This window comes from Rhizobium herbae, from assembly GCF_019511375.1.
GTDB lineage: Bacteria > Pseudomonadota > Alphaproteobacteria > Rhizobiales > Rhizobiaceae > Pararhizobium > Pararhizobium herbae_A.
This window is the reverse complement of record NZ_JAEUAO010000001.1, coordinates 903212-1016488: the sequence shown is the minus strand read 5'-3', so window position 1 is coordinate 1016488 and position 113277 is coordinate 903212. Positions and strand designations below refer to the sequence as shown.

Here is a 113277-nt window from a genome sequence, read left to right as displayed (position 1 = left end):
TCATGTCGGGCGCGGTGCCGAGGATCGGGATGCCGTTCTTTTCCAGCGCTTCGGCGAGCTTCAGCGGCGTCTGGCCGCCGAACTGGACGATGACGCCGACGAGGGTTCCGTTTTCCTGCTCGGCGCGCATGATCTCGATCACGTCTTCGGCCGTCAGCGGCTCGAAATAGAGCCGGTCGGACGTGTCGTAGTCCGTCGAGACGGTTTCAGGGTTGCAGTTGACCATGATGGCTTCATAGCCGGCATCCTTCAGCGCGAAGGCGGCATGGCAGCAGCAATAGTCGAACTCGATGCCCTGGCCGATGCGGTTCGGACCGCCGCCGAGGATGACGACTTTGTTGCGGTCGGAGATCTGGGCTTCGGAACGGGCAGCACCGTTGAAGGGCGTTTCGTAGGTCGAGTACATATAGGCCGTCGGCGAGGCGAATTCGGCCGCGCAGGTGTCGATGCGCTTGTAGACCGGGCGCACGTTCAGCTTGTTGCGAAGTTCGGCAACTTCCTTCGGCCGCTTGGCCGCCAGCGTCGCGAGCCGCGCGTCGGAAAAGCCCATCGCCTTCAGCATGCGCAGGTTTTCGGCGTCTTCCGGCAGGCCGTGCTCGCGCACTCGCTCTTCCATGTCGATGATCGCCTTGAACTGGGCGATGAACCACGGATCGATCTTCGAGCCGTCATGCACGTCGGCTTCGCTCATGCCCAGGCGCAGCGCCTGGGCGACCATGCGCAGCCGGTCCGGCGTCGGCGTGCCGATCGCAGCCCGGATTGCGTTGTGGTTGTCGCCATTGCCCTCTTCGAGGCCGGGGATCTCGATTTCGTCGAGGCCGGTCAGTCCGGTCTCCAGGCCGCGCAGCGCCTTCTGCAGCGATTCGGCAAAGGTGCGGCCGATCGCCATGACCTCGCCGACCGATTTCATCGCCGTCGTCAGCGTCGTCCCGGCGCCCGGGAACTTCTCGAAGGCAAAACGCGGGATCTTGGTGACGACATAGTCGATCGATGGCTCGAACGAGGCGGGCGTCGCGCCGCCGGTGATGTCGTTGTCGAGTTCGTCGAGCGTGTAGCCGACGGCGAGCTTGGCGGCGACCTTGGCGATCGGGAAGCCGGTCGCCTTCGATGCGAGTGCGGACGAGCGCGACACGCGCGGGTTCATCTCGATGACGACGAGGCGGCCGTTCTCGGGGTTGACGGCGAACTGCACGTTCGAGCCGCCGGTCTCGACGCCGATCTCGCGCAGCACCGCGATCGAGGCGTTGCGCATGATCTGGTATTCCTTGTCGGTCAAGGTCAGCGCCGGGGCGACGGTGATCGAATCACCGGTATGCACGCCCATCGGATCGATGTTCTCGATCGAGCAGATGATGATGCAGTTGTCCGCCGTGTCGCGGACCACTTCCATCTCGTATTCCTTCCAGCCGAGCACCGATTCCTCGATCAGCACCTCGGTCGTCGGCGAGGCATCGAGGCCGGAATTGACGATCTCGAAGAATTCCGACCGGTTATAGGCGATGCCGCCGCCGGTGCCGCCCATGGTGAAGGAGGGGCGGATGATCGTCGGCAGGCCGATCTCGTCGAGCGCCTGCGCGGCCACCGCCATGGCATGGCTCATGTAGCGCTGCTTGCGGTCGGTCTCGCCGAGATTCCACTGGTTCTCCAGCTCGTCCAGAGCCTTGTCGAGTTCGGCGCCGGTCAGCTGCGCCTTCACCCTGGCGCGTTCGGCCTCATGAACCTTGCGGTCGTGATCCTTGATATCGGTGGCGTTGGCGAGCATCGATTTCGGCGTCTCGAGCCCGATGCGCTGCATCGCCTCGCGAAACAGCGCCCGGTCCTCGGCCATGTCGATCGCCGCCGGCTTGGCGCCGATCATCTCGACATTGTAGCGGTCGAGAACGCCCATTCGCTTCAGGGAGAGGGCGGTGTTCAGCGCCGTCTGGCCGCCCATGGTCGGCAGGAGCGCATCGGGCCGCTCTTTGGCGATGATCTTGGCGACCACCTCCGGCGTGATCGGCTCGACATAGGTCGCGTCCGCCAGGTTGGGATCGGTCATGATCGTCGCCGGGTTGGAGTTGACCAGGATCACCCGGTAGCCCTCTTCCTTCAGCGCCTTGCACGCCTGCGTTCCGGAATAGTCAAATTCGCATGCCTGTCCGATAACGATCGGACCCGCGCCGATGATGAGGATCGATTTGATGTCTTGGCGCTTTGGCATGGTCTCTATCCGCTTTTCAGCTTGCGCGAAAAACCGGCCAGGGTGGGAGATCACCGGCCGGGGCGCGCATGCTTGGTCTTTTCAGGCTAGAAGCGGCTTATAGGGAAATGTGCGGGCAAGCGGAACCCCGAAAATGCGAGAATGGACAGGAAAGTTCGGGTGCGGTTACCGGGGTATAAGAAGGCCCCTCTATCGAGAGGGATATCCGTCACAGGCCGGCGCATATAGCTCCGATAGCGTTCCGCGCAGCGGCGAAACGTTTGCCCAATGTTGATCGTGGCGTCGTGCTCCGATGCGAGAACAAAGATGGAGGGCATCGCCTGCCCGCAAACCCAGTTCGAACCACTCGCAAAATCGCGCGCTTTGACAGCCGGACAACCGCAATCGTTCACGGGATCAAGAAAATGTTGATCTGATCGGTGATGCCGCGCAGCGCCACATTGTGCGATTTCGGCGTCACGCCTGCCTCCGCCAGGATGTGGAAGGCACGGGGATCTTCCAGCACGGAGCCCGTGGCGAAGATCTCGCGGGATGTGGCGAGATGCTGCACGCGCGAGGCAATATTCACCGTCTGGCCGAAATAATCCTGCCGCTCGTTCAGGCTGACCGCGATGCACGGCCCTTCATGGATACCGATTTTCAGAAGCAGGTCCTCGCCGCCGCGTTCTTCGTTGAGCCGGCGCATCGCGTCGCGCATTCGCATTGCGGCCGCGACTGCCCGGTCCGGCGTCGGGAAGGTGGCCATCACGGCATCGCCGATCGTCTTCACGACGGCCCCGGCCTCGGTCCTGACAATCTCGTGCAGGATGCTGAAATGCGTCTTCACCAGATCGAAGGCGGCGAGATCGCCGACCCGCTCGTAGAGTTCGGTCGAGCCACGCAGATCGGTGAAGAGGAAGGTCAGACTGGTGATCTTCAGCCGCTGGTCCACGTCGATCGTGTCGGTGCGGTAGATGTCGCGGAACGTCTGGTTGGAGAGCAGACGTTTGGCGGTCAGGAAGGGGCGGCGCCGGCCGAGCATGTCGTGCAGGGCGTCGTTCGCCAGGCACACCGACGGCAAGGTGCGAACGTCCGTATGGTTTTCCACCTGGATGCGCACCGGGCCCGGCCGTAGCTGCAAAGTGTCGCCGTGCCGGAATCCCCGATCGAAGACCAGCGAGAGGGGCTGCCGCTCCTTGGTCGGTTCGCCCTTCACGTCGACGAACTGCGCCGCATGTGTCACCGGTTCGAAGACGATCACGAACGCCTCCGGCAATTGCAGCGAGATGACGGCCTTTTCTCCGGCCGGCAGTTCGAGCGCCTCGAGGACGAATTCCTCGACCTTTGCCTCGTAATTCTCGTCGGGAAGGTCGACGCCGGAACCCCAATAGATCTGGCGGAGATACTCAAGCGGCGGCAGTTCGTGCGGATTATGGGCTTCGATGTGGCGCACGCGCGGACTGACCGTGAACGTCACCTCGACCATCTCGTCGAGTGTCGGCTCGTAGCCGGCGGCGCAGAGCGAGCAGTGGTAGACATCGTTTTGCACCGTCTTCAGCGAGGTATTGGCGTCGAGCACTCCGCCGCAGCCGGGGCAAAGAATATTCCACGACATTTCGAACAGGCCGAGCCGGGACGCGTGCAGGAACCCGTTGATCGCCTGCTCCTCGTCAAGTCCTTCGCTTGCGGCAAACGCCAGCGCGTTGACACGGCCAAGCTTGCGGTCGGGTGCGTCATGGACGAGCCGCTCGAGAGCATCGACAATGTCCGGCTTTGCCGATTGGCGCAGCGTTGCGAATAAAGGCTGGGCTTCACTCATGTGCGCAGTCTACACCAAATCTGGCTTGCTGACAGCGGATTGCTGCTTTCCCCTGCGCTTCCTGCACGGTTGCTGCGGGGCCGGTCCCGGGGTCATCCGGCAACCACCAGAACCTTTACTTCTCCCGCAGCGGGTGGATTGCAGATTGCCTCGGGCGCTTCCTCAAGCGTGATTGTCCGCGAGATCAGCTTTTCGACGTTGATGACGCCGGACGCCACGAGGTCCGCGGCGCGGCGATGGGTAAACGGGTTGATGAAGGAGCCGAGCACCCTGAGTTCCCGAAAGAGGATGTCGAACGGCTCGATCTTCACCTTGTCTCCCTGCGCCATCACGCCGAGGATGACGACGGTGCCGCCGGCTCTGGCAAGCCGCGTCGACTGCTCGACGGTCTCGGCAACGCCGGCGCATTCGATCACCACGTCCACGCCGCCGGGTACGAGGCCGCCGGGGCCGGCGATCTCGCCGATGATATCTCCGGCGGAGGGGTCGACGCTGGCGGTGGCGCCGAGCTCCTCGGCCAGTTGCCGCTTCGCTTCCTGGCGTGTGGAGAGAATGACGGTCGTTGCGCCGGCAAGCCGTGCGAGCTGTACCGTCAACAGCCCGATGACGCCGCCGCCGAGAACCACGACGGAGGACCCGGCCTTGATCTCTGCCAGGTCGACGCCATGCAGGCAGCAGGCGAGCGGCTCGCAGAAGGCGCCGTGCTTCGCCTTGAGGTCGAGCGGGATTTCGAAGGCCTGTTTCTGCGGCACGATGACATAATCGGCAAAACCGCCGTCGCGGCTGATGCCGATGGCCTTCAGGTTGCGGCAGAGATTTACCCTGCCTGCGTGGCATTGCGGGCAGCGGCCGCAGGGGATGTTCGGATCGCCGGTGATGCGGGCGCCGAGCCTGAAGTCTTTGACGTCCTTGCCCATCGCCTCGACGATGCCGCAGAATTCGTGGCCGAGCGTCACGGGTGGCGTCGACGGAAATTCGCCGTGCAGCAGGTGGCGGTCGGTGCCGCAGATGCCGCAGGCCTCGACGCGGACCAGCAGGTCGTCGGGGCCGGGAACGGGTTTCTCGATCTCGCGAACGACCAGATTGCCGATCGATTCCAGCCGCATGGCCTTCATGTCGTCGCTCCTCCCAAACGTGATCGCCATACTGGCACGGCAAAGCCGGTGCTGCCAGCGGCATCGCAGGATTTGAACATTTGCAACTTTATCGTTTCGATCTTGCACAAAATTGCGTCTCGCGCGTTATATGGTTGCCAACAAAGGCTGATAGCCGCCAAGCAGAGACTGGGAGATTGCATCATGGAGTGGAGAGGCCGCCGCCAATCGGGCAATGTCGAGGACGTTCGAGGATCCAGGCCTTCTCGTGGCGGCTTTGGCGGCAGCCCCTTCGGCCGGGGCGGCGGCTTCCGCATTCCGACCGGTGGCGGCCGCGGCGGCGGCATGAGCATCGGCACGATCATCTTCCTCGTCGTCATCTATTTCGTTCTGAAGATGATGGGCATCGACCTCCTGCAGGTGATGGAGGGCGGGCAGGTGGGATCGCCCGGCGTCGAGCAGACCGAAATCCAGTCACCCAGGGGCTCCGCGCAGGAGGAAGAAACCAAGGCCTTCGTCGCGACAGTGCTGGCCGAGACCGAAGACACCTGGAACGGCATCTTCCAGGCAAACGGCGAAACCTATCAGGAGCCGAAACTCGTTCTGTTCCGCGACGGCATCAATTCCGCCTGCGGAATGGCCTCGTCCGCCAGCGGCCCGTTCTATTGCCCGGGCGACCAGAAAGTCTATCTCGACATGGCCTTCTTCGACGAACTGGCTGAGCGCTTCGATGCATCGGGCGATTTCGCCGAGGCCTATGTGATTGCCCATGAAGTCGGCCATCACGTGCAGAACCTGCTCGGCATCCTGCCGAAGGTGAACCGCGAGCGCCAGCGCATGAGCGAGGCCGCCTCCAATCAGTTGTCGATCCGCGTGGAACTGCAGGCCGATTGTTTTGCAGGCATCTGGGGCAAGTATACCGAGCAGAAGGGGATCCTCGAAAAGGGTGATCTCGAAGAGGCGCTGAACGCTGCCACCCAGATCGGTGATGACACGCTGCAGAAGCGCACCCAGGGCTACGTCGTTCCCGAAAGCTTCAACCACGGCACGTCTGCGCAGCGCTCCACCTGGTTCAAGCGCGGTTTCGACAGCGGCAAGCTCTCCTCCTGCGATACGTTCAACAACGACATCTGAGCGGGCGTCGGGCGCCTGCTCAAAAAATCGTGTTCCGGCATGGCTGCTGATCGCAAAACGAGTAGGCGCGACCTATATCTCCTTCTGTCGAAAGGCGTGCAGAGCAATTTGCCGATGAAGGAGAAAAGACATGAGGAAATTCGTCGCACTCGTACTTGCGGCGGGCGCGCTGGCCCTGCCGGCAGCGGCCCCCGCCACCGCGGGAACGCTCGGCACCTTTCTTTTTGGCCGGCCCCTGGAGCCCGGATTGCTCGTGGTCGTCGTGCGGCCAAGCTATCATGATGACCAGGACCGTATTCCCTTGATCTATCGTTATCCTTCTGCCGAAACCGTCGCCCGCGCGCAGGACGAAATCGCCTCCAATCCTGTTCTTAGAGAGGCTCTGGAACGGCGGAATATCCAGCCGCAGAACGTCCTCGCCGTTCAGACCGCCGCAAACGGCGGCAAGATCATCTACGCGCGCTGATGGGCCCATCGGCACCGCATTCGTCCGTTACAAGGGGAGGAGAGAACATGAAGAGAGCCATGATCGTTGTGCTTTGCGCGGCACTGGCCATCTCCGGCGCTGCGCCGGCCTTTGCGCAGTCGTCGCGATCCCGCGGTGCGCAAGCCAGCGTGAGCGTTACCGTCGTCCGGATTAGAAGCTATTTCAGCCCAGACGACATCGTGCAGGTCCCTCAAAAATATCGCTATCCGTCGCCGCAAACGATCGCGCAGGCGCAGCAGGAAATCCGCAACAATGCCGCGATCCGCGCGGTGCTTCAGAGAAAGCGCATCAGTGCCTTCAATGTCGTCGGCGTCCAAACCGCGCTGAATGGTGGCAAGATCGTCTATGTGAGATAACCAGTCGGCATCGGCGCGGCCGCAGCCCTACAGGGTTTCAGCCTCCGGTTTAACGCGGCTGCCGGTTCCTCGCGCCCGTCATTCACACGACGGGTGGCCAGTGCTATCGTGGCGCATGCGACCAAGCACCCGATATGCGCAAAGCGGCGGGCTGAACATTGCCTATCAGGTGGTGGGCGATGGGCCGCTCGACATAGTCTATGTTCCGGGCTGGGTCTCCAATCTCGATCATGCCTGGGAATTCCCGCGTTTGGTGCATGTGTTCGAGCGGTTGAGTGCCTTTGCGCGGCTGATTCTCTTCGACAAGCGCGGTACCGGACTGTCGGATCGCAATGTCGGCTTTCCGACGCTCGAGCAACGCATGCAGGATGTGCAGGCGGTGATGGACGCGGTGGGTTCGCGCCGCGCGGTGCTGATGGGCACTTCCGAGGGTGGCAACATGTCGATGCTGTTTGCCGCGACCTATCCGGAGCGCACCGTGGCATTGGTGCTGAACGGTTCCTTCGCGAAAGGCCTGTGGGCGCCGGACTATCCCTGGGGCAAGACGGCAGAGCAGGTCGAGGAAGAACTCGCTTCGATCGCGCGCGACTGGGGCGGTGCCTTTGATCTCAGCAACGCCGCTCCAAGCCTCGTTCACGACCGGCAAGCGCGGGACTGGCTTGCGGGTTATCTGCGCAATTCTGCATCGCCGCAGGACGCAATCGCTCTCTGGCGCTGGAACACCGAAATCGATGTGCGCAATATCCTGAGCGCCATCCATGTTCCCACTCTTGTGCTGCACCGCACGGGAGACCGCTGGGTGAACGTCGAAGAGGGGCGCTTTGTCGCCGATCGCATTGCGGGCGCCAAATGGGTGGAGCTTCCGGGCGACGATCACGTCATCTGGGCAGGCGACGCGGATCGCGCGCTTGACGAGATCGAAGAGTTCCTGACCGGCATGCGCCCGGAGCCCGTTTCGGAGCGCGTTCTCTTGACGGTGCTTTTCACCGATATCATCGGTTCAACGTCGATGGCGGCAGAACTGGGGGACCGGCGGTGGCGGGATGTGCTGCGCCGCCACGACGACCTCGTGCGCACGGAACTGCGCCGTTTCGGCGGCGTCGAGGTCAACACCACGGGTGACGGTTTCCTTGCAAGCTTCCAAGGTCCGACCAAAGCCATTCAATGCGCAGGCGCAATCCGTAAGAGTGCGTCGGGGCTAGGCCTCGACATTCGCGCAGCGCTGCACACGGGCGAATGCGAACGGCGTGGCCATGATTTGAGCGGGATAGCCGTTCACCTCGCCTCGCGACTGCTCGGCTATGCCGGGATCGGGGAAATCGTCGTTTCGCGAACCGTCAAGGACCTCGTTGTCGGGGCGGGGATCGCGTTCGAAGAGCGCGCTGCGGCGCAATTGCGCGACGTTCCCGGACAGTGGCAGATTTACACCGCCAACCCCGTGCCCGAATAAAGCGCGGAGCCACGCCGGAGCCAATGGTGCAAGCTCGTCTATGTTCGGTAGCCGAATGCGGGATTTCCCGGCATGGAGCGAGAGCCGGCTGGCGCGCCGTGCCCTTTGACGCAAATTATTTCTCGCTGTCCATATGTGCGAGCATCGCCTCCGGATAACGCCCCCCGGCGGCGGCATCGCGCGGCACGGCAGCTTCGACCGCGGCGAGATCGGCGAGCGACAGATGCACCTCCTGCGATCCAAGCGCTTCCTCGAGCCGCTCGACCTTCCGCGCACCGATGAGCGGCACGATATCGCTGCCCCGTGCCGCAACCCAGGCAATGGCGATCTGTGCAACCGAGACGCCCCTTGTGTCGGCAATCTTGCGCAGCGCCTCGACAAGCGCGAGGTTCCTGTCGACATTCTCGCCCATGAAACGCGGGCTCTGGCTGCGGAAGTCGCCCTTTGCCGAGCCTTGGCCTTTCTGCCAGTGGCCGCTGATCAGGCCGCGCGAGAGAACGCCATAAGCCGTGATGCCGATGCCGAGCTCGCGGCAGGTGGGCAGGATACTCGCCTCGATGCCGCGCGAGATCAGCGAATATTCGATCTGCAGGTCGGCGATCGGATGCACGGCCGCCGCCCGGCGGATGGTGCTTGCGCCGACTTCGGACAGGCCGATGTGGCGGACATAGCCGGCCTTGATCATGTCGGCGATTGCGCCGACCGTTTCCTCGATCGGCACGTTCGGATCGAGCCGGGCAGGGCGGTAGATGTCGATATGGTCGACGCCCAGCCGCTGCAGCGAATAGGCGATGAAGTTCTTCAGCGCCGCCGGCCGGTTGTCAATGCCGTTGAAGCCGCCATCGCGGTCGCGCAGTGCGCCGGTCTTGACGCTGAGGATCACCTTGTCGCGGGCGACGCCCTTCAGCGCCTCGCCGATCAGCATCTCGTTATGGCCCATGCCGTAGAAATCACCGGTATCGATAAGGTTGATGCCGGCATCGAGCGCCGCATGGATGGTGGCGATGCTTTCGGACCTGTCGGAGGGGCCGTACATGCCGGACATGCCCATGCAGCCGAGGCCGAGGGTCGAGACGGAAGGGCCGGTCTTGCCGAGTTGAACATGGTTCATGTCGCTTCTCCTGTTGTCTGGCGCGCCGTGGCGTCTTGTTTCGGAGGCGGTTTTACAGCGCTTTGCGTTGTGCGATAATCCGTCTTAAAGTGCACAAGCTGTTTGGAAAATCGTACAATGACCGATCTGCCGCTCGCCGACCTGGATGCCTTCACCGCCGTCGCTCGTGAGCGCAGTTTTCGCGCCGCCGCCCGCAAGCGCGGCGTATCGGCGTCATCGCTGAGCGAGGCGCTGCGCAGGCTCGAGGAACGTCTCGGCGTGCGTCTGCTCAACCGCACGACCCGCAGCGTCACGCTGACGGAGGCGGGCGAGCGGCTGATGGAACGCCTGTCTCCAGCGCTGGGCGAGGTTGTTTCCGCGCTCGAGCAGGTCAACAGTCTTCGCGACAGCGCCACCGGCACGCTGCGTCTCAACGTCGCCACCGTCGTTGCCCGCGCCGTCCTGCCGAAAATCGCTGCGGATTTTCTCAAAGCCTATCCCGGCATCATGCTGGAGGTCAGCGGCGACGACAGCTTCATCGACGTGCTGGCAGCCGGTTTCGATGCGGGCGTGCGTTATGGCGAACGGCTTGAAAGGGACATGATCGCCGTGCCGATCGGCCCGCGCAGGCAGCGTTTCGTCACCGCCGCGTCCCCCGCCTATCTCCTGGCGCATGGGGAGCCCCTTCATCCCCGGGAGGTGCTCGATCACGCGTGCATCCGCCACCGTTTTGCCAGCGGCAGCATGCCGTCATGGGAATTCGAGCGGGGCGATGAGACGATCCGTATTTCGCCGCAGGCCCGCGTTACCAGCAATAGCCTCGAAATGGAGATCAGCGCTGCGATTGCCGGTCTTGGCATTATCGCGACCTTCGAGGAGTTCCTCGCGCCCGCCATCGCCCGCGGAGAGCTTGTGCCCATCCTGGAAGACTGGGCGCCGGGCTTTCCCGGCCCCTATCTCTATTATGCCAGCCGCAAGCATATGCCACCGCCCCTCAGGGCCTTCGTCGATTTCCTGAAGACCCGGCCGAAAGGGTAGGGTTTGCGGACTCGCATCAATGTTCCAGCACCACTCATCACGAACATTGAAATGTTCACGGATTGTTTCCGTCGAGGAGTTTCGATAAAGACTGCGTGCCGGTTTCCGTTCGCGTTCCGTATTCTTTTGCAGCAGCCCGCCACTACAGCGCCGCGCGTCGAACACGACGCGCAAAGCACGCTGCAGCGCTTTAAAGCTGCTGCTGATTTTGTCCTTAAATCGAATCCGATTTAAGCAATTGTGCAGCAGAGGTTTGTTCGATGCTCGATGCCAGCTCAGCGCGGCGCGGCCTGTCCCTCGTCTTCGTCATTCTGTTCCTCGATATCATGGGTATCGCCATCATCATGCCGGTGCTGCCCAGCTATCTTAAGGAACTGACGGGCGGTGCGATCAGCGAGGCGGCGGTCGATGGTGGCTGGCTTTTGCTGGTTTATTCCGGCATGCAGTTCTTCTTTGCGCCACTCATCGGAAACCTGTCCGATCGTTTCGGCCGCCGGCCGATCCTGCTTGCCTCCGTGCTGACCTACGCGCTCGACAACCTGATCTGCGCGCTCGCCGTCAGCTACTGGATGCTGTTCGTCGGCCGGGTGCTCGCCGGCATCAGCGGCGCCAGTTTCTCGACCGCCGCCGCCTATATCGCCGATGTCAGCGACGACACCAACCGGGCGAAGAATTTCGGTCTGATCGGCATCGCCTTCGGCACGGGGTTTGCGCTCGGACCCGTTCTCGGGGGCATCCTCGGCGAATTCGGGCCGCGCGTTCCCTTCTACGGCGCGGCCGTCTTGTCCTTCGTCAATTTCCTCATGGCCCTGTTCCTGTTGCCGGAAACGCTGGAAAGCCACAACCGCCGCCACTTTGAGTGGAAGCGGGCAAATCCGCTCGGCACGCTGAAGCAGATGCGCAACTATCCCGGCATCGGCTGGGTGCTCGTTGTCTTCTTCCTGCTCTGGCAGGCGCATGCGGTCTATCCCGCCGTCTGGTCCTTCGTCGCCTCTCATCGCTACGGCTGGAGCGAGGGGCAGATCGGCCTTTCGCTTGGCATCTTCGGCGTCTGCGGCGCCCTCGTCATGGCCTTTGTCCTGCCCAAGGCGATCCCGCGGCTTGGGGAATGGAAGGCCGGCGCCGTCGGCCTGATCTTCACCGGGCTTGGCCTTCTCGGCTATGCGCTGTCGGTTGAGGGGTGGATGATCTATGCCGTCATCCTCGCCACCTGCCTTGAAGCGCTCGCTGACCCGCCGCTGCGCAGCATCGCCTCGGCCAGGGTACCGCCATCGGCGCAGGGCGAACTGCAGGGTGCCCTGTCCAGCATTTCCAGCTTCACGACGATCCTCGGCCCGCTGATCTTCGCCCACGTTTTCAGTGCCTTCACCGCGCCGCAGGCGTCCGTCACCTTCGCCGGAGCACCTTATATCCTCGCCGCCGTCTTCGTCGCCGGTGCGATCGCCATCTACCTCCTGAAGGTGCGTCCGGCCCCTGCCGCACTTGGCGCGGGGAACGCGACCCAGCCCGGTTGAACGCACTGCCCGGACGTCTCTGCGCGGGTGCTCGCCGGAACATTCGGCAAACCACTCCGTTTGATGATCATGCGCGTCGAGCGGAGGATCGAACATGAGCGGCACGGCAGGGGATGGCAAGGAACGACGTGTCCCGGCACCCCGCAAGGGGTCGCCAAGCCCGCGGCTCGACGAGGGCGAATTCAAGCGTCGCTTTCTCATCCAGTTTCAGGACCGGGCCTTTGATCCGTTGGCCGCCGAACTCGACAGAATCGCGTCGGCTGCATGGGACGCCTATGACCATCACCGCAAAAGCCCGGAAACGAAAAAAGCCGGCTCTGGCTATGCCGACCCCGCCTATGACCTTTCGGTCGACTGGATCGCCGCCCGTCAGGCGGTCGACGACGCCCAGCGGCGGCACGACAATCCGTCGGCCCCGGCGCGGATCCTGCTGATCAGCGGTTCGGCCCGCAGCGAGCACACCTGTCCGGGCGAAATGTCGAAATCCTATCGGCTGGTCGCGATCGCGCGCGAAGTCATCGAGCGTCAAGGTCATGTCGAGGTCGAGGTTCTGCAACTTGATCGCCTTGCCTCCGAATATGGACGGCATATCCATCCCTGCAAGGCGTGCTTTTCGACATCGCCGGCCCTCTGTCACTGGCCCTGTTCCTGCTATCCCAACCATTCGCTCGGCCAGGCGCAGGACTGGATGAACGAGATTTATCCGATGTGGGTCGCAGCCCACGGCGTGATGATCGTCTCGCCGGTCAACTGGTACCAGGTATCCTCGCCGATCAAGCTGATGATGGACCGGCTGGTCTGTGCCGATGGCGGCAATCCCGACCCGACCCTGACGCAGGGTAAGGACGCGGCACTTGCCAAGAAGATCGAGATGGAGGGCTGGCATTATCCGCGGCATCTGGCCGGCCGGCTCTTTTCCGTCATCGTCCATGGCGATGTCGAGGGTGCCGAAAATGTCCGGCGCAGCCTGTCGGACTGGATGAAATACATGCAGCTGACGCCGGCCGGGCCGCTCGCCGAACTCGATCGCTACATCGGCTACTGGAAGGAGTACGCGGTGTCGCATGAGGAACTCGATGCGGATACCGCCATCCACGACGAAGTGCGCAACGCCGCGCAAACGCTGCTCGAGGCCGTGCTCGCGAAAAAGGCAGGCAAGCTGGTTGCCGCGGGAGCGGAGCTGCAGCAACCGCGGCAGAAATAGCGCGTCAGCGAGATCCCCAAGGGAAACAAGCCATGCCTGTCAGGACCCTGCGCAAGCCGAAACCGCCGCCCGCCTTCACTGGCGAGCGGGCCGATGGCGCCTCCATCGCAGCGCTGCACCGGCAGGCTAAGCATTGCACGCGCTGCGACCTCTACAAGGACGCGACCCAGGTGGTCTTTGGCGAAGGGCCCCCTCATGCTCCGGTCGTTCTCGTTGGCGAACAGCCGGGCGACCGCGAAGACGAGGCGGGCAGGCCCTTCGTCGGTCCGGCCGGCCGGCTGCTGGACGAATGCCTGGAGCAGGCTGGCGTCGATCGCACGCTCTGCTATGTCACCAACGCCGTCAAGCATTTCAAGTTCGAGCGGCGGGGAAAGCGGCGTCTGCATGCCCGTCCCAATGCGGGAGAGATACAGCGCTGCGCCTGGTGGCTGGCAGCGGAAATCGAGCTGCTCGAGCCGAGATTGATCGTCGCGCTTGGGGCAACGGCTCTCTATGCGCTGATGGGGCGCTCCGTTGGGTTGACCCGGGAACGGGGTCGCATCGTCAAGACCGCAACCGGCACGCCGTTGCTCGTGACGGTCCATCCGTCCTACTTGCTGCGGATCCGCGACCGGGACGAGGCGCAAGCGGCACGGCAAGCTTTCGTCGAGGATCTGGAACGCGTGACGTCATTCCTCGGTGGAGGAGAGGAAGGGAACGCGCCTCGCGTCGTGCTTGAATGAAGCGCCTGCAAAATGATCAATTTTTGTGATGCTTAGATGAAAAGATAAGCACTTTGGTCTTTGTTGCTGGTGCTTTACCGATGGTTGTTCTATTTCCGTCTCTTCCGTCGTGCGACCCATTCCGGTTGCGACGAAGCCAAGGGCTCAAATCTCGTCATGCTGACTTCGACCCAAACCCAAACGGGCGTCCGCACCGATAATTCCTGGCCTTCGCATTACCGCGCCAGCATCGCGCTCGGCGTGCCGTTCGTCGGGGCGCAGCTGGCCCAGTTCGCCATCCATGCCACCGACGTCCTGATGGTGGGTCGGCTCGGAACGACAGAGCTTGCGGCGATGGTTCTTGCCGCGCAGACGTTCTTCACCGTCTTCATCTTCGGCTCCGGTTTTGCCAATGCCGTCATCCCGATGGTGGCGCAGGCGCAAGGGCGCGGCGACCGCGTCGCCGTCCGCCGCGCCGTGCGCATGGGCATGTGGGCGGTGCTGGGCTACGGCGTCTTGACCACGCCGCTGTTGTGGCACGCCGAAACGGTCCTGCGGTCGATGGGCCAGCAGCCCGCCGTCGCGGCCCTTGCAGGCAGCTACCTGCGTGTCGCGCTATGGGGGATGTTCCCGGCGCTGCTTTTCATGGTGCTGCGCGGCTTTCTGAGCGCGCTCGAGCGCGCCGGCGTCATCCTCTATGTGACGATCGCCGTGCTCGTCGCGAATGCGGCGCTCTGCTATGTCTTCATCTTCGGCCATTTCGGTGCGCCGGCGCTCGGCATCGTCGGTGCGGCGATTTCCGCATTGGCGGTTAACACGCTGAGCTTCGTGCTGCTCTATGCCTATATCCAGATCCAGCCGGAAACCCGCGGCTACGAGATTTTCGTCCGCTTCTGGCGGTCCGACTGGCCGGTGTTGCGGGAGGTTCTCAAACTCGGGCTTCCGATCGCCGTCACCATCCTTGCCGAAGTCAGCCTGTTCACGGTCGCGTCGCTGCTGATGGGCATGATCGGCACCGTCGAGCTTGCCGCCCACGGCATCGCGCTGCAGTTCGCCTCGATCGCCTTCATGGTGCCGCTTGGCCTGGCGCAGGTGGCAACGGTCAGGATCGGTCTTGCGCATGGCCGGCGCGACGCGGAAGGCATCAAGCGGGCGGCGATCTCGGTGCTTGTGCTCGGCTCAGCCTTCGCCCTCATCGGCAGCGCCGTCTTCTCGCTCTTCTCGCATGAGCTTGCCGGCCTTTATCTCGACACGCGGCGGCCGGATGCGGCCGAGGTTCTCGCCTATGCCGGGCCGCTGATCGTGATCGCCGGTGCCTTCCAACTGGTCGACGGCGTACAGGCGCTGGCGGCCGGCATGCTGCGCGGTCTGAAGGATACGACGGTACCGATGATCCTGGCGCTGGTTTCCTATTGGGCGATTGGCTTCGTCGCGGCCTATGTGCTTGCCTTCAACGCCGGTTTCGGCGGCGTCGGCGTCTGGTACGGCTTCGTTCTCGGCCTCGCCGCCGCCAGCATCTCGCTCACCTGGCGCTTCTTCCGTTTCCTGTCGCGGGAAAGGAAGTTGCTGGCCTTGCCGGCGTGAACGAAAAGGCCCGCGTAACGCGGACCTTCCGAAATTCCATATGACTGCGATTACCGTTCGGCCAGCGCCGGTTCGCCCTTCTTTTCGCGCACCAGATTGATGAAGCGGCGGAAGAGGTAGTGGCTGTCCTGCGGACCGGGCGAGGCTTCAGGGTGGTGCTGCACGGAGAAGACCGGCTTGCCGGTGACGCGCAGGCCGCAATTGGTGCCGTCGAACAGCGAAACGTGAGTCTCTTCAACGCCTTCCGGCAGCGACTTGGAGTCGACTGCGAAGCCGTGGTTCATCGAGACGATCTCGACCTTGCCCGTCGTATGGTCCTTGACCGGATGGTTGGCGCCGTGGTGGCCCTGGTGCATCTTCTCGGTCTTGGCGCCGAGCGCCAGGCCCAGCATCTGGTGGCCGAGGCAGATGCCGAACAGCGGGATGTTGCTCTTGATGAGGTCCTTGATCACAGGAACAGCGTATTCGCCGGTGGCGGCCGGATCGCCCGGGCCGTTCGACAGGAAGATACCGTCCGGCTTCTGCGCCAGCACCTCTTCGGCGCTGGTCGTCGCCGGCATGACGGTGACCTTGCAGCCCAGGCCGGCGAACAGGCGCAGGATGTTGCGCTTGACGCCGAAATCGAGCGCCACGACGTGATGCGTCGTCTCGGTTTCCGTAAGCTCGCTATAGCCCTCGTTCCACACCCAGGGCTTTTCGCTCCAGCGCGACGACTGGCCGGAGGAGGCGACCTTGGCGAGGTCGAGACCTTCGAGACCGCTCCAGGCTTTCGCTTCCGCCTTCAGTTCGTCGAGGTTGAAGACGCCGTTCGGATCGTGCGCAATCACCGCGTTCGGTGCGCCGTTCTCGCGGATCCAGGCAGTCAGCGCCCGCGTGTCGATACCGCAGAGGCCGATGATGCCTCGGGCCTTCAGCCAGGCATCAAGGTGTTTTGCCGCGCGATAGCTTGAAGGATCGGTGACGTCGGCCTTGAAGATGACACCGACCGCACCGTGGCGGGCTGCCGGCGTCAGGTCCTCGATGTCCTCGTCATTGGCACCGATATTGCCGATATGCGGGAAGGTGAAGGTGACGATCTGGCCGAGATAGGAAGGATCGGTGATGATCTCTTCGTAGCCGGTCAGCGCCGTGTTGAAGACCACTTCGGCCTGTACCTTGCCGGTAGCGCCGATGCCCTTGCCTTCGATGACCGTGCCATCGGCAAGAACGAGCAGGGCGGTTGGTTTTGCGGTGGTCCAGGGCGCGGTGCCGGTCATTGTCTTCATCCCGTTCAGGCGGCGTGTGGCGAGCGTCCCATGGGACGCCGGCTGGCCGTTTTGGTTCGCAGGCGCACGGAAGCGGGCGTTGGGCGCGCGCTGTCAGGCCTGGTCACGATGTTTGTGCAGGTGACGGTAAATAGCTGCCGCGTCGCACAAGGTCAATCTTGAAGACGCACGGATGTGGCTTTTCCTTCAGCTTTTACCCGTGATTTGCGCAATTCGTTTGCTCGTGGCTGTCCGGCTGGTTTATGTAGCGCCATTTAACAGGAGTAAGGACAATGATGCGCGATCAACTCGCCGCCGCCCTCAAGGATGCAATGAAGTCGAAGAATGCGGAGCGGCTGTCGACCATCCGGCTGGTTCAAGCCGAGATCAAGAGCCGCGACATCGCCAATCGCGGCGCCGGCAAGGGCGATGCCAGCGACGACGAAATTCTGCAGATCCTTGCCAAGATGGTGAAGCAGCGCGAAGAATCGGCGAAGATCTACGAAGAGAACGCCCGCCCTGAACTCGCTGCCAAGGAACGCGCCGAGATCGCCGTCGTGCAGGATTTCATGCCGAAGCAATTGTCGGAAGCCGAGGTGCGGGCGAATGTCGCGGCTGCGATCGCCGAAACGGCCGCCGCCGGGCCGAAGGACATGGGCAAGGTCATGGCGGTCTTGAAGGAGCGCTACGCCGGCCAGATGGATTTCGCCAGGGCTTCCGCCACCCTCAAGGAACTGCTGTCAGCTCTCTGACTGTCGGTGCCGATGCGGCCTGCCGATGGAAGGCCGCATCGATGATCGCAAATTTCTCGGCCTGGTAGGTGAGGTACTCGCCGATGAATCCCCGCGACAGCCAGAGCATATTGCGACCCGTGACATTGTCGAAACCGAGGCTGCCCATCTCGGCCCCCTTGTTCAGCAACCGCTTCAGATGCGTCTTCGAGATCATATAGCGCTGGCAGATATCCGCCGGCGAAATCGAGCCGACCGGGGTTTGCGGCGCGTCCGGATCGAAATCTTCGATCCTGGCGATGAAGGAATCCATCACGACGCCGCCGGCATTGGCCCAGGTGAACAGGTTGAACGTCTCGCCCGGGTTGCGGACCGCGCGACTTCCCAGAATTCCCCGTGCTATGGAGGGCTGGAGCTGTACAAAAAGCGCCGGGTCCTCGGCCAGGACAGCTGCTCTTGTCCCGCCATCCAGATGGTCGAGGATGGAAAGATGGGCATAAAGCCACTTCACCACCGATTGTACGGCCACGTCCGTCGGCTCCAGCGGCCGCATGCGATTGTCGGGCGGATTGTCGCTGTGGCGGGCGAAGCGATAGGCGAGCATTTCCTGGATGAATGCGGCGGCGGTGTTGCGGCTCGCAATACCGTGCTCCACCGCGGCCGAAACGAAACGCCCGACATAAAGCCCCTTGGCGGGATCGCCCGGATCACGCCCGTAGTGGAGCGATAGACCCAGTTGCGCCATCAGCCAGCGTTGATGGGAGGCGAAGATCGACATCAGCCGCGGATTTTCATCGTACATCGTCGTCAGTTCGACTGCGAGCCGGCGCATGGCGGCAAAAAATGCACTGCTGGAAACAAGATCGGGGGCTGCGAGGGACATTGGGCGATTCCGGAGGGTGCAGATGCGATTTATCGCTTCTCCTACGTTCGGCTTCAACTTTTTATTCACGGTCGCTTGCGGAGTGCCGGTGTCTCGTCAACCTGTGAATTGCGGGTATGATGCGCAGCCTTGCTGGCGCGGCCCGTCGTTGCCGCTTATATGGAAGCCGGCCCAGAGGTATTCATGCGCTTTTCCAACTCCTTTCTCGACGAGATCCGCGACCGCGTTCCGATATCGGACGTTATCGGCAAGCGCGTGACCTGGGACCGCAAGAAGACCAATGCCTCGAAGGGCGACTATTGGGCCTGCTGCCCGTTTCACGGTGAAAAATCGCCGAGCTTCCACTGCGAGGACCGCAAGGGCCGCTACCATTGCTTCGGCTGCGGCGTGTCGGGCGATCATTTCCGCTTCTTGACCGATCTCGACGGCATGGCTTTTCCCGAAGCCGTGCAGCAGATCGCCGACCTTGCCGGCGTCGCGATGCCGCAGCCCGATGTCGAGGCCGAGAAGCGCGACCGCCAGCGCACCGGCCTGCAGGACGTCATGGAAATGGCGACGCAGTTCTTCGAAGCCCAACTGCAGACCGCCGGTGGCGCCAGGGCGCGGGCCTATCTGCGCGATCGGGGTCTCACCGGCCGCACGATCGAGACCTTCCGGCTCGGTTATGCTCCCGAAAGCCGCAACGCGCTGAAGGAGCATCTTGCGGCCAAGGGCGTGCCGAAGGACCAGATCGAGGCTTGCGGTCTCGTCGTCCACGGCCCCGACATCCCGGTCTCCTACGACCGCTTCCGCGACCGCATCATGTTCCCGATCCTGTCGTCGCGCGAAAAGGTCATCGCCTTCGGCGGCCGTGCGATGTCGCCGGATGCGCCGGCCAAGTACCTCAATTCCAACGAGACCGAGCTCTTCCACAAGGGCAACGTGCTCTACAATTTCGCCCGCGCCAGGCGGGCAATGTCCGGGGTCAACCGCGGCGGCAGCGCCGCGCAAAACGAAAATGCTGCCGGCACGATCATTGCGGTCGAAGGCTACATGGACGTCATCGCACTGCATCAGGCCGGCATCGAAAATGCGGTCGCGCCGCTCGGCACCGCGCTCACCGAAAACCAGATGGCGCTCTTGTGGAAGCTGACCCAGCAGCCGGTGCTCTGCTTCGACGGCGACAGTGCCGGCATCCGCGCCGCCAACCGGGCGGTCGATCTGGCCCTGCCGCATCTGAAGCCCGGCTTTTCCGTGCGCTTTGCCATGCTGCCGGATGGCAAGGACCCCGACGATCTCGTCCGCCACGAGGGCCGCGCGCCCTTCGACAAGGTGCTTGCCTCGGCCCGCTCGCTGTCGGAAATGGTCTGGCTGCGCGAGGCACAGGCCGGCAACTTCGACACGCCGGAGAGCCGGGCGCAACTGGAAGCGACGCTGAAGCAGGTCGTCTCCGTCATTGCCGATGAGAACGTCCGCCGCCATTACGGCCAGGATATCCGCGACCGCCTCAACCAGTTTTTTCAAGGTGCTTCTCGCCAGCAAAGCGGCCAGCGCGGTTTTGATCGCAACCAGCGCCAGGGCGGCGCAAGCCGGAATGGCGGGCAGGGGCGCGGCGGCCAGCAGGGCGCGCGCATGTCGGAACGCTCAGGCATCTCCGACCGGCTTGCCCGCTCGTCGCTCGTCAGCGGCCATCAGGCCTTGCCGCCGCTGAGGGAAAGCGTGCTGGCGCTCACCATCGTCAATCACCCGCAACTGCTGTTTGAGGAATATGACGAGATTTCCGCGATCGACTATGACAACCGCGACCTGCAGCGCTTCTGGTCGTCGGTGCTCAATGCCGCCGCTGCCAGGGGGCCGCGCCTGTCGCGTGAAAACCTCGTCGAGCAGCTGGAGGCCGAAGGCTTCGGCGAGCTTCTGAAGTCGCTCGACCAGCAGATCCGCTTTGCTCGCCTCTGGACCGCAACAACGGCCGCCGCCCCCGAGGATGCGCGCGAAGGCTATATCCAGGCGTTGTCCCTGCACAAGCGCACCAAGGCGCTGCTCTGGCAGCGCCGCGAACTCGAAAGCGAGCTCGCCTACGCCACCGAAGAGGGCGACGACGATGCCGTCAGCCAGATCCTGCGCAACCTGCAGGAGGTCCAGCTGGAGGTGACGCGGCTGGAAAACCAGGAGGCTATCATCGACGGCTTCGGCGTGCTGTCGGGACGGGTGAAGGGGCCGGCGGGGAAGTAGTCGATCGCCCGGTCAGGCGGTTGCGGCCTGCGCGCTCCTGCCGATGTTTCGGCCATATTGGTGGAACGGCAATTCAATGTAGACATAGGAGAGCCTTGAGACCAGCAAGGTCCCGATCAGCGTCGCGCAAACGAGAAACGCAAGTTGCGGCCAGGGGGCATGGATGCCGAGCACCTCGACTGCACGCAAGGCCATGATCAGGACGATCATGTGCGAGAGATAGACCGAGTAGGCCATGTTTCCCACCCACTGCAGCGGCCGCGCATGCGCCATCCTGCTGAAAAGCGCGGCCACCCCGCCGCTCGTTTCGCGGGCGCGGATCACCAGCATGACGACGGTTGCCCAGATCAGGTAAGGCAGGACGCCGATCGAGCGCTGCAGCAGCAATGCTGCCATGACGAGCGCCCATGTTTTCACGATCGGGATCAGTCGCAGGGGATGACCCTTCGTCTCCTCTCCCTGTATTTCATGAAGTAGAAGGTCGCGATCCCCAGGGTGAACGCCGGAAGCCACCCGCCGATGAAGCTTTCCGGCATCCGCGGCACGATAAAAGCTGTGACAAGCGCGCCGGCAATCAGTGACCCGCAGCGGACGGCATTCATCCTCGACGTCAGGAGGGAAATAAAGAAGGGCGCTATCAGGTAATATTGCCACTCCAGCGATATGCTCCAGGCCTGTCCCAGAAAGGCGTAGTCGGTCGAGGGCAGCAGGTGCTGCGGCACCAGACCATGCAGCGCCGGCAGGTGGGCTGCGAGATGCCAGGGCCAATAGGCGAGTGTATCGGCGGCGATCGTCGTCCTCGCCGCCTGCATCACGCCGGACGGGGCATCGAGCCAGGTCTCGAGGGCGAAATCGGCCAGAAGGACAGAGAGCGCCAGGTAGAACAGGTAGGCCGGGAAAATCCGCAACGCGCGGCGCGTGATGTAGAGCCCGTAGCGCTCCGGCTTCTTGTCGATCAAGGCAGCAATGGCAAAGCCGCTCAGGAGGATGAAGACGGTGACGGCGTGGAAATTGTAGAGCTTCGCTTCGATCAGGCGCCCATGGAGCGCCGACGCCGTTGCCACATGCCCGATCACCACCCAGATCGCCAAAACGCCGCGCAGGGCCTCGAATTCTCTTACATGCCGCATCAAATCACTGTTCATTCCGACTATCGTGCCTGGACCATGCAGGTGCACTGCAGCAATTTTTAGTCAGGCCGGAAAAATTGGTCGCGGCGCTTGATTTCGTCGCGGCCGAGAGAGAGCCGTTCGAATAGCTGCAGAGCAAGATCGCCTCTTGCCGACCGGCCGAGGAATTGCAAAAGTCGCCTCTCCAGGGGGAAGTTTGCACCGTTGCGTTGCAAGTCGCAGGAGGGATTTCATGACCACGATCACGCTGTTTGCCTTCGCACTCGTGTCGTTCATCGGCATCGCCACGCCCGGCCCCACCGTGCTTCTGGCGCTGACCAACGGTTCGCGCTTCGGCGTGCGCCGCGCGCTCATCGGCATGATCGGTGCGGTCCTGTCCGATTTCGTCCTGATCGGTGCCGTCGCGCTCGGGCTCGGCGCGCTGCTGGCTGCTTCCGAATTCTGGTTCTCCGTCGTCAAATGGATCGGTGCCGGTTATCTCGCCTTCCTCGGCATCATGCTGTTGCGCTCCAAGGGCTCCTTGAACGAGACGCTGCACGCCACGGCGCAGAACGGCTCAGGCTCGACACGCTCGATCTTCTTCAAAAGTTTCCTGGTCGCGGTCACCAATCCCAAGGGTTACCTGTTCTTCTCGGCCTTCCTGCCGCAGTTCATCGCGCCCGCCGAACCGCAGGTCCCGCAATATGCCGTTCTCGCCCTCGTCTTTGCGATGATCGATTTTCTCGTCATGTTCGGCTATGCGGCGCTCGGCTCGCAGGCCGTGCGGCTGCTGAAGACATCCGGCGCGCTCTGGCTCGACCGCATCTGCGGTGGCGCCCTTCTGGCGCTCGCCGGTTCGCTGGCGTTCTACCGGCGTGCCGCTGCGTGAACCCCGATTTGCCATCGGCCGGGGTATGGGGTCGCGGCAACGGCTGAAACTGTGCCATAGTCCCGCTCTCCCACGAAAGCGATTCCATGCCGCAGCCCCAAGACCGCATCGATCCCCTGTTCGAAAACGAAGGCGCGAAAAATCCGCTTGCCGTCCTGAAGCAGGTCTACGGCTATTCGGCCTTCCGCGGCAAGCAGGCGGCCGTCGTCGAAAGGGTCGTCGCCGGTGGCGATGCCGTCGTGCTCTTTCCGACGGGTGCCGGAAAATCGCTCTGTTTCCAGATCCCGGCGCTTTGCAGAGACGGCATCGGCATTGTCGTGTCGCCGCTGATCGCCCTGATGCGCGATCAGGTGGCGGCACTGAAGCAGCTCGGCGTCAGGGCGGCCGCGCTCAACTCGTCGCTGACGCGCGAGGAATTCCTCGATGTCCGCCGGGCGATTGCTAACGGCGCGCTCGATCTTCTCTATGTCACGCCCGAGCGCATCGTAACGCCCGCCTTCAAGGAGATGATCGGCACCGCGAGGATCGCGCTCTTTGCCATCGACGAAGCGCATTGCGTCTCCCAATGGGGCCATGATTTCCGCCCGGAATACCGGGAGTTGGGCCAGCTTGGCGAGCTCTATCCCGGCGTGCCGCGCATGGCGCTGACGGCAACGGCTGATCCGCATACCCGCGACGATATCATCGACAGGCTGGCCTTGCGCGGGGCGCAAGTCTTCACCACCTCGTTCGACCGCCCGAACATCGCCTATGAGATCGTCGAGCGCGACCAGCCGCGCCAGCAATTGCTGCGATTCCTGTCGCGCCACAAGGGCTCGAGCGGCATCGTCTATTGCCTCTCGCGCGCCAAGGTCGAGGATACCGCCGAATGGCTGAACGGGCAGGGTATCCGCGCGCTTGCCTATCATGCCGGCATGGACCGCAGCGTCCGCGATGCCAACCAGGACGCGTTCCTGAAGGAGGAGGACCTCTGCCTCGTCGCCACCGTCGCCTTCGGCATGGGCATCGACAAGCCGGATGTGCGCTACGTCGCCCATCTCGACCTGCCGGGCTCGGTCGAGGCCTATTACCAGGAAACCGGCCGTGCCGGACGCGACGGGCTGCCTTCCGATGTCTGGATGGCCTATGGAATGGCTGATGTCATCCAGCGCGGCCGGATGATCGACGAGGCCGGCTCGGCCGACGACATCAAGCGGGTCGAGCGCGCCAAGCTCAATGCGCTGCTTGCCATCTGCGAAACACCGACCTGCCGAAGACAAGCCATCCTGGCCCATTTCGGCGAGGCCCACGGCGGCAATTGCGGCAACTGCGACACCTGCGTCAAACCCGTCGAGACCTGGGACGGCACGGATGCCGCGATCAAGGCGCTGGCCGCCATCTACCGCACCGGCGAACGCTTCGGCACCGGCCATCTGATCGATGTGCTCCTTGGCACCGTCAACGAGAAGACGACACGCTTCGGCCACGCCGACATGCCGGTCTTTGGCGCCGGCAAGGATATTCCGTCGAAGACGTGGCAGTCGGTCTATCGGCAACTGCTCGCCGCCGGCCTCGTCAGTGTCGATCACCAGGCATTTGGCGCGTTGAAACTGCAGCCGGAGGCCCGCGCCGTGTTCAAACGCGAACGCGAGGTCCGTTTCCGCAAGGACAGGCCGACCACGGGCAAGTCACAGCGCAACGGCAAGTCGTCTCGCGCCGCCGTTGCGCGAACGGATATGTCTGATCGCGATCAGGAACTTTTCCAGAAACTGCGGACGCTGAGGGCTGGAATCGCCAAGGAGATGAACGTGCCGCCTTACGTCATCTTCCCCGATGCGACGCTGATCGCGCTCGCCAAGGAGCGGCCGGTGAGCAGTAGCGATCTTCTCGGCGTCCCCGGCATCGGCGAGACCAAGCGTGAGCGTTACGGTGCCGCCTTTCTGGAAGCGATCCGTGCGGCGGATTGACAACCGCCCGGTCAAGGTTTGCTGCCGCGGTTCAGCACCCTGTCAGTATTGCCACCTATCTCGGCAGTGCAACATCAACAACAGACAGGAAGCTCCATGTTTATCCGCAATGCATCCCTGGCGCTTGCCGCCCTTTTCATCGCCACCCCGGTTTTCGCCGCCACGACGATCAATGTCGTCGAAGACGGCGAGGGCGGCGGCAAGATGTCGCTGACGCTCGATCAGACCTCCGTCGAGGCAGGGCCGGCGGTCTTCAAGGTCCACAATGCCGCCTTGGGCGAGGAGCACGAAATGGTGCTGGTTCGTCTGAAATCGGCGGACGCAAAGATTCCGCTACTCACCAAGAAGCATCGCGTCGACGAAAAGCAGCTCCAATCGCTTGGTGAAGTTGAAGATCTTGCGCCGGGCGCCGATGGTCAGTTGAAGGCTGATCTCGAGGCCGGCACCTACCTGCTGCTCTGCAATCTCAAGGGCCACTACGAAGCGGGGATGCAGGCCGTTCTGACCGTCACCGACTGATCAGCGAATCGATTCAACGGATTGCAGCGTCTTCCTGCCATCGGCGGTGCGGACGCTGCAATTTGTGCGTTCGGTCGCCAGAGCGCCGAAAAGCCGCTGTTCTTCAGTGGCTTGGGCGAAAGCGCCGAAAGATTGATTCACCACCGTGCCTCGATCCGGCCAGTTGCTCACATCCTGACCGTCATCCCTCCGTCGACCGTCAGCACATGGCCGTTGACGAAGGAGGCGGCGTCGCTGGCAAGGAAGAGGGCGGCGCCGGCGATCTCGTCCGGCCGCCCCCAGCGCTCAACCGGAATGCGCTGGCGCACGAAGGGCATGAGGTCCTCGTCGGCTGCCATCGCGGCATTGGTCTCGGTTGCAAACCAGCCCGGCGCGATGGCATTGCTGGTGATGCCGTAGGGGCCGAATTCGACGGCCATTGACCGCATCAGCCCGGTCAGCCCCTGTTTGGCGATGGGATAGATGCCGTCGCCCGGCATCGCCGCCTGGCCGTTGATCGAGGTGATGGAGATCAGCCGGCCATGGTTTTGCCGCTTCATGATCGCGGCGGCATCGCGCGACAGCGTCGTGGCGGCGATGAGATCGGTGTGGATCAGGTCGACAATCGCCTCGTCGTCGAACTCCGCCAGCGGCCGCCGGTCGCGGGCGCCGACATTGTTGACGAGAATGTCGAGCCGCCCATGGCTGCGCTCGATGCCGCTGAGAGCAGCGCGCTGCGCCTGGCGGTCGGCGATGTCGAAAGCCGCAGCCTCCGCGCTGCCGCCGGCGGCCACGATGCGGCCCACCGCGTCCTCGAGCGTTTCTGCCGTGCGGCCGTTGACGACGACATGGGCTCCCGCCTCGGCAAATGCCCGGGCGATCTCCAGTCCGAGGCCGCGCCCGCCGCCGGTCACCAGTGCCACCCGGCCCTTCAGGGAAAATCTGTCGACTATGGTCATGGTTCTCTCGTCGCACAAAATACATCGCCTATCGACACCGAAATAGTTGACTCAGTCAATTATTTTCTCGATTCGCCGGACCAGCATGCTGCCATGACAGCCAGCGCGCGGCCGGGCGGGCTCCAACCGCCGGCTGTCGCGGCAACGCCGCGCCCTGCCGCCGTCTTCTGCTTTCTTCCGCGCGGGAATATGATAGGTCTCCATCGCAACCGGATCTCAGTTTGGAAAGCGACCTTCATGACCTCAGCCTTCGTCCAGCATCTCTCGTCCCAACTCGAGGGCCTGAAATCTGCGGGTCTCTACAAATCCGAGCGGGTGATAACCTCGAAACAGGCGGGCGAGATCGAGGTCGCCTCGGGTGCCAGGGTGCTGAATTTCTGCGCCAACAACTATCTCGGCCTCGCCAACAACGAGGAACTCGCCGAGGCCGGCAAACGGGCGCTGGACCGCTATGGCTACGGCATGGCATCCGTCCGATTCATCTGCGGAACGCAGGAGGAGCACAAGCAGCTCGAAGCGCGCATCTCCGCCTTCCTCGGCATGGAAGACACGATCCTTTATTCCTCTTGCTTCGATGCCAATGGCGGCCTGTTCGAAACGCTGTTGTCGGAGGAAGACGCGATCATCTCCGACGCGCTCAACCATGCCTCGATCATCGACGGCGTGCGCCTCTCCAAGGCCAAGCGCTTCCGCTATGCCAACAACGATATGGCAGCGCTTGAGGAGGAGTTGAAGAAGGCCGAAGGTTCGCGCTTCAAGCTGATCGCCACCGACGGCGTCTTTTCGATGGACGGCATCATAGCCAATCTCGCAGGGGTGTGCGATCTCGCCGAAAAATACGGCGCCATGGTCATGGTCGATGACAGCCACGCCGTCGGCTTCGTCGGCAAGCACGGCCGCGGCTCGGCCGAATATTGCGGCGTCGAGGGCAGGGTGGACATCATCACCGGCACGCTCGGCAAGGCGCTCGGCGGCGCCTCGGGCGGCTATACCTCGGCGAGGCGGGAAGTGGTCGACTGGCTGCGCCAGCGCTCGCGGCCCTATCTCTTCTCCAATACGCTCGCCCCGGTCATTGCGGCCGCCTCGCTCAAGGTCTTCGACCTGATCGACAATGGCGACGCCCTGCGCGCCCGGCTGGAGGCCAATGCCGCGCTGTTTCGCGCCGAAATGGGCAAGCTCGGCTTCACGCTTGCCGGCGAGGGCCATCCGATCATTCCGGTGATGCTGGGCGACGCGGCGCTGGCGCAGGAGATGGCAGCGAAGATGCTGGAAAAAGGCGTCTACGTCGTCGGCTTCTCCTTTCCCGTCGTGCCGAAGGGCCAGGCCCGCATCCGCACCCAGATGTCGGCGGCGCACAGCGAGGCGGACGTCCGCCGCGCGATCGCAGTATTCGAGGAAGTTGGCAAGGAACTGGGCGTGATTTGAGTTTGCCGTGGATCTGCCCCTCACCCTAACCCTCTCCCCGTAAACGGGGCGAGGGGACGAGACAGGGATCGGGGACGACGGAGTTTGCCGCTTGTCCCTTCTCCCCGCGCGCGGGGAGAAGGTGCCCGAAGGGCGGATGAGGGGCGGTTACAGGCACAGAGGGACAAGCAGATGACCAACATGATGAAAGCGCTCGTTAAGGCAAAACCTGAAGTCGGCCTCTGGATGGAGCATGTGCCGGTGCCGGAACCCGGGCCGAACGACGTGCTGATCAAGGTGAAGAAATCCGCCATCTGCGGCACGGACGTGCATATCTGGAACTGGGACCAGTGGGCGCAGAAGACCATTCCGGTGCCGATGGTGGTCGGCCACGAGTTCGTCGGCGAGATTGCCGAGATCGGCTCGGCGGTCACCAAGTACCATGTCGGCGAGCGGGTCTCGGGCGAGGGCCATATCGTCTGCGGCAAATGCCGCAACTGTCGCGCGGGCAGGGGGCATCTCTGCCGCAACACGCTCGGCGTCGGCGTGCATCGTCCCGGCTCATTCGGCGAATATGTCTGCATTCCGGAATACAATGTCGTGGCGATCCCCGATGAGGTGCCTGACGAGGTCGCCGCGATCTTCGATCCCTTCGGCAATGCCGTGCATACCGCGCTCTCCTTCGATCTCGTGGGCGAGGACGTGCTGGTCACCGGCGCCGGCCCGATCGGCATCATGGGCGCCATGGTGGCGAAACGCTCCGGCGCGCGAAAAGTCGTCATTACCGACATCAATCCGGTGCGCCTGGCGCTCGCCGAAAAGGTGGGCATCGACCATGTCGTCGATGCGTCCAAGGAAAATCTCAGCGATGTGATGACGCGCATCGGCATGACCGAGGGGTTCGATGTCGGGCTCGAAATGTCCGGTGCCGCACCGGCCTTCCGCGACATGATCGACAAGATGAACAATGGCGGCAAGATTGCCATCCTCGGCATCGCGCCGACCGGCTTCGAGATCGACTGGAACAAGGTCATCTTCAAGATGCTCAATCTCAAGGGCATCTATGGTCGCGAGATGTTCGAGACCTGGTACAAGATGATCGCCTTCGTCCAGGGCGGGCTCGACCTCTCGCCGATCATCACCCACCGCATCGGCATCGACGATTTTCGCGATGGTTTCGAGGCGATGCGCTCGGGCAATTCCGGCAAGGTGGTGATGGACTGGTAGGTCGTAAAACCACGTCTCGCCTGCGTCAGTGCCACGCGAGGCAGCAGCAGGTTTCAACTTGACGGGTGGTTTGCGTGAAGGGAAGCCTCCGAACCCTTGTCTTTTGGGGAACCCCTCCTACATTTCCGGCGTGGAACTGAATCTTTGAAGAGATGAGCTTGATTCAGCCTTTTTTGCCGTTTTGAACGGTTTTTCGCCGGAAATGCTTGACGGGACCGAAAATTGTGGGAATCACCATCTCTAATACAGTAGGTGAAATGGGTACGGCGGATACGATCAACCGGCGACGCTGTCGCAGCTGGCCGGTCTAACCTCGGTGTGACTATCGTGGTTAATCAGGAATTAAAGGTCATCCCGTTACGTCAGGGGTAATGATTCGCGGTGGGGAGCGATTGACGCGCCCGAGCCTCGAAAAAGTTTTGCACCGCTCACGCGTTGAATGCTGTCCAAGGAAAGCGACGAATACATGGCAACCAAAGTCAAAGAGAACGAAGAAGCAGAAGGCGAACGCGAAGGCGCACCCGACGGCCCGCTTCTCGATCTCTCCGATGACGCGGTCAAGAAAATGATCAAGGCCGCCAAGAAGCGCGGCTACGTCACCATGGACGAACTGAATGAAGTTCTGCCCTCCGACCAGGTCGACCCCGACCGGATCGAGGACATCATGGCGATGCTCAACGAAATGGGCATCAATGTCGTCGAGGACGAGGAAACCGAGGAGGGCGGGGCGGCCGGCGAGGAAGAGGACGGCGATGCCGACGCCGACAGCGAAGGCGGCGAACTTGCACCCTCCGGCGGCACGGCCGTTGCGACGACAAAGAAGAAGGAGCCGACCGATCGTACCGACGATCCGGTCCGCATGTACCTGCGCGAAATGGGCTCGGTCGAGCTGTTGTCGCGCGAAGGCGAAATTGCCATTGCCAAGCGCATCGAGGCCGGCCGCGAAACCATGATCGCCGGTCTCTGTGAGAGCCCGCTGACCTTCCAGGCGATCATCATCTGGCGCGACGAGCTCAACGAAGGCAACACGCTGCTGCGCGAGATCATCGATCTCGAAACCACCTATTCCGGTCCGGAAGCCAAGGCTGCCCCGCAGTTCCAGAGCCCGGAAAAGATCGAGGCCGACCGCAAGGCAGCCGAGGAGAAGGAAAAGAACCGCCGGCCGCGCGGCGGTGGCGACGACGACATCACCAATGTCGGCGGCGAGGGCCTGCCGCCGGAGGAAGAGGAAGAGGACGACGACGAATCGAACCTCTCGCTCGCCGCCATGGAAGCCGAACTGCGCCCGCAGGTGATGGAAACGCTCGACACCATTGCCGAGACCTACAAGAAGCTGCGCAAGCTGCAGGACCAGCAGGTCGAAGCCCGCCTTGCCGCGACCGGCACGCTGTCGCCCGCCCAGGAGCGCCGCTACAAGGAACTGAAGGACGAACTGATTACGGCGGTCAAGTCGCTGTCGCTCAACCAGAACCGCGTCGACAGCCTCGTCGAGCAGCTCTACGACATCAACAAGCGCCTCGTGCAGAACGAAGGTCGCCTGCTGCGTCTGGCTGAATCCTATGGCGTCAAGCGCGATTCGTTCCTCGAGCAGTATTCCGGCGCCGAACTCGATCCGAACTGGATGAAGTCGATCGCCAATCTGGCCGCCAAGGGCTGGAAGGAGTTCGCCAAGAACGAGAACACGATGATCCGCAACATCCGCGCCGAGATCCAGAATCTCGCGACGGAGACCGGTATCTCGATCTCGGAATTCCGCCGCATCGTGCACATGGTGCAGAAGGGCGAGCGCGAGGCGCGCATCGCCAAGAAGGAGATGGTCGAGGCCAACCTGCGTCTCGTCATCTCCATCGCCAAGAAGTACACCAACCGCGGCCTGCAGTTCCTCGACCTCATCCAGGAAGGCAATATCGGCCTGATGAAGGCGGTCGACAAGTTCGAGTATCGTCGTGGCTACAAGTTCTCGACCTATGCGACCTGGTGGATCCGGCAGGCAATCACCCGCTCGATCGCCGACCAGGCGCGCACGATCCGCATTCCGGTGCACATGATCGAGACGATCAACAAGATCGTCCGCACGTCGCGCCAGATGCTGCACGAGATCGGCCGCGAGCCGACGCCGGAGGAACTGGCCGAAAAGCTCGCCATGCCGCTCGAAAAGGTCCGCAAGGTCCTGAAGATCGCCAAGGAGCCGATCTCGCTCGAAACCCCGGTGGGCGACGAAGAAGACAGCCACCTCGGCGATTTCATCGAGGACAAGAACGCGCTTCTGCCGATCGATGCCGCCATCCAGGCGAACCTGCGCGAGACGACGACCCGCGTTCTCGCCTCGCTCACGCCGCGCGAGGAGCGTGTGCTGCGCATGCGCTTCGGCATCGGCATGAACACCGACCACACGCTGGAAGAAGTCGGCCAGCAGTTCTCGGTCACCCGCGAACGTATCCGCCAGATCGAAGCCAAGGCGCTCAGGAAGCTGAAGCACCCGAGCCGGTCGCGCAAGCTGCGGAGCTTCCTCGACAGTTAAACGGGCGCCAGTTGAAAAATGCAGAACCCGGTCGGTTTAAAGCTGGCCGGGTTTTTTGTGCCGTTCGCGTCTCGTGGTTCAGTGTGTGTCCGGGCGCAGGTGCCAGCGGCTTGTAATGCAGTCGGGCTGGCTCTGTCTTGAGTTCACTGCACCTCTCGATCGCCTCCCTTGCTTGTCCGCCTCGGCCGACAGGACTATACTTCTCCGCTTGCTAAAACCTCCAGTTTTCATTGTGCGCGTTCTGTTGAGTGAAATCGGCCGTCCGCTATGTCGGATGGCTTATCCGATGGGCGGGAGGCGGAGGCGTCAATCGCGGCGCCACCTTGAAGGTCGTGCCGCATGGGAGGTGTGCTATGACCATGTATATCATGCTGATCAACTGGACAGAGCAGGGGGTAAAGACGGTGCGCGACTCGCCGAAGCGTCTCGACGCGGCGAAAAAGCTGCTGAGTGACATGGGTGGTTCGTTCAAGGACTTCTATCTGACCATGGGCGAACATGACATGGTGGCGGTCTGCGAAGCGCCCGATGACGCGGTCGCTGCACGGTTTGCTCTGTCCCTCGGTTCGGCCGGCAATGTGCGCACGCGCACATTGAAGGCCTTCCCCGAGGCTGCCTACCGCGAACTGATCAACTCGCTGGGCTAGGCAGGTTTCGGCAAAGTGTCTCGCAGTTTTCCGATCAAAGCCTGCGACAAAACAACAAAAGCGAAGCTGATGAATCGTCGGCTAGCCAACGACAAAGCCTTCGCGGGGTGGGGAGAGCCATATGTCCGAAAAACCGATCAGGATACCTGGCCCCGACCATCCGATCACCATCACGCGGAACCCGGGTCGCGTGGTGGTGAAGGCGGGCGGAAAGACCCTGGCCGACAGCCGTAACGCCCTGACGCTGCGGGAATCCTCCTATCTGCCGGTGCAGTATATCCCGCGCGCCGATGTCGACATGGCGCTGCTGGAGCGGACCGACCACGCCACCTATTGCCCCTACAAAGGCGATTGTTCCTATTTCAGCGTGCCCTCCGGCGGCGAACGGCTGACCAACGCCGTCTGGTCCTACGAGGCGCCGCACGATGCGATGAGCGCCATCAAAGATCACCTGGCCTTCTATGCCGACCGTTTCGAGATATCCGAACACGAGGCTTGAGCGGGCAGGGCGCGGCTAACGGATTGCTAGGAACGCAAGACGCGGCGTGGTAGTGAACACCACGCCGGCCAGCCAGCCCGGCTGAACGTCCTTCCATCTGCGGCCGGTCACGCGCCGGCCAGTATCCGGCCATATCCACTCCTCATGCAGCAGACACTGAAAAACCGGCGGGGAACTTTTGGCGCGGGGCTCGTTGCCTCCGTTGCGCTGCATGTCGCAATCGCCGCGCTCATCCTCTTCCGTCTGCCGCCCGCCGCGCCGGAGCCGCGGAAGGAAGAGACGATCAAGGTCGAGATGGTGCCGGAACCGGAGAAGAAACCCGAGCCTTTGAAGAAACCGGCAGAGAAGAAGGCGAAGCCGGAGAAAGAGCCCGAACCCGAGAAGAAAACGGCGCAGAAGCCGCAGGCCGAAATGAAGCCGCAGGAAAAAACGGCGACCCGGGCCGGTGTCGAGCAGCGCCACGCCGAGAATCAGCCCGCGTCGCAGAGGAACCAGCCGCAGGCCTTCGAATCCGCCGCGAGAGAGGGCGGCACGGAAGCGGGCGGCGCGCGACCGGAGCCGCTGCCGAGGCCCGAGGTCGAGCCGCGCTCCGACCGCGCAACACCGCCGGTCGACAGCAAGGTGACGGAGAAAGCCGCGAAGGAGATCCAGAAGCCGGACACCTCCGGGGAGACGCCGAAGGCCGCCAAGCCCCCCGAACTCGATCTTCCCGAAACCGAAGATGCCGACCAGACCCTGAACGAAGGCGTGGCGGCCATACGCACGGTGCCGAAGCCGCTGTCGAAACCGGAGCAAAAGCCGTCCGACGTCGCGCTGGCAAATCCGAAACAGCCCGCCTCGGCCGACGCCACGGCAGCCGATGCGAGGCCGCTGCTGCCGCCGTCCGATCTGCCGAAGGCCAGGGAATTGTTTACAGCCGACGCACTCTCGAATCCGCGGGTGCGCCAGGCGCTCGGCAAACTGCCGCCAAACCGCCGGATCGTACAAATTTGTAACTTCGAGATGTTGGAGCAAATACGCCACGCACGACCGGAAACCCTGCCCGAAGGCATTGTGCCCTTTTCCGAGGGAGGCGGGCTCATCTCCGGCCAGACATTGCGTGCCACCGGCGGCGCCTTTGTGAGCCGCCGGGTTTGGCGCGATATCGAGTTCGAGTGTACCGTGGATGAGGAGTTTCGGCGTGTAACATCGTTCCGTTTCGCCATCGGCAACGTCATTTCGGAGGGCGAGCGGAAGTCGCGCGGCCTGCCTGACGATTGACCCGCCGCCGCCTCCAACCTGCTATTTGTAGAACCCTTCGCGCAGATTTATGCCGTGCTCCAGCCAGACCTTCATGGCGCACAGCGCGCCGGTCCAGCCCTCGCAATTGCCGTAGGATGCCTTGAGGGCACCAGCCGTCTCGCGCCAGCCTTCCTCTGAAATCGTCACCAGCGTCCGGTTTCCGTCGACGGGCTCGAAGGTCATCGTCACGGTCGTGTCATAGCCCGCGCCCGCATTGTCGGCCTCCATCCGGTTGGCTTCATTGGCGGCCCATTGCAGCACGATCTTCTTGTCCTTGACGACATCGACCACCTTCACCGGGAAGGCCCCGGGAAAGTCGTGAAAATCCCATGTGACGGTGGCGCCGGTCTCGATCCGGCCCTTGGCGCCGCCGGTGGTGAAATAACGCGACAATTGCGCGGGGTCGATGACCGCCTCGAAAACCTCCGAGACCGGCTTGGCGATCCGGCCCGCGACCTTGAACTTCAGTTCCATGATCCTTCCCTCCTGTTTTCTGCTTGTTTCCGGTCCCATTATGTTATAAAAATATAACATGTCAATCGATGAAAAAAACGACTTGATCTTCAAGGCCTTGGCCGCCTCCAGCCGGCGTGCGATGCTCGATATGCTGAAGGATCATCCACAAACGACGGGCGAATTATGCGCGCGTTTTCCCGACCTCGACCGCTGCACGGTGATGCAGCATCTCAAGGTTCTGGAGCAGGCAGAGCTCGTCATCGTCCGCCGCGAGGGCCGCGAGCGGTGGAACTATCTCAATCCGCTGCCGATCAAGGAGATTCACGACCGTTGGATCGGTCCCTATGCCGCCCAGGCGGTGAGCCTGCTCGGGCGGCTGAAGGACGATCTGGAGAGGTGAAAGCTGTTACCGGCCCGCCGCCTTTTCCAGCCCCGTCTCGACCGAAACCCGTCATTCGCCATCGCTAAACAAAAAGAAGCGCGCTACAATGCGGCAGACGTAGACGCGTTCGTAGGGGGTATGCAATGGCGCAATCGATCCATCCTGCCGCAACTCATCACCTGCCGATTTTCATCACCGAACCCGGGCAAACCGACTATCTCTTCAATGGGGTCGTGATCTTCCTGCTGGTCGCCGTGCTCGTCGTCGGCAACCTGTATTTTCAGCTTCATGCCCTTCCCGAGCGCCGGGCCCACCGGACCAGCAAGGTTCAGATGGAGATCGTCGCCATTCTGGCCCTGATCTCGCTTTTCACGCACAACCATATCTACTGGATTGCCGGCCTGCTGCTCGCCTTCATCGAGATCCCGGATTTCTCGACGCCGCTCAACTCGATCGCCCAGTCGCTGGCGAAACTCTCGCGGCGCGACGCCGAAAAAACCGAGGAGCCGGAACCGCTGCCTGAAGAGCCTGAGGAGCCTGAGGAGGCAACCCAATCTCCGCCCAGGATAGTCGGACACGGTGGAGGGATCTGAACATGTTCGAGTTGATACTCTGCTCGATGCTGACTGTCTTGCCCGACTATCTCTATCGCCGATATGCCCAGGGAAAGCGGATCGGCCGCGAAATCAACCTTTACACCGTGTGGTACGAGCTGCGCTGGGGCATTACCGCCTGCCTGGTGCTCACCGTCTCGCTCATCACCATGATCTTCTACTTTCATCCCTCGACAAAGAGCGTCACGGCGGTCTTCCGCACTGTGACGATCCTGCCGGAAACGGTCGGCCGCGTCGAAGAGGTCTATGTCGGCCCCAACCAGAAGGTGGGAGCCGGCGCTCCGCTCTTCCGGCTCGACGGCTCCGAGCAGAAGGCCGCGATCGAGACCGCCCGCCGCCGCATCGCGGAAGTCGATGCGGCGATGGACGTGGCGCGCACCGAACTGGCGGGCGTCGATGGCCTGATCCAGGAGGCGCAGGGCGCCTACCAGATGGCGGTGGACGAATACGCGATGAAGTCGGAGCTGCTGAAGACCGATGCGGTGGCAAGGCGCGAGGTCGAACGCCTGCAGACGTCCATCGACAGCCGCAAGGGCGCCGTTGACGCCGCACTGGCAAAGAAGAAGACGCTCGAGACGCAGATCGCCGTGCTGCTGCCGGCGCAAAAGGCGAGCGCCGAAGCCGCCGAAAAGCAGGCTCAGGTCGAGCTCGACAAGACGCTCGTCAAGGCCGGCGTCGCCGGTTCCGTTCAGCAGTTCACGCTGCGGCCCGGCGATATCGTCAACTCGATGCTGCGGCCCGCCGGTATCCTCGTGCCGGAGGAGGCGGGGCGCGTCGCTCTCATCGCGGGTTTCGGGCAGATCGAGGCGCAGGTGATGAAGCCGGGAATGATTGCCGAGGCGACCTGCGTCGGCAAGCCGTTCACCATCCTTCCAATGGTCGTCACCGTCGTTCAGGATGTCATTGCGGCCGGACAATTGCGGCCGACGGATCAGCTCGTCGATGTTCAGCAAATGGGCAAGCCCGGAACGCTCACGGTCTTCCTGGAGCCGCTCTATGGCGGGGAACTGGAAGGCATTCCACCGGGAAGCAGCTGCATCGCCAATGCCTATACGAACAACCACGAGGCACTCGCAGACGAGAACATCGGCATGCTGAAATGGCTATACCTTCATGTGGTCGACGGGGTCGGGCTCGTGCACGCCATGATCCTGCGCATGCAGGCGGTGCTGCTGCCGGTGCAGACGCTCGTCTTTTCGGGTCATTGAGCGGAAGCAAGCCGCAAAGTTCCCCTAAAGGAGCGGCAAGATAGGGGTGAGGCGGCCGCAGTCGTGTTGCTTCAGGACGTCGAACCGAGCGGACGCGTGCCCGCAAGTCCGTTCGTTCCGCTGTTTGCGCTTGCCCACTTGCCAATGTGGGGGCATTCTTAAAGCCGGTAAGGCGAGAGGTCGGGCCTTGCAGCGCTTGATCCGGGCCTTCGCGGCAGCGCGCAGGCCGAGTGCTGTTTTGCCTTCGAGCAGGCCGTTCGCGGCCGCATGGGCCTTGAAGCACGTGTCGTGCCGCCTTTGCGATCGGGCGAGGAGGTTGCCCATGTCTACGTTTTCCATCGACCATCCGTTACAACCGGGCGATCGGGTCCCCAACATCGTGCTTGACGCGATCTCGCACGAGGGGAAGGTCGCACTTGATGATTTTCGCGGCCGCAGCCCGTTGCTGATCGGCCTGTTTCGAGGCCTGCATTGCCCGTTCTGTCGGCGCCATGTGGCGGCGATGGCAGACCTCAACGCAGCCCTGCGCGAGAGAGGCGTCCAGTCTCTGGCGGTGGTCAACACCCCGGTCGAGCGCGCGCGCCTCTATTTCCGCTACCACCCGATACCCGATCTTCTTGCCGCCTCAGACCCGGCGCGGGCCTCTCACCGCGCCTTCGGCTTGCCGATCATCGAATTCACGCAGAATGAGACGGACTGGCCGCGCAAGGTCGGGATGGACGAGGTCATGACGATGCGGGTCGACATGCCCGACGAATTGCCCGAACCGATGGACCCGCCCACGGCGGGGGACCTTCTGAGCGAGAAGGACGGCTACGAAATGACGGAAGCCGACCGGCAAGTGAGCTTGACCGGCCACATGCAGCTTGTCGGCCATTTTCTGCTTGATCGCGAAGGCGTGGTGCGCTGGAGCTTCACGGAAGTTGAACAGGAAGGCCGCAACATTTGCCGGGCACTGAACCCGCAAGAACTGATGTCGGCAGCGAGCGAGGTTGTGCATTGACTCAGGCGCCCCCTCTTCTCCCCAGCGGGGAGAAGGTGGCCCCCCGGGTCTTGCCTTTGGCAAGCCCGAGGACAGGCTCCGCGCCGGATGAGGGGGGCGGCTGGCGCCGAGTTCGCCGAGAAACCGGGTTTTTTTCAGGTGCTGTCGTGTACGACCCCGCAAAGGACGCTATAGAGCTTTGAAATTTCTGCACAATTCTAAAATCGAATAGATTTGAGGAATTCTGCAGCGAGGCGCCTGGCCTCCGCCCCTTGTACCCAAACTCAGGCGGCAGTCAGCTTGCTGCCTCTTCTCCCCGGCGGGGAAGTGGGAGTTCGTCGCAAGCGCTTTCACTCCATATGCGATAGCCCCCCGCAAGGGGGAGATGCCCGGCAGGGCAGAGGGGGGTGAAACGGCCACTGTCCATGTTTGTGCTGTCTGGACCTTTAAGACCGCAGCACTTTGAAAACGCTTCATAATTTCCTCCTTGAATCGATTCCGATTGAAGCAACCATGCCACGGCCGTCACCCGCAAAATTTTCCCCGTTCATCCCCGCCCTTGGCGCCCGTGCCATACTCCTCCCGTCCCGCCATCGGATACACCGGAGTGCGTTGCCGGCGAGGCGGGGCCGGTGCCCGGGTGATTTGGCGAAACGCACGCGAAATCTCCGGGGCTGCGTGAAAGGCGGTTCTCCTCCGGTCCGCAAATGGGCTGGGCGTGCCGGGCATGTCACACCACGGGCGGTTCACCCCGCCGGGCGGCTTTGCCACCCAAGGGTCAAGGGCATGCCCCACCATATTGAAAGGCCTGGCGGATAAGAGGCCGGGCCGGGGCATTGGAGGCTTCTCGCTGGAGAAGCGCAGAAGAACCTGAGAAGCGCGGCAAAAGACACCGAAACGGGGCACATCGCGTGTCACCTACTCCTACTTACCTGAGGCACCCGATGTGCCCCGGCCGATCCCGCCTGGCTCCTTGAGGCCGGCGAACCGAAATGATCTGAAGCACGGGCGAAAAAGCCGCCGCGTGAACGAGAAGGTGTGTCCGCATGGAAGAGCAGACAAAAAAGGAAGAGCCGGTGCAGCGTAAAATCCTGTGGGGCAAGCAGATGCCGTTTCCACAGTTCGTCGTGCTGTCGCGCATGGCCGTGAACAAGATCCGGATTTCCCCCTTCTGCGGCTTGCGCCGCTGCGCTCGCAAGGGACGCTGCGCCGGCAAGCTGGTGCGACGGAAAATCCCGCGGGATCTTGGCGGCAACGATGATCTTACCGTCTGGCTGCCGCTCTGCATTGCCGGTGCCGATGATGAGTGGCTGGAGGGCTTCATCGCTTATTGGGACGCCTGCCGCGACGAGTATTTCGAGCGCCCCATTCGCCCGCCGGAGGCTGAGCCCGAGATCCCGCCGCTGTGCGAGGAGTGGCCGCATGCCGATGCGTGCGATCCGCAGACGCTGCCGCCATTTCTCTATCCTCTCGGTTGACGATCCGGCTTGCCGCGCCATTTGGCTTGGCATGTTTCACAGTGGAGGAAACCGCAAATGCATTATGTCGATGGATTTGTTCTCGCCGTGCCGAAAGACAATATCGAAGCCTACAAGCACATGGCCCGTACCGCCGGCGAGGTCTGGAAGGAGTATGGGGCCTTGTCCTATGTCGAGTGCATCGGTGACGACGTGCCCTATGGCGAACTTACCTCCTTCCCGCGCGCGGTGCAGGCGAAGGAGGACGAGGTCGTCGTGTTTTCCTGGATCACCTATCCCTCGCGCGAGGCGCGCGACGAGATCAACGCCAAGGTCATGGCCGACCCGCGGCTTGCCAGCGACAAATGGACCATGCCCTTCGACGGCAAGCGGCTGATCTATGGTGGCTTCAAGAGCTTCATGGAACTATGACTATTCCGTTTTTCAACGCTCAACCGACAATCCCGCCCGCCATTGCCGCGGGCGGGCCGGAAGAAAGACAATGCCACAGACCACCATCACGCTCTCCACCCGCGGCTCCGGCCTCTACGAATTCACTGAGGAGGCGCAGGCCTTTGTCCGCGAGAGCGGGCGGGAGGAGGGGCTGCTCACCGTCTTCGTCCGCCACACCTCCTGTTCGCTCCTCATCCAGGAAAATGCCGATCCGGACGTGAAGCACGATCTCGACCGGTTCTTCAAACGGCTGGTGCCGCCGTCGACCGATCCGTCGATGCGCTGGATCGTCCACACGGCGGAAGGACCCGACGACATGCCGGCCCATATCAAGGCGGCGCTGACGCAGGTCTCCATCGGCATTCCGGTGGCCGACGGCCGGCTGCTGCTCGGCACCTGGCAGGGCCTCTATCTGTTCGAACACCGCGACCGGCCGCACCGGCGCGAGGTCGTCCTTTATCTTGGCTAATGCACATCGGCAGGGCAGAGGGGGGGGTGACGGCCACTGTCGTGGCTGAGCAATCCATTTTGACGCGATGCGCTGTGGGCTTTGCGCTGGACAAACGGGCAGCGGCCGTTACAGTCTGGCCAAGACATCACTTTTCTTTTCGTCGCCCATTCCCGGAACAAAATCAGGGCTTTGGGGTTGATTCGTGCCGCAAGGCTCTGGCCTGACTGATCGAAGGGAAGTTCATTGACTGACGCGCAGACGATCGCCAGCCGCTTCATGGAGGCCCTGAACGAGCGGGATTTCGACACGCTTGCCACCTTTCTCGCCGAGGACGTGGCGCTTGATTCGCTGACGGGACAGCGGACTATCGGCGCCGGACCGCTACGCATGAGCGTCATGAGCTATTTCCGCCATTTCGACGAGACCTTCGGCGACATGGTGCTGATGCACGATGGCTTCGGCCAGCGCATCGCCATAGATGCCACCGCCCGCGGCACCTACCGCGAAACCATGCCCGGCTTCCCCGCCGCCAGCGGTCAATCCTATTCGATCCCGAGCGTCTTCGTCTTCGAAATCGAAAACGGCGCCGTCACCCGGCTCAGCCACTACCGCAACATCCGGGTCTTCGAAAAAGAACTCGCCCGCTAACCTCACGCTTCCCGCGCGATTTGCTCCCAGCATCGGTCGCCTGAACCGCCGATGAACGGTGGATTCTGGTTCCGTTCAGCCGCCCCGGCTTATCTTTTGCTCCATGCCCCGAAGCAAAAACAACGGGCGGACGTTTGAATTTGACCCAACACGGAGAAACATTCATGAGACGGATTCTTACAAAACTGGCACTTGCCGGCTTCATCGGTCTGACGGGTCTCGGCGCAACGGTCGTCCCGGCTGCCGCCGAAACGCTGACATTCGGCATCCATTCCGGCGGCGTCGTCGATGTTCAGTACCGCGAAGGCTATCGCGACGAACGCGACTGGGGCTGGGATCGCCGCCATCGCCCGGACTGGGGTGACGGCTGGGGTCGTGAGCGCCGCGGTCGTTGTGCTCCGTGGCTTGCGGTCGACAAGGCACGTGACTACGGCCTGCGCCGGGCCTACGTCGCCGACGTCTCGTGGCGCCGCGTCGTCGTCGAGGGCCGCCGCCATGGCGACTATCGCCGGATCGTCTTTGCCAATGCGCGCGGCTGCCCGGTGATCGGCCGCTAGCAGCAAGTTTGCCGTCCTGAGGCTGGCATCAGCGGCCGGTCGGCAGACCCCAATTCTTTCCGCCTTGTCACCCCCGGCCGGCGGAAGTCTCGCCCCTCGCGGTCTACCCGCGAGGGGCGTCTTGTTTTAACGCCGTCGGTTGCACTCGGAGCGGGCCGCGCGATGTCCATTGCCTCGGCGCAGTAGCATCCTCGCCGCAAAAGATTAGATGCAGAGCGAAACTCCGTTTTGTCCGACAATCTCAGGCCCGGGAAAACAAAACCCCGCCGAAGCGGGGTTCAGTTTCCACGGTCGCCGGCGATCCGATATTATTGCATGATCGCGAAGGTGACGTTGACGGTGACGTTGTAGCTGTTTTCTCCCGTTGCGATCGGCACGGCATCGGCGGCATATTCCTTTGCCATGGTGCGCATCATCGGCAGGGGTTCGGGCCGGGATGAGTTCTCTGAAATTTCGACGATGCGGCCAAGAGCCACGCCGGCTGCCTCCGAAAGCACTCTGGCCTTGGCAACGGCATCTTCCACCGCCTGCCTGCGGGCTTCGATGATCGTCGCTTCCGGCTTGTCGTTGGTGAACTGGATCGAGCCGCCCTGATTGACGCCGAGCGTCACCGACTGGTCGATGATCTCGCCGAGCTTGGTCAGGTCGCGCACCTTGACGGTCAGCGAATTGGCGACCTGGTAGCCGGTCAGAACCGCCGGACGGTTGCCGCCGTCGTTGTTGTCCGGATACTGGTACTGCGGATTGACCGCAAAGCCCGAGGTCTGCAGGTCGCTCTCGGCAATGCCGGCGGCCTTCAGCGCGTTGAGCACGTCGGCCATCGCCTTGTTGTTGGCGTCGAGCGCCTCGCGGGCGGTTTTTGCATCCTTGACGACGCTGAAGGAGAGGATCGCCATGTCGGGCGCCACCTCAGCGTGGCCCTCGCCGAAAACGGTGACAACCGCCTCGCGCGGCTCCTTCTCCTGGGCAAGGGCAGCCGTGCCGGCGAAGCCCGCAAAGGCGGCCGCCAGGATAGTGGTCGTCAGGGCGCGGCGAAAATAGGTTTGGGTCATGGATGGGTTCTCTCCGGTTGTGTCTCGTCCCTGTCACCCTTCTTGAGGATTGATTGTGTAGGGATTGCGGCAACGTCTTGTGGGAAAACCCGTTTTCCGCTAGAGCCTGTCCACCCGCCGTCTGCCATTGGTCGGCGGTGCCGGACGGATCCGGGGCAGGGCCTGTAGCTCAATGGTTAGAGCCGGCGGCTCATAACCGCTTGGTTGGGGGTTCGAGTCCCTCCGGGCCCACCAAATCTTGTATGTCCGCCCCGGTGACATGGATACCGGATTGTTCCTAAAGACATCGGATGCCTGCGGCCGCAACCACGACCCGGATCGTGCCGACCGCAGCCCCGCGCCTGGTAAGCCGTCACGCCTTTCGGACGTGGCCGTTCAAATGACTGGTGAGCAAAGCGCGCCACGGACTTGGTGCCCGCGCTCCAAATCACGTCGTTGTCCTGCGCCTGATCAATATAGAGCGATATTGTCTCTTTTGTCCACGCTTGTTGTTTATAATTGCCGGGAATCATTCATCAGAAATATTTAAAATGGATCATTTTCAATCAGCAATGTCCAGAGTATTATTCTTGTTATTGATTGGCGTTTCTATATAATGACAATTATGTTTGAATTTTATTTTGGTTAACTATCGCGATTTACTGCCGTTTAGAATTTCACGGCTATGGTCTCGGCCTATGAGTGTAAAAGCGTGGGCAGTCGGCCGCGCAACGGGGACGGGGTGACCAGAGTGCGTATCGTGAAAAGACTCTTTGTGGATCGGGCGGGTAACTTTGGCATGATGGGCGCTATCGCCATCGTCCCTCTTCTTGGTTGTGCCGGCATGGCCATCGACTTCGCCCGTGCCATGGAGCTCAAGGCGCAGCTTCAGAACGCCGCCGATGCCGCCGTGGTCGGCGCGATCGCGGAAAAATCCGCCGGCGTCGCCCAGGCGATCAACATGCCGCAAGATGGCCCGGTTCCGCTCAGCGAAGCGGAAGCCGAGGCGCTGTTTCAGGCGCAAATGGATGCGGGAAACGCCCTGTATGATCCGGAGGCGGCGGACGATCTGAAGATCGACACCGTGAATGCTTCGATCCGGAAGAGCGGCAAGGACATCAATGCCGAACTGACCTATCAGGCAACCCTGAAGACGTCCTTCCTGCGCATCATCGGCAAGGAGAGCATCTCCGTCTCCGGCAAGGCCACCGCGACCTACCAGTCGCAATCCTTCATGGATTTCTACATGCTGCTCGACAACACGCCGTCGATGGGGGTCGCTGCCACGCCGACAGACGTCGACAACATGATCAAGGCGACGGCGAACGTGTCGGACAAAGGCTCGAGAAACTGCGCCTTTGCCTGTCATATCGTCTCGGAAAAGGGCGTCATCAACACCGACAGCAACTACTTCGTCGCCCGCAACAACGGCATCACCATCCGCATCGACGTGGTGGCAAAGGCCGTCGCGGCGCTGACGCTTGAGGCCGAGCGGACGCAGAGCTATTCCAACCAGTTCCGCATGGCCGCCTATACGTTCGGCGAAACGGCGGTGGACGTGAAGCTGCTCAAGGTGGCGGCACTGACCGCCGACCTGACGAAGGTGAAGGCAGGTACCGACAAAATCAAGCTGATGAGCATTCCCTACCAGGGATACAACAACGACCAGCAGACCAGCTTCGACAATGCGCTGACCAAGATCAACGCCGAGATCGGGACGCCCGGCAATGGCACGAGTTCCGCCAGCCCGGAGAAGATCGTCTTCTTCGTCTCCGATGGGGTCGGCGACAGCTACAAGCCGAAGGGCTGCACGAAGAAGCTGACGGGCACGCGCTGCCAGGAGCCGATCGACGTCACCTATTGCCAGACGCTGAAGGATCGCGGCATCAAGGTCGCCGTCCTCTACACCACCTATCTGCCGCTGCCGAACAACAACTGGTACAACAGCTGGATCAAGCCCTTCCAATCTGAAATCGGAACGCGCATGGCGGAATGTGCGTCCCCGGGCTTCTATTTCGAAGTGAGCCCGACAGAAGGCATCGAGGCGGCCATGAAGACCCTGTTCAACAAGGTCGTGCGGTCACCGCGCCTGACGAGCTGAGTTTCCCTGCGCGAAGAGCGGCGATCAATCACGCGCGGCCATGCATCGAGACGATTGCATGGCCGCTCGTGTCTTCGCCCCTGGCCTTGCCCTGGCGCGTTTTCCCCGGCCTCGGCGTTCGGCTCTGTACAATTCGCGCAGGGCACAGTAAGAGGGCGCGCATGTATTGGCCCGCGACGTGCTGGCCGCGGTGACTGCGCTCTTCCTTGTCGACCGACGCGCACGGCAGCCGAATTCCGAAAGACAAATAGATGACAGAGTTCGACAGCATCGCTCCGGCGATCGCTCAGGCGTTGACGAAGCGCGGCTATTCCCAGTTGACCCCGGTGCAGAAGGCGGTTCTCGGTGCAGAACTTGAGGGCCGCGATGCGCTGGTGTCGGCGCAGACGGGGTCCGGTAAGACGGTGGCCTTCGGCCTCGCACTTGCCTCGACGCTGCTTGATGGCCGGGAGCGTTTCGCGCAAGCCGGCGCGCCGTTGGCGCTGGCCGTGGCTCCGACCCGGGAACTCGCCCTGCAGGTCAAGCGCGAACTGGAATGGCTTTACGAACTGACCGGCGCGACGGTTGCTTCCTGCGTCGGCGGCATGGACATGCGCAGCGAAAGACGGGCACTCGAGCGCGGCGCGCATATCGTCGTTGGAACGCCGGGACGTCTTTGCGACCATATCCGCCGCGGCGCTCTCGACATGTCGGCGCTGAAGGCCGTCGTTCTCGACGAGGCCGACGAGATGCTCGACCTCGGTTTTCGCGAGGACCTGGAATTCATCCTCGAAGAAGCGCCGGCCGAGCGACGCACCTTGATGTTTTCGGCGACTGTGCCGCGCTCGATCGCCAATCTTGCCAAGAGCTACCAGCGCGACGCCGTCCGCATCTCGACGCAGGCTGAGCAGAAGCAGCATCTCGACATCGAATACCGCGCGCTGACCGTGGCGCCGTCGGATCGGGAGAATGCGATCATCAACGTCCTGCGTTTCTACGAGGCGCGCAACGCATTGGTGTTCTGTTCGACCCGTGCGGCCGTCAATCACCTGACGGCACGCTTCAACAATCGCGGTTTCTCGGTCGTCGCCATGTCGGGCGAGCTTAGCCAGAACGAGCGAACCCATGCGCTGCAGGCGATGCGCGACGGGCGTGCTCGGGTCTGCATCGCGACGGACGTTGCAGCGCGCGGCATCGATCTGCCGGGCCTCGAACTCGTCATCCACGCCGACCTGCCGACGAATCCCGAAACGCTGCTGCACCGCAGCGGGCGCACGGGCCGCGCGGGCCGCAAGGGCGTCAGTGCCCTGATCGTGCCGAACAGCGCCCGCCGCAAGGCCGAGCGGCTGCTGCGCGACGCCAATATCACGCCCAGTTGGGCAAAGCCGCCGTCTGCCGACGAAGTGACCCGCCGCGACGACGAGCGCATCCTGGCCGACCCGGCCTTCGACGAAGCGATCCGCGAGGAAGAGCAGGAGTTCGTCCGCGAGCTTCTCGGAAAGCACGGGGCCGAGCAGGTTGCAGCCGCTTTCGTGCGGCTTTCGCGGGCCGGGCGCTCGGCGCCGGAGGACCTGATGGACACGCCATCCTTCACGCCGACGCCGGATCGGGGCGATCGCGGCGCGCGTCTGGAGCGTGGCGAGCCGAGGGCGCCGCGCGGCGATTTCGGCGACAGTGTGTGGTTTTCGCTGTCGGCCGGCCGCAAGCAGAATGTCGAGCCGCGCTGGCTGATCCCGATGCTCTGCCGCATCGGCCGCATCACCAAGCAGGAAATCGGCGCCATCAAGATGCAGGCCGAGGAGACCTATGTCGAGATCGCCCGCGACTGGGTGGATCGCTTCGTCGAAGCGATCGGGCCGAAACTGGCGCTCGAAAAGGGCATCCAGGTGAGGCAACTGGACGGCATGCCGGACCTTTCCGGCGGATCGCGCGGTACACCGTTTGCGGGCAAGAAGGCCGGGAAGCCCGACTGGAAGGGTCCCGATTGGAAGGTAGAGGGAAAGCCGAAGCGCAAGTTCGACGCGAAACCGGATCTTGCCGGTGCCGACGATCGCGCGCCGGAAAAGACGGACAGCAAGCCCTGGAGCAAGAAGCCGGGCAAGCCGAAATTCGACAAGCCGAAGTTCGACAAGCCCGGTGCCGAGAGCGCCAAGCGCAAGCCGCTCAAGAACAAAGCGAACTGAGGCGTTTGCCTGCTGTATAGTGCCTTTAAATCATTATGCGGGGATCAAAGTGTTACGGCGATCTCCCCCTCATGGGTGAGATTGGCGTGGGGCTGACCTCTTGCTCCCGATCTCCCCTTGAGGGCCGGGCTATCGCATATGGATTTGCGCTCGCTCCTCTTCTCCCCGCCGGGGAGAAGGTGGCCCGAAGGGCCGGATGAGGGGGGTGCTGGCACTGAAATCGCCGAGAAAGCCCCCTTATCGCCTCGCATACGCTCGGCACTTCTCCCCGCGGGGGAGAAGAGGGTGCCTGTCGCAAGCATCTTCGCTCCATATGCAATTGCCCTGCCTTGAGGGGGAGATGTCACGAAGTGACAGAGGGGGTATTCCCGATGCGGTCGTGTATGGGGCGCGTTAGGCGCGACGCGAATACCCGGTTCTTCACCGTGACGAACCCTTCGCCGCACCAAGCCGCTTGATCTGGTCCACGAGCACCGATGCGAGCCGCAGGCTGGCGCCGCAGGCGATGGCCATTTGCGGCAGGATCATCCATTCGAGCGTCCAGGCTGCACCGGAGCGTTCCTGCTCGTGAACCATCGACTGGTGAATGCCGGAAAGTTGTACGGCGTTGAAGCGGGCGAGCGCGACAAGCGCTTCGGCAGCCACCGGATTCTGCTTGTGCGGCATGGCCGACGAGCCGCCGCCGCCCGACAATTCGATCTCGTCGCCGGCCTGCGCCAACAGCGCGATGTCCTGGCCGAATTTGCCAAGGCTGCCCGAGATCAGGGACAGGATATGGGCGAGGTCGGCGATAGTCGTGCGCTGGCTTTGCCACTGCGGATGATCGGCGAGGCCGAGATGTTCGGCAAGGGAAGCGCGCACGACGCCAGCCTTGTCGCCAAGCTTTTCGAGGGTGCCGGCGGCGCCGCCGAACTGTAGCGGGAAGGACACGACGGCCATTCGCTCCAGCCGGTCCTCGTAACTGGCAAGCGGTGCATTCCAGGCATTGACGCGATCCGAAACCCTGATGGCGATCGCCGCCTGCATGCGCGTCCGGGCCATCAGCGGGTTTGTGCCCCACTGCCGGTCGATCTCTGCGAAAGCCCCGCGAAGCTTGTCCAGGCGGCCGCACAGCAGCCGGCAAACCGATGTCAGACGCAGCATCAGGCTGGTGTCGATCACATCCTGGCTGGTGGCGCCGAAATGCAGCCTTTCGGCGGCGTCTCCGCCGATCGCCTTGCGCAACTGGCGGACAAGCTCGGGGATCACCACGCCATCTGTCGCGGTTGCGCGCCGCAGGGCCAGAACATCGGGCAGGAAGGTGCCGCAGATCTCGGCGATGCGCGCCGCTGCCTCGGCAGGTACGAGCCCGTGTTCGGCCTGCGCCCTGGCGAGCGCGGCCTCGAACGAGAGCATGGCCCGGATGTCCGCGTCCACCGAGAAGAAGGCGGCAATTTCCTCGTCGCCCAACAGGCCCGAGAGAAACGGATGATCGAAAACGGAGGCGGTCATGACTTTCCCCAGGCGCTAGAGCGTTTGCGATCTTCTGCACGACAGTGGCCGTCTGACCCCCCTCTGCCCTGCCGGGCATCTCCCCCTCAAGGGGGGAGATTGGTGTGGCGCGGGCCTCTTGCTCCCGATCTCTCCCCTCGAGGGGGAGATGTCACGAAGTGACAGAGGGGCGTATTCCCGATGCTGCCGTGTCCTGTTCCTTTGAATCACGAAAAAGCTGTTATCTCTTTGTTTTTACACGGACACAAACGTTTTCACACTTTTCCTGAATTTGCCCTAGATGTCGAGAAAGACGGTTTCATTCTCGCCCTGCAGATGAATGTCGAACGTATAGATAGAGCCCTCTCGCGGCGCGACCAGTGTCGCGACCCGGTGGCGGTGTTCGATGCGCGCAAGCAGTGGATCTTCGGCATTGGCCTCGGGTTCGTCGGCAAAATACATGCGGGTGTGCAGTCCGATATTGATGCCGCGCGCGACGATCCAGAAGGTGATATGCGGCGCCATCCTGCGCCCGTCCTTGTAGGGCACGCGTCCGGGCTTGACCGTTTCGAAGGTGAAGACGCCTTCGTCGGCGCTGGTCGGGCAGCGGCCCCAGCCGGAAAAATTGGGATCGGCGGCGCCGCGCAGTTCGGACGGGCTGTTGTAGAGGCCGGCCGCATCAGCCTGCCAGATTTCGACAACGGCATCCTTCAACGGCGTGCCGGCGCCGTCGATGACCCGGCCGCGCACGGTAATGCGTTCGCCGAGCGTCTTGTCATTGACCATGGACGAGCCAAGATCCGTCTCGTAGACGCCGGTAATGCCGGCGAAATTGGGCGTGCAGCCGATATGGACGTAAGGGCCGGCGGTCTGCGACGGCGATTCCTTGAGGTAGCCGAGATTCTGCACCATCAGTTGCCCTCCAGCCGGTTTTCAAACAGCGTCGAGCGGCGGCCGCGCAGGACGATGTCGAACTTGTAGGCGCGCGCATCCATCGGGATGGTGTTGGCCCAGTCGAGCGGCGCGATCAGTTGCTCGATGGCACGGCGGTCCGGGATGGTCGTGACGATCGGACATTTCCAGATCATCGGGTCGCCCTCGAAATACATCTGCGTGATCAACCGCTGGGCGAAACCATGGCCGAAGATGGAGAAGTGGATATGGGCCGGGCGCCAGTCGTTGACGCCGTTCGGCCACGGATAGGGTCCGGGCCTGATAGTGCGGAAACGGTAGCCGCCTTCCTCGTCGGTGATGGCGCGGCCGCAACCGCCGAAATTCGGGTCGAGCGGCGCGAGATAGGTCTCCTTCTTGTGGCGGTAGCGTCCGCCCGCATTGGCCTGCCAGAATTCGAGCAGCGCGCCGGGAACCGGCTTGCCGCGCTCGTCGAGCACGCGGCCGTGCACGATGATGCGCTCGCCGATGGCGCTCTCTCCGGGCCTGGCGAAGTTGTGGATGAGGTCGTTGTCGAGTTCACCGAGGATCGAATGGCCGAAGACCGGGCCGGTGATCTCGGAAATCGTGCCGTCGAGCGAGAGCAGCGCCTTTTGCGGCGAGCGCAGCACGGAGGTCTTGTAGCCCGGCGTCAGCGCCGGTGCATGCCAGGCGCGGTCACGCTGGAAGAACGCGCCGGTCTCGGGCTTCTTGTTGGAAAGGTCGGACATTTCGCTTTTCCTCAGGCTCCCTTTTCGGCGTCCATCTGTTCGAAAACCTGCTTGGCGATCTTGATCGCGCGATTGGCGGCGGGCACGCCCGCATAGATCGCCACGTGAAGAAGCGCTTCGGCGATGTCGGCGCGGCTGGCGCCGGTATTGGCCGTTGCCCGCACATGCATGGCGACTTCCTCGTCATGGCCAAGGGCAGCAAGCAAGGCGATCGTCACCATCGAGCGCTCGCGCTTCGACCAGGTCGGCCGGGACCAGAGGTTGCCCCAGGCCGCTTCCGTGATCAGTTCCTGGAAGGGCCGGTCGAAATCGGTTGTCGAGGATTGGGCTCGGTCGACATGGCGGTCGCCAAGCACCGCGCGACGGGTGGTCATCCCCTGGCGGTAGCGTTCGGTCTGCGCGGCGGCGTCATTCATGGCTTTACTCTTCTGACAGGACAATATCGATGAAGGCGCGCAGCACGGCAGTCAGCGCCTCCGGCTGTTCGACACAGGGGATATGACCCGCATCGCGGATGACCTCGTAGCGCGCGCCCGGGATAAGCTTTGCAGTCTGGAGAACCAGGTCGGGAGGTGTCGAACCGTCATGATCGCCAACAATGCAGAGGGTCGGCACGGCGATGCGCTTGGCGGCCTCTGTAAAATCGGCATCCCGGATCGCGGCACAGGTACCGGTATAACCGGTGACCGGCTGGCGTGCGAGCATGTTGCGGTAGCCACGATAGGCGCTGTTTTCCGGCCGGCGGAAAGCCGGGGTGAACCACTTTTCCAGGACGCCGTCGGCGATACTGCCGATACCGTCCTGCTCGACGGTTGCTATGCGCGTATCCCACGATTCGACGGTGCCGATCTTGTGGGCGGTATCGCACAGAATGAGCGCGCGCACGAGATCCGGTCGCGTCGCATAGAGACCTTGCGCGATCAAGCCACCGACCGACAGGCCGCAGATGATGGCCTGCTTCACCGACAGGAGATCGAGCAGGCCGGCAAGATCGGAAACGTGCAGATCCATCGAATAGGGGACATCGCCGATATCGGAAAGGCCGTGGCCGCGCTTGTCGTAGAGAACGATGGCGAAGTCGCCTGCGAAGCGCACGATCACGTCCCGCCAGATGCGGAAGTCGGTGCCGAGCGAATTGGCAAAGACAAGCACCGGCTTGTCATTGGCGGCGCCGATGACCTGGTAGTGAAGCGTGACGTCGTTGATATGAGCAAACTGCACTGAATTTTCCTCCACCGCCAGATTGGTTCTTTAATCCGGTTAAGTAAAATGACATTTTATCGTTTATCATTAACTTCAGGGTTATGAGTTTCATGATCGACGCCCGTGTGAAATTCCGTCATTTGCAGACCTTTGTCGAGGTTGCGCGCCAGAAGAGCGTGATGAAGGCGGCGGGCCTTCTGCATGTCAGCCAGCCGGCCGTGACGAAGACGATCCGCGAACTGGAAGAGGTGCTGGGTGTCGCCGTGTTCGAGCGCGACGGCCGGGGCATCAGGATCACCCGCTACGGCGAGGCCTTCCTGCGGCACGCGGGCGCGGCTCTGACGGCCATTCGGCAGGGGCTGGATTCGGTGTCGCAGGAGCGCGCCGGCGAGGGGCCTCCGGTGCGCGTGGGCGCCCTTCCGACCGTGTCGACCCGCATCATGCCGCGGGCGATGACGCATTTCCTCAACGAGGAGACCGGCAGCCGCATCAAGATCGTCACCGGCGAGAATGCGGTGTTGCTGGAGCAGTTGCGGATCGGCGATCTCGACCTCGTGGTCGGGCGGCTGGCGGCACCCGAGCAGATGACGGGATTTTCCTTCGAGCACCTCTATTCCGAGCAGGTCGTTCTCGTGGTGCGCAATGGGCATCCGCTGCTGTCGGCAAAGCGCTCGGTGTTCGATGATCTTGGCAGCTATCCGGTGCTGATGCCGACACGCGCATCGATCATCCGGCCATTCGTCGAGCGGTTCCTGATCGCCAACGGCATCGCCAGCCTGCCGAACCAGATCGAGACCGTCTCCGATTCCTTCGGCCGCGCCTTCGTGCGGGCAAGCGACGCGATCTGGATCATTTCGACGGGCGTCGTCACCGGCGATATCGAGGACGGCATGCTGGTGGCGCTGCCGATCGATACCAGCGAGACGAGGGGGCCGGTCGGGTTGACTATGCGGGCCAACGCCATTCCCTCCATGCCGCTTGCCATTCTGATGCAGACGATCCGCGAGGCGGCTGCGGAAGTCTCGGGCAAGGCAATGGAGGCCGGGCCGCAATAGGCCAAGGCGCGGTCGTCTCTCGCTGTACGAGTTTATCAGCCCCTGCTATTGTTCCTTCGGCTGCAAATGGCGATTGTATCAGTACATTTTGGATTTGAGGCATGTCGGAACAATCGGTTGGCCCTGTCGCCAAGAGCAATGCGGCCGGGTGGACCAGACCGCTGAGGTCGCTGCTGGGCCTTGCAATGGCGGCCCTGCTGATCGTCGTATCGAGCACGCTTGTGGGTTTCGGCTACTGGCGGGCTCGCGATTCCGCCCTCGTCAATGCCGAGGCCGACATGCGCGCCTTTTCCGATCGGCTGGTCGACCGGATGGGGATACTGTCCGGGCGCACGACAGCGCTGGTTGGGTTCACCGCGTCGATTGCCAATTCCTTCCTCGTGCCGCCGCCGGAACGCTTGGACGACAAGATCACGCTCCTGCGCGAAGTCATCGCCCAGTCGCCGGATCTCGATGGAATCTATGCCGGCTATCCGGATGGCGCCTTTATGCAGGCCGTCGATCTGAAGACCGAGGCATGGCGCAAGGCACTTGTCGCGCCGGCAGGCGCCGACATCGCCATCCGCGTCATCGAGCCGATGGCGGCGGAAGTGCGCAAGAGCCGCCTTGTCTTCCTCGACAAGGACGGCCGTCGGACGCTGGAGCGGCGGCTTCCCGCCACCGACTTCGACCCGCGCGTGCGGCCCTGGTATCAGGCAGCGGTCAACGGCACGAAGGCGGCGGCGATCGGCCCCTATATGATGGCGACGACGGGTACGCTCGGCATGAGCATCTCGCAGGCGCATCGCAGCAATCGCGGCATCGTCATCGGTGCGGATATCGATCTCGGCACCATCACCGAGTTCATGGCGCGCGAGCGCCTGACCCCTGGGACCGTCGCCGTCGTGATGGACGCCGCCGGCCGGCCGATCATGCACTCCGATCGCGGACTGATGGCCCGCATGACGGCGCCCAAAGAGAGGGGCGAACCGAGTGTTTCGAGGGGCGCAGATCCTTTGCTCGCAGGGATCAGGGCCAATCTGCCGAAGGACGGCGGGGTGAGCGTCGCCGACATCGGCGGCCGCACCTATCTTATCATGGCGACCTCGGTGAAGTCCGTTCTGTTGCTTGCCGGGCACCGCACGGTGGTGGCGGCGCCGCTGGACGAGCTGACGGCGGCCGCCAGCCGCAGCCTCTACCAGGGGCTCGCCATCGCAGCCGCCATTGTCATGCTCGGGCTGATGACCGCCCTGTTCTTGGCCCGGCTGATCACCCAGTCGCTCAGCCACCTGACGGCCAATGCAAACCGGCTGCAGGACCTGGATTTTACCGCACCGGGCGAAGTCTCGTCGCACATCGCCGAAATATCGACGCTCGGGCGTGCGATGAGCCGGGCGCGCGACGCGATCTTCACCTTCGCCCTCTACGTGCCGAAGGAACTGGTGCGCAAGGGCATCGAATCCGGCGAGTTCGCGGGCAGGGGCGCGCGCCGGCAGGAAGTGACCGCCTGGTTTACCGACATCTACGATTTTACGACGTTGAGCGAGCAGCGTACGCCGGAGGAGGTCCTCGCCCTTCTGTCGGATTATTTCGATCTCTTCAACGAGACCGTCAGCGCCCATGGCGGCGAGATCATCCAGTTTCTCGGGGATTCCGTCTTTGCCATGTGGAATGCGCCGGTCGCCAACGAGCGTCATGCGGAGAATGCCTGCCGCTGCGCGCTGGCGGTCGAGAGGAAGCTCAAGGTGTTCAATGCCGATCTGAAGGCGCGGGGCCTGCCGGAGTTGCGGACCCGCTTCGGCGTCCATACCGGCACGGCGGTCGTCGGCAGCGTCGGAGCAAGGCAACGGCTGCAATATACCGCCATGGGCGATACGGTGAATGTCGCCTCGCGCCTTGAGGGCATGAACAAGCTCTATGGCACGACGATCCTTGCAAGCAGTGCCGTGGTGGCGCAATGCGGCGACGCGATAGCTTTCCGGCCGCTCGGCGAGGCGCAGGTCAAGGGCAGGATGACCGCGCTGGATATCTACGAAGTTGTCGGTGAAAAGAAAGACGGGGATTGCCAGGCCGACGGCCCGGAACCACGGGCAGTACGCCACGCGTAGCGATCAGTCGTGCGTATAGCGCTGCTCACGCCAGGGATCGCCGAGCATGTGATAGCCGTTCCTTTCCCAGAAGCCGGCCTGGTCGCCCGCCAGGAAATCGATGCGGCGCAGCCATTTGGCGCTCTTCCAGAAATAGAGGTGCGGGATGACAAGGCGCACCGGGCCGCCGTGATCGCGCGTCAGCGGCTCGCCTTCCCAGTGCGTTGCCAGGATGCCGTCCTCGGAGGCGAAATCGGCGAGCGGCAGATTGGTGGTATAGCCGTCATAGCTTGTCAGCATCACGAACTTCGCTTCAGGTTTCGGCACCACCAGATCAAGCAGGTCGTGGGTGGAGACGCCCTGCCAGCGATTGTCGTAGCGTGACCAGGTTGTTACGCAATGAATGTCGGAGAGCTTGCTGCTTTGCGGCAGGCGAAGGAAAGCTTCCCAGTCGAGCTGCGCCGGATTTTCGACGGCGCCGATGACCTGCAGCGCCCATTCGGCCGGCTGGATCCGCGGCTGCTGGCCGAGATCGAGAACCGGCCAGTTCTTGACCAGATGCTGGCCAGGCGGCAGGCGGTCGGTTTCCGAGCGAGTGATCTTCCCCGTCAGGAACTTGCCTTCCTCGGCCCAGCGCCGTTTGGATGCGGTGAGTTTCGTTTCCGGGACATTGTCGCTCATGAGGGGTAACTCGTTGCATATGCCGGGCAGCGGAGAAGGCAGTCAAATTACAGGGTGGATCGCCCGCGATGTCAAGCGCGGGCGCTCGCGTCTCTGCCGACTGCCTCTGATCCAGTCAAACGTTAAAAACGGATGAAGGCCGCGCCCCAATGCGCGGCCTGTGGGGGCGAAACGCTTGGTCGAGCCCTGGAGCCGGTTTGCCGAATCAGGCGAGCATGCCTTCTTCCCGCAACGCGGCGATGAAGGAACTCCACGCCTTCTTCGGGCTGCGGATGCCGTCGAGTGCATCGAGGCAATGCTGCAGGGCGCGACGATAGGTCAGGCCACGCCTTGCCGGCCAGCGGCGAAGGAATTCGACGGCGTCCCAAGCGCTGGTGATGATGTTTTCCTGATGGTTCTTGACGATCACTCTGACGGGGGTGGGGAAGGGTTTGTCGCTCAAGGTCGTCCTCATGCTGCTTGCAAATTGACGGCACGGTAACGCACGGCCCCGGCGAAGGTTCCGACCGGATGTTCATTTCGGCATATGCTTATGTGGCGGTTGAGGATTGAGCGGCGAAATCAGAGGCCGAATGCTTCGCGAAGGTCGCTGCCCTTGTTCTCGCGCATATCGAGGTCGGCCTCGATATGGTCGATGTGGTGGATCATCAGATGGCAGGCGCGGTCGAGATCGCCATTCTCGATCGCGGTGACGATGTCGTCATGTTCCTGATGGCCGCAGCTTGAAATGGCCGACTGGCCGTAGAGGGCGATGACCAGTGAGGAGCGGGCGACAAGCTCATCCATGAAACGCTGCATGACGGCATTGCCGGTCATCGAGGCGAGCATCAGGTGGAAATCGCCGGAGGCCTTGATCTCGGCGCGGCGGGCCGTCTGGCCCCGCTCTGCCATAAGCCGGCCTTCTTCCATCAGCAGCTGCCGCAGGTGCTGGAGATGCGAGGGACCCATGTGTTTTGCGGCTTCGCGCAGAATTCCCGGCTCGATCAGGCGACGCGTGGCAAAGATCTGCCTGGCTTCTTCGGGCGAGGGGTAGGCAACGAAGGCGCCGCGATTTTTCTCGACATTGACGAGGCCCTCATAGGCGAGCGCCTGCAGGGCGGCGCGTACGAGCGTGCGGCTGACGTTGAACAGCGCGCCGACATCGGCCTCCGACAGCTTGGTACCCGGCGCCAGCCGGCGATCGACGATGGCATCGCGGATGGTATCGCGGATGGATTGCGTGCTGATATCGATCTGATCGTCGGAGGGGACTGCTGCGGTTTTCATCAAACTCATTTCCGGGTTATGCACTGCATACTACCGTGGTTTTTGTACAAAGTGAATCGAGATTTTGTCGCCACGAAGTGGTCAAATTGTATACGATTTTTTGCGCGTATTGCAGACAAACGCATATATTTTAAGCAAATCCTAACGTGCAAAAATTCGCGGCATTTCTGATATTTCCTCGATAATGGTTATATTTCAATAATTTATATTTTCGTGATCCGGTTTGGCACGCGAGATGCATTGCTTTCGGCGTCACAGGAGAGACTGGATGTCCAAAGCGGCTGAAATCGATATCGTATCCGTTTCCAAGATTTATGGCAGCACGACTGCCGTGCATTCCATCAGCCTGAAAATACCCTCCGGCAGCTACTGTTGTTTCCTCGGGCCTTCCGGTTGCGGCAAGACATCGACACTCAGGATGATTGCCGGGCACGAAAGCATCTCAGCGGGCGATATCCGTCTCGGCAACACAGTCGTCACCGATCTGCCGCCGGCGAAACGTGGTACGGCGATGATGTTCCAGTCCTATGCGCTGTTTCCGCATCTCGATCTCGTCGACAATGTTGCCTTCAGCCTGAAGATGAAGGGTGTCGACAAAGAGGAACGCCGCGCCAAGGCGCTGGAAATGCTCAAGCTGATGCAGATGGAGCCCTATGCCAACCGGCGTCCGGCGCAGCTATCGGGCGGCCAGCAGCAGCGCGTGGCGCTTGCCCGCGCGTTGATCACCGACCCGGAGGCCCTGCTTCTCGACGAGCCGCTGTCGGCGCTCGATCCATTCCTGAAGATCCGCATGCGGGCGGAGCTGAAGAAGCTGCAGAAAAGCCTCGGCATCACCTTCGTCCACGTCACCCATAGCCAGGAAGAGGCGATGGCGCTCGCCGATATCATCGTCATCATGAATGATGGGCGTATCGAGCAGGCGGCTTCACCGCGGGACGTGTTTGAGCGCCCGGCAACCGCCTTCGTAGCCCGCTTCATGGGTGATCACAACGTTCTGACCGGACGGGTCGTCGAGAGCGGCGACGGCAAGGTGACGCTGGAAGTGGCCGAGGGACAGAAATTCACCGTCGCGGGTCCAGCCCAGGCAGCCGGATCGCCCATCGACATCGGCGTTCGCACGGACCGGGTCCGGCTCGCTGCGCCATCCGAAAAGACACTCGGGTTCCACGGGGTGGTGTCGAATGTCGAATATCGCGGGGCATCCGTGAAGATCACCGTTCTCGGCGCCGGCAGCGACGATTTCACCGTCATCGCCACTGATGCCGACTATTTCAAGACACCGGTGGCGGTCGGCGATGCCGTGCCGCTGAGCTGGGGCCTCGAGGATGCGGTGCTTCTTGGCCGCGTGGCTGCCTGATCCTTTATCAACATCAAAAAGAGGGAACTGAAATGACGACTGAAAACAAGACTCCCAAGGGAATTTCAAGACGCGGCCTGTTGAAGACCGGTGCCGCGGCAACCGGCGCCGTGATCGGCTCCGGCCTGATCAGCGGCTTCCCGACCATCTGGGCGCAGAACCCGATCACGCTGCGCCAGTTCGGCACCGGCGTCTCCAACATCAACGCGATCGCCGAGAAGTGCAAGGCCGACCTCGGCATCACGCTGGAGATGACGGCGACCGATTCCGACGCCGCCGCCCAGCGCGCCGTGACGCAGCCGGACAGCTACGACATCGCCGATATCGAATACTGGATCCTCAAGAAGGTGTTTCCGGCCGGCGTCATCCAGCCGATGGATATCAAGAAGCTGAAATACTACGACAAGATCGTGCCGCTGTTCAAAACCGGCAAGCTCACGCCCGACAGCGTGATCGCTCAGGGTACGGCACCGCACACTGTCGGTTTCGTCGAAGCGCCGGGCGAAAAGACCTTCGCCAAAGGTGAGACGCAGTGGTTCACCATGGTTCCGACCATCTACAATGCCGATACGCTCGGCATCCGTCCGGATCTTGTCGGTCGCGAAATCACCACCTGGGCCGACATTATGGACCCGGCCTTCAAGGGCAAGACGTCGATCCTCAACATCCCGTCGATCGGCATCATGGATGCCGCGATGATTATGGAAGCCATGGGCAACATCAAATATGCCGACAAGGGCAACATGACCAAGGAAGAGATCGACGCGACGATCGACTTCCTGATCAAGGCCAAGCAGGACGGCCAGTTCCGCGCTTTCTGGAAGTCGTTCGACGAGTCGGTCAACCTGATGGCTTCGGGCGAAGTCGTGATCCAGTCGATGTGGTCGCCGGCCGTCGCTGCCGTCCGCTCGAAGGGCATCGCCTGCAAGTATCAGCCGCTCAAGGAAGGCTACCGTTCGTGGGGCGGCGGTCTCGGTCTTGCCGCGCACCTCAGCGGTGCACAGCTCGACGCTGCCTATGAATATATCAACTGGTACACGTCCGGCTGGGTCGGCGGCTACCTCAACCGGCAGGGCTACTATTCCGCCGCCATGGACACCGCCAAGGAATTCATGTCGGCCGACGAGTGGGGCTACTGGATCGAGGGCAAGCCGGCTCAGGGCGATATCCTCTCGCCGGAAGGCAAGGTCATGGAGAAGGCAGGCGCAGTGCGCGATGGCGGCTCGTTCGTGGAACGCATGGGCAAGGTCGCGTGCTGGAATTCGGTGATGGACGAGGACCGCTACATGGTCAAGCGCTGGAACGAGTTCATCGCTGCCTGATGAATTGACCTTCTCCCCATCGGGGAGAAGGTGGCCCGAAGGGCCGGATGAGGGGGAGCCGCTTGCTCCACAGACTGCCACACCGCCCCCTCATCGCCTCGCTTCGCTCGGCACGTCTCCCCGCCGGAGCGAAGAGGGAGCAAGCCGCAACGTCCTTCTCCCCCAGAGGGGGAGGAGGTGCCCCGACAAGGCGGATGACGGGTTTTCCCTGCATCCACGACCAATATTCGGACGGAGACCCGCCACGTGACAGCATCCATCACCGAAGAAGAAGCACAGATCGAGGCGCCTGACATGTCGGCGCCCCGCGCAAGCATCGGAAAGATCGCGGCCGCTGTTGCCTCCTATCTGCAGGCAGCTCCGCTGGCGCTGATCCTCGGCTTCTTCTTCCTGCTGCCGATCCTGATGATCGCCGTCGTCAGCTTCTGGGATTACGACTTCGCCGGGCTCTATCCGGATTTCCTGACGATGAACTACACCGATACGCTCGGTTCCTGGGTCACCTGGAAAACCTACCTGAACACGCTGAAATACACGGCGCTGGTCTGGGGACTGACGCTGCTGATCGGTTTCTGGGTGGCCTATTTCCTCGCCTTCCACATCCGCACGACGACGATGCAGATGGTGCTGTTCCTCGTCTGCACCGTGCCGTTCCTCACCTCCAACATCATCCGGATGATCTCCTGGATCCCGGTGCTCGGTCGCAACGGCCTCGTCAATTCGACGCTGATCGAGATGGGCCTCATTCCAGCACCGATCGAATGGCTGCTCTATTCCGATTTCGCCGTGGTGCTCGCCATGGTGCATCTCAACACGCTGTTCATGGTGACGCCGATCTTCAACACGCTGATGCGCATCGACAAGTCGCTGATCGAGGCGGCGCGGGACGCGGGAGCGAACGGCCGGCAGATTCTCTGGAACGTCATCCTGCCGCTGGCAAAACCCGGCATCGCGATCGGCTCGATCTTTGTCGTGACGCTGGTCATGGCGGATTTCTCGACGGTGCAGGTGATGTCGGGCGGGCAGAGCGCGTCCGTGGCTCTGATGATGAAGAACCAGATGTCGCTGCTGCAGTATCCGGCCGCCGCCGCCAACGCCGTGGTGCTGCTGATCGTCGTGCTTCTGATGGTCGCCGCCATCCTGCGCGTCGTCGATATCCGCAAGGAGCTTTGAGCCATGTCCCATGAAAAGCGCACGCTGGAATTCTACGTGCTGGCGGTCTTTTTCGCCGGATTCGTGCTTTTCCTCTATGGACCGCTTTCGGCCGTTCTGATCCTGTCCTTCCAGGGGCCGGACGGCGGGCTCACCTTTCCGCTCAACGGTGTTTCGGTGCACTGGTTCTACAACCTTTTCGAACAGCAGGCGGTCGGCGATTTCGGGGCATCCTTCAAGCGGTCCTTCTCGCTCGGGCTGATGGTCATGGTGGTCAACGTGCTCGTTTCTCTGCTCGCCGGTCTGGCCTTCCGCCGCAAGTTCAAGGGCTCGACGGTGCTGTTCTACCTGACGGTCGCAAGCCTTGTCGTGCCGTCGATCATCATCTCGCTCGGCATCGGCGTCGTTTTCCAGCAGCTCGGCCTCAAGCCGGCCTGGTATTCGTCGGCTTTCGGCGCGCACCTCACCTGGACGCTGCCCTTCGGCGTGCTGATCATGTTTGCCGTGTTCAACCGTTTTTCGCCGTCCTACGAGGAAGCCGCCCGCGATCTCGGGGCGACATCCTGGCAGACGTTCCGGCATGTGCTTTTGCCGATGATCGCGCCGAGCCTGATCGGCGTGGGGCTGTTCGGCTTCACGCTCTCCTACGATGAATTCGCCCGCACGCTGATGACAGCCGGCACCTACAATACGCTGCCGCTTGAAATCTACGGCATGACGACCAACGTGACGACGCCGGTGCTCTATGCGCTCGGCACGGTCACGACGCTCTTTTCCTTCACAATCATCCTCCTGGCGCTCGCGATCATCCTGGTGATGCGCCGCAGGCAAGCGAAACTGGTCTGATCCCGCATGCGCATTCTTGTCGTCAACCCGAACACCACCCCCTCCATGACGGAAAAGGCGGCTGAAGCCGCCCGCGCCGTCGCCGGCCCCGGGACCGAAATCATCGCGGCAACCTCGCAGATGGGCCCTGTCTCCATCGAAGGCCACTACGATGGCGCGCTCGCCTTGCCGGGCTTGCTGGCCGAGATAAAAAAAGCCGATGCCACCGGCGTGCAGGCGGCGGTGATTGCCTGCTTCGATGATACCGGACTTGATGCCGCCCGCTCCCTGGCCGGCTTTCCCGTGCTGGGGCTCTGCGAATCCGCGCTGGTGACAGCGGGGTTTCTCGCCCCGCGTTTTACCGTCGTCACGACGCTGGAGCGCTCGCGCGTGCTGCTCGAGAACCTTTCACGCCACTATGGCTTCGGCGGTCGGGCGAAGGTCCGTGCGGCGGACATTCCGGTGCTGGAACTGGAGGATCCGGCGTCCGGTGCGCTCGGCAAGCTGCGTCGCCAGATCGAAATGGCACTTGTCGAAGACGGCGCCGAAGCCATCGTGCTTGGCTGTGCCGGCATGGCCGATCTCGCCTACAGCCTGCAGGAGGAATACCGGGTGCCCGTCATCGACGGGGTTTCGGCGGCGGTCAAGCAGGCTGAGGCGCTGATTGCGCAGCGGCTGACGACGAGCAAGCGCGGGTCCTATGCGACGCCGCTTGCCAAGGTGTATGCGGGGGCGATGGGGGCGTTTGCACCAGGCGCGGTCTGATCTTCCCTTTGAGCGAGAGGTCAGGAAGTGATAGAGCGGGTAAACGTCCCCGTTTGAGGCGCCGCGGCTGCGCCTGAGGCAGCGGAAGGCGACAAGTCCAGAACCTGAACGCGACCGGCGAGCCCATTGGTGAGTGAATTCGATACAGATGTGATCGTCGTCGGGGCCGGCTTTGCCGGCCTTTCGGCCGCGGACGCGCTCGTTGCCGCTGGGCTCGATGTCATCGTCCTCGAAGCGAGGGATCGTGTCGGGGGCCGCGTGGAGTCGGCGGCTTTTTCGGATGGTGTGCGGGTCGACACGGGCGGCCAGTTCATCTGCGACGAGATGCCGGAAATCATGGCCCTGACGCGCCGATTTGGCAAAATGCTTGCCGAGACGCCCATGGAGGGCGCCTTCCTGATACAGCGGGATTCCCAATCCACGGAAACCGGTTTCACTTTTGCGGAATCGAGCCGTATCCGGGCGCGGGCAAACAGGATCGACCCGCACGACCCGGTTATCGCCGGCCTGACGGTGCAGGCGTGGCTTGCCCGGCAGAGCGATCCGCCGGATGTGAAGGCAGGATATCAGGCGATGGTCGAGGGGCTCTGGTGCCGCCCGATCGGCGAAATTCCCCTCTGGTACCTGATCGACAATGATCGGCGCACCACCAGCAATGGCAACGAGCTGCAATATTTCGTCGAAGGGACGATACATGCCGTTGCCGAGGCCCTGGCGGCGACGCTTGGTCCCCGCTTGCAGCTTGACACGGACGTCACGCATATCGCGAGAAGGGATCGATCGGTAACTGTCACCACCGGCAATCGTGGCCTGCTCAAGGCCCGGCAGATCATCGTTGCCGCGCCGCCGGTGATGGCTTCGCGGATCGCGCACGAGCCAGCTCTGCCGCAGCCGCTGGCAGATGCGCTAGGTGCCTGGAAAAGCGGCACTGTCATCAAGATGTTCGTGCGATACGAACGGCCTTTCTGGCGCGATCGTGGGTTGAGCGGCATGGTGATGTGGCGCGATGTCCTTGGTCTTTTCGCCTGCGACGTCAGCAGCGTTCGCGCGGCGGCGCTCGTCGTGTTCGTCGGAGGACCACTGGCTGCGCAATGGAGCGGCAAGGGGGCTTCGTTCATCCAGTCCGAAATCATCCGCCGGCTGGTCGTGGCGCTGGGCCGCGAGGCCGCAGACTATACGGATTTGCGGATGCGCGACTGGGTCGATGATCGCTGGAGCGGCGGCGGCTATAGCGATGTCATCACCGATCTGTCAGCCTACACCGCCGAAACGGTTATCCGGGCCGGTGCACCCCCCGTCCATTTTGCCGCCTCGGAACTGGCCTCGTCCTTCCCGGCCTACATCGAAGGTGCGATTGTTGCCGGTCGCGAGGCGGCATTGCGCGCGATGGCGGCATTGAAATCACAAGTCCAAACGGGAGGCCCCACCGGTCCATTGGGGTCATGATCCGGACCGGTGCGACGATCCGACCTGGAACTGCCTACCGGTCCAGTTCGGGATAGACACGATCAAGGAGGCGGGGGCGCAGTTTCTCGCCGATCAGGCAATCGGTGGAGGGGCCGAGCTGGACCGGAACCACCTGTTCCACCGGTTGCCGGTGGCTCACCTCCATCACCAGTTTTTGCCGGATCGCCACGGCGAAATCCTCCGATCGGCGAACGGGCAGCACGAAGGAACCTGGGCCACCGATGACGCAGTCCGCATAATACCGGTCCAGCGAGCCGGCGCTGCCGGACGGGCGGATGATGATGGCAAGACCATTGATGACGGTGCCGCTCGCGACCGCGGCATCGCGGGCCGGGTCGACCGGCGGGCCGAGATTGTTCGGGCCGTCACCGGACACGTCGATCACCCGACGCGTGGCATCATAGGGGTTGGTGGCGATGAGTTTCGAGGCAAACGCGATCGCGTTGGAAATCGATGTGCCGCGTCGCGTGTAAACCGGCCGGGCGGCGATCCGATCGGCGAACGCTGCGGCGTCCTCGGCGTCATCGATCAACTGCCATTCGACCAGCGACGTTTGGTTGACGCTGCCGGCCCACTCGAAATAGCTCATGGCGATGCGGCCATTGAGGCCGGCGGTTACAGCATTGATGAATTCCGCATGGCGCAGCGCTTCCACATATCCCATGCGCTGCACGCGCGCTTCCTCAATATCCATGGAACCGGACATGTCGACGGCGAGGACGAGCGCGACATCGACCTGGTTATTGCTGGCGGCCGGAGTGACGGCGGCTGAGCCTGTGAGACTGAGAAGCATCGCGAGTGTTGTGAACATCATGTCATCCAATCACTGCTGCCGGTCGCAAGAGCAAAAAGTGTACCACAGGCCGTGCGTTAGGCGATCCTTTCGCACATTGGCGAGTTCAACAATCGGTGATTTGCCCAAGCGGCGGCCTTGTGGTGAAACTTGCGGTTGATTGGAGTCCTGGACGAAATGCTTTTGAAAAACGATACGGACGCGGTCCTTCTCGACCGGTTGCAGCAAGCGGCGTTCGGTTACTTCCTTGAATATGCCAATCCGGACAATGGGCTTATCGCCGACACGTCTCTCCCCGGCGTCCCGTCCAGCATCGCGGCGACGGGTTTTGGCCTTTCCGCTTATCCGGTGGGCGTGGAGAGAGGCTGGATAGACCGGGGTGATGCCGCGGCCAAGACGTTGGTGACGCTGCGTTTCTTCGCCGAAAGCCGGCAGGGCCGCGACAAGAATGCGACGGGATACAAGGGCCTCTACTACCACTTTCTCGACATGCGAACCGGTCAGCGGACATGGCGCAGCGAACTGTCGCTGATCGACAGCGCGCTTCTTATCGCCGGCGTGTTGACGGCGGCCGCCTATTTCAACCAGGAAAACGAGGTCGAGGCAGAGATCCGGTCGTGCGCGGCCATGCTCTATGCGCGCGCCAACTGGGCCTGGGCTCTCGACGGCAAAGGGGCGTTCTGGCTCGGGTGGAAGCCGCGCAGCGGCTTTCTGTCCTATCGCTGGGAATCCTACAGCGAAGCGATCATCCTCTATGTTCTGGCGCTTGCTTCTCCGTCTTACCCGATCGGCAGGGAGAGTTACGATGCCTTCGCCGAAAAATTTGACTGGATGACGGTGGAGGAGAAACCGTTGCTCTATGCCGGGCCATTGTTCATTCACCTGTTTTCGCATGCCTTTATCGATTTCCGTGGCATTCGCGATGCGGCCGTTGCGGCAAAGGACACAGACTATTTTGAGAACACCCGCCGGGCGATTGCCGTGCAGCGCGACTATGCGATCAGCAATCCCGGTGGTTTTGCCGGCTACGGTGCTGATATGTGGGGGCTGACGTCCTGCGACGGACCCTTGAGGCCGCGCCGCCTGAAGGATGGCCGCCATCAACGGTTTTCCGGTTATGCAGCGCGCGGCGCGCCGCTCGGACCGGACGACGGCACGATTGCGCCATGGGCACCGCTCGCCTGTCTGCCGTTTGAGCCGAAGGCCGCAATTTCGGCGACGCGCCACATCGTCTCGGCCTATCCCGGGGTGATCCGCGATGGACGGTTTCTGGGCAGTTTCAATCCAAGCGTTCCCGGCAAGACCGCCGAAGGCTGGCTCAACAGCCGTAGCGTCGGCCTTGACCAGGGTCTGCTGTTGATGATGATTGAAAATCATCGCACCGGTCTCCTCTGGAACCTGATGCGGGAATCGCCGGTCATCCGGCGCGGCTTGAAAAGAGCCGGCTTTTCCGGCGGCTGGCTTTAAGATACTCCGGTGGCCGGCATAGAAACGGGCGGCACTCCTTGGACGAGAACGAGAATACCGGCGATTGGCCGGCCTCCCCCCTGATGAAGGATGGGCAAGCGGCCCTGGCCTGGCTTGCGCAGCGGTTTGCGCAGGTGGGAGCCTCTGTTGACGGCGACGAAACGGATTTTTCGCCGGTGGCCGCCGCGTGTCGCGAGATCGACGAACTTCTGGACTATCAGGTCCGGTTCGGCGCCGGAATGGATGACCGCACAAAAGGCGCTCATCTGATCGCCTTCTACAGTCATCATCTCAGCCTCGCAGCCGGCGGCATTTTCCTGAGAAGTGGTCTCGTCCCCGATCTCGATCCGAGCAGCCTTGCCATTCGCTTTGAACCATATTCCCGCAAAAACGGGGCGGAAGTCTTCCCGTCCGATTTGCGCCGCCTTCATTTTCGCTTCCGCGATTTTCGCGAAGGCCCGGACAATGCGGCCCTGTTCCATGACGGCTTCATCGCCAGCCTTGCGCCGGTCATCGAAGCAGTGAAGGCACGCACCGGTCTGTCATCGGTTGCGCAATGGCGGCTGGCTGCCGACGGCATTGCGGGTGCGTTTCTCGAAATAGGCGCGGCGTCGGCGCAGGAGGAGCAGGCGATGGCCGGGGCACTTGCGATCGTCAACACGCAAGGTTCGCCGCTGAAGTCGGGTGCCCTGCGTTATCAAAAGATCGCCGCAATCGTGGATGGCCTGCCGGTGGAGCGCGTCTTTCGCCTGCGAAGCGGTTGCTGCCTGTATTACCGGACGGATGGCGGAACCTTCTGCGATGTCTGCGTCCTTCTCGACGAGGAGACGCAAGAAAGCCGCCTGCGCGCCCATCTCGAAGGCGCAGGCGGCTGAGATCCGCAAGCCGGCTCGTTATGCCGATTTCACGAAGCGGTCGTTGATATAACCCGAGACGAGGCCGAGCACGATCCACGAGGCGAGCGCGGTTGCCAGCGCGGCCACCGCGAACTCGGCGCCGAGAACGGCCGGCACCGGGCTCGAAATATCCGAAGGCTGCGGCGCGCCATAGATATGCGGCGCGGCCAGCACGGCAAGGCCGGCGATTTTCGCAAGGATTTCGGGGCGCAGCACAAGCAGATACAGGCCAGCTCCGGAGAGCAGGACTGTCGCCACCCACCATAACTGCCGCTCATGCAGGTCGGCGGCCGGGAAGCCGGGCAATTCCGGCGGCAGGCCGATGGCGGGCAGCATGTGGACGGCCAGCCAGCCGCAAGCGCCCCAGAGGACGCCGTTGCGTAGCGTGATGGGATAGCCGATCAGCAAGCTGATGCCGGTCAAGAGCAGGCTGAACCCTGTGCCGGTTACGAGGTTGGCAAGCAGGGTGCCTGAAAACCGGCTCATGCCGAACATGATGCCGCCTTCGTCTTCATGCTCACCCTCATGGGCGTAGGCCGGAGTGATCGGCGAAAACGCCGCAAGTATATCGCCAATCGTTGACTCGAGCGACGAGTGCTGTTGCCCCTCGGTGGCGGCGGGCTGTTCCGTCGCGGGCTCCTTGGCCTCATATTCTTCGGCATGAAGGATGATCGGTACGACCCGCGCAGACTGCGCCACGGTCGTGAAGACACCCGCAATCAGTCCGGCCACCAAGGCGGCCAGAAGCGTTTTGACAATCATTTTGATACCCCCAGGTTCAAGCCGAGCGGATGCTGGTCAACGCTCTCCGGCTTGCTGTGTTTGAAATACCCACGGCAAATGCCGCCCGGTGCCGCAGCACGGGCGCATTTATCGTCAATGCATGGTTTCCACGGAAACCAGCGATCCGTTGTCAGCGTGAAGGTGAAAAGCGCAGGGCTTCCCACACCAGCTGATCAATGGCAGGGGAAGCCGTAGGAGTGGCGAACGTCGTGCGCGGTATCATGCAGCACGGCAGAATTCGCGAGACCCGCGCCGAAAACCAGGAAACTGCCGATCAGAAGGGCGAGGATACCGGCAGTGATGCGGTCGTTGAGGGAGAGCGAAACGCTCGAAACTGTAGTCGTAGCCATGACAACCTCCGTGATGGCGTGTGGGAAACGTCCCACCAATTGGGCACCATGCCCTTCATCAACCGGCAGGTTTCCTGGCTCGCGGCGTCAGGTGCTCGGCACCAGTGAGGCTGTCTCGCCTTCCCAAGGTGCGGGCCAAGACCCGCCGCCGCAGTGGCTTTTGCCGGATCGACCGGCATGACAAACTCTGACCGCTCTACAGTCGCGGGGTCGGCCGTGATTGAAATGCCCAGTGTGGGTCCATCCGTCACGTTCCCATTTACTCCCCGGAAGCGTTCGCTTCCAAGGGAACCAATTGACAGACGATGATTATGACGTCGCTCGGTCGATGTCAATTCGACGATGCGACCTGCGATGCCGCTTTGTCGTCACGGTTGCAGAGTGTTCCGCTTGCACATGTATCTTTGCAGGTTAAGCGAAAATTGCACGGACTACGACTATCTGTTGTCAGATAACACTGAATGGTTGATTGTATTGCGGATTACATTTCGCATTATTGTGTGACAATATTTCTTTAGGGACCTTGCGGCAGAATGCCGCGCACGTCTTATGCAAAGAATCATTCACAGAGAAACCAATGAAGACGGCGAGGTCCGAACAGGAATTCCAGAATATTCTTCGGAGGCTGGAGCTCGCGCTTGACGCCTCCCGGATCGGCGTATGGGAACACGATACGCAGAAGGATGAAGTCGTCTGGGACAGGCAGATGCACCGGCTCTATGGAACCGGCAAGACGAGCAAGCGCGTCAAGGCGGCATTGTGGGCCAACGCGGTCCATCCGGATGACCGGGAGCAGGCCGAGGCGGATTTCAACTTCGCCCTCAAGGGCAAAGGTGCCTACGCGTCCGAGTATCGCATTGTTCTGCCGGACGGTAAAATTCGCCATCTGCGCTCCAGGGCGCATTGCTTCGAGCAGGACGGAAATATCACCTTCATCGGAGTGGAGTGGGACGTGACCGCGGATGTCCTGCTCAATCGGGAGCTGCAGCGGCAAAAGGCGATTGCCGAGAAACGCGCCGTTGCTCTCGAAGCGAGCGCCCGGCGGATCGAATACGCGGCCGAACACGACTACCTGACCGGGCTGCCGAACCGCAGCTTCTTCGATCGTCGTTTGGCGGAACTTGCGGAGGATGCCGCGCTGGAAAAGCTCGCTATCCTTCATATCGGTCTCGACCGGTTCAAGCAGATCAACGACACGGCGGGGCATTCGGTAGGCGATGATGTGCTGAAATCGGCCGCCAGCCGGATTGTCGCCGCATTGCCGAGCAACGCCTTCGTGGCGCGCATCGGCGGCGACGAATTTGCGGCGCTGATCGCCAATTTCAACTCCATCGAGGATTTGAAGACCGTTGCCGAGCGGCTCGCCCAGCAACTGAAGCAATCGATATGGCACAATGACGAAGTGTTGCGCGCAGGTGCATCCATCGGACTGGCTTGCGCCAGCGGCAAGCATGTCGCCAGCCTGCTCACCGAGGCCGATATTGCCTTGCACCGCGCCAAGAAACTGGGTCGGGGCAGGGTGGAGCTTTTCTCGGCACAGCTCAAGGCGCAGCTCAACAACGAGCGTCGCGTCGCCAAGCAATTTGCGCGCGGACTGGAGAAGGGAGAGTTTGTTCCCTTCTACCAGGCGCAGGTCGATGCGCGCACCCGCCGAATCGTCGGCCTGGAGGCCTTGGCGCGGTGGCGCCACCCGAAACGCGGGCTGCTGTTGCCGGGAGAATTCATCTCTGTCGCGGGAGGCCTTGGCATGCTGGACGACCTTGATGCCGCAATTCTCAAGGCGGCGTTGAAGGACCGACGAGCCTGGATGCGTCAGGGCGTGCGCGTTCCGCGGATAGCGGTGAATGTTTCGGCGGCGCGGTTATCCGATCCGCTGTTGATCGGCGAGCTTCAGCAGATGGATGTCGAGCCGGATACACTGTCCTTCGAATTGCTGGAGACGATCTTTCTAGACGAGAGCGAGGAAGGCGTGCTTTCGAATGTTGCTGCGCTCAAGCAGATGGGCATAGACGTCGAGATCGATGACTTCGGTTCCGGACACGCCTCGATCATCGGGCTGACGAAGGTGAGGCCGCGGCGGCTGAAAATCGACCGGCGGCTGGTCTTTCCGATCACCACCTCGCGCGAACAGAAGCGGCTGTTGCGCTCGATCGTCGACATTGCAAAGGCGCTCGACATCGAAGTGGTCGCCGAAGGGGTCGAGACGCAGGAACACGCCAAGCTTTCGACGCGGCTCGGCTGCGATGTTCTGCAGGGTTACGCGATTGCCTATCCGGTCTCCGGTCCCGATATGCTGGCCCAGTTGCTAAAAACGCAGAACGCCGAACTTGCCGTCCAGCCTTGATGGATTTCTGCAGGGTGCGCCTACTGCATAATTCCTTGAAGGAATCGATCCAAGGAGGAAATTGCGCGGCAGTTTCGAGTTGCTAAAGCGGCCGCGCGGCGCTGCAGGAAGCCAGCAGATCCTGCATGACACCGATGATGCGTCTGTGCTGGTGCGCGTGTCGTGTGCGGATGCTCGTTGCGGCATAGACGGCCTGTGGAATGGGCGGCGCATCCTCTATCGGAAAAGCAGTGCCTTGCCTGGCAAGTTCAGACGCGGTGCTGCTCATGACGTAGGCGGCGCCTCCCAGCGTCTTCAGCAGATCGATAACGGCTATGTTCTGTCCCGAAGCCAGCGGCGCCGCTGACAGATGCGGCAATGCCAGCCTGTGCGCCCGGTCGAAGGCGGGCGAATAGACGGCCTGGATATAGGTCTCGGGCTGCAGTTCACCGACTGTCCGCGCCGTGGTGCTGACCAGTCTGTAGACCATTTCGCCGATGCGTTCGTAGTGCAGGTCGGGCAGGTAGTGTGGGGTATAGAGGATGGCGAGATCGAGATCGCCGGCCGCCAGATCGCGGTTCATCTGGTTGGAATAATCCGCTTCCATGTAGATCGAAGTTGCCGGCAGGTCGGCGCGCACCGCGGAAAGCCAGCGGCCGGCAAAGACTTCGGCGAGATCATGCTGGATGCCGAGACGCATGGAGCGCTCATAGGCTCCGGCACTCTCCACCGCCCGGGTCGCCTCGTGCCATTGGTGCTGCAGGGCTTTCGCGTGGTCGAGGAAGCGCAGGCCGGAGGGCGTTGGCGTCGTGCCGCCCTTGTTGCGGGTGAAGAGCTTGCGGTTAAACTGCGCCTCCAGCGCCTTGACGCGGTGTGAGACGGTCGATTGCGTGATGTTCATCCGCTCCGCCGTGCGATTGAAGCTGCGCGTTTCCATCAGGTCGAGGAAGGTTTCGATGAGGTCGATCTGCATTCCGGCATCTTCCTTTTGGCACAGGAATCAATCTAATCGAATTTTTCGATCAATAAAGCGAATTCCGGCTGCTTGATGAAGCGTTGAGTCCTCTCCAAAACTCTTGCCAAACAAGGGAGCAGTTATGTCGAATCTGCCGTCTCACGCGCGTGTCGTGATCATCGGGGGAGGTGCCGTCGGCGCTTCCGCGCTCTACCATCTCGCCAAGGCCGGGTGGACGGACTGCGTGCTTCTGGAAAAGAACGAATTGACGGCAGGCTCGACCTGGCATGCCGCCGGCAATGTGCCGACATTTTCCTCCTCCTGGTCGATCATGAACATGCAGCGCTACTCAGCCTCGCTCTATCGCGAGCTCGGTGTATTGGTCGACTATCCGATGAACTACCATGTGACCGGCTCGCTCCGGCTCGGCCACTCGAAGGAGCGGCTGCAGGAGTTCAAGCGCGTTGTCGGCATGGGACGTTACCAGGGCATGGACCTCGACATCCTGTCGCCCGGCGAGATCAGGTCGAAATACCCCTTTGTCGAGATGCATGACCTTACCGGTGCGCTTTACGATCCCTATGACGGCGATATCGATCCGGCGCAGCTGACACAGGCCCTGGCAAAGGGGGCGCGCGACATGGGCGCGAAGATTTTTCGGTTCTGTCCCGCCACCGGCGCCCGCCGGGAAAACGATGAATGGATCATTTCCACGCCGCAAGGCGAGATCGGCTGCGAATATGTCGTCAATGCCGCCGGCTACTATGCCCGCGAGGTCGGCAAGTGGTTCGGCCGCGACGTGCCGATGATGGTGATGAGCCATCAGTACATGCTGTTCGAGGAAATTCCCGAGCTTGCCGCCTGGTCGAAGGAGGTCGGTCACAAGCTGCCGCTCTTGCGCGACGTCGACAGCTCCTATTACCTGCGCCAGGAAAAGACCGGGATGAACCTCGGGCCTTACGAGAAGAACTGCAAGGCGCATTGGGTGACGCCTGACGATCCGATGCCGGAGGATTTCTCATTCCAGCTTTTCCCCGACGATCTGGAGCGGCTGGAATGGTATCTCAACGACGCCGTCGAGCGCGTGCCGATCCTCGGTACCGCCGGCCTGTCGCGCATGATCAACGGGCCGATCCCCTACGCGCCAGATGGAAACCCGCTGATCGGGCCGATGCCGGGCGTGCCGAACGCGTTTGAGGCCTGCGTCTTCACCTTCGGCATCTGCCAGGCGGGCGGTGCCGGCAAGGTGCTGGCCGAATGGGTGACCGAAGGGCAAACGGAATGGGATATGTGGTCCTGCGACCCGCGCCGCTATACGCGCTTTGCCTCGGACCGGGACTACTGCATCGCCAAGGGCATGGAGGTCTATGGCCACGAATATGCGATGCATTTCCCGAAACATGCCTGGCCTGCCGGTCGCAACAGGAAACTCTCGCCGATCCACGACCGGATCGCGGCGCTTGGTGCGCAGTTCAAGCCCTATAACGGCTGGGAGCGCGCCAACTGGTACGCCAAGCCGGGTGACGATACGTCGGAAGAATCAACGCAGACCTGGGATCGGGCGGGGCCGTGGCAGAAGCGAATCGAGGAGGAATGCCTGGCCGTGCGGGACGCTGCGGGCATTCTCGATCTGCCGGGCTTTTCCCGCTATCGGTTGAAAGGCGAGGGTGCGCGCGACTGGTTGCTGGGTCTCATCACCGGCAAGGTGCCGAGACCCGGTCGCATCGGCCTTGCCTATTTTGCCGACGACAGGGGCCGCATCGTCACGGAAATGTCGGTGATGGCGTTGGAGGACGATTTCTTCTTCCTGATCACGGCGGCGACGGCGCAGTGGCACGATTTTGAGTGGTTGCAGAAGCATCTGCCGAAGGACGCGGCGTTTGCGCTTGACGATGTGACGGAAAACTTCGCGTGCCAGATCCTGTCCGGACCGAAATCACGCGACATCCTGGCCGAAGTCACGGATGCCGATCTCTCCAAGCCATGGCTGACGCACCAGTCCTGCCAGATCGCCGGCCGCTGGCTGCAACTGGTGCGCGTTTCTTTCGCAGGTGAGCTTGGCTGGGAACTTCACACAAAGGTGGACGATACGGCCGCCGTCTTCGACGCGGTCTGGGCTGCCGGCCAGAAGCATGGCTTGACACCTTTCGGCATGGAGGCGCTCGACTCGCTGCGCATCGAGAAGGGTTACCGCGCCTGGAAGGGCGACCTTTCCACCGACTACACCATCCTGCAGGGCGGTCTGGAGCGTTTCGTCGACTGGACAAAGCACGCGTTCAAGGGCAAGGCGGCGCTGGAGCAGGAGAAGCAGCAGGGGGTGAGCAAGCGCTTCGTCACGCTGGTCGTCGAGGCCGACGACTGTGATGCACCCTATATGTCGACGCTCTGGCATGACGGCAAGGTGGTCGGCGAGACGACATCGGGCAACTGGGGCTACCGCGTCGGCAAGTCCGTTGCGCTCGGCATGCTGCGCGCCGATCTGGCGGAACCCGGAACAGAGATCGAGGTCGAAATCTACGGCGACCGTTTCAGGGCAATCGTGCAACCCGACCAGCCGCTGTTCGACCCCAACAATGAAAGACTGCGCGCATGACGAAGGCCATTCCCTCCCAGGCCCGCGTGGTCATCATCGGCGGCGGAGTGTCCGGCTGTTCGGTCGCCTATCATCTGGCCAAGCTCGGCTGGACCGATGTCGTTCTGCTCGAACGCAAGCAATTGACCTCAGGCACGACCTGGCATGCGGCCGGCCTGATCGGCCAGTTGCGCGCCTCGCAGAACATGACGCGGCTCGCCAAATATTCGCGCGACCTCTACGTCAAGCTGGAGGCCGAGACCGGCATTGGTACCGGCATGAAGCAGAACGGCTCGATCACCGTGGCGCTGACAGAGGAGCGTCGCGAAGAGATCTACCGCCAGGCCTCGCTTGCCCGCGCCTTCAATGTCGACGTGCGCGAGATTACGCCCGTTGAAGTCAAGGAGATGTATCCGCACCTCAATGTCTCGGATGTCATCGCTGCCGTGCATCTGCCGCTCGACGGGCAATGCGATCCGGCCAATATCGCCATGGCCTTGGCAAAGGGTGCGCGCCAGAACGGCGCCACGGTGATTGAAGGCGTGAAGGTCACGGCCGTCGAGACGAGGGGTGGCAGGGTATCCGGCGTCACCTGCGTGCAGAACGGCGAGACGTTTACCATCGCGACCGAGAACGTCGTCAATGCCGCCGGCATGTGGGGGCGCGAGCTTGCCAATATGTCGGGCGTGACCGTGCCGCTGCATGCCTGCGAGCATTTCTATATCGTCACCGAGCCGGTCGTGGGGCTGAAGTCGCTACCGGTGCTGCGCGTGCCCGATGAATGCGCCTATTACAAGGAAGATGCCGGCAAGATGCTGCTCGGTGCCTTCGAACCGGTGGCCAAGCCCTGGGGCATGGACGGGATCCGTGAGGATTTCTGCTTCGACCAGCTGCCTGAGGATTTCGACCACTTCGCGCCGATCCTCGAAAAGGCGGTCAACCGCATGCCGATGCTGGAAACAGCCGGGATACACACCTTCTTCAACGGCCCGGAGAGCTTTACCCCGGATGATCGCTACTATCTCGGCGAAGCACCCGAACTAAAGGGCTACTGGGTCGCCGCCGGCTACAATTCGATCGGCATCGTCTCCTCCGGCGGCGCCGGCATGGCGCTGGCGCAGTGGATGAACGACGGCGAGCCGCCCTTCGACCTCTGGGAGGTCGATATCCGCCGGGCGCAGCCTTTTCAGAAGAACCGCACTTACCTCAGGGAGCGGGTAACGGAGACGCTCGGCCTGCTCTATGCTGACCACTTCCCCTATCGCCAGATGGCGACGGCGCGCGGTCTGCGCCGCTCGCCGATCCACGAACACCTGAAGGCCCGTGGCGCGGTGTTCGGCGAAGTGGCGGGCTGGGAGCGAGCCAACTGGTTTGCGAGGCCCGGACAGGATCGTGAATACAAATACAGCTGGAAGAAACAGAACTGGTTCGAAAACCAGCGCGACGAACATCTGGCGGTTCGCACCGGCGTCGGCCTGTTCGACATGACGTCCTTCGGCAAGATCCGAGTCGAGGGCCGTGATGCGCTTTCCTTCCTGCAGCGGCTTTGCGCCAATCAGATGGACGCCGCGGCAGGCCGCATCGTCTACACCCAGATGCTCAACGCCCGCGGCGGCATCGAGAGCGACCTGACGGTCACGCGTCTTTCCGAAACGGCGTTTTTGCTCGTCGTTCCCGGCGCGACGCTGCAACGTGATCTTGCCTGGTTGCGCAAGCATATCGCCGACGAGTTCGTGGTCGTCACAGACGTTACCGCCTCGGAATCGGTGCTCTGCATCATGGGCCCAAAGGCACGCGAGCTGATGGGAAAGGTCAGCCCCAACGATTTCTCCAATGCCGCTCATCCCTTCGGCACCGCGCGGGAGATCGAAATCGGCATGGGCCTCGCCCGCGCCCACCGCGTCACCTATGTCGGCGAACTTGGCTGGGAGCTCTATGTCTCCACCGACCAGGCGGCGCATGTGTTCGAGGCGCTGGAGGAGGCGGGCAGGGACGTCGGGCTGAAACTCTGCGGTCTTCATACGCTCGACAGCTGTCGTATCGAAAAGGCCTTCCGCCATTTCGGCCATGACATCACCGATGAGGATCATGTTCTGGAGGCCGGGCTGGGTTTTGCCGTGCGCACGCAGAAAGGCGAATTCATCGGCCGGGATGCGGTGTTGAGGAAACAGGACAAGGGACTGTCGCGCCGCCTTGTACAGTTCCGGCTGACCGATCCGGAGCCGCTTTTGTTCCACAACGAAGCGGTGGTGCGCGACGGCAGGATCGTCGGCACGGTGACCTCCGGCAATTATGGCCATCATCTCGGCGGTGCGATCGGGCTCGGCTACGTGCCCTGCGAAGGCGAGAGCGAGGCGGATGTGCTGGGTTCGGCCTACGAGATCGAGATTGCCGGGACGCGGGTAAGGGCGCAGGCGTCGCTTGCGCCAATGTATGATCCGAAGGCGGAGCGGGTGAGGGCTTAGTTGCGACCTTCGTGAAGAGGGTTGGAAAGAGCCGGTTTCGCTCAGAAAGGGTTGGCTTCACGACGTGCTCTCTCTTTCCGTCACGGTCGGGCTCGACCCGACCATCCACGACCCGAGGCCCGGATCCTCGGCTCAAGGCCGAGGATGACGGCGAGGAGGGATGGGCTGTGGCCACTAGTCTCCGTCGTACCCTCTCCCCGCGGGCGGGGAGAGGGCTAGGGTGAGAGCAACCCCGCCGCAAACGAAATGCGCGCGCCGGAACGCGGATTTTCCGGTGAACTCTTGGAGACGTCACAATGCTCGCGCCAGAACTTTCGCAGGACAGCACCAAAGGCGACTGCATCGATCAGCTGATCGCCGCCCACAAGCCGGGCCACGGTCTTGCCAGGCCGTTCTACACGGATCCGGACATCTACGAGCGGGATCTGGAGCGCGTGTTCCGCCGCCACTGGCATTGCGTCGCGCATGAGAGCGTTATCCCGAAACCCAATGATTTCGAAGTCTTCAAGATGGCCTCCGAGCAGGTGATCGTGACGCGCCATGCGGACGGGACCATCCACGCAATCCTCAACGTCTGCCGCCACCGCGGCGCCGAAGTTTGCACCAGGGACAAGGGCAATGCCCGTGTCTTCGTCTGTCCCTACCATGCCTGGAGCTACGGCAACGACGGGAGCCTGAAGGCGGCGCGGCTGATGCCGAAGGATTTCAAGCGCGAGGATCATGGGCTGAAGGCGCTGCATGTCCGGGTGGTCGAAGGCCTGATCTTCATTTCCTTTGCCGAAAACCCGCTCGACTTCTCCGAGGTCGAAAATCTCCTCCATGCCACCTGCGGCCAATATGGCTGGGGGCAGGCCAAGGTGGCGCATCGGCGGAGCTATCCGGTCGATGCCAACTGGAAGCTGGCGGTGGAAAACTATGTCGAATGTTACCATTGCGGTCCGGCGCACCCGGAATATTCGCAGACCCATGCGCTCGAGCAGCCGCTGCACATGATCGAGGCGCTGAACGCCGCGATGGAAGAACGTACCTGCGCGCTCGGCATAGAGGTCGGTTGCGGCGATCACTGGCAGACCTCGGCGAACGGCAAGGAAACCATCCATGCGTTTCGCTATGCGCTTTACGACGGCGTCAAGACCGGCAGCCAGGACGGCTCGCCGCTCAGTACGCTGATGGGCCGCTTTACCGATTTCGACGGCGGCGTGACCTCCATCCATCTCGGCGGCACGTCCTTCCTGGTCTGCTACCCCGATCACGGGATGATCTACCGATTCATTCCGAAGGGGCCGGAAACCTGCGAGATGGAGCTGATCTGGCTCGTCAACGGCGAGGCCGAGGAGGGCAGGGACTATGATCTCGCCAGGCTCACCTGGCTCTGGACGGTGACGACCGACGAGGACAAGGCGATCATCGAACACACGTCGCGCGGCGTCCGTTCGCATTATTTCGTGCCCGGCCCGATCGCGCCGATGGAGCAGAACGAGTTGCGCTATATCAACTGGTATCTCGATGAGATCAGCCGGGCGAGTTGACACCGTTCACGGGATGCGGCCACGCACCTCGGTGACCCGGTAGGACCATTTGGGCGCCGTCGGCTCCACCCCGTAGCGATTGGGGAAGGTGAAGTAGGTTTCGAAGCTCTGGTTCTGGCCCGCCGGAATGCGCGCGAGAATGAGGGCAGTGTCCTCACCGAGCGTCCTGCACTGGTTTTGCGGGCAATCCTCCAGCGTCACCGACAGCCTGAAATAATCGAGATTGAAGTCGCTCTTGTTTGCCACCGTGCCTGTGGCACGATAGCTCGTGTCCGGGCGGTTGCGTGTGAACGTCAGCCCGTCAACGGAGATGTCGTCCGGCGTCAGCGCTGGCTGGGTCTGCTGCTTTGTCTGATCGGGCTCACTGTCTGGAGAGTTTCGGCCTTCATTGATCCAGATAACGAAAGCGATGATCAGCCCGCCTGCGACGGTCAGGCTCAATACCGGCTCAGCAAATCGCTGGAAGCGCGACGAACGCGCCGCGAAATAGACAATCAAAAGGCCTGCAAGCGCAGGAAATATCCAAATCATCAAAGTCCTCCCGCTCTTTATATAAGCGGCGCTTGGACGCGAGGGAAGCGGGGTGCGGGGCAGGGCTGCGATTGTCGCGCAAAGTGGAACAAAGCGGTCACTAGCCCGTTTCCAGCAGGTCGCCCCCGACGTGATTCAATCATCAAAAGGAGAAAACCAATGGCAGAAAGAGCCCTGGAAGACCTGTTCTACGGCCTGCTCAAGGATGTCTACTACGCCGAACGCAAGATTCTGAAGGCCCTGCCGAAAATGGCCAGGGGCGCCCAGAACCCCAAGCTGAAGGCGGCATTCGAAAAGCATCGCGACGAAACCGAAGGTCAGCTGGAACGCCTGCAGCAGGTTTTCGAAATCCTCGGCAAGCGCGCCGTCGGCAAGACCTGCCCGGCGATCGACGGCCTGATCGAGGAAGGCGAGGAAATCCTCGACGAATTCAAGAACTCGCCCGCGCTCGATGCCGGCCTTTTGGCTGCCGCGCAAGCCGTCGAGCACTATGAAATGGCCCGCTATGGCGCGCTGAAGACCTGGGCAATGATGCTCGGTCTCAACGACGCGGTCAAACTGCTCGATGAAACGCTGCAGCAGGAAGGCAAGACCGATCACGACCTGACGAAGCTTGCCGAAGCATCGGTCAATGCGACGGCTCTCAAGAAAGCCGCGTAGCACACCATCGTCAAAATGGCCGGATTTACACCCGGCCATTTTGCTAAGCAGGTTTCGGAAAAGTGTCCCGTAGTCTTCAATCAAAACCTGAGACGCAACCAGAAAAACCAAGCATCCAAGATTGGGCAAAGGTTATTCTGTGACTTTGGATGGACCGGCTTGACTTCGTGGCGGCGCCTTTATTCCGACCACAACGTCGACGATCTCAATATAAGCCGCCTTTTCTCCCAGCTTGAAGTCCATCGAAGCGTCGTAGATTTCCTCCAGAGTGTCCGCTTCCATCATCGTTATTTGGTCATATCGGGAATCCATGCCCGAACAGAGTACGTGCGTTAATTTTGAGGAATGCTTGGTCAAGGATTTTACATGAGCGAGCGTCATCTTTTTTATTCCGTCTTTTCCAAGCGCGAAATAGCCCGGAGTCAATTTCATGAAAAGCATGCCGATATATTTGTTCTTCTCAGCAATTGGATGCATCTTGTCTTCTCCGTCTGTGTGAAATAACCGCTCGACTATACGACGAGCCGTCAAATTTCACCATTGGTTGCATGTCAAAAAAATACAACCAATATATGAACGATGATGAAATCCCCGCGAGACGGGCGACCGGGAGAATCTCGCCTGCCTGCAGGAACGCACAGTCGGCATAGGCCAATGGCCAATGAGCCTTACACTCCGTGCAGAGTGGGACAGCTTTCCAAAACCTGCTTAGTTCAGGCTGATCCAATAGGATCCTCTGAAGGGCACGGCGGCAAAGCGCTCGTTGATTTCCTTCAGGCTCTCGTCGGGATCGACGTCGGCAAAGAGTTCGGGCCGCAGCCATCGGGCAAAGGCCTCGCCGGCGAGGATATTCAGCGGCACCGCATTGAAGAAGTTCCACAATCCATGCACGCGGCCTTTCTGGACGGCGGAAAGATTGGCTAGCACGGGACTTTTTACGGCCGCGCCAAGCGTCCTGCGGGCCTCCGCAGCGGCGACGCCGGGGCCTACGGAAAAGGCGCTGTAGGTGCCGCCCGGTGACGCCGTGGCGATATAGACTTGAGGGTCCGCGGCAATCAGGTATTCGCTGCTGACCATGCCGCCCTGGCGCGGCAGGTTGGTGTCGGCGATATTGCTGCTGCCGGTGATGCCGATGAACTCGCCGAGCCCGCCCGTTCCGTAAGCATAGTAGCAGCGATCCGGATTGGGGAACGCATCCATCAAAACGGTCGGGCCGGGTTCGGGATGCGCCGCGACCCGATCGGTGATGCGTTTCAGATGTTCCTCGTAAAAATCGGCGAAGGCGTTTGCCTGTTCCTCGCGTTCGAGGATCTTGCCGAGCAGGCGCATGTTGCCGGGCGTATTCTCCATCGGGTCGCTGTTGAAGTCGACGATGAAGACCGGCACGCCGGTCGTTTCCAGATAGTCGATCGCCCTTTTTCCAAGTTCGCTGTCCGCCTGCCAGTTCGCCATGATGGCGAGGTCCGCCTTCAGCGACAGGATGGTCTCGAAGGACAGGGCGCCGCCGGTGCCGTCGTCGATGATCGGTACATCGCCAAGTGCCGGAAACTTCGCGACGAAATCCTTGTAGATCTCGGGATTGTCGCCTTTCATGTCGCCGGACCAGCCGGCGAGCAGGCTGACCGGGTCCGGGTGGATCAGCGACAGCGCGACCAGGTTGAAGCCGCTGCCGAGCAGGATCGCCTTCGGCTTTGCCTTGATCGTCACCTGGCGGCCGAGGGCGTCGGTAAGCGTCATCGGCCAGCGCTCCTGTGCCTTCGCCACGGAGGCGAAGGCGAGGAACAGGCCAAGGGTCAGGAGGAAAAGGCGCATCACGATCATTGCTTTCTTTGAGCGGGCAGGGCGCAGAGTTCGCCGCAGCTTGGAATCCCGGGCAGCAGATAGCGCAGGCAGCAGACCTTGCGGCGGCAGACGGCTTGCTCGCCTTCGATCTCGTGGCGAAGGCAACCCAGGAAGGGATTGAGAGAACCGTCCGGCAGCCGCGGCTCCGTGAATAAGGGTCGGGCGGCCCAGGGCTCGCCATCGGCCGGGCGCTGACGCTCCGTCGCGTTGAAGGCGTAGTCGATATAGACGGCGGCATTGTTCCAGGCGAGTTTCGGGGCAATGCCGCCCTGTGCCTTCAGTTGCGAGATGATTTCGGGAATATGCTGGCTGACCAGAGGAACCACGAAAGAGAGGAGATCGTCGTTCCCGTCGCTCCAGTCCCCTTCGCCGGCAAGTCCCAGTGCGCGCGGCAGCCCGTCTTCCGCAAGGGCAATCGTCATGTCGTGCACGGCGATCGGCAGGGCACAACCGGCCCGACGTGCGACGATGTAGGGGATCGTCAGGATCGAGAAATAGTAGAGGGACCACATGGAGGCAACCGCGCGCCGATCCGTGCCGGCATGGGCGGCGGCATAGGTATCGAGGGCAGCGCAAAAGCCGCCGGAACCGAAGAAGTCCACCAGCGGGACGGCACCTTCGAGTTCGGCGGAGAGCATCATCTTCTCGCCGCACCAGGCGTGTTCGCCGACAAAGAGCACCTTGAGACCGGGTGGCCTCAAAGCGGTCCCTGCATCAATGTTCGCGGCCATGGCCAAGGCCTTACCAGCTGTATTTCAGCGAGCCGATGACGGCGCGGCCCTGCTCTCGGTAGCAGAAGCCCGCCGAGCACACCGCTTCGCGCCGGTCGAAGAGGTTGGTGGCATTCACCTGCAGACGCAGGCCCTCATACTTCTTGTCGATTGCCGCGAAGTCATAGTGGGCGGCGGCATCAAACAGCACCCGCGACGAATTGCGGGTCGTATTCTGGTCGTTGCCATAGCTCGATCCAAGGAACCTGGCCCCGGCGCCAAACCCGAGGCCCGAGCCCGGACCGTCTTCGGGAAGCGTATAGTCAGCCCAGATCGAAGCCATGTGACGCGGCACGGAGGAGACGTAATTGCCGACCGTGTCGGCCGCGCCCTCGGTGATCTTGATGTCGGTGTAGGTATAGGACGCGACCAGCGACAGGCCGTTGTCGAGGCTGGTGTTGGCCTCGATCTCGAAGCCGCGCGAGCGCACCTTGCCGCGCTGCACCTGAACGTTCTCGGGGCCGCTTCCCAGATCGATAACCTCGTAATAGAGGCTGTTCTTCTGGTCGATGTTGAACAGCGCGGCGGTGATCATCGTATTGCTGTCCGGCAACAGATACTTGACGCCGATTTCCTCCTGCTCGCTCTTCGTCGGCTTGAAGGGGGAGCCGGTCTCCCGGTTGATACCGGCGTTCGGCGAAAAGGCGGTGGAATAGCTGATATAGGGTGCGAGGCCGAAATCGGTTTCGTAGGTCAGGCCGACGCGCCCGGAAAACGCCTTGTCCTTCTGGGACACCGAGTCCACCGCATCGGTGGTGAGATCCGTCGTGTCGGTATCGGTCGAGACCCAGTCGTAGCGCGCGCCTGCCGTCAGGGTCCAGGCGTCGTAGCGGATCTGATCCTGCAGATAGGTGCCGAGCTGCCACTGGTCCTGAACGACACGGCTGGTGAAGTCTATGGGATCGGTAGGGCGGCCTTCGGTCGGATTATTGGTATCCAGCGGCGGTGTGAAACCGGTGCCGGAAAGCGAGCGGAAGCGCAGTTTGCTGTAGTCGATGCCCGCAAGCAGCGTATGGTCGAGCGCGCCGGTGTCGAACCGGGCTTCCAGCTGATTGTCGACCACGAAGGCCGTCAGGCGCTCGTCGAATGTGCCGGCACTGCTGTCGAGGAGCGTCGGGTCGACGACGTTCGGCGCATAGGCGAAGGCCCAGTCGGCATCGGTATTCAGCGTGGAGACCCGCATGTTCTGGCGGAAGGTAAATGTCTCGTTGAGCCGGTGCTCGAATTCGTAGCCGATGCGGGCCTGCTTCTGTACGGAATCGTTGAAATCCGGGTTGCCGGCGAAGATGTCGGTTACTTCGCCAGTCAGAGGGTCGTTGTAGTAGGCCGCCGTGCCGCCCGTCCTGGTGCGGGAGTATTCGCCGAGGATGGTCAGCCTTGTGTCTTCGTCCGGCTTCCAGGTGAAGGCGGGGGCGATATAGGCGCGGTCGTCCGGCACGCTCACCTGCTCGGTGTCGGCGTCACGCAGCAGCCCGGTCATGCGGTAGTAGACCGGGTCGGTGTCGTTGACCGGGCCGGAGAAATCGAACTGTCCCTGATAGCGGTTGTCGGTGCCGTATTGCAGCTGCAATTCGTGCAGAGGCTCCTCCGCCGGGCGCTTGGTGATCAGGTTGAAGAGGCCGCCGGCGCCGGATGCGCCATAGAGGGCAGACGAGGGACCGCGCAGGATCGAGACGCCTTCAAGGCCGTAAGGCTCCGTCTTGAACAGCGACGAACTGGCGCCTGGCTGGCGCAGGTTGTCGCGGAAGACGCCGGTATAGGTGACGTCGAAGCCGCGCACCGTAAAGGAATCGAAGCGCGGATCGAACCCGTAGGCACCGACGCGCGACCCCGGCGTATAGGCGAGCGTATCGAGAAGGGTCTGCGGATTGCGGTCCTTCAGTTGCTGCTCGGTCACGGACGAGATCGATTGCGGCGTCTGCAGGAAGGGAGTGTCGATCTTGGCGCCTGTCGCGCTGCTGGTGCCGACATAGCCATCGGCAGTGATGACGCCGCCGCTGCCGCCAGTAACGGTCAGTGTCTCCAGCACCGTTGCGCCTTCGCTCGTCGTGGACTGCGCCGCATCCTGGGCAAAGGCCGTCAGCGACAAGGCTAGAAGCGAAGTGCCCGCAAGGGCGGAGAGGACGGTGGACCGGGTGGCGCGGCGAGGATCGGGCATGTCATGCACTTTCTGGACAGAGCAGTCTTAAAGATGACTGCTTCTATCAAGATTCTTTTCGCCGAAAAGCAAAATGCATGACTTGAAAACTCATGTTTTAGCCCGTGTGGGATTTGCGCAACATTCAGTAAAGCCTGCAGGTTATAGCACTTGTCGGCATACAACTTAAAAGACCGCGTTTTTGAGAAGCGCGGTCTTTGAAAGTGGTGTCGGCCGGCCAGTCGGCAGAGCCGTTTTATCCGTGATTGATCATCACGTGGCGGACGGCCGTATAATCCTCAAGCGCGTAGACCGACATGTCCTTGCCGTAGCCGGATTGCTTGATGCCGCCATGCGGCATCTCGTTGGTCAGCATGAAGTGGGTGTTGATCCAGGTGCAGCCATATTGCAGGCGAGACGCCGCCTTCATCGCCTTGGTGATATCCTTGGTCCAGACCGAGGAAGCAAGACCGTAGTCGCTGTCGTTCGCCCAGGTGACGGCCTGGTCGTTGTCGGCGAAGCGGGTGACGGAGACGACGGGGCCGAAGACTTCGCGCCGGACGATCTCGTCTTCCTGCGTTGCTCCTGCGACAACCGTCGGCTGGAAGAAGAAGCCGTCCTTGCTGCCGAGGTTTCCACCCGTGGTGATCTCGATGTGCTTCTGTTCGCTCGCGCGCTCGACGAAGCTCGCCACCCGATCGCGCTGACGCTTGGAAATCAACGGGCCGATCTCGTTTTCGGTGTCGTCGGCGAGATTGTATCTGATCGTTGAAACGGCCGACGTGAGATCAGCGACCAGTTTCTCGTAGATCCCGTCCTGGGCGTAGATGCGGCAGGCGGCGGTGCAGTCCTGGCCGGCATTGTAATAGCCGAAGGTGCGGATGCCGCTCACGACTGCTTCGAGGTCGGCGTCGTCGTAGACGATCACCGGGGCCTTGCCTCCGAGTTCGAGATGTGTGCGCTTGACCGTCTTGGCAGCCGCCTGCAATACCTTCTTGCCCGTGGCGATATCGCCGGTGATCGAGACCATGCCGATCTTCGGATGGTTGATCAGCGTGTTACCCACCGTTTCGCCGCGGCCGAGGATGACGTTGACGACACCTTCCGGCAGAATGTCGGCAAGCAGGCGGGCCATTTTCAGCGCCGTCAGCGGTGTCTGTTCCGACGGCTTGAAGACGACGGTGTTGCCGCCGGCAATCGCAGGCGCAAGCTTCCAGGCCATCATCATCAGCGGATAGTTCCACGGTGCGATCGATCCGACGATGCCGATCGGATCGCGGCGGATCATCGAGGTGAACCCCGGCAGATATTCGCCCGCAACAGGCGCATGCATCGAACGCACAGCACCTGCGAAGAACCGCCAGCAATCGATGATCGCCGGCAGCTCGTCATTGCGCACGGCATTGATCGGCTTGCCGCAGTTCAGCGCTTCAAGGGCTGCAAAGGCGTCGGCGTCCTTCTCGATGGCATCGGCGATCTTCAGCAGGTAGCCGGAGCGCTCGCCGGGTGTCGTCATCGACCACGTGGCAAAGGCCTTCTCCGCCGCATCGACGGCCCGCTCGATCTGCGATTGAGACGCTTCCGGCAGGTCTGCGATTTTCGCACCTGTCCGCGGATTGAGGATCAGTTCCTCCGCTTCGGTTCCGGCCTCGAATGTCGATCCGATCAAAAGTTGCGTATCCATGTTCGTTCTCCGTTATTTTTGACGGAGCGAATAGCGAATAGCGAATAGCGAATAGGGTAACCCAGCTGCCTAACTACTTAAAAACCCTATTCGCTATTCGCTACTCCCTATTCGCTCATGTTCATTTTCCAGCGCCGGCGATCTGGTCGCCGTCGCGCGTAAGATAGTAGGCCGCCAGGATCGGCAGGAACGTCACCAGCATCACCACCATGGCGACCACATTGGTGACCGGCCGCTGGCGCGGGCGGATCAGTTCCTCAAGCATCCAGATCGGCAGCGTCGACTGCTGGCCGCCGGTAAACGTGGTGACGATGACCTCGTCGAAGGACAGCGCGAAGGCGAGCATGCCGCCGGCGAGAAGCGCCGTGCCGATATTCGGCAGGATGACATGGCGAAAGGTCTGGAAGCCGTCAGCACCGAGATCCATCGACGCTTCGATCAGCGAACCGGAGACGCGGCGGAAGCGGGCAACCGCGTTGTTGTAGACGACGACGATGCAGAAGGTCGCGTGGCCGAGCACGATGGTCCAGAAGGAGAACGGGATATCGGCCATCGAGAAGGCCGAGCGCAGGGCAATGCCGGTGATGATGCCGGGAAGGGCGATCGGCAGGATGACGAGCAGCGAGATGGTTTCCCGACCGAAGAAGCGCGTCTGGCTGACGGCGGCAGCGCAGAGTGTCCCGAGCACCAGCGCGATGGCCGTGGCGATCGTCGCGACCTTGATCGACAGGGTGAGCGCTGCCCAGACGTCCGGCCGATCCCAGGTCACGGCGAACCATTGCAGGGTGAGGCCCGGCGGCGGGAACTGGTAGCTCTTTTCCTCTGTCGTGAAGGCGTAGAGGAAGATCAGGAGGATCGGGATATGCAGGAAGGCGAGGCCGCCGATGGCGGCAACTTTCAACCCCAGCGGGGCGGAGGTGGAGCGGTCAGAGCGCATCGAAGGCTCCCATGCGTTTGGCCATCCAGAGATAAAGGCCCATGATGACGATCGGCACGACAGTGAAGGCGGCGGCGAGGGGGATGTTGCCGGCCGTGCCCTGCTGCGCATAGACGGCCTGGCCGATGAACAGGCGCGACGAACCGACGATCTGCGGGATGATGTAGTCGCCAAGTGTCAGCGAGAAGGTGAAGATCGAGCCGGCAACAATGCCGGGCAGCGCCAGCGGAAACAGCACATGCCGGAAAGTCTGTTGCGGCGTTCCGCCGAGATCGGAGGAGGCCTCGATCAAGTTGGCCGGTATGCGTTCAAGCGCTGCCTGGATCGGCAGGATCATGAAGGGCATCCAGACATAGACGAAGACGAGGAAGGTGCCGGTGTAGCTGACCGAGAGCGAATTGCCGCCGATGACGGGCAGCGAAAGCCAGCCGTCGAGCAGCCAGAGCAGGTTGAGCTTGGTGAAAGCCCAGGTGAGAATGCCTTCCTTGGCGAGGATCAGCTTCCAGGCATAGATCTTGACGAGGTAGCTCGACCACAGCGGCAGCATGACGCCTAGATAGAAGACCGCCTTCCATTTTCCTCTGGCGTAACGTGCAGCGTAATAGGCGATCGGGAAGGCGATCACCGCCGAAAACAGCGTGACCGTGGCAGCCATCAGGACCGTGCGGACGATGATGTCGAAATTGGCATCCGAGAGCAGCTGCCTGTAGGTCGCAAGCGTGAACTCGTAATTGATCAGCCCGGAGAAATCGTCGATCGAGAAGAAGCTCTGCAAGAGAAGCGCAAACAGCGAGCCGAGATAGATGATGCCGAGCCAGAGGACGGGCGGGCCGAGCAGCACGGCGAGCAGCACCTGCGGGTGCTTCCAGAGGAAGTCCGAAATTCGCCCGGAAAGGCGCGGTCTGTTCGGCAGGATGGTTTGGGTGGCGGCGAGGGTCATGCAGCCTCCATCACATGAAGGTCGTTGCGCGAGAAGGCGAGCTGCACCTCAGCGCCGATGTCGGGCAGGGGCATGGCGGCGGGGCTGGCAACGACGATCTTTTCTCCGTCGCAGTCGACGCTGACGCGGTTGACCGCGCCGAGGAAGCTGCGGGCGGTGACAGTACCGGGCAGGGTGAGCTGCTCGGCCCAGGACGTGCCGATGGCAATCGCTTCCGGACGCAGGCTTGCGGCTGCGGCGGGAACCCCGAGCCTGGCGCAGATGGCGCTGGACAGGATGTTGGACGAACCGACGAAATCCGCGACAAAGCGGGTCTGGGGCCGCTGGTAGATATCCTCCGGCGTGCCGAGCTGCTGGATTTTGCCGTCGTTGAACACGGCGATCCGGTCTGCCATTGACAAGGCCTCGCCCTGGTCGTGGGTGACAAAGACGAAGGTGATGCCGAGCGATTTCTGCAGGCTCTTCAGTTCCTCCTGCATCTGCTCGCGCAGCTTGAGGTCAAGCGCGCCGAGCGGCTCGTCGAGCAACAGCACCTTCGGCTTGTTGACGAGGGCGCGGGCGAGCGCGACGCGCTGGCGCTGGCCGCCGGACAGCTGGCCCGGCCGCCGCTGGCCGTAGCCCGGCAGCTTGACCATGGCAAGTGCGTCTTCCGCCGCCCGGTGCCGCTCTTGCCTGCCGATGCCCTTGACCATCAGGCCATAGGCGACGTTATCGAGAATGGAGAGATGCGGAAAGAGCGCATAGTCCTGGAACACCGTGTTGACGCTGCGGCGATAGGGCGGAACGCCTTCGGCCGTTTCTCCGAAAATCTCGATATGGCCGCCGGTCGGCTGCTCGAAGCCGGCCATCAGCCTGAGGCAGGTGGTCTTGCCCGAACCCGACGGGCCGAGCATCGCGAAGAACTCGCCCGCCGCGATTTCAAGATCGACCGCATCGACCGCTTTGACAGTGCCGAAATGGCGGGAAACGTTTTCGAACAGGACGGCGGCGGTCATGGGGGACTCCGGGATGTTTGCGAGGTGCCCCTCATCCGGCCTGTCGGCCACCTTCTCCCCGCAAGCGGGGCGAAGGGGCAAACGGCAATCTCCGTCATCCCCTCTCCCCGTTCACGGGGAGAGGGTTAAGGTGAGGGGCATTCAGTATTATACTCTTTTACCGGCCGCCAATGACGCCGATGTAGTCCGACACCCAGCGGTGATAGGGCACGCACTCGCCCTGGCTTTCGCATTTGGAAACGGGCGTCTTCCAGAACTTGATCTTCTCGAAGTCGTTGTAGCCGTTGGCCGCACAGCCTTCGTCGGTCAGCAGTTCATTGCCCTTGCAGGCGGCCGGAACCGAGGGAACTGTGCCGAACCAGGCCGAAACGTCGCCCTGCACCTTGGGTGACAGCGAGTGTTCCATCCACATATAGGCGCAGTTCGGGTGGGCGCTCTCTGCATGCAGCATGGTAGTATCCGCCCATCCGGTGGTGCCCTCCTCCGGGAAGACCGAGGCGATCGGCTGCTTTTCGGCTTTCAGCAGGTTGACCTGGAACGGCCAGGAACCGGAGGCAACGACGCCCTCGTTCTTGAAATCGTCGATCTGGATCATCGCGTCATGCCAGTAGCGGTTTGCCAGCGTGCGCTGGACGCGCAGCAGGTCGAGTGCGGCCTTGTACTGGTCTTCATTCAGTTCGTACGGGTCCTTGATGCCGAGTTCCTTCTTGTGGAACATCAGGTAGTTGGCGGCGTCCGCCACATGGATCGGACCGTCATAGGCCTGAATGCGGCCCTTGTTGGACTTGCCGTCCGGCAATGTCATCTCTTCGAACACCACGTTCCAGCTCTTCGGCGCCTGGCCCTTGAAAGCCTCGGTGTTGTACATCAACACGTTCGGCCCCCAGACATAGGGCGTGCCATAGTGGGTGCCGTTCACCGTGTGCCAAGGGGCGTTCTGCAGGCGCTCGTCAATAGTCGACCAGCTCGGGATGAGGGCGGTGTTGATCGGCTGGACACGCTTGCCCGCAACCAACCGCAGCGACGCGTCGCCCGACGCCGTGACGAGGTCGAAGCCGCCTTCGTTCATCAGCGCAACCATTTCATCGGAAGTGGCGGCCGTCTTGACGCTGACCTTGCAACCGGTCTTCTCTTCGAAGCCCGTGACCCAGTCATAGGCCTTGTCGGTCTCGCCGCGCTCGATATAGCCGGCCCAGGCGACGATCGACAGTTCGCCTTCTCCCTTGCCGAGTTCCTTCAGCGGCTCCTGCGCAAAGGAATGGGTGGCGAAGGCGAGCGAAAGGGTGAGCGCGGTGCAGGATCTCAGAATCTGCTTCATCTTTAATCTCCCGGTTTGGTCCGTGTTTTTCACGGTTCTGTTCCCAGAAGAAAAGGTGCCTCTATTTTGCCGCTTTCGCAAATTCATTAATCAGAATGTTTCTATCGGTTTTCCCGATATCGATCGACTTTAGCGAGACCTGCCGCTGCGCAAGGCCTCTGCAACCCCGATGAAGTCCTTGGCCGACTGCGGCAACCCGGATCCCTTGCGCCAGACCATGCCGACCTGAACCACGGGGAGCGCGCCAGAGACGTCCCGGCTTTCGATCCGGTCGCCTTCCAGCGACCAGGGCCGGTAGACGAGATCGGGCAGGAGCGCGATGCCGGCGCCGGTGGCGACCAGGCTGCGCACGGCCTCAACCGAGCGGGTGCGGAAGGCGACATGAGGACGTGCGCCGAGCGCGGTCAAAAGCTTGCCGGTATTCTCCTCGATTTCGTCGACTGTCAGCATGATCAGCGGCTCCTTGGCGATATCGGCAACGGAAATGATATCGGCGGAAACCAGCGGATGACCGAGCGGCAGCCAGAGACGGTAGGCGGACGTCTCGATGATTTCCGCCTGCAGCGCCATGCGGTCGCGCAAATTGGAAATGACCATGACGGCGACATCGAGCTCGCCGCCGACCAGCAGATGTTCGAGATAGGAGCCGTTGTCCTCGATGGCACTGACCTCCACTTCCGGACAGGCGCGGCGATAGCGGGCAAGGAGATCGGAGAGAACGTAGCCGGCAACGAGCGAGGTCACCCCGAGATTGAGCTTGCCGCCGGTGCGCTCGACCCGCTCCTGCGAAAACGAGCGCCGCGCATCGGACACGCCGGCAAGGATCTTGGTCGCATGACGCAGGAACTGGTGGCCGTTATGGGTGATGTGCAGCCCGCGCGGGTGGCGCTCGAACAGTTCGACGCCCAGGTCAGTCTCCAGTTCCTTGATGGCTTCGGTGATCGAGGATTGCGAGATCGACAGGTTCTGCGCCGCCCGGGTGATGGAGCCCTGTTCGGCGACGCCGACGAAATATTGGAGCTGACGGAGTGTGAAGGCCATGACGCAGCTAACACAGGACGAGGGGGTGATGGCAAGGTGGATTGCGATGCCGGCCTTTGATGGGACTGACATGAGAAGCGATCCAATATGCCGGTTTTCGGATAGCGCGCTTAAAGGGTTTTGATAGGTTTGATATTAAGAGCAGCAGAAGATCGTGGATAAGATGCAGCCAAAGCCTTTCCCTTCCGAGTCCGGCATTCTTGCCTTCCACAAGCGCTGCGAAGAATTTTATCCGGCTGACGCTGTGGATGCGCCGATTGAGCAGCAGCGTGCGTGGTACGATGCGCTGTGCGCCGAGTTCGATGCGCCGTCGCCGGAGGGGCTCACACGGCACGATGACTTGGTTGGCGACCGCATTCCGATACGCCGGTACCGGCCGGCGGACATCGCAACCCGGACGCGGGTCTTCTACATCCATGGCGGCGGCTTCGTGGTCGGTTCCCTGGAAAGCCATGACGCCATCTGTGCGGAGATTGCGCATGCGGCGCGGGCCGAACTGGTAGCCGTCGACTACCGGCTGGCGCCGGAGCATATCTGGCCGGCCGCCTTCGACGATTGTTTCGAGGTGCTGACATGGCTTCTCGCCGATGGCCGGCCGCTGGTCGTTGTGGGAGACAGCGCCGGCGGCAATCTGGCGGCGGGCATCGTGCTCAAGGCGAAGGCGGCGGCAATCACCGGAATTGTCGGGCAGGTGCTGATCTATCCGGGGCTCGGTGGTGACCTGACGTCGGGCTCCTATGCCGAAATGGCCGAGGCGCCGGGCCTGTCGACGGCGGATGTCCTCTACTACCGCGAGGTGCTGAAGGCGCCGGCGGAGAACGCCTTTGCCCATCCGCTGAAAGCCGCCGACCTCTCCGGTTTGCCGCCGGCCTATATCACCTCGGCGCATTTCGATCCCTTGCGCGACGACGCTGCAGTCTACGCTCAGCGCCTGATCGCCGCCGGCGTCAATGTCACCTATCGTAACGAGCCGCAGATGATCCATGCATGGCTGCGCGCCCGTCACATGAGCGAAGGCGCGCGGGAAGGCTTTTTGCATCTCTGTCGGGGTGTCAATGTCCTCGCGGGAGCGCTCTGATCACCCCTTGGCCTTGCGGACCAGAACCGGCTCGGCACTGAATTTCGCCGGGAACAGCGCCTTGAGGTTCTCGATCTTCGGCAGGTCGTTGTAGACGATGTAGGGATAGGTCGGATTGAGCGTCAGGAAGTCCTGATGATATTCCTCGGCCGGATAGAAGGCGGTCATGTCCGATACCTTGGTGACGACCGGTTCGCCGAACACCCCCGCCTTGTCGAGCTGCGCGATATAGCTTTGCGCGATCTTCTTCTGCTCGCCATTGGTGGCAAAAATTTCCGAGCGGTACTGCGGGCCGTGATCTGGGCCCTGATAGTTCAATTGCGTCGGATTGTGTGCCACCGAGAAAAAGATCTGCAGCAGCTGACCGTAGGTGACCTCTTTCCGATTGTAGGTGATCTCGACTGACTCGGCGTGACCTGTATTGCCATTGCTGACCGTTTCGTAGACAGCCGTCTCCTTCGTGCCGCCGGAATAGCCGGAGACGGCGTTCTTCACGCCCTTCACATGCTGGAAGACACCCTGCACGCCCCAGAAGCAGCCCCCGGCGAAGACGGCCTTTTCGGTGGTAGCGCTGGCCGTTTCGTCAATGGCGGGAGGAGGAATGACGACGGCTTCTTCGGCGGCGTTGCTGAAAGTCGAGGACATGGCGAAGAGTGCCGCGGCGATCGCGGTTGCGCCAAGGCCGAGCACGACGGAGCGTCCGGGCTTTCGAGAGCCGGTTTGTGTTTTGATGGACGGCATGGCATTCCTCCTGTTTCACTGCGGCCGCAATGTGGTCCACGGGCTCAATCCGGCGACATGGGCCATTGCTTCATGAGCCAACTCTGGCCTGACGCTCCTTCGCGGGTCAAATCGCAAATGCGTGCGTAACGCCAAAGTGAGAAGCCGGCCGCAGCGCTACACGCTCGTGTGATGTCAGAAGGAATGGATTGGAGGATATGACGGCTATTACCGATCTCGACGTGCTCTTGCGCGACATGCGCCCGGACCTGCGTCCCGCAGAATATGTCTATTGCGCGGTGGCGGGTGGGGAAGCGGGGGACTGGCTGTCGCTGTCGCCGTTCGGCTTCTTCCGCGAGGATGAAGGGATAACGCTTATCCTCGAGCGCACCGTGGCCGACAGCGCCGGCCTGCCTTATGGGCCGGTGCTGCGCTGCATCACGCTGACGGTCCATTCGGCGCTCGAGGCGGTTGGCCTGACCGCGGCGGTCGCGACTGCGCTGACGCGGCATGGCATCAGCGCAAACGTGGTTGCGGCCTATTACCACGACCACATTTTCGTGCCGGCCGCAGACGGGCAACGGGCGCTTGCCGTCTTGGCCGAAGTCAGGCCTGTCTGACGGTTACATGAAGTCGCGGGGAACGCGCTTCTCGAAGGTCTTTTGGAAGATCTGCGTTTCGCCTTCGAAAGCCGTCACCGAAGCGGATGTCAGCCATTCGGTTGCCGTGCAGCCGATCCGCGAGACCGAGACGGTCTTGACAGACCAATTTTCGCGTCTGGCAATGCAGGTCCAGGTCGATACCCCTGTCATCGACAGAGGGGCGTCCGTGGCGATGGTCCAGGTCTCGTCGCGAATGTCCTGCGTGGCGAAGCCGGTACCCGGATGTTCGAACAGGCCGGTATCCTCGTAGATATGGTAGCGTGTCTCGCCCGCCGTCATGTCGCGCTCGACGCGGCGGCTGGTCTTGCCGGGCGCAAGCTCGATATATTTCGGCAGCGGATCAGGATTTGCCGGCTCCGGCATGGTGATGACCTGATGGTCACCCAGCTTTGGCAGGGCGAGCCCGAGCGAGGCGAGATCGAACGTCAGCCCCGGATCGGATGGGGCGGGCAGCACCATCGGCCAATAGGATGTCGAGAGCGACAGGCGGATGCGGTGGCCTTCGCCGAAGCGGTAACCGCAGGCGTCGAGTACCAGCCTGATCTGCGTCTTCTTGCCCCTCTCCATCGGCTTCGGCTCGGCGTAACCGTCGCGGTGGGCAAGGTTGAGGACGCCAAAGGTGACGCGGGTTGCCGTCCCGTCCGGATGGACATCGACAAGGCGGGCGATGAGGTTTGCCCAATCGCCATCGCAAGCCAGTTCGACGGTCAGCACGGGCTGGCCGAGATAGTCGACCGCATGCGTCAGCGGCGCAGTCTCGAAAGTGAGCGAGCCGGCATCGTCTATCCGCTGGTCGCCCGCCATTTCTGCGTCCGGTTTCAGCGTAAACCATTCGCCGGCGGCGGTGCCGGTATCGAGCGGCGATCTCAGATAGGCGTTGTGGTCGTGGGCGCCGGCGATCGGCATGCCTTCCTGCAGGCTGCCGAACTGGTCGACGTAGAAGCACTGCATTTCCGGCGGCTGCCATGTCTCCTTGGCAATCCAGAAGCCTGGCTCGCTATCGCGCCGCAGTGCAGGCTTCGGACCGTCGAGGATGAAGGCGCGCATCTGGGGCAGGTTTTCGACGCCGGTATCCTCGTCACGCAGCCAGCGGTTCCACCAGGCAATCGCTTCGCCATGAAAATCGGCGCGCGGCTTCGGCCAGGCAAAGTGCGGGTATTTGTGCACCCAGGGACCGATGAGCGCTTTCACGCGGTCGCCCATGCCTTCCGCTGCCTTCATCGGCGTATTGCGATAGCCGTCTGCCCAGCCGGCGATGACCATGGCCGGGACCGGGAAGCCGTCAAAATTCTCGCAAATCGACCCGTGTTTCCAGAAGTCGTCACGGCGCTGGTGTTCGAGCCATTCCTCCATGAAGAAGGGTTCGTTTTCCAGCCGTTCCAGCCACATCTCCTTCCACCTGTCGCCAACGAGCGCGGGATCGGGCGAGCGCGACTGGTAGGCGAGCATTGTCGCCGCCCAGGAGAGTTGCGCGGAAAGATGCGTGCCATCCTTGTAGTGGATGTCGTCGTTGTAACGGTCGACCGTCGAGGCGATCGAGATCACCGCTTTCAGTGCCGGCGGTTTAAGGGCTGCGACCTGCAGGCAGTTGAAGCCGCCCCAGGAGATGCCCATCATGCCGACTTTGCCGTTGGACCAGGGTTGGGCGGCGATCCAGGCGATCAGCTCGCAGCCGTCGGCGAGTTCACGCGGCGTGTATTCGCCGTCGATCACGCCATCGGATTCGCCGGAACCGCGGATATCGACGCGGACGCCGGCGATGCCCGCAGCAGCAAATACCGGGTAGGTGGATTCGTCGCGCGGGCTGGTGCCGTCACGCTTGCGATAGGGCAGGTACTCCAAGACCGCCGGAACCGGATTGCTGTCGGCGCCCTCCGGCATCCAGATGCGCGCGGCCATCCGCGTGCCGTCCTTCAGCATGATCCATTGGTTCTCGACGACGGTGAAATTGCCTGTGGTCATATGCATATCTTTTCTTCATGCTACTGCGGGTCATGTCACCAACGTCGCGAAAGGACGATGATGCTAGGAAGAAATGTTGTCGCCGGCGTTTTGATCCTGGTGCTGGCGGGGCCTGTTGCCGCCGATCAGGTCGTGCTCTTGCCATCCTGTGCGCTTTCTGGCGCGACCAGCGTCACCATAGGCGGACAGCCGGCGCTCAGGCTGTCCGACGTCGTGAATTGCCCGCCCGAACTTTACGAAATCGTACCGAGCTTCTCCATCGAAGGGCAGCCGGTCGTGCATTTCCGCTCCGGTGCAGGCGCCAAGGGTGATTGTGCCGCGAAAGGCGATCCAACCGTCGCGTTGGAGGGCGAGGCCGCGCAACGGCTGGGCGATGTGACCTGCACGGGGAAATGAGATCGCAGCCCGAGCCAGTCGGCTTCGGGCTGCACTTGTGTCGCGAAGGTTCAATTCCCGGCGCTCTCCATCCTGCGTGTCGTCAGTACCCTCTCCAGCCATCCGAGTTCCATCTCCGGCACGGATTTCAGGAGAAGATCGGTGTAGTCGTCGAAGGGCGGTGACAGGACCTTGGATTTCGGCCCGAACCGAACGAGCTTGCCCCGATGCATGACGGCGACAGAATCCGCAATCGCCCGGACAATGGCGATGTCGTGGGTAATAAAGACATAGGAAACAGCGGTTTCCTCCTGAAGCTTCAGAAGCAGATTCAGGATGCCCTCGGCCACGAGCGGATCGAGCGCCGAGGTTGGCTCATCGCAGAGGATGAGTTCCGGTTTTGCCGCCAGCGCCCGGGCGATCGCGACTCGCTGCTTCTGGCCACCGGACAGTTCGGCCGGGTAGCGGTCGAGGAACCGGTCGCCCATCTCGATCTGGTCGAGCAGTTGCCTGACCCGCTCCGTCTTCTTCGCCCCGTGCAGGCCATAGTAGAAGGAGATCGGCCGGCCGATGATGTCGCGCACCGTCTGGCGCGGGTTCATCGCCGTATCGGCCATCTGGTAGATCATCTGCACGCGGCGAAGTTCGTCCTTGGTACGGCCGCTGAGCGCCCTTGGAAGCTCCTTGCCGTCGAAGGTGATCTTGCCGTCCGACGGCGGCAGCAGCCCGGTGATGACGCGGGCCAGCGTCGATTTGCCGGAACCGCTTTCGCCGACGATCGCCAGCGTCTGGCCCTTGGGCAGATGCATCGACACGTCATGCAGCACCTTGAAGCCGTTGGCATAGCCGGCACTGACATGCTCGATCTTGAGCAACGTGTTGCTCTGGTCGCGGGCTTCCTCGCGCTTGGTCTGGCGGACGCTGACCAGGGCGCGCGTATAGTCCTGGTTCGGGGCTTCGATGATCTGCTTGGTGGTGCCGTATTCGACGGTCTTGCCGTGGCGCAGCACCATGATGTCGTCGGAGATCTGGGCGACGACGGCGAGATCGTGGGTGATGTAGAGGGCAGCCGTATGCGTTTCCTCGATCGCATGCTTGATCGCCGCCAGCACGTCGATCTGGGTGGTGACGTCGAGCGCCGTGGTCGGTTCGTCGAAGACGATCAGCTCCGGGTTCGGGCAGAGGGCCATGGCTGTCATGGCGCGCTGCAGCTGGCCACCGGAGACCTGATGCGGATAGCGGTCGCCGAAGGTCTCGGGGTTGGGAAGGCCGAGCACCTTGAAGAGATAGAGCGCGCGTTTTTCCGCCTCGGGGCGGCTCATGATCTTGTGGCGCAGAGCGGCCTCGATCACCTGCTCGCCGAGCTTGTGGGCGGGGTTGAAGGCGGCGGCTGCCGACTGCGCGACATAGCAGACCTTGCAGCCGCGGATGGTGCGAACGCCGTCGCGACCGAGCGTCAGGATATCCTTGCCGTTGAGCAGCACCTGACCGCCGGTGATGACCGCGCCGCCGCGGCCATAGGCGAGCGCCGAAAGCCCGATGGTCGATTTGCCGGCGCCGCTTTCGCCGATGAGGCCCAGCACCTTGCCTTTTTGCAGATCGAAGGAGACGTTTTCGACCAGAGTTACCGTTTTCGGGGGCTCGCCCGGCGGATAGCTGGTGGCCTCGATCTTCAGGTTCTTGACGGAAAGCAGATCAGGCATCGCCGCGCCCTCCCTTGAGGCTCGAGGTTCTCTTCATCAGCCAGTCGACGACAAGGTTGACGCAGATGGCAAGGCCGGCAATCGCGCCGCCGGGCACGAGTGCTGCCGAGATGCCGAAGATGATGCCGTCCTTGTTGTCCTTGACCATGCCGCCCCAGTCGGCGGCGGGCGGCTGGATGCCGAGGCCGAGGAAGGAGAGGGTGGACAGGAACAGGATCGAGAATGCGAAGCGCAGGCCGAATTCCGCCAGAAGCGGCGACAGGGTGTTGGGCAGGATTTCCCGGAAGATGATCCAGCTCGTGCCTTCGCCGCGCAGCCGCGCCGCCTCGACGAATTCCATCACCGCGACGTCGAGCGCCACGGCGCGACCGATGCGGAAGACACGGGTACTGTCGAGCACGGCCATGACGAGGATCAGGATCCAGAGCTGTTGCGGCAGGACGGCAAGGACGACCAGGGCAAAGATCAAGGTCGGGATCGCCATCATCAGATCGTTGAAACGCGAGAACAGCTGGTCGACGAAGCCGCCGGTGACGGCCGCGGTAAACGACAGCAGCATGCCGAGCGAGAAGGAAATGACCGTTGCTGCCAGAGCGACAAAGATCGTCGTGCGGGCGCCGAAGATCAGGCGGGAAAGCAGATCGCGGCCCAGGTTGTCGGTACCTAGCGGGAAGTCCCCGCCCATCGGCAGCCAGATATCGCCGACCACGTCACGTTCGCCGTAGGGAGCGATCCAGGGGGCGAAGAGGGCGCAGAACAGAGCCAGCGTGATGCCGGCGATGCCGACCCATGCACTGATTGGAATGGAGCTCAATCTCATCGTGGATGCCTCAATCTCGGATTGGCGAGGATGGCGAGAATATCCGCCGCCATGTTGAGGAAAATGTAGAAGGCGGCAAAGATCAGGCCGCAGGCCTGCACCACCGGCATGTCGCGAACCGTGACGGCATCGACCATGTACTGGCCCATGCCCGGATAGACGAACACGACTTCCACCACCACGACGCCGACGACCAGATAGGCGAGGTTTAGCGCGATGACGTTGATCACCGGCGCCACGGCATTGGGAGCTGCGTGCTTCGCGATGATGCGAAAGGCGCTGAGCCCTTTCAGCTCCGCGGTCTCGACATAGGCCGATGACATGACGTTGAGGATCGCAGCCCGCGTCATGCGCATCATATGGGCGAGAACCACGAGCACGAGGGTCGCGACCGGCAGTGCGATGGCCGAAAGCCGCTCGCCAAATCCCATGCTGTCATAGACTGTGGCCGGGAAGGTCGCGACCCCCAGCTGAACCGCGAAGAACAGGATCAGCAGGTAACCGACAAAGAACTCAGGCAGCGAGATTGCCGCCAGCGAGACGACGTTGATGATCTTGTCGGGCAGCCGGTTTCGATATTGAACGGCAAGCATGCCGAGCGCGACGGCGAGCGGCACCGACACCAATGCTGCGAAAAAGGCGAGGAACAGCGAGTTTCCGAGCCGGTTGCCGATCTGTTCGCTGACCGAATTCTTGCTTGCCCAGGACGTGCCGAAATCACCCTTGACGGCGCCGCCGAGCCAATTGAGGTAGCGTTCGGTCAACGGCTTGTCGAGGCCAAGATCCTTGCGGATGTTTTCGACCGCCTGCGGCGTCGCCGACTGGCCGAGATAGGTGGTGGCAAAGTCGCCCGGCAGGGCTTCCACGCCGCCGAAGATCATCAGCGACACGGCAAAGAGAAGACCAACGCTCAAACCCAGGCGCTGGATGATAAGGGCCGCCAGGGGGCGGCGCAGGGTGAAACGGCGCCAGAACGTGCCGGTCACGACACCCGTCGGGGGGGTGACCAAGGCTCCGGGGACGGGTGCGGACTGCGAGAGGCCTTCGCCCCCCGCAGCCGGACCCGTCGATAGCGCCGGACCCGTGATTGGTCCGCCGCCAGCCATCAGGCGTCGAGCCAGACGCGGGTTGCGACGTAGCCGTTCGACATATCGTTGCCGATATCGTGGACGTAGCCCTTCACCTGCTTGGTCGAGGCGTTCACGAAGTCGTTGAACATTGGCAGGATCAGGCCACCCTCATCACGCACCATCATCGCCATGGTGCGGTACATTTCCTTGCGCTTGGTCTCGTCCAGTTCGGAACGGGCTTCGAGCAGGATCTTGTCGAAATCCGGACGCTTGAACTTGGTGTCGTTCCAGTCGGCGGTGGACAGATAGGCCGTCGAATACATCTGGTCCTGGGTCGGACGGCCGCCCCAGTAGGAGGTCGAGAAGGGCTGGACGTTCCAGACGTTGGACCAGTAGCCGTCGCCGGGCTCGCGCTTCACCTCGATCTCGATGCCGGCCTTCTTGGCACTTGCCTGATAGAGCACCGCCGCATCGACGGCACCAGGGAAGGCGACGTCGGACGTGCGCAGCAGGACCGGGCCGCTGTGACCGGATTTCTTGTAGTGGAAGGCGGCCTTGTCCGGATCGTAGACGCGCTGTTCGATCCCCTCCGGGAAGAGGGCGTAGGTCGAGTTGATCGGAAAGTCATTGCCGACCTTGCCGTAGCCGCCGAGAATGGTCTGGACCATGTTTTCACGGTCCATCGCGTATTTCAGTGCCATGCGCAGGTCGTTGTTGTCGAATGGCGCTTTGTCGCAATGCATGATGAAGACGTAGTGGCCGCGGCCTGCTGTCGAGAGGATCTCGACGGTCGGCGCACGCTTCAAGAGCGCAACGGTCTTCGGATCGACGCGGTTGATATAGTGAACCTGGCCGGAGGAAAGTGCTGCGATGCGGGCGGTCGCGTCGTTCATGTTGATGATCTCAACGCTATCGACATAGCCGCGGTTCGGATTCCAGTCGTTCGGGTTCTTTTCGAAGGTCGCACGAACGCCAGCCTCGAAGCTGGTCAGCTTGTAGGGGCCGGTGCCGATCGCGGCGTTGGGATTGTCGTAGCCGCCGCCGGGCTGGATGATCAGGTGATAGTCGGACAGAAGCAGCGGCAGGTCGGCATTGCCTTCCGTGAGCGTCAGGACGAGATCGCCGCCCTTGTTCTCGATCGTCTTGATCGACTTCATCACCCCAAGCGCGCCCGATTCCGACTTCTCGTCGGTATGGCGCTGCAGCGTCTTCACGACGTCTTCGATCGTCAGTTCCTTGCCATCGTGGAACTGCACGCCCTTGCGGATCTTGAAGGTCCATACGGCGGCATCCGGTGACGGCTCCCAGGATTCGGCAAGAGCCGGAACGGCAGCACCCGTCAGCGGATGGGATTCGACCAAGAGGTCGCCCCAGTTGCGGCCGACGCAGAAGAGCACCTGAGAGAGGGCCTTGGCCGGATCGAGTGCGTCGGTGGCCGAGCCGCCTTCGAGGCCGAGCTTCAGATGTCCGCCGCGCTTCGGTTCCTGCGCCGCCGCACTTGCGGCAAATAATGTGCTGGCGCTCGACAGGGCGATGCCGGCTGCCATTGCCCGGCCCATGAATTCACGCCGGTTCATCTTGCCGATCTTGACCTGATTGGCGAGGTAATTCTTGTAGTCGCTCATTCCCCTGTTCCCTTTGTTTGATGGCTTTTGCCGTTCTGATTATTGTTCGATCATCGGTTGATCAGGTTGCTGCTAGAATGCCTGCCGAAAGACAGGGAGGCCAGTCATTTTTGCGGGCTTTGCTGCCGCTCGGTACCTTTCCTGAAGTGGGCGTCCCGCTGCCGGAAGACCCTGTTGAAATTGATGCTATCGTCCAAATGACGACCTGTATTGATACAAAAAATCTGCAGTTTTCATAAGTATGCCTTATGGCACGTCGCTGTCAGGCAATAGTGTTCGCGCCCCGACGGTCGCGTGGAATTCGTGGCGGCTATTTCCCCTTCCAGACCGGATCGCGTTTCTCCGAAAATGCCCGCGCGCCTTCCAGTTGGTCCTCGCTCGAGTAGAGAATGTCGACCGTCTTGAACTGGCGTTTGGTGATCTTGTTCATCGTCGTCTGGAAGTCCTCGCCTTCGGCGGCGCGGACCACTTCCTTTATCGCGGCGTAGACCAGCGGCGGGCCGCTTTCGAGCAGGCGGGCGAGTTCCCAGGCTCGGTCCATCAGCTTGCCGGCGGGCAGGATTTCGTTGACGAAGCCCCAGCGATGCGCCTCGTTGGCATCGAGCCAGCGGCCAGTCAGAAGCATGTCCATGGCGATGTGATAGGGGATGCGCTTCGGCAGCTTGATCGAGGCGGCATCGGCCACCGTGCCGGAGCGGATTTCCGGCAGCGCGAAGGTCGCGTGTTCGGCAGCGAGGATGAGATCGGTGGAAAGCGCGATCTCCAGGCCGCCGCCGCAGCAGATGCCGTTGATTGCGGCGATGATCGGCTTGTTGAGATCGCGCAGTTCCTGCATGCCGCCGAAACCGCCGACGCCGTAGTCGCCATCGACCGCGTCGCCCGCGGCAGCGGCCTTCAGGTCCCAACCCGGACAGAAGAATTTCTCTCCCTCACCGGTGATGATCGCCACACGTAATTTTGGGTCGTCGCGGAAGTCGCGAAAAAGTTCGCCCATGATCCGGCTGGTCACCAGATCGATCGCATTGGCCTTCGGCCGATCGATGGTGACTTCGAGAATGCCGCCCTCGCGGCGGGTTCTGATTGGTCCGGTCATAGGCCTCATTTCCTTCGACGGATCAGGGCGTCGGCGGCAACGGTTCCAGACCCTTGCGGCAGCACCATGATAGGATTGATATCCAGTTCTTCGAGCTTGGAAGCGTTTGCTGCGACATAGGATGCCACGGCAGCGACAGCCGCCATCAGCGCATCGATGTCGCCTTTCGGGCTGCCGCGATAGCCGTCGAGCAGCTTTTTGATTTTCAGCCCGCAAATAGCTTCGCCGATCGTCTCCGGCGTTGTCGGCAGGGCCAAAATCGCGGAATCCTCCAGCAATTCCACGAGGGTTCCACCCGCTCCGACGGTGAGCACGAGGCCAGCGACGGGATCGCGCAGCGCGCCGACGATGATTTCCGCGACGGGCCTTGCGATCATTTTTTCGACGAGATAGCCGGTGGCGAGGTTCTTCATGGCGTCTGCCGCGTCAAGCACGGATTGGCGATCGATCAGATTGAGCTTGACCGCCCCTGCTTCCGTCTTGTGGGCAACACCAAGGCCCTTGAGCACGACGGGAAAGCCCAGCTCTTCCGCTGCATCGGCGGCCTCGGCCGCGGTGGCAGCAACCCTGCCGGTCGGCACCGCGAGGCCGAACTGCGCCAGTTCGGCCTTGGCTTCACTCTCGCTAAGGGTGACTATTTCGCCTGGCAGCGGTTTCGCAGACAGAAGCGGCATGGGCGCCGGCCTTGCCCAGGCTGCGCCGATGCCTGCGGAAATCTCGGCCGCGGCCAACGCTTCATCGATGCCTGAGAACGCGACGACACCGGCTGCCATCAGCGATAGCGCCGTTTCCTCCGGCATGTTTTCGCCGAGGCTGGCGACGATGCCGGCCACGGCGCCGGTTGCCCGGGCAGAGGCGATGACGGCTTCGCAGGTGGTGTTCCAATCTGCCGCGTCGCAACGGTCCTGACGGGGAAAGTCGAGAACGACGAGATTGAGAGCATAGTCGCCCTTCATCATCGCGGTAAAGGCGGCCGTCTGCTTCTCCCGGTTGCCCCAGACGAAGGTGTGGTAGTCGAGCGGGTTGGCGATCGTGACCATGTCGCCGAGGCTTTCGCGCAGCGGCTGGCGCTGTTCGTCCTTCAGGGGGCGAAACACGGTCTTCCGCCTCACGCCGGCATCGGCCATCAACGATGCCTCGCCGCCCGAACAGCTCATTGATGAAATGTCGAGGTTTTTCAGTGGCGGGTGAAGGTGCAGCAGCTTCAGGGTTTCCAGCAGTTCCGGCAAAGTATCGACGCGGCCGATGCCGAGGCGCTTTAGCAACGCGCCGGAAACGGCGTCGTTGCCGGCAAGCGAGGCCGTGTGCGAGACGGTCGCGAGCTGCGCCTGTTCCGATTTGCCGACCTTGAGCGTGACGACAGGCTTCCTCAGTTCCCGCGCCCGCGCGGCCAGCTGTTGCAGCGCCTCGATGCTGTCGAAGCCCTCGATGTGCAGGCCAACGGCGGTGACACGAGGGTCTTCAAGGGCGGCGATAGCGAGTTCGGAAAGGCCGGTCTGCGCCTGGTTTCCGGCCGTCATGACATAGGCAAGCGGCAGGCCGCGCTTCTGCATGGAGATGTTGCAGGCGATATTCGAGGACTGGGTCAAGACAGCGACGCCCCGGTCGACGCGCTGCATGCCATGCTGGTCGGGCCAGAGCAGGGCACCGTCGAGTGCATTGATGAAACCGTAGCAGTTCGGCCCGACGATCGGCATATCGCCAGCGGCTGCGACCAGCGCGTCCTGCAGGTCGTTGCCATCGGCAAGTTCGCTGACGGCCTCGCGGAATCCGGACGCATAGCAGATTGCGCCGCCGGCGCCCCTGGCGGAAAGGTCGCGGATGATTTCGATCGTGAGCTGGCGGTTGACGCCGACGAAGCAGGCATCCGGTGCGGATGGAAGATCAGCCACGGAGCGGTAGCACCGGCGGCAGAAAATTTCGTCCTCCCGAGGGTGGACCGGCCAGATCTCGCCCTTGAACCCCATCTTGTCGCATTGCTCGATCACCCGGCGCGCCTCCTTGCCGCCGAAGACGGCGATGGATCCGGGCCGGATCAGGCGGGTGAGGGAGCGGGAGGATGTCGTCATGACGCGCCACCTCCGGCGAATACCCCCCTCTGCCCTGCCGGGCATCTCCCCCTCAAGGGGGGAGATTGATCGCGGCAGATTGCCGTGATCCTGCTCATCGTAAGTGATCGTTGCCACATGGCTTTGTCAGGTTGCTGCAGGCATCTGGCCAGCGAGGTGGGCGGGACGCTAGCCACTCGTTGATCTTCCCCCTTGAGGGGGAGATGCCCGGCAGGGCAGAGGGGGGTGAGGGCGTGTGCTGACGGCGCCATGCTCACGCTCCCAGCGGCCGGAGCAGGTCGCGGCTGATGATGTGCCGCTGGATTTCAGACGTGCCGTCCCAGATGCGCTCGACGCGGGCGTCGCGCCAGAAGCGGGCAAGCGGAAGGTCGTCCATGAGCCCCATGCCGCCGTAGATCTGGATCGCCTCATCGGTGACGCGGGCGAGCATTTCGGTGGCAAAGACCTTGGCCGAGGCGATCTCGCGGTTCGATGGCAGGCCCTGGTCGAGACGCCAGGCGGCCGACAGCGTCAAAAGGTCGGCAGCATCGATGTCGGTGATCATGTCGGCGAGCTTGAACGAAACGCCCTGGTTGGCACCGATCGGCTTGCCGAACTGCTTGCGCTCGGCCGCGTAGGAAAGGGCGTAGTCGAAGGCCCGCCGGGCGCGGCCGACCGAGGTCGCAGCGACCGTAAGGCGCGTCGCATAGAGCCAGTCATTGGCGATGTCGAAGCCCTTGTGGACTTCCCCGAGGATCTGCGACGAGGGCAGGCGACAATCGTCGAAGGTCAGGATGCAATTCTTGTAGCCACGATGTGACACGGAGTTGTAGCCGTCGCGAATGTCAAAGCCCGGCGTGCCGCGATCGACGAGGAAGCAGGTGATCTTCTTCTTCGGGCCGCGCGGCGTGTCTTCTTCGCCCGTGGCGATGAAGACGATGACGAAATCGGCGATGTCGGCATGGCTGATGAAGTGCTTGGTGCCGTTGACGATCCAGTCGCCGCCGTCCTGGCGGGCAAAACATTTCATGCCGCGGACGTCTGAGCCGGCATCCGGTTCGGTCATGGCGAGCGCATCGAATTTTTCGCCGGTGACGGCGGGGAGCAGGTATTTCTGGCGTTGCTCCGCGTTGCAGGCCATCAGGATTCCGGAGGGGCGGCCAAAGAAGACGGTCAGCGCCATCGAGCCGCGGCCGAGTTCGCGCTCGACCAGCGTGAAAGTCTGGTGATCGAGGCCGGCGCCGCCGACCTCCTCGGGCATGTTGCAGGCGAAGAAACCGAGCGCCTTGCACTTGGCCGCGATCTCCCGACCGAGTTCGCGCGGCACGAAACCAGTGCGCTCCACCTCATTCTCGTGCGGATAGATTTCGGTTTCGACGAAGCCGCGAACGGTGTCGACGATCATCTGCTGTTCTTCGGTTAGTGCGAAATCCATGTGTTCCCTCGTATTCTTATCTGGGCTTCGGCCTCCTCAGACCTGCCCCTCGCCCTCACCCTCTCCCCGCGAGTGGGGAGAGGAGGATAACGGAGCTTGCCGCTCGTCCCTTCTCCCCGTTCACGGGGAGAAGGTGGCCGATAGGCCGGATGAGGGGCAGCCCCTGTCTCGACCTTATCGTCTCTGCCCGACCGACCTCCCGACACCCTCGGGCTTCGGCAAAGTCGCATGCGCCTCAGCAATCGCCTTCACCTTGCCAATGACTTCGGGCAGTGCTGGGACGGCCTTGCTCGCCTTGCTGTCCACATGCAGCAGCATCTGCTCGGCCGTCGCGACAGGCTCGCTGGATGCCGCGTTGTAGATGGTCGAGAAGATGTGCAGGCGCTTTTCGTCATGCGACAGGATCTGGCAGGTCGAGTACAACGCGTCGCCGAGCCGGGCTTCTCCGAGATTGCGGATATGCGTTTCGACGGTGTAGTAGCTGTGGCCGTTTTTGACATAGTCGAGATCGACACCGATGAGGCGCAGCAGGCCATCGGATGTGTCGCCGAAGACCTGCAGATAGCGGTGCTCGGTCATGTGGCCGTTATAGTCGACCCAGGCGGCATTGACCTTGGTGTCGAGGATGCGAATGGGTTCGGCTTGGCCCGGATCGGCCTGCGGCTTTTCTGCGTTGGCCCAAAGCCGCTGCTCGAATTCCGCGAGCAGCTTGCCGGCACCCCAGCCCTTGCCGCCGTCGCCGCTCTTCAGCGCATGCATGATGCCGACGAGATTTTCGTCGCGGATGCGTTCCAGTTCGCGGATCGAGCGTCCGGCCGCCTGCTCATCCGACTGGGCGCCGATCTTCTCGACCAGGGCGTCGTCAAGATCGACGACATCGGTGAATTTCGTCCAGGGCCATTTCAGGCAGGGGCCGAACTGGGCAAGGAAGTGGCGCATGCCGGCTTCGCCGCCGGCGATACGGTAGGTCTCGAACAGGCCCATCTGGGCCCAGCGCATGCCGAAGGAATAGCGCATGACGTTGTCGAGCGTTTCGGTATCGCAGATATCGTCCTGGATGAGCCAGAGGGCTTCGCGCCACAGCGCTTCCAGCAGGCGGTCGCCGACGAAGGCCTCGATCTCCTTGGCGATGACGACGCCCTTCATGCCGATCTGTTCGACGGCGACGCCGGCGCGGGCGATCGTTTCCTTCGAGGTCTTCTTGCCGCCGACGAGTTCCACCAGCGGCAAGAGGTAGACGGGGTTGTAGGGATGCGCGACAAACATGCGCTCAGGGTGTTTCATTTCGGCTTGCAGGTCGGACGGCATCAGGCCGGAGGTGGAGGAGCCGATCAGCGCATCGGGGGAAGCGGCCGCGTCTATCTCGGTGAGAACGCCGCGCTTCAGCGCAAGCCGTTCCGGGACGCTTTCCTGAATCCATTCCGCGTTTTGCACCGCCTCTTCAATGCTGTTGCAAAAGGTGAGCGCGCCCTTCTTCGGCAGCGGTGCCATGGTCAGCATGGCATAGGCCCTTTCGGCATTGGCCATGACCTCGCCGATGATGCGCTTTGCCTCCGGATGCGGATCAAACATGTTGACGTCGACGCCCGCCAGAATGAAGCGCGCCGCCCAGGCCCCGCCGATAACGCCGCCGCCGATACAGGCCGCCTTGGTGATTTTGGTCATGATTTGTGCGTTCCCTCGTGAGTTCTGCATTCGCGGTTCCCCCTCATCCGGGCCCTTCGGGCCGCCTTCTCCCCGTTGGGGAGAAGAGGGAGACCGCCGATTTGTCCGTCTTGGCATCGCGCCTCAGGCGCGGTGCTGATTGCGTGCGAAGCGCGTGCCCCGCACACCCTCTTCTCCCCGGCGGGGAGAAGGTGCCCGAAGGGCGGATGAGGGGGCCGTTGCGGCAAGCTCTGCGCTATCTCTTCACCAGTTTCAGCTTTTCCCGCACTTCCGCGGGGCCGATCACCCGCGCGCCCATGCCTTCGATGACGCTCACGGCTTTTTCGACGAGCTGGCCATTGGTGGCGAGCTGACCCTTGGCGACATAAAGATTGTCCTCGAGGCCGACACGGACATTGCCGCCGGCAAGCACCGCTGCTGCCGGATAGGCAAGCGCGTTGCGGCCGATGGAGAAGGCGGAGAAGGTCCAGTTGTCCGGCACGTTGTTGACCATGGCCATGAAGGTGTTGAGGTCGTCTGGCGCGCCCCACGGGATACCCATGCAGAGCTGGATGAGAACCGGATCCTCGATCAGGCCTTCCTCGACGAGTTGCTTGGCGAACCAGAGGTGACCGGTGTCGAAGGCTTCGATTTCCGGGCGCACGCCCAGCCCCGTCATCTGGCGGGCCATTTCGCGCAGCATCGACGGCGTGTTGGTCATGACGTAGTCGCCGAGCGAGAAGTTCATCGTGCCGCAGTCGAGCGTGCAGATTTCCGGCCGGCATTCGGCGACGTGGGCGACGCGCTCGGTGGCGCCGGCCATGTCGGTGCCCCGCGGGTTGAGCGGCAGCGGGCTTTCGACATTGCCGAAGATCAGGTCGCCGCCCATGCCGGCGGTGAGGTTCAGCACCACGTCGACATCGGCCGAGCGGATACGGTCGGTCACTTCCTTGTAGAGATCGAGGCGACGGGCGGCGGCGCCCGTTTCGGGATCGCGGACATGGCAATGGGCAACTGCGGCGCCAGCCTTGGCGGCCTCGATGGCGGCATCGGCGATCTGCTTCGGCGTGATCGGCACATGCGATGATTTGGAAACGGTGTCGCCGGAGCCGGTCACGGCACAGGTGATGAAAACGTCGCGGTTCATGCTTAGCGGCATAAAAAGCCTCCCTTGTTCCTGTCGTGCATTACGAGCCAAGAATGAGTGCGCTGCTTTCCCTTTTCGGATGTGTATTATACATTTACAGAACCAAAAGCCGGAGATGGACGAATGCTTGCTCCGAGGAACGAAACTCAGCATATAGACCTGCTCGTGTTGCCTGAGACCAATCTGATCCTGGTCGCCTCGGTGATCGAACCCTTGCGCGCCGCAAACCGCATTGCCGGAAAGGCGCTCTACGACTGGGAGATCTTCAGTCCGGATGGCAAGGCGATCGAGACCAAGAGCGGCATCCCGATCCCGGTGGCTGGTCCCTTTCGGCCGCAGAAGGAAACCGCACCGCTTTTCGTCCTGTCGAGCTATAACTGGCAGGCCTATACGACGTCGCATCTGCGCATGCAGCTTTCCCAGACGGCCCGATATCGCGAAGTGATGGCCGGCATCGAGTCAGGCTCGTGGATGTTGGCCGAAACCAGCCTGCTCGACAATTATTCGGCCACGACCCACTGGGAGGATTTCGAGGATTTTACTGCCGCCTATCCGCAGATCACGATGGTGCACGAGCGCTTCGTCATCGACGGCAAACGCATCACCACCGGCGGCTCGCTGCCGACGCTCGACCTGATGCTGGAATTGATCCGTCGCCAGCACAGCTATTCGCTGGCACTGGAGGTGTCGCGGCTGTTCATCTACGAGCAGGAGCGCACGCGCGGCGACCTCCTGCAGGTGCCGGCGATCGGCAATATGCGGATTCTCGACGCACGCGTCGGCACGGCCGTCAAGCTGATGGAGGAGACGGTGGATGCGCCGCTGACGCTTACCCGTCTCGCCAGGAGGGTCGGCGTCAGCGCCCGCCATCTGCAGGACCTGTTCCAGGAAACGATGGGCGTCGCGCCGCATGCGCACTACCTGGCGCTGAGGCTTAACGCGGCGCGGCGCAAGGTCATCGAGACGCGTGCCGATTTTGCCGACATCGCCGCCGCCACGGGCTTCAATTCATCCTCGGCCTTTTCCCGCAGCTACCGGGCCCACTATCGCGAAAGTCCGAGCGAAACGCGCAGGCGCCTGAAGCTCAAGAAGTGATTCAATCCCTTCATGCGCCGATTCAGGTTGCGCTCGATTCCGGAGTCGATTCAAGGAATTGCGGCGTGGTCCGCAGGTTCCGATTCATCGAGCGCCAGCATCGTCGCCAGCATCGCTTCTCCAGCCTGCCGCGACAGCGCGTTCTTCTGCCAGACGAGGCAAAGGTTCTGCATGTAGCCAGACCCCAGCCGGCGCATCGCAGGGGCGTTTCGCACGCGCGCCGTGGAGCTTTCCGGAAGGACCGAGAGATACCCGTGGTTCATCACCAGGTTGAGGATGACGGGGATGGAATCGACCTCGGTTATCGCCAGCCGACTGCGTTCGTGTACGCCGAGCGTCTCGCCAATGAATTGTTCGGCCTGCTGACGCAGCCCGCTTTTCCGGCTGGGAACGGCGATCGGATTGGACTGTAGCAGTGCATGCAGATCCGCGCCGTGCCGGTCGAAGAGAGAAGCGTGTCCGGTCAGGGCAAGCGGCGCGCGCGAGATCAGCCTGCCTTCGAACTCCGCAGGGAAGGTTTCGAGATCAAGCAGCACGACGTCGAACCGGCGGCTTTTCAAGCCGGCGATCAACTCGTCGGCGGTGGTGCTGGAAATGAACAGCGGCTGTCGGGGATGGGTGCGGCGCCATTCCGCCGTGAGCACTGCCAGCATGCGGGCGATCTCGCTCTCCGGCCCAAGCGGCATGACCGAGCCGAGGCGCCATGTCGCGGCCGTCCGACGGAAGCGATCGCCGGATGCGCGCGAAAGTCGCTGCCAGATATCGAGCAGGCTTTCGGCGATTGGCATCGCAGCCAGACCCTCTGCCGTACAGGCGATACCCGACGGGGAACGAATGAGCAGATCATAACCGAGGTCTCGTTCAAGATCGGCCATCTGCCGGGTCAATTGCGGCTGGCCGGTGCCAGCTGTTTTGGCGCCGCCGCGTATGCTGCCGCTGCGTGCGACGCTAACGAAGCGCTCGAGCGCGGTCAGGCTGATGGATGGGACCGTGTTCAAGGGGCCGGCCGGCGAAAGCAGCAACTGGATCGCCCGGTTTGCGGCCGCAAGGTCCTGCATCCGGCTTTGCGCCTCCAGCGTTGGCACCAGGATGCCTCCCTCGCGCCTGACGAGCGGTACGGCAATTGCGGCTTCGAAACGCTTCAACGCGGCGCTGACGCTTGAGACCGGTCGGTTACCGGCCTTCGCCGCGCGGCGAATTCCTTTTTCCTCGAGGATCGCATGAACGAGGGACAGAGTGGCGATATCCATGGCCGGTGTGTCTCGGTTGAAGAATGCGCGGGATGAAAGCGGGTGTTCGGTTCTTCCTATCTCATGTTCGGTTTTTGGGATATATCGCATTCGAGGAGATTGGGCATAGCATATGCGGCATCAAACGTGAGTCAAAGCATGCACGCATCGGTGAGAACCATCGTCCTGACTGGTAATCCGCTCGACTTCGCCGCACTGGCGAAGATCGGGTCGGGGCTCTATGTGCCGATGGTGGCCGAGCAGTCTTTCGCGCGGGTGGACGCGGCGCATGCTGTGATTGCCGATCGTCTCGCCATGGGTTTGCCGGTCTATGGCGCAAACACCGGCGTCGGCTCGATGAAGGACCGTTTATGGACCGTCGATGACCTCGTCGAATTCAACGCCGCGCTCGTCAAGGCCCACCATTTCGGCACGGGCGAACTGTTTTCTGCGGCCATCGTCCGCAAGGCCATCGCCATCCGCATCAATACGGCACTTGGTGGCCATACCGGCTGTAGCGTCGAACTCATCAAGGCATTCCTTGACCTTTTGGAACGGGGCGTCGTCCCCGCCGTCCATCGGCATGGTTCGATCGGTTGCGCCGATATCGGCCTGATGGGGCAGGTGGCCTCCGTTTTGACCGGGACCGGCGAGGCATTTTTCCGTGGCGAGTTGCTGCCCGCCTCCGAAGCGCTCAGCCGCGCCGGGCTTGAACCCTTCATCATGCAGCCCCGTGATGCGCTGGCTTCGCTGAGTGTCAATGCCACGGCTTTTGCAGCGGCGGCCGACGTCTTGCGCGAGGCGGCTTCCGCCGTTCGGGTTGCGATGGCGACCGGCTTGATGTCGTCCCTGTCATTGGGGGCTTCCGCCGATCCGTGGCGGGTTGCCGCGACGCTTTCGACGCGCGGCGAAGCCTTGGTCGGCTCCTGGCTATACGGCCAATCGAACGTCGTGGACTGGCCATTGCCGACGGCGATTCACGACCCCTTGAGCCTGCGCATGACTGCGCAGGTGTTCGGGGCGGTTGTCGATACACTGCTCGTCGCGGCCGAGCGGCTGGTCGATGCAACCTATTTGTCCGACGACAATCCGGTGGTGCTTGGCGGCCAGGTGCATTCCTCGGGTGCCTCGCTGCCGCTGACGACCACGCTTTATATCGAGACGGCGCAGATCGCCTTTTCTCATGTGGCGCGCAACATGCTGAACCGTTGCATCCTGCTCTCGAACGGCGTGCGGCGAAACCTGCCGATCAATCTGGTCGCCCCCGGCGAGGTGGCGAGCGGTCTCGGTCCGCTGATGAAACTGGTGGTCGAGCTCTATATGCGCGTCCAGTCGATGGCCGTGCCGCTGTCGGCGCAGTCGATCGTCGTTGCCGGTGGTCTCGAAGAGGAAGCGACCTTCCTGCCGCTGATCGTCGAGCGCATGGAGACGCAAGTGCGCGATCTGCGCCAGATGGCGGCGATCGAGGCACTGCTGTCGGCACAGGCGATCGATCTGCTCGGTGACAAGCCTCAAGGCGTGACGCAGGTCGCCTATGATCGCGTTCGCACGCTGAGCACGATCTACCTGAAGGATCGCCCCCTCTCGAAGGAGATCGAGGCCCTGCACCGCGAGTTTGCGTCAGAGGACTTGCTGCACACCCTTGTCGAAATGGCGCCGATGCCGGAGTTCGATGATTTCTTCGCGCTCGGCAGATGAAAGGGAATTGAGATGTCAGATTTCGACCTCGTTCTCAAAGGCACGGTGGTGCTTGCCGACCGCGTCGTCGAGGGCGGACATGTGGCGGTGCGTGACGGCAAAATCGCCTTTGTCGGACAAGGCGCGATGCCCGCCGCGCGCGAACGCCATGATCTCGGGCAGGCACTGATCCTGCCCGGCGCAATCGATGCGCAGGTGCATTCGCTGAGCCAGAGGGATCAGGAGGATTTCATCTGGTCGACACGCTCTGCCGCTGCCGGTGGCGTGACGACGATCGTCGACATGCCCTATGACGAGGGCAATCTCGTCTGCTCGGCGGAGGCGGTGAAGCGCAAGATCGACCATGCCGGTGCGCAGGCGCGCGTCGATCTTGCGCTTTACGGCACGATCGATCCGGAGGAAGGCCCGGCGAGAATTGGCGAAATGGTCGAGGCCGGCGTCGCCGCCTTCAAGTTCTCGACTTTCGGCACGGATCCGAAGCGCTTTCCGCGCATTCCCGCCGGGTTGCTGGAAGATTGCTTTCGCGCCATCGCGCCGACCGGGCTCGCGGCAGGCGTCCATAACGAGGATGACGAAGCGGTGCGGGCGGCGATCGCCAAGGTCAAGGCAGCCGGGATTACCGACTACCGGGCGCACGGCCTGTCGCGACCGCCGCTGACCGAACTGCTCGCCACCAATCAGATCTATGAGACGGGGGCCGCGACGGGCTGCCCGGCCCATGTGGTGCATTGTTCGGTCGGCCGCGGCTACGAGATCGCTGCCGCCTACCGGGCGCAAGGATACCGCGCGACGATCGAGTGCTGCATTCACTATCTCGTCCTCGACGAGGAGAACGACGTAAAACGGCTTGGCGGCAAGGCGAAGATCAATCCGCCGATCCGGCCGCGCGCCGAGGTGGAAAAGCTCTGGCGGCATGTGGCCGATGGCACGGTGACGCTGGTCTCGACCGACCACGTCAGCTGGTCGGAAAACCGCAAGACCAATCCGGATATGCTGGCCAATGCCTCCGGCGTGCCGGGGCTGGAAGTGATGGTCCCGCTGTTCGTCAAGGGCGCGCTGGAGCGTGGCATTCCGCTGACCCGTGCAGCGGAATTGATGGCGCTCAATCCCGCCCGGCATTTCCGGCTCGATCATTGCAAGGGAGCTCTTCAGGTCGGCAAGGATGCAGATATCGCCGTGCTGACGCCGGAACCCTACACCTACGACGCGGCGGCAAGCGGCAACAACGTCGTCGGCTGGTCGCCGTATAACGGCATTCGGCTCCCATGGCGCGTGGCTGCCACCTACAATCGCGGCACGCTTGTCTTTGACGGAAAGTCCGTACTCGCCGCACCCGGCTCCGGTATGTTCGTCCGGCCGCTGCGGAGCTTGCCGTTGCGCGAGGCCGTGTAATGGCCGTAATCGAAACCAATCTGCCGGTCGATGCCCGCCGCATCGCCGACATCATCAAGGGGCTGGCGCGGATCACCGAACCGGACCGACCCTATACGCGGCGCGCCTTCACTCCGCTCTTTCTGGAGGGGCGCGCCTTTCTGGAGCAGCGCTTCAAAGCCGCCGGTCTCGAAACACGGATCGACGCGTCCGGCAATCTCATTGGCCGCCGGAAAGGGCGCAAGTCGGGCCTCGGCACGATCATGCTCGGCTCGCATTCGGACACAGTGCCGGAAGGCGGGCGGTTCGACGGCATCGCCGGCGTGGCAGCAGCGCTTGAAGTCGCGCAAGCGCTGAGCGATGCCGGCATCCGGCTCGACCACGATCTTGAGGTCGTCGATTTCCTGGCCGAAGAAGTCTCGGTGTTCGGGGTTTCCTGCATCGGCAGCCGCGGCATGGCGGGGCTGATCCCCGACGAATGGCTGAGCCGCGCTCATGGCGAATTGACGCTGCTCCAAGGCATAATCGACGCCGGCGGCGACCCGTCTCGGTTGGCCCAGCAGAAACGATCGGACATCAAGGCATTTCTGGAACTGCATATCGAGCAGGGGCCGGTGCTCGAAGCCGAACGCTGCGACGTGGGAATCGTGACCGCCATCGCCGGTGTCAGCCGGATCGAAATCCTGTTCGAGGGCCAGGCCGATCATGCCGGCACGACGCCGATGGGGCGCAGGCGCGACGCGCTGACGGCGGCGGCCAGGATGGTCGGGGACGTCGCACGCCTCGGAACGGAATTTTCCAAGGGCGGGGGGCATTTCACCGCGACCGTCGGCGAATTTTCGATCGAGCCGAACGCGGCCAATGTCGTGCCGTCCCGAGCCCGGCTTTTGATCGATGCGCGGGCGGAACTGCGGTCCGACATGGAGCGCTTCATTGCCGAGATCGACCAGCTTGCCGTCGATATCCAGCGCGATACCGGCGTATCAATCGCCTCACCGAAGCTGATCTCTGACAATTTCCCGA

The 113277-nt window shown here is 62.4% G+C and carries 100 protein-coding genes, 1 tRNA gene and 1 riboswitch (2 of these 102 only partly in view); of the genes, 55 read left to right on the top strand and 46 right to left on the bottom strand.

Annotation, left to right across the window (positions count from 1 at the left end):
- The 3 genes from carB to JNB71_RS04920 all read right to left on the bottom strand — a co-directional run.
- Positions 1–2200, bottom strand: the 5' portion of a protein-coding gene (carB, locus tag JNB71_RS04930) for a carbamoyl-phosphate synthase large subunit (RefSeq protein WP_220370692.1). The gene continues 1292 nt to the left of window position 1, outside the view; 2200 of the gene's 3492 nt are visible here — the first part of the coding sequence; its start codon is at positions 2198–2200; its stop codon lies off the left edge, out of view.
- A gap of 388 nt (positions 2201–2588) precedes the next feature.
- Complete coding sequence (locus JNB71_RS04925; RefSeq protein ID WP_220370691.1) at positions 2589–3998, bottom strand: adenylate/guanylate cyclase domain-containing protein; 1410 nt, start codon at positions 3996–3998, stop codon at positions 2589–2591.
- Positions 3999–4090: 92 nt separating this feature from the next.
- Positions 4091–5113 carry a zinc-dependent alcohol dehydrogenase family protein gene (locus tag JNB71_RS04920; RefSeq protein WP_220370690.1) on the bottom strand — a complete coding sequence of 341 codons (1023 nt, stop codon included), beginning with the start codon at positions 5111–5113 and terminating at the stop codon, positions 4091–4093.
- 183 nt (positions 5114–5296) lie between these two features.
- Here JNB71_RS04920 and ypfJ point away from each other — a divergent pair, with 183 nt between their 5' ends.
- From ypfJ to JNB71_RS04900, 4 genes are all read left to right on the top strand, one after another.
- Positions 5297–6226 carry a KPN_02809 family neutral zinc metallopeptidase gene (gene ypfJ / locus JNB71_RS04915; protein ID WP_220370689.1) on the top strand — a complete coding sequence of 310 codons (930 nt, stop codon included), beginning with the start codon at positions 5297–5299 and terminating at the stop codon, positions 6224–6226.
- 130 nt (positions 6227–6356) lie between these two features.
- Positions 6357–6692: a hypothetical protein gene (locus tag JNB71_RS04910; protein WP_220370688.1), complete on the top strand. Its 336-nt coding sequence runs from the start codon at positions 6357–6359 to the stop codon at positions 6690–6692.
- A 47-nt stretch (positions 6693–6739) separates the two neighbouring features.
- Positions 6740–7069 carry a hypothetical protein gene (locus JNB71_RS04905; protein ID WP_220370687.1) on the top strand — a complete coding sequence of 110 codons (330 nt, stop codon included), beginning with the start codon at positions 6740–6742 and terminating at the stop codon, positions 7067–7069.
- Positions 7070–7184: 115 nt separating this feature from the next.
- A complete protein-coding gene (locus JNB71_RS04900; protein ID WP_220370686.1) occupies positions 7185–8519 on the top strand; it encodes an adenylate/guanylate cyclase domain-containing protein in 1335 nt (444 codons plus the stop codon).
- A 115-nt stretch (positions 8520–8634) separates the two neighbouring features.
- Here the strand turns inward: JNB71_RS04900 and JNB71_RS04895 are convergent, their stop codons facing one another.
- Positions 8635–9630: an aldo/keto reductase gene (locus JNB71_RS04895; RefSeq protein WP_220370685.1), complete on the bottom strand. Its 996-nt coding sequence runs from the start codon at positions 9628–9630 to the stop codon at positions 8635–8637.
- Between the two features lie 117 nt (positions 9631–9747).
- On the opposite strand from JNB71_RS04895, the gene JNB71_RS04890 reads away from it, so the two are divergent.
- From JNB71_RS04890 to JNB71_RS04870, 5 genes are all read left to right on the top strand, one after another.
- Positions 9748–10647 carry a LysR family transcriptional regulator gene (locus JNB71_RS04890; protein ID WP_220370684.1) on the top strand — a complete coding sequence of 300 codons (900 nt, stop codon included), beginning with the start codon at positions 9748–9750 and terminating at the stop codon, positions 10645–10647.
- A 260-nt stretch (positions 10648–10907) separates the two neighbouring features.
- Positions 10908–12161, top strand: coding sequence for a TCR/Tet family MFS transporter (locus tag JNB71_RS04885; protein WP_220370683.1), 1254 nt, complete (start codon positions 10908–10910; stop codon positions 12159–12161).
- A gap of 94 nt (positions 12162–12255) precedes the next feature.
- On the top strand, positions 12256–13365 hold the full coding sequence (locus JNB71_RS04880) for a flavodoxin family protein (protein WP_220370682.1): 1110 nt from the start codon (positions 12256–12258) through the stop codon (positions 13363–13365).
- 32 nt (positions 13366–13397) lie between these two features.
- Positions 13398–14087: a UdgX family uracil-DNA binding protein gene (locus tag JNB71_RS04875; RefSeq protein WP_220370681.1), complete on the top strand. Its 690-nt coding sequence runs from the start codon at positions 13398–13400 to the stop codon at positions 14085–14087.
- Positions 14088–14243: 156 nt separating this feature from the next.
- Positions 14244–15650 carry an MATE family efflux transporter gene (locus tag JNB71_RS04870; RefSeq protein WP_220370680.1) on the top strand — a complete coding sequence of 469 codons (1407 nt, stop codon included), beginning with the start codon at positions 14244–14246 and terminating at the stop codon, positions 15648–15650.
- Positions 15651–15700: 50 nt separating this feature from the next.
- Here JNB71_RS04870 and carA read toward each other — a convergent pair whose 3' ends face one another.
- Positions 15701–16906: a glutamine-hydrolyzing carbamoyl-phosphate synthase small subunit gene (carA, locus tag JNB71_RS04865; protein WP_220370679.1), complete on the bottom strand. Its 1206-nt coding sequence runs from the start codon at positions 16904–16906 to the stop codon at positions 15701–15703.
- A gap of 281 nt (positions 16907–17187) precedes the next feature.
- Between carA and JNB71_RS04860 the strand changes: the two genes are divergently transcribed.
- Positions 17188–17646 carry a GatB/YqeY domain-containing protein gene (locus JNB71_RS04860; RefSeq protein WP_220370678.1) on the top strand — a complete coding sequence of 153 codons (459 nt, stop codon included), beginning with the start codon at positions 17188–17190 and terminating at the stop codon, positions 17644–17646.
- Here JNB71_RS04860 and JNB71_RS04855 read toward each other — a convergent pair.
- Positions 17621–18508, bottom strand: coding sequence for a hypothetical protein (locus JNB71_RS04855; protein WP_220370677.1), 888 nt, complete (start codon positions 18506–18508; stop codon positions 17621–17623). The genes JNB71_RS04860 and JNB71_RS04855 overlap by 26 nt on opposite strands.
- A 183-nt stretch (positions 18509–18691) precedes the next feature.
- Here JNB71_RS04855 and dnaG point away from each other — a divergent pair, with 183 nt between their 5' ends.
- Complete coding sequence (dnaG, locus tag JNB71_RS04850; RefSeq protein WP_220370676.1) at positions 18692–20719, top strand: DNA primase; 2028 nt, start codon at positions 18692–18694, stop codon at positions 20717–20719.
- 12 nt (positions 20720–20731) lie between these two features.
- Here dnaG and JNB71_RS24380 read toward each other — a convergent pair whose 3' ends face one another.
- Entirely contained in the window at positions 20732–21115 is a 384-nt protein-coding gene (locus JNB71_RS24380; RefSeq protein ID WP_223215747.1) for an acyltransferase family protein, read from the bottom strand.
- Positions 21116–21144: 29 nt separating this feature from the next.
- On the bottom strand, positions 21145–21864 hold the full coding sequence (locus JNB71_RS24375) for an acyltransferase family protein (RefSeq protein ID WP_223215746.1): 720 nt from the start codon (positions 21862–21864) through the stop codon (positions 21145–21147).
- Positions 21865–22081: 217 nt separating this feature from the next.
- On the opposite strand from JNB71_RS24375, the gene JNB71_RS04840 reads away from it, so the two are divergent.
- From JNB71_RS04840 to JNB71_RS04830, 3 genes are all read left to right on the top strand, one after another.
- Positions 22082–22717 carry a LysE family translocator gene (locus JNB71_RS04840; RefSeq protein WP_220370675.1) on the top strand — a complete coding sequence of 212 codons (636 nt, stop codon included), beginning with the start codon at positions 22082–22084 and terminating at the stop codon, positions 22715–22717.
- A gap of 86 nt (positions 22718–22803) precedes the next feature.
- Complete coding sequence (gene recQ / locus JNB71_RS04835) at positions 22804–24663, top strand: DNA helicase RecQ (protein ID WP_220370674.1); 1860 nt, start codon at positions 22804–22806, stop codon at positions 24661–24663.
- Between the two features lie 96 nt (positions 24664–24759).
- The gene (locus tag JNB71_RS04830) at positions 24760–25182 is read left to right on the top strand and encodes a plastocyanin/azurin family copper-binding protein (protein ID WP_220370673.1); all 423 of its coding nucleotides are present in this window, start codon (positions 24760–24762) and stop codon (positions 25180–25182) included.
- Positions 25183–25349: 167 nt separating this feature from the next.
- Here JNB71_RS04830 and JNB71_RS04825 read toward each other — a convergent pair whose 3' ends face one another.
- Positions 25350–26120, bottom strand: a complete 771-nt coding sequence (locus JNB71_RS04825; RefSeq protein WP_220370672.1) for an SDR family oxidoreductase — start codon at positions 26118–26120, stop codon at positions 25350–25352.
- Between the two features lie 237 nt (positions 26121–26357).
- On the opposite strand from JNB71_RS04825, the gene JNB71_RS04820 reads away from it, so the two are divergent.
- From JNB71_RS04820 to JNB71_RS04795, 6 genes are all read left to right on the top strand, one after another.
- A complete protein-coding gene (locus JNB71_RS04820; RefSeq protein ID WP_220370671.1) occupies positions 26358–27545 on the top strand; it encodes a glycine C-acetyltransferase in 1188 nt (395 codons plus the stop codon).
- 171 nt (positions 27546–27716) lie between these two features.
- Positions 27717–28751 carry an L-threonine 3-dehydrogenase gene (gene tdh / locus JNB71_RS04815; protein WP_220370670.1) on the top strand — a complete coding sequence of 345 codons (1035 nt, stop codon included), beginning with the start codon at positions 27717–27719 and terminating at the stop codon, positions 28749–28751.
- Between the two features lie 466 nt (positions 28752–29217).
- Positions 29218–31272 (top strand): RNA polymerase sigma factor RpoD, encoded by a 2055-nt coding sequence (rpoD, locus tag JNB71_RS04810; protein WP_220370669.1) that lies wholly within the window; start codon positions 29218–29220, stop codon positions 31270–31272.
- A gap of 353 nt (positions 31273–31625) precedes the next feature.
- Positions 31626–31919 (top strand): GYD domain-containing protein, encoded by a 294-nt coding sequence (locus JNB71_RS04805; protein ID WP_220370668.1) that lies wholly within the window; start codon positions 31626–31628, stop codon positions 31917–31919.
- A 121-nt stretch (positions 31920–32040) separates the two neighbouring features.
- Positions 32041–32418 (top strand): DUF427 domain-containing protein, encoded by a 378-nt coding sequence (locus JNB71_RS04800; protein ID WP_220370667.1) that lies wholly within the window; start codon positions 32041–32043, stop codon positions 32416–32418.
- Between the two features lie 294 nt (positions 32419–32712).
- Complete coding sequence (locus tag JNB71_RS04795; protein ID WP_220370666.1) at positions 32713–33678, top strand: DUF930 domain-containing protein; 966 nt, start codon at positions 32713–32715, stop codon at positions 33676–33678.
- Between the two features lie 21 nt (positions 33679–33699).
- Here the strand turns inward: JNB71_RS04795 and JNB71_RS04790 are convergent, their stop codons facing one another.
- Positions 33700–34173, bottom strand: coding sequence for an SRPBCC domain-containing protein (locus tag JNB71_RS04790; protein WP_018327027.1), 474 nt, complete (start codon positions 34171–34173; stop codon positions 33700–33702).
- A gap of 58 nt (positions 34174–34231) precedes the next feature.
- Here JNB71_RS04790 and JNB71_RS04785 point away from each other — a divergent pair, with 58 nt between their 5' ends.
- The 9 genes from JNB71_RS04785 (at position 34232) to JNB71_RS04745 (ending at position 40907) form a co-directional block, all read left to right on the top strand.
- Complete coding sequence (locus tag JNB71_RS04785; RefSeq protein ID WP_220370665.1) at positions 34232–34555, top strand: ArsR/SmtB family transcription factor; 324 nt, start codon at positions 34232–34234, stop codon at positions 34553–34555.
- Between the two features lie 125 nt (positions 34556–34680).
- Entirely contained in the window at positions 34681–35130 is a 450-nt protein-coding gene (locus JNB71_RS04780) for a hypothetical protein (RefSeq protein ID WP_220370664.1), read from the top strand.
- Between the two features lie 2 nt (positions 35131–35132).
- Positions 35133–36359, top strand: coding sequence for an HlyD family secretion protein (locus tag JNB71_RS04775; protein WP_220370663.1), 1227 nt, complete (start codon positions 35133–35135; stop codon positions 36357–36359).
- Between the two features lie 322 nt (positions 36360–36681).
- Positions 36682–37362 (top strand): redoxin family protein, encoded by a 681-nt coding sequence (locus JNB71_RS04770; RefSeq protein WP_220370662.1) that lies wholly within the window; start codon positions 36682–36684, stop codon positions 37360–37362.
- 1025 nt (positions 37363–38387) lie between these two features.
- On the top strand, positions 38388–38819 hold the full coding sequence (locus JNB71_RS04765) for a hypothetical protein (RefSeq protein ID WP_220370661.1): 432 nt from the start codon (positions 38388–38390) through the stop codon (positions 38817–38819).
- Positions 38820–38876: 57 nt separating this feature from the next.
- Positions 38877–39230, top strand: coding sequence for a DUF1428 domain-containing protein (locus JNB71_RS04760; RefSeq protein WP_220370660.1), 354 nt, complete (start codon positions 38877–38879; stop codon positions 39228–39230).
- A 70-nt stretch (positions 39231–39300) separates the two neighbouring features.
- The gene (locus tag JNB71_RS04755) at positions 39301–39720 is read left to right on the top strand and encodes a secondary thiamine-phosphate synthase enzyme YjbQ (protein ID WP_220370659.1); all 420 of its coding nucleotides are present in this window, start codon (positions 39301–39303) and stop codon (positions 39718–39720) included.
- A 225-nt stretch (positions 39721–39945) separates the two neighbouring features.
- A complete protein-coding gene (locus JNB71_RS04750; RefSeq protein WP_220370658.1) occupies positions 39946–40350 on the top strand; it encodes a ketosteroid isomerase-related protein in 405 nt (134 codons plus the stop codon).
- 164 nt (positions 40351–40514) lie between these two features.
- Positions 40515–40907, top strand: a complete 393-nt coding sequence (locus JNB71_RS04745; protein WP_220370657.1) for a hypothetical protein — start codon at positions 40515–40517, stop codon at positions 40905–40907.
- 308 nt (positions 40908–41215) lie between these two features.
- Here JNB71_RS04745 and JNB71_RS04740 read toward each other — a convergent pair whose 3' ends face one another.
- Positions 41216–41959 carry an SIMPL domain-containing protein gene (locus JNB71_RS04740; protein WP_220370656.1) on the bottom strand — a complete coding sequence of 248 codons (744 nt, stop codon included), beginning with the start codon at positions 41957–41959 and terminating at the stop codon, positions 41216–41218.
- Between the two features lie 158 nt (positions 41960–42117).
- On the opposite strand from JNB71_RS04740, the gene JNB71_RS04735 reads away from it, so the two are divergent.
- From JNB71_RS04735 to JNB71_RS04725, 3 genes are all read left to right on the top strand, one after another.
- Positions 42118–42193: transfer RNA gene (locus JNB71_RS04735), tRNA-Ile, on the top strand.
- A gap of 544 nt (positions 42194–42737) precedes the next feature.
- Positions 42738–44039, top strand: a complete 1302-nt coding sequence (locus JNB71_RS04730; RefSeq protein WP_220371148.1) for a Tad domain-containing protein — start codon at positions 42738–42740, stop codon at positions 44037–44039.
- Positions 44040–44290: 251 nt separating this feature from the next.
- Entirely contained in the window at positions 44291–46201 is a 1911-nt protein-coding gene (locus JNB71_RS04725) for a DEAD/DEAH box helicase (protein WP_220370655.1), read from the top strand.
- 420 nt (positions 46202–46621) lie between these two features.
- Here JNB71_RS04725 and JNB71_RS04720 read toward each other — a convergent pair whose 3' ends face one another.
- The 5 genes from JNB71_RS04720 to pcaD form a co-directional block, all read right to left on the bottom strand.
- Entirely contained in the window at positions 46622–47692 is a 1071-nt protein-coding gene (locus tag JNB71_RS04720) for a 3-carboxy-cis,cis-muconate cycloisomerase (RefSeq protein WP_220370654.1), read from the bottom strand.
- Positions 47693–47968: 276 nt separating this feature from the next.
- A complete protein-coding gene (gene pcaG / locus JNB71_RS04715) occupies positions 47969–48583 on the bottom strand; it encodes a protocatechuate 3,4-dioxygenase subunit alpha (RefSeq protein ID WP_220370653.1) in 615 nt (204 codons plus the stop codon).
- Complete coding sequence (gene pcaH / locus JNB71_RS04710; protein ID WP_220370652.1) at positions 48583–49332, bottom strand: protocatechuate 3,4-dioxygenase subunit beta; 750 nt, start codon at positions 49330–49332, stop codon at positions 48583–48585. The genes pcaG and pcaH overlap by 1 nt, the downstream gene beginning before the upstream one ends.
- An 11-nt stretch (positions 49333–49343) precedes the next feature.
- Positions 49344–49748 carry a 4-carboxymuconolactone decarboxylase gene (pcaC, locus tag JNB71_RS04705; protein ID WP_220370651.1) on the bottom strand — a complete coding sequence of 135 codons (405 nt, stop codon included), beginning with the start codon at positions 49746–49748 and terminating at the stop codon, positions 49344–49346.
- A 4-nt stretch (positions 49749–49752) separates the two neighbouring features.
- On the bottom strand, positions 49753–50553 hold the full coding sequence (gene pcaD / locus JNB71_RS04700) for a 3-oxoadipate enol-lactonase (protein WP_220370650.1): 801 nt from the start codon (positions 50551–50553) through the stop codon (positions 49753–49755).
- 92 nt (positions 50554–50645) lie between these two features.
- Here pcaD and pcaQ point away from each other — a divergent pair, with 92 nt between their 5' ends.
- Positions 50646–51590, top strand: a complete 945-nt coding sequence (gene pcaQ, locus JNB71_RS04695; RefSeq protein ID WP_220370647.1) for a pca operon transcription factor PcaQ — start codon at positions 50646–50648, stop codon at positions 51588–51590.
- A 101-nt stretch (positions 51591–51691) separates the two neighbouring features.
- Entirely contained in the window at positions 51692–53677 is a 1986-nt protein-coding gene (locus JNB71_RS04690) for an adenylate/guanylate cyclase domain-containing protein (protein WP_220370646.1), read from the top strand.
- 3 nt (positions 53678–53680) lie between these two features.
- Here JNB71_RS04690 and JNB71_RS04685 read toward each other — a convergent pair whose 3' ends face one another.
- From JNB71_RS04685 to JNB71_RS04675, 3 genes are all read right to left on the bottom strand, one after another.
- A complete protein-coding gene (locus JNB71_RS04685) occupies positions 53681–54337 on the bottom strand; it encodes a sulfite oxidase-like oxidoreductase (RefSeq protein WP_220370645.1) in 657 nt (218 codons plus the stop codon).
- 205 nt (positions 54338–54542) lie between these two features.
- The gene (locus tag JNB71_RS04680) at positions 54543–54779 is read right to left on the bottom strand and encodes a DUF982 domain-containing protein (protein WP_223215745.1); all 237 of its coding nucleotides are present in this window, start codon (positions 54777–54779) and stop codon (positions 54543–54545) included.
- A 119-nt stretch (positions 54780–54898) separates the two neighbouring features.
- Positions 54899–55603 carry a GntR family transcriptional regulator gene (locus JNB71_RS04675; RefSeq protein ID WP_220370643.1) on the bottom strand — a complete coding sequence of 235 codons (705 nt, stop codon included), beginning with the start codon at positions 55601–55603 and terminating at the stop codon, positions 54899–54901.
- A 268-nt stretch (positions 55604–55871) separates the two neighbouring features.
- Here JNB71_RS04675 and JNB71_RS04670 point away from each other — a divergent pair, with 268 nt between their 5' ends.
- The 6 genes from JNB71_RS04670 (at position 55872) to JNB71_RS04645 (ending at position 62470) form a co-directional block, all read left to right on the top strand.
- The gene (locus JNB71_RS04670) at positions 55872–56960 is read left to right on the top strand and encodes an ABC transporter ATP-binding protein (protein ID WP_220370642.1); all 1089 of its coding nucleotides are present in this window, start codon (positions 55872–55874) and stop codon (positions 56958–56960) included.
- Positions 56961–56992: 32 nt separating this feature from the next.
- Entirely contained in the window at positions 56993–58282 is a 1290-nt protein-coding gene (locus JNB71_RS04665; protein ID WP_220370641.1) for an ABC transporter substrate-binding protein, read from the top strand.
- A gap of 294 nt (positions 58283–58576) precedes the next feature.
- Positions 58577–59455: an ABC transporter permease gene (locus JNB71_RS04660; protein WP_220371147.1), complete on the top strand. Its 879-nt coding sequence runs from the start codon at positions 58577–58579 to the stop codon at positions 59453–59455.
- Between the two features lie 3 nt (positions 59456–59458).
- On the top strand, positions 59459–60280 hold the full coding sequence (locus JNB71_RS04655; protein WP_220370640.1) for an ABC transporter permease: 822 nt from the start codon (positions 59459–59461) through the stop codon (positions 60278–60280).
- A 6-nt stretch (positions 60281–60286) separates the two neighbouring features.
- Positions 60287–61024, top strand: a complete 738-nt coding sequence (locus JNB71_RS04650; RefSeq protein ID WP_220370638.1) for an aspartate/glutamate racemase family protein — start codon at positions 60287–60289, stop codon at positions 61022–61024.
- A gap of 129 nt (positions 61025–61153) precedes the next feature.
- Entirely contained in the window at positions 61154–62470 is a 1317-nt protein-coding gene (locus tag JNB71_RS04645) for a flavin monoamine oxidase family protein (protein ID WP_346657237.1), read from the top strand.
- Between the two features lie 34 nt (positions 62471–62504).
- Here JNB71_RS04645 and JNB71_RS04640 read toward each other — a convergent pair whose 3' ends face one another.
- Entirely contained in the window at positions 62505–63302 is a 798-nt protein-coding gene (locus tag JNB71_RS04640; protein WP_220370635.1) for a DUF1194 domain-containing protein, read from the bottom strand.
- 159 nt (positions 63303–63461) lie between these two features.
- Here JNB71_RS04640 and JNB71_RS04635 point away from each other — a divergent pair, with 159 nt between their 5' ends.
- Complete coding sequence (locus JNB71_RS04635; RefSeq protein WP_220370634.1) at positions 63462–64751, top strand: glucoamylase family protein; 1290 nt, start codon at positions 63462–63464, stop codon at positions 64749–64751.
- Between the two features lie 38 nt (positions 64752–64789).
- Positions 64790–65626, top strand: coding sequence for a (2Fe-2S)-binding protein (locus tag JNB71_RS04630; protein WP_223215744.1), 837 nt, complete (start codon positions 64790–64792; stop codon positions 65624–65626).
- Between the two features lie 18 nt (positions 65627–65644).
- On the opposite strand, the gene JNB71_RS04625 is transcribed toward JNB71_RS04630, so the two are convergent.
- Positions 65645–66409: a CbtA family protein gene (locus JNB71_RS04625; protein ID WP_220370633.1), complete on the bottom strand. Its 765-nt coding sequence runs from the start codon at positions 66407–66409 to the stop codon at positions 65645–65647.
- Between the two features lie 194 nt (positions 66410–66603).
- Positions 66604–66780 (bottom strand): CbtB domain-containing protein, encoded by a 177-nt coding sequence (locus JNB71_RS04620; RefSeq protein ID WP_018323793.1) that lies wholly within the window; start codon positions 66778–66780, stop codon positions 66604–66606.
- A 47-nt stretch (positions 66781–66827) separates the two neighbouring features.
- Positions 66828–67091: riboswitch (cobalamin riboswitch) on the bottom strand.
- Positions 67092–67357: 266 nt separating this feature from the next.
- On the opposite strand from JNB71_RS04620, the gene JNB71_RS04615 reads away from it, so the two are divergent.
- A complete protein-coding gene (locus tag JNB71_RS04615; protein WP_220370632.1) occupies positions 67358–69124 on the top strand; it encodes a bifunctional diguanylate cyclase/phosphodiesterase in 1767 nt (588 codons plus the stop codon).
- 82 nt (positions 69125–69206) lie between these two features.
- Here the strand turns inward: JNB71_RS04615 and JNB71_RS04610 are convergent, their stop codons facing one another.
- Entirely contained in the window at positions 69207–70076 is an 870-nt protein-coding gene (locus JNB71_RS04610; protein ID WP_220370631.1) for a LysR family transcriptional regulator, read from the bottom strand.
- Between the two features lie 124 nt (positions 70077–70200).
- On the opposite strand from JNB71_RS04610, the gene JNB71_RS04605 reads away from it, so the two are divergent.
- From JNB71_RS04605 to JNB71_RS04595, 3 genes are all read left to right on the top strand, one after another.
- A complete protein-coding gene (locus JNB71_RS04605; RefSeq protein ID WP_220370630.1) occupies positions 70201–72651 on the top strand; it encodes a GcvT family protein in 2451 nt (816 codons plus the stop codon).
- Complete coding sequence (locus JNB71_RS04600) at positions 72648–75095, top strand: GcvT family protein (RefSeq protein WP_220370629.1); 2448 nt, start codon at positions 72648–72650, stop codon at positions 75093–75095. The genes JNB71_RS04605 and JNB71_RS04600 overlap by 4 nt, the downstream gene beginning before the upstream one ends.
- A 296-nt stretch (positions 75096–75391) precedes the next feature.
- Positions 75392–76624 (top strand): aromatic ring-hydroxylating oxygenase subunit alpha, encoded by a 1233-nt coding sequence (locus JNB71_RS04595; protein WP_220370628.1) that lies wholly within the window; start codon positions 75392–75394, stop codon positions 76622–76624.
- A gap of 6 nt (positions 76625–76630) precedes the next feature.
- On the opposite strand, the gene JNB71_RS04590 is transcribed toward JNB71_RS04595, so the two are convergent.
- Positions 76631–77155 carry a hypothetical protein gene (locus tag JNB71_RS04590; RefSeq protein ID WP_220370627.1) on the bottom strand — a complete coding sequence of 175 codons (525 nt, stop codon included), beginning with the start codon at positions 77153–77155 and terminating at the stop codon, positions 76631–76633.
- Positions 77156–77314: 159 nt separating this feature from the next.
- Here JNB71_RS04590 and JNB71_RS04585 point away from each other — a divergent pair, with 159 nt between their 5' ends.
- Entirely contained in the window at positions 77315–77815 is a 501-nt protein-coding gene (locus tag JNB71_RS04585) for a ferritin-like domain-containing protein (RefSeq protein WP_220370626.1), read from the top strand.
- Between the two features lie 132 nt (positions 77816–77947).
- On the opposite strand, the gene JNB71_RS04580 is transcribed toward JNB71_RS04585, so the two are convergent.
- From JNB71_RS04580 to JNB71_RS04535, 10 genes are all read right to left on the bottom strand, one after another.
- On the bottom strand, positions 77948–78292 hold the full coding sequence (locus JNB71_RS04580; protein ID WP_220370625.1) for a hypothetical protein: 345 nt from the start codon (positions 78290–78292) through the stop codon (positions 77948–77950).
- A 231-nt stretch (positions 78293–78523) separates the two neighbouring features.
- A complete protein-coding gene (locus JNB71_RS04575) occupies positions 78524–79636 on the bottom strand; it encodes an ABC transporter substrate-binding protein (protein WP_220370624.1) in 1113 nt (370 codons plus the stop codon).
- Positions 79633–80388: a siderophore-iron reductase FhuF gene (gene fhuF, locus JNB71_RS04570; protein ID WP_220370623.1), complete on the bottom strand. Its 756-nt coding sequence runs from the start codon at positions 80386–80388 to the stop codon at positions 79633–79635. Before fhuF ends, JNB71_RS04575 begins: the two co-directional genes overlap by 4 nt.
- Positions 80389–80398: 10 nt before the next feature.
- The gene (locus JNB71_RS04565) at positions 80399–82585 is read right to left on the bottom strand and encodes a TonB-dependent siderophore receptor (RefSeq protein ID WP_220370622.1); all 2187 of its coding nucleotides are present in this window, start codon (positions 82583–82585) and stop codon (positions 80399–80401) included.
- Between the two features lie 235 nt (positions 82586–82820).
- Positions 82821–84248 (bottom strand): gamma-aminobutyraldehyde dehydrogenase, encoded by a 1428-nt coding sequence (locus JNB71_RS04560; RefSeq protein WP_220370621.1) that lies wholly within the window; start codon positions 84246–84248, stop codon positions 82821–82823.
- A 121-nt stretch (positions 84249–84369) separates the two neighbouring features.
- Positions 84370–85185, bottom strand: a complete 816-nt coding sequence (locus JNB71_RS04555; RefSeq protein ID WP_220370620.1) for an ABC transporter permease — start codon at positions 85183–85185, stop codon at positions 84370–84372.
- The gene (locus JNB71_RS04550) at positions 85175–86125 is read right to left on the bottom strand and encodes an ABC transporter permease (RefSeq protein WP_220370619.1); all 951 of its coding nucleotides are present in this window, start codon (positions 86123–86125) and stop codon (positions 85175–85177) included. Before JNB71_RS04550 ends, JNB71_RS04555 begins: the two co-directional genes overlap by 11 nt.
- Entirely contained in the window at positions 86122–87120 is a 999-nt protein-coding gene (locus JNB71_RS04545) for an ABC transporter ATP-binding protein (protein ID WP_220370618.1), read from the bottom strand. The genes JNB71_RS04550 and JNB71_RS04545 overlap by 4 nt, the downstream gene beginning before the upstream one ends.
- Before the next feature lie 157 nt (positions 87121–87277).
- Entirely contained in the window at positions 87278–88438 is a 1161-nt protein-coding gene (locus JNB71_RS04540; RefSeq protein ID WP_220370617.1) for an ABC transporter substrate-binding protein, read from the bottom strand.
- 129 nt (positions 88439–88567) lie between these two features.
- Positions 88568–89479, bottom strand: a complete 912-nt coding sequence (locus JNB71_RS04535) for a LysR family transcriptional regulator (RefSeq protein ID WP_220371145.1) — start codon at positions 89477–89479, stop codon at positions 88568–88570.
- A 154-nt stretch (positions 89480–89633) separates the two neighbouring features.
- Here JNB71_RS04535 and JNB71_RS04530 point away from each other — a divergent pair, with 154 nt between their 5' ends.
- Positions 89634–90557: an alpha/beta hydrolase gene (locus JNB71_RS04530; protein ID WP_431028103.1), complete on the top strand. Its 924-nt coding sequence runs from the start codon at positions 89634–89636 to the stop codon at positions 90555–90557.
- Here JNB71_RS04530 and msrA read toward each other — a convergent pair whose 3' ends face one another.
- Positions 90558–91202, bottom strand: a complete 645-nt coding sequence (msrA, locus tag JNB71_RS04525) for a peptide-methionine (S)-S-oxide reductase MsrA (protein WP_220371143.1) — start codon at positions 91200–91202, stop codon at positions 90558–90560. It abuts the gene before it with no gap.
- A 293-nt stretch (positions 91203–91495) separates the two neighbouring features.
- Here msrA and JNB71_RS04520 point away from each other — a divergent pair, with 293 nt between their 5' ends.
- Positions 91496–91897 (top strand): ACT domain-containing protein, encoded by a 402-nt coding sequence (locus JNB71_RS04520; protein WP_220370616.1) that lies wholly within the window; start codon positions 91496–91498, stop codon positions 91895–91897.
- 3 nt (positions 91898–91900) lie between these two features.
- Here JNB71_RS04520 and JNB71_RS04515 read toward each other — a convergent pair whose 3' ends face one another.
- Positions 91901–93901, bottom strand: a complete 2001-nt coding sequence (locus JNB71_RS04515; protein ID WP_220370615.1) for a CocE/NonD family hydrolase — start codon at positions 93899–93901, stop codon at positions 91901–91903.
- 57 nt (positions 93902–93958) lie between these two features.
- Here JNB71_RS04515 and JNB71_RS04510 point away from each other — a divergent pair, with 57 nt between their 5' ends.
- Positions 93959–94297 (top strand): PAAR domain-containing protein, encoded by a 339-nt coding sequence (locus JNB71_RS04510; protein ID WP_220370614.1) that lies wholly within the window; start codon positions 93959–93961, stop codon positions 94295–94297.
- A gap of 50 nt (positions 94298–94347) precedes the next feature.
- Here the strand turns inward: JNB71_RS04510 and JNB71_RS04505 are convergent, their stop codons facing one another.
- From JNB71_RS04505 to JNB71_RS04490, 4 genes are read right to left on the bottom strand one after another with little or no spacing between them, the layout of a single operon-like run.
- Positions 94348–95979, bottom strand: a complete 1632-nt coding sequence (locus JNB71_RS04505) for an ABC transporter ATP-binding protein (RefSeq protein WP_220370613.1) — start codon at positions 95977–95979, stop codon at positions 94348–94350.
- On the bottom strand, positions 95972–96799 hold the full coding sequence (locus JNB71_RS04500) for an ABC transporter permease (RefSeq protein WP_220370612.1): 828 nt from the start codon (positions 96797–96799) through the stop codon (positions 95972–95974). The genes JNB71_RS04505 and JNB71_RS04500 overlap by 8 nt, the downstream gene beginning before the upstream one ends.
- On the bottom strand, positions 96796–97905 hold the full coding sequence (locus JNB71_RS04495; protein WP_220370611.1) for an ABC transporter permease: 1110 nt from the start codon (positions 97903–97905) through the stop codon (positions 96796–96798). Before JNB71_RS04495 ends, JNB71_RS04500 begins: the two co-directional genes overlap by 4 nt.
- Positions 97905–99494 (bottom strand): ABC transporter substrate-binding protein, encoded by a 1590-nt coding sequence (locus tag JNB71_RS04490; protein ID WP_220370610.1) that lies wholly within the window; start codon positions 99492–99494, stop codon positions 97905–97907. The genes JNB71_RS04495 and JNB71_RS04490 overlap by 1 nt, the downstream gene beginning before the upstream one ends.
- 77 nt (positions 99495–99571) lie before the next feature.
- Between JNB71_RS04490 and JNB71_RS04485 the strand changes: the two genes are divergently transcribed.
- Positions 99572–99733 (top strand): hypothetical protein, encoded by a 162-nt coding sequence (locus tag JNB71_RS04485; protein ID WP_220370609.1) that lies wholly within the window; start codon positions 99572–99574, stop codon positions 99731–99733.
- A gap of 71 nt (positions 99734–99804) precedes the next feature.
- Here JNB71_RS04485 and JNB71_RS04480 read toward each other — a convergent pair whose 3' ends face one another.
- From JNB71_RS04480 to JNB71_RS04460, 5 genes are all read right to left on the bottom strand, one after another.
- Complete coding sequence (locus tag JNB71_RS04480; RefSeq protein ID WP_220370608.1) at positions 99805–100587, bottom strand: carnitinyl-CoA dehydratase; 783 nt, start codon at positions 100585–100587, stop codon at positions 99805–99807.
- Positions 100588–100592: 5 nt separating this feature from the next.
- Positions 100593–102656, bottom strand: coding sequence for an acetate--CoA ligase family protein (locus JNB71_RS04475; protein WP_220370607.1), 2064 nt, complete (start codon positions 102654–102656; stop codon positions 100593–100595).
- Between the two features lie 253 nt (positions 102657–102909).
- Positions 102910–104070: an acyl-CoA dehydrogenase family protein gene (locus tag JNB71_RS04470; protein ID WP_220370606.1), complete on the bottom strand. Its 1161-nt coding sequence runs from the start codon at positions 104068–104070 to the stop codon at positions 102910–102912.
- A 174-nt stretch (positions 104071–104244) separates the two neighbouring features.
- Positions 104245–105735: a carnitine 3-dehydrogenase gene (locus JNB71_RS04465; protein WP_220370605.1), complete on the bottom strand. Its 1491-nt coding sequence runs from the start codon at positions 105733–105735 to the stop codon at positions 104245–104247.
- Positions 105736–105970: 235 nt separating this feature from the next.
- Complete coding sequence (locus JNB71_RS04460) at positions 105971–106873, bottom strand: 3-keto-5-aminohexanoate cleavage protein (RefSeq protein ID WP_220370604.1); 903 nt, start codon at positions 106871–106873, stop codon at positions 105971–105973.
- A 111-nt stretch (positions 106874–106984) separates the two neighbouring features.
- Between JNB71_RS04460 and JNB71_RS04455 the strand changes: the two genes are divergently transcribed.
- Positions 106985–107956: a GlxA family transcriptional regulator gene (locus JNB71_RS04455; protein WP_220370603.1), complete on the top strand. Its 972-nt coding sequence runs from the start codon at positions 106985–106987 to the stop codon at positions 107954–107956.
- 50 nt (positions 107957–108006) lie between these two features.
- On the opposite strand, the gene JNB71_RS04450 is transcribed toward JNB71_RS04455, so the two are convergent.
- Positions 108007–109206 carry a LysR family transcriptional regulator gene (locus JNB71_RS04450; RefSeq protein ID WP_220370602.1) on the bottom strand — a complete coding sequence of 400 codons (1200 nt, stop codon included), beginning with the start codon at positions 109204–109206 and terminating at the stop codon, positions 108007–108009.
- A gap of 138 nt (positions 109207–109344) precedes the next feature.
- On the opposite strand from JNB71_RS04450, the gene JNB71_RS04445 reads away from it, so the two are divergent.
- The 3 genes in view from JNB71_RS04445 to JNB71_RS04435 are tightly spaced (at most 12 nt apart) and all read left to right on the top strand, a layout consistent with a single transcriptional unit that may run on beyond the window.
- Positions 109345–110883, top strand: coding sequence for an aromatic amino acid lyase (locus JNB71_RS04445; protein WP_220370601.1), 1539 nt, complete (start codon positions 109345–109347; stop codon positions 110881–110883).
- Between the two features lie 12 nt (positions 110884–110895).
- Entirely contained in the window at positions 110896–112275 is a 1380-nt protein-coding gene (locus JNB71_RS04440) for a dihydroorotase (RefSeq protein ID WP_220370600.1), read from the top strand.
- Positions 112275–113277 carry the 5' portion of a Zn-dependent hydrolase gene (locus tag JNB71_RS04435; protein WP_222857152.1) on the top strand. The gene runs 266 nt beyond the window's last position, so only the first 1003 of its 1269 coding nucleotides appear in the window; the start codon lies at positions 112275–112277; the stop codon falls past the right edge of the window. Before JNB71_RS04440 ends, JNB71_RS04435 begins: the two co-directional genes overlap by 1 nt.

What these genes read in the sequence shown, in the direction of transcription:
- JNB71_RS04925 (WP_220370691.1), bottom strand. Translation starts at nt 3,998, where the DNA reads ATGAGTGAAGCCCAGCCTTTATTCGCAACGCTGCGCCAATCGGCAAAG.
- JNB71_RS04920 (WP_220370690.1), bottom strand. Translation starts at nt 5,113, where the DNA reads ATGAAGGCCATGCGGCTGGAATCGATCGGCAATCTGGTCGTTCGCGAG.
- ypfJ (WP_220370689.1), top strand. Translation starts at nt 5,297, where the DNA reads ATGGAGTGGAGAGGCCGCCGCCAATCGGGCAATGTCGAGGACGTTCGA.
- JNB71_RS04910 (WP_220370688.1), top strand. Translation starts at nt 6,357, where the DNA reads ATGAGGAAATTCGTCGCACTCGTACTTGCGGCGGGCGCGCTGGCCCTG.
- JNB71_RS04905 (WP_220370687.1), top strand. Translation starts at nt 6,740, where the DNA reads ATGAAGAGAGCCATGATCGTTGTGCTTTGCGCGGCACTGGCCATCTCC.
- JNB71_RS04900 (WP_220370686.1), top strand. Translation starts at nt 7,185, where the DNA reads ATGCGACCAAGCACCCGATATGCGCAAAGCGGCGGGCTGAACATTGCC.
- JNB71_RS04895 (WP_220370685.1), bottom strand. Translation starts at nt 9,630, where the DNA reads ATGAACCATGTTCAACTCGGCAAGACCGGCCCTTCCGTCTCGACCCTC.
- JNB71_RS04890 (WP_220370684.1), top strand. Translation starts at nt 9,748, where the DNA reads ATGACCGATCTGCCGCTCGCCGACCTGGATGCCTTCACCGCCGTCGCT.
- JNB71_RS04885 (WP_220370683.1), top strand. Translation starts at nt 10,908, where the DNA reads ATGCTCGATGCCAGCTCAGCGCGGCGCGGCCTGTCCCTCGTCTTCGTC.
- JNB71_RS04880 (WP_220370682.1), top strand. Translation starts at nt 12,256, where the DNA reads ATGAGCGGCACGGCAGGGGATGGCAAGGAACGACGTGTCCCGGCACCC.
- JNB71_RS04875 (WP_220370681.1), top strand. Translation starts at nt 13,398, where the DNA reads ATGCCTGTCAGGACCCTGCGCAAGCCGAAACCGCCGCCCGCCTTCACT.
- JNB71_RS04870 (WP_220370680.1), top strand. Translation starts at nt 14,244, where the DNA reads ATGCTGACTTCGACCCAAACCCAAACGGGCGTCCGCACCGATAATTCC.
- carA (WP_220370679.1), bottom strand. Translation starts at nt 16,906, where the DNA reads ATGACCGGCACCGCGCCCTGGACCACCGCAAAACCAACCGCCCTGCTC.
- JNB71_RS04860 (WP_220370678.1), top strand. Translation starts at nt 17,188, where the DNA reads ATGATGCGCGATCAACTCGCCGCCGCCCTCAAGGATGCAATGAAGTCG.
- JNB71_RS04855 (WP_220370677.1), bottom strand. Translation starts at nt 18,508, where the DNA reads ATGTCCCTCGCAGCCCCCGATCTTGTTTCCAGCAGTGCATTTTTTGCC.
- dnaG (WP_220370676.1), top strand. Translation starts at nt 18,692, where the DNA reads ATGCGCTTTTCCAACTCCTTTCTCGACGAGATCCGCGACCGCGTTCCG.
- JNB71_RS24380 (WP_223215747.1), bottom strand. Translation starts at nt 21,115, where the DNA reads ATGGCAGCATTGCTGCTGCAGCGCTCGATCGGCGTCCTGCCTTACCTG.
- JNB71_RS24375 (WP_223215746.1), bottom strand. Translation starts at nt 21,864, where the DNA reads ATGAACAGTGATTTGATGCGGCATGTAAGAGAATTCGAGGCCCTGCGC.
- JNB71_RS04840 (WP_220370675.1), top strand. Translation starts at nt 22,082, where the DNA reads ATGACCACGATCACGCTGTTTGCCTTCGCACTCGTGTCGTTCATCGGC.
- recQ (WP_220370674.1), top strand. Translation starts at nt 22,804, where the DNA reads ATGCCGCAGCCCCAAGACCGCATCGATCCCCTGTTCGAAAACGAAGGC.
- JNB71_RS04830 (WP_220370673.1), top strand. Translation starts at nt 24,760, where the DNA reads ATGTTTATCCGCAATGCATCCCTGGCGCTTGCCGCCCTTTTCATCGCC.
- JNB71_RS04825 (WP_220370672.1), bottom strand. Translation starts at nt 26,120, where the DNA reads ATGACCATAGTCGACAGATTTTCCCTGAAGGGCCGGGTGGCACTGGTG.
- JNB71_RS04820 (WP_220370671.1), top strand. Translation starts at nt 26,358, where the DNA reads ATGACCTCAGCCTTCGTCCAGCATCTCTCGTCCCAACTCGAGGGCCTG.
- tdh (WP_220370670.1), top strand. Translation starts at nt 27,717, where the DNA reads ATGACCAACATGATGAAAGCGCTCGTTAAGGCAAAACCTGAAGTCGGC.
- rpoD (WP_220370669.1), top strand. Translation starts at nt 29,218, where the DNA reads ATGGCAACCAAAGTCAAAGAGAACGAAGAAGCAGAAGGCGAACGCGAA.
- JNB71_RS04805 (WP_220370668.1), top strand. Translation starts at nt 31,626, where the DNA reads ATGACCATGTATATCATGCTGATCAACTGGACAGAGCAGGGGGTAAAG.
- JNB71_RS04800 (WP_220370667.1), top strand. Translation starts at nt 32,041, where the DNA reads ATGTCCGAAAAACCGATCAGGATACCTGGCCCCGACCATCCGATCACC.
- JNB71_RS04795 (WP_220370666.1), top strand. Translation starts at nt 32,713, where the DNA reads ATGGTGCCGGAACCGGAGAAGAAACCCGAGCCTTTGAAGAAACCGGCA.
- JNB71_RS04790 (WP_018327027.1), bottom strand. Translation starts at nt 34,173, where the DNA reads ATGGAACTGAAGTTCAAGGTCGCGGGCCGGATCGCCAAGCCGGTCTCG.
- JNB71_RS04785 (WP_220370665.1), top strand. Translation starts at nt 34,232, where the DNA reads ATGTCAATCGATGAAAAAAACGACTTGATCTTCAAGGCCTTGGCCGCC.
- JNB71_RS04780 (WP_220370664.1), top strand. Translation starts at nt 34,681, where the DNA reads ATGGCGCAATCGATCCATCCTGCCGCAACTCATCACCTGCCGATTTTC.
- JNB71_RS04775 (WP_220370663.1), top strand. Translation starts at nt 35,133, where the DNA reads ATGTTCGAGTTGATACTCTGCTCGATGCTGACTGTCTTGCCCGACTAT.
- JNB71_RS04770 (WP_220370662.1), top strand. Translation starts at nt 36,682, where the DNA reads ATGTCTACGTTTTCCATCGACCATCCGTTACAACCGGGCGATCGGGTC.
- JNB71_RS04765 (WP_220370661.1), top strand. Translation starts at nt 38,388, where the DNA reads ATGGAAGAGCAGACAAAAAAGGAAGAGCCGGTGCAGCGTAAAATCCTG.
- JNB71_RS04760 (WP_220370660.1), top strand. Translation starts at nt 38,877, where the DNA reads ATGCATTATGTCGATGGATTTGTTCTCGCCGTGCCGAAAGACAATATC.
- JNB71_RS04755 (WP_220370659.1), top strand. Translation starts at nt 39,301, where the DNA reads ATGCCACAGACCACCATCACGCTCTCCACCCGCGGCTCCGGCCTCTAC.
- JNB71_RS04745 (WP_220370657.1), top strand. Translation starts at nt 40,515, where the DNA reads ATGAGACGGATTCTTACAAAACTGGCACTTGCCGGCTTCATCGGTCTG.
- JNB71_RS04740 (WP_220370656.1), bottom strand. Translation starts at nt 41,959, where the DNA reads ATGACCCAAACCTATTTTCGCCGCGCCCTGACGACCACTATCCTGGCG.
- JNB71_RS04730 (WP_220371148.1), top strand. Translation starts at nt 42,738, where the DNA reads ATGATGGGCGCTATCGCCATCGTCCCTCTTCTTGGTTGTGCCGGCATG.
- JNB71_RS04725 (WP_220370655.1), top strand. Translation starts at nt 44,291, where the DNA reads ATGACAGAGTTCGACAGCATCGCTCCGGCGATCGCTCAGGCGTTGACG.
- JNB71_RS04720 (WP_220370654.1), bottom strand. Translation starts at nt 47,692, where the DNA reads ATGACCGCCTCCGTTTTCGATCATCCGTTTCTCTCGGGCCTGTTGGGC.
- pcaG (WP_220370653.1), bottom strand. Translation starts at nt 48,583, where the DNA reads ATGGTGCAGAATCTCGGCTACCTCAAGGAATCGCCGTCGCAGACCGCC.
- pcaH (WP_220370652.1), bottom strand. Translation starts at nt 49,332, where the DNA reads ATGTCCGACCTTTCCAACAAGAAGCCCGAGACCGGCGCGTTCTTCCAG.
- pcaC (WP_220370651.1), bottom strand. Translation starts at nt 49,748, where the DNA reads ATGAATGACGCCGCCGCGCAGACCGAACGCTACCGCCAGGGGATGACC.
- pcaQ (WP_220370647.1), top strand. Translation starts at nt 50,646, where the DNA reads ATGATCGACGCCCGTGTGAAATTCCGTCATTTGCAGACCTTTGTCGAG.
- JNB71_RS04690 (WP_220370646.1), top strand. Translation starts at nt 51,692, where the DNA reads ATGTCGGAACAATCGGTTGGCCCTGTCGCCAAGAGCAATGCGGCCGGG.
- JNB71_RS04685 (WP_220370645.1), bottom strand. Translation starts at nt 54,337, where the DNA reads ATGAGCGACAATGTCCCGGAAACGAAACTCACCGCATCCAAACGGCGC.
- JNB71_RS04675 (WP_220370643.1), bottom strand. Translation starts at nt 55,603, where the DNA reads ATGAAAACCGCAGCAGTCCCCTCCGACGATCAGATCGATATCAGCACG.
- JNB71_RS04670 (WP_220370642.1), top strand. Translation starts at nt 55,872, where the DNA reads ATGTCCAAAGCGGCTGAAATCGATATCGTATCCGTTTCCAAGATTTAT.
- JNB71_RS04665 (WP_220370641.1), top strand. Translation starts at nt 56,993, where the DNA reads ATGACGACTGAAAACAAGACTCCCAAGGGAATTTCAAGACGCGGCCTG.
- JNB71_RS04660 (WP_220371147.1), top strand. Translation starts at nt 58,577, where the DNA reads ATGTCGGCGCCCCGCGCAAGCATCGGAAAGATCGCGGCCGCTGTTGCC.
- JNB71_RS04655 (WP_220370640.1), top strand. Translation starts at nt 59,459, where the DNA reads ATGTCCCATGAAAAGCGCACGCTGGAATTCTACGTGCTGGCGGTCTTT.
- JNB71_RS04650 (WP_220370638.1), top strand. Translation starts at nt 60,287, where the DNA reads ATGCGCATTCTTGTCGTCAACCCGAACACCACCCCCTCCATGACGGAA.
- JNB71_RS04640 (WP_220370635.1), bottom strand. Translation starts at nt 63,302, where the DNA reads ATGTTCACAACACTCGCGATGCTTCTCAGTCTCACAGGCTCAGCCGCC.
- JNB71_RS04635 (WP_220370634.1), top strand. Translation starts at nt 63,462, where the DNA reads ATGCTTTTGAAAAACGATACGGACGCGGTCCTTCTCGACCGGTTGCAG.
- JNB71_RS04625 (WP_220370633.1), bottom strand. Translation starts at nt 66,409, where the DNA reads ATGATTGTCAAAACGCTTCTGGCCGCCTTGGTGGCCGGACTGATTGCG.
- JNB71_RS04620 (WP_018323793.1), bottom strand. Translation starts at nt 66,780, where the DNA reads ATGGCTACGACTACAGTTTCGAGCGTTTCGCTCTCCCTCAACGACCGC.
- JNB71_RS04615 (WP_220370632.1), top strand. Translation starts at nt 67,358, where the DNA reads ATGAAGACGGCGAGGTCCGAACAGGAATTCCAGAATATTCTTCGGAGG.
- JNB71_RS04610 (WP_220370631.1), bottom strand. Translation starts at nt 70,076, where the DNA reads ATGCAGATCGACCTCATCGAAACCTTCCTCGACCTGATGGAAACGCGC.
- JNB71_RS04605 (WP_220370630.1), top strand. Translation starts at nt 70,201, where the DNA reads ATGTCGAATCTGCCGTCTCACGCGCGTGTCGTGATCATCGGGGGAGGT.
- JNB71_RS04600 (WP_220370629.1), top strand. Translation starts at nt 72,648, where the DNA reads ATGACGAAGGCCATTCCCTCCCAGGCCCGCGTGGTCATCATCGGCGGC.
- JNB71_RS04595 (WP_220370628.1), top strand. Translation starts at nt 75,392, where the DNA reads ATGCTCGCGCCAGAACTTTCGCAGGACAGCACCAAAGGCGACTGCATC.
- JNB71_RS04590 (WP_220370627.1), bottom strand. Translation starts at nt 77,155, where the DNA reads ATGATTTGGATATTTCCTGCGCTTGCAGGCCTTTTGATTGTCTATTTC.
- JNB71_RS04585 (WP_220370626.1), top strand. Translation starts at nt 77,315, where the DNA reads ATGGCAGAAAGAGCCCTGGAAGACCTGTTCTACGGCCTGCTCAAGGAT.
- JNB71_RS04580 (WP_220370625.1), bottom strand. Translation starts at nt 78,292, where the DNA reads ATGCATCCAATTGCTGAGAAGAACAAATATATCGGCATGCTTTTCATG.
- JNB71_RS04575 (WP_220370624.1), bottom strand. Translation starts at nt 79,636, where the DNA reads ATGATCGTGATGCGCCTTTTCCTCCTGACCCTTGGCCTGTTCCTCGCC.
- fhuF (WP_220370623.1), bottom strand. Translation starts at nt 80,388, where the DNA reads ATGGCCGCGAACATTGATGCAGGGACCGCTTTGAGGCCACCCGGTCTC.
- JNB71_RS04565 (WP_220370622.1), bottom strand. Translation starts at nt 82,585, where the DNA reads ATGCCCGATCCTCGCCGCGCCACCCGGTCCACCGTCCTCTCCGCCCTT.
- JNB71_RS04560 (WP_220370621.1), bottom strand. Translation starts at nt 84,248, where the DNA reads ATGGATACGCAACTTTTGATCGGATCGACATTCGAGGCCGGAACCGAA.
- JNB71_RS04555 (WP_220370620.1), bottom strand. Translation starts at nt 85,185, where the DNA reads ATGCGCTCTGACCGCTCCACCTCCGCCCCGCTGGGGTTGAAAGTTGCC.
- JNB71_RS04550 (WP_220370619.1), bottom strand. Translation starts at nt 86,125, where the DNA reads ATGACCCTCGCCGCCACCCAAACCATCCTGCCGAACAGACCGCGCCTT.
- JNB71_RS04545 (WP_220370618.1), bottom strand. Translation starts at nt 87,120, where the DNA reads ATGACCGCCGCCGTCCTGTTCGAAAACGTTTCCCGCCATTTCGGCACT.
- JNB71_RS04540 (WP_220370617.1), bottom strand. Translation starts at nt 88,438, where the DNA reads ATGAAGCAGATTCTGAGATCCTGCACCGCGCTCACCCTTTCGCTCGCC.
- JNB71_RS04535 (WP_220371145.1), bottom strand. Translation starts at nt 89,479, where the DNA reads ATGGCCTTCACACTCCGTCAGCTCCAATATTTCGTCGGCGTCGCCGAA.
- msrA (WP_220371143.1), bottom strand. Translation starts at nt 91,202, where the DNA reads ATGTCCTCGACTTTCAGCAACGCCGCCGAAGAAGCCGTCGTCATTCCT.
- JNB71_RS04520 (WP_220370616.1), top strand. Translation starts at nt 91,496, where the DNA reads ATGACGGCTATTACCGATCTCGACGTGCTCTTGCGCGACATGCGCCCG.
- JNB71_RS04515 (WP_220370615.1), bottom strand. Translation starts at nt 93,901, where the DNA reads ATGACCACAGGCAATTTCACCGTCGTCGAGAACCAATGGATCATGCTG.
- JNB71_RS04510 (WP_220370614.1), top strand. Translation starts at nt 93,959, where the DNA reads ATGATGCTAGGAAGAAATGTTGTCGCCGGCGTTTTGATCCTGGTGCTG.
- JNB71_RS04505 (WP_220370613.1), bottom strand. Translation starts at nt 95,979, where the DNA reads ATGCCTGATCTGCTTTCCGTCAAGAACCTGAAGATCGAGGCCACCAGC.
- JNB71_RS04500 (WP_220370612.1), bottom strand. Translation starts at nt 96,799, where the DNA reads ATGAGATTGAGCTCCATTCCAATCAGTGCATGGGTCGGCATCGCCGGC.
- JNB71_RS04495 (WP_220370611.1), bottom strand. Translation starts at nt 97,905, where the DNA reads ATGGCTGGCGGCGGACCAATCACGGGTCCGGCGCTATCGACGGGTCCG.
- JNB71_RS04490 (WP_220370610.1), bottom strand. Translation starts at nt 99,494, where the DNA reads ATGAGCGACTACAAGAATTACCTCGCCAATCAGGTCAAGATCGGCAAG.
- JNB71_RS04485 (WP_220370609.1), top strand. Translation starts at nt 99,572, where the DNA reads ATGCCTGCCGAAAGACAGGGAGGCCAGTCATTTTTGCGGGCTTTGCTG.
- JNB71_RS04480 (WP_220370608.1), bottom strand. Translation starts at nt 100,587, where the DNA reads ATGACCGGACCAATCAGAACCCGCCGCGAGGGCGGCATTCTCGAAGTC.
- JNB71_RS04475 (WP_220370607.1), bottom strand. Translation starts at nt 102,656, where the DNA reads ATGACGACATCCTCCCGCTCCCTCACCCGCCTGATCCGGCCCGGATCC.
- JNB71_RS04470 (WP_220370606.1), bottom strand. Translation starts at nt 104,070, where the DNA reads ATGGATTTCGCACTAACCGAAGAACAGCAGATGATCGTCGACACCGTT.
- JNB71_RS04465 (WP_220370605.1), bottom strand. Translation starts at nt 105,735, where the DNA reads ATGACCAAAATCACCAAGGCGGCCTGTATCGGCGGCGGCGTTATCGGC.
- JNB71_RS04460 (WP_220370604.1), bottom strand. Translation starts at nt 106,873, where the DNA reads ATGCCGCTAAGCATGAACCGCGACGTTTTCATCACCTGTGCCGTGACC.
- JNB71_RS04455 (WP_220370603.1), top strand. Translation starts at nt 106,985, where the DNA reads ATGCTTGCTCCGAGGAACGAAACTCAGCATATAGACCTGCTCGTGTTG.
- JNB71_RS04450 (WP_220370602.1), bottom strand. Translation starts at nt 109,206, where the DNA reads ATGGATATCGCCACTCTGTCCCTCGTTCATGCGATCCTCGAGGAAAAA.
- JNB71_RS04445 (WP_220370601.1), top strand. Translation starts at nt 109,345, where the DNA reads ATGCACGCATCGGTGAGAACCATCGTCCTGACTGGTAATCCGCTCGAC.
- JNB71_RS04440 (WP_220370600.1), top strand. Translation starts at nt 110,896, where the DNA reads ATGTCAGATTTCGACCTCGTTCTCAAAGGCACGGTGGTGCTTGCCGAC.